Origin of the sequence: Kutzneria viridogrisea DSM 43870 (genome assembly GCF_000525635.1) — a bacterium.
GTDB lineage: Bacteria > Actinomycetota > Actinomycetes > Mycobacteriales > Pseudonocardiaceae > Kutzneria > Kutzneria viridogrisea.
The window spans coordinates 8,478,367-8,591,907 of the sequence record NZ_CP007155.1 but is presented as its reverse complement, the minus strand read 5'-3'; the positions used below and the strand labels follow the sequence as shown (position 1 = coordinate 8,591,907).

Below are 113,541 nucleotides of genomic sequence, written 5' to 3'. Positions count from 1 at the left end.
CAGAGCTTTCTCTACCCGGAGATCTTGCCCGGGGTGACGAAGCCGGTGCTGCAGATCGCCTTGGCGGTGATCCTGGTCGGCGCGTTCTACGTGATCGCCTCGGGGCGCCTGAAGCTGGTTCCCGGCAAGGGTCAGTTCATCTCCGAATACCTGTACGACTTCGTGCGCAACGGCATCGGCCGCGAGCAGATCGCGGCCAAGGACCTGCGCCCGTATTTGCCGCTTCTTCTCACGATGTTCACCTTCATCCTGGTGAACAACCTGTTCGGGTTCATCCCGTTCTTCCAGCTGCCGACGATGGCCCACATCGGGTTCCCGCTGGGCCTGGCGCTGCTGGCCTGGGTGCTGTTCATCTTCGTGGGCATCAAGCGGCACGGCTTCGGCCACTACTTCGGCAAGACGCTGTTCCCGCCGGATGTGCCCAAGGGCGTGCTGATCCTCTACACGCCGATCGAGTTCGTCTCGACCTTCATCTTCCGTCCGATCACGCTGACGGTCCGGCTCTTCGCGACCATGTTCGCGGGTCACATCATGCTGCTGGTCTTCATCGAGGGTGGCACGTTCTTCCTCGAACAGTCGGTCATCGGCATCAAGTTCATCTCGCCTGTCGCATACGTGATGGCGATCGGGCTCAGCTTCCTCGAGCTGCTGATCCAGTGCCTGCAGGCGTACGTCTTCACCATGCTGACCGCCAACTACATCGGCGGCGCGCTGGCCGACGGCCACTAAAGACCCCCGATCCGCATCGTCTGCGGACCGAGTGTGAAAGGGAACAACCCAGTGCAGATCGAACTCGCTTCCAAGGGCCTCGCCGCCATCGGTTACGGCCTCGCCGCCATCGGCCCCGGCGTCGGTGTTGGTCTGATCTTCGCCGCAGTCATCAACGGCACCGCCCGCCAGCCCGAGGCCCAGGGCAAGCTGATCGGTATCGCGTGGCAGACCTTCGTTCTGGTCGAGGCCCTGGCACTGCTCGGCTTCGTGCTCTTCTTCCTCGCTTCCTGACGGTCGACCTTCGAGTAGGGAGACGCCGTGACGAACTTCTTGGTTGCTGAGGGAGCGCCGAACCCGGTCATCCCCAGCATTCCCGAGCTCATCATCGGTCTGATCGCCTTCGCCATCCTGCTCTTCCTCATGAGCAAGCTGGTGGTCCCGCGCTTCGAGAAGCTCTACGCCGAGCGCGTGGACAAGATCGAAGGCGGCATCAAGAAGGCCGAGCAGGCGCAGGCCGAGGCCGAGCAGGCGCTGGCGCAGTACAAGGCGCAGCTGGCCGACGCACGTGCCGAGGCGGCCAAGATCCGCGACAACGCGCGGATCGAGGCCGAGCAGATCAAGGAGGAGCTCCGGGCCCAGGCCCAGGAGGAGTCCTCGCGGATCGTCGCCCAGGGGCAGGCCCAGCTACAGGCCCAGCGCGCGCAGATCGTCGCCGAGCTGCGCTCCGAGCTCGGCCGCCTCGCTGTCGACCTGGCAGGCAAGGTGGTCGGCGAGTCCCTTGAGGACGATGCGCGCAGGCGCGGCACCGTGGACCGCTTCCTCGACGAGCTGGACGCCACCGCGGCGCCCGCGAGCAAGTAGGCAGAGGACACGATGACGTTGCACGCACTGCACGCCGCGAGCCGGGACGCCCTGGCCGCAGCCGAGCTGCGGCTGCTCGACGTGGTCGACGGTGTCGACCCCGACGGGCTCACCGCCCTCGGTGACGAGCTGTTCTCGGTCGTCGGCCTGCTGGCCGGGGAGCACGGGCTGCGCAGGGTCGTCGCCGACGCCTCCTCCGACCCGGCGGGCCGTGAGGCCCTGGTCCGCGGTCTGCTGGCGGGCAAGGTCGGCGAGCCCACGCTGCAGGTGCTCGCCACCGCGGTCACGGCGCGGTGGTCCAGCGCCCGTGAGCTGCTGGACGGCCTGGAGTCGCTGGCCCGCACCGCACTGCTGGTGCGGGCGGAGCGGGAGAACAGGCTGGACGCGGTCGAGGACGAGCTGTTCCGGTTCGGCCGGATCCTCGCCGGTCAGCCCGAGCTGGAGCGCCTGCTCTCGGCTCGGGACGGTGCCAGCGAGGCCAAGCTCGGCCTGGTCGACACCCTGGTGTCGGGCAAGGTCGAGCCGGTCACCAAGCAGCTCGTGGAGCAGCTCGTCGTGCTGCCCCGGGGGCGTCGCCTGGTGGCCGGTCTCGAGGAGCTGGCCGCCGCGGCGGCCAAGCGCCGGGAGCGCTCGGTCGCCTACGTCCGCACGGCCAGCCCGCTGACCGAGCAGCAGTACGAGCGCCTGGCGGCGACCCTGACGCGGGTCTACTCGCGTCCGATCGTGCTCCACGTCGAGATCGACCCCGATCTCGGCGGTGGCCTGGTGATCCGGGTCGGAGACGAGGTCATCGACGGCAGCGCGGCAGGGCGCCTGGAAGCGCTTCGCCGCCAACTGGCCGCCTAAACGGCCCCCACGACTTGCAACACTGGCCAAGCAGAGAAGTGAGAGCAGGAACGACATGGCGGAGCTGACGATCTCGTCGGACGAGATCCGCAGTGCGATCGAGAACTACGTCACCAGCTACTCCCCGGAGGTCAACCGGGAAGAGGTCGGCGTCGTCACCTCCACCGGTGACGGCATCGCCAATGTCGAGGGCCTGCCCTCGGCGGTGACCAACGAGCTGCTGGAGTTCCCCGGCGGCATCCTGGGCGTCGCGCTGAACCTGGACGTGCGGGAGATCGGTGCGGTCATCCTCGGCGGCTACGAGTCGATCGAGGAGGGCCAGGAGGTCAAGCGGACCGGCAAGGTGCTCTCCGTGCCGGTCGGCGACGGCTTCCTCGGCCGCGTGGTCAACCCGCTGGGCCAGCCGATCGACGGTCTCGGCGACATCGTCGCCGACGACAACCGCGTGCTGGAACTGCAGGCCGCCACCGTGATGCAGCGGCAGCCGGTCAAGGAGCCGCTGCAGACCGGCATCAAGGCGATCGACTCGCAGACCCCGATCGGCCGCGGCCAGCGCCAGCTGATCATCGGTGACCGCAAGACCGGCAAGACCACGGTCTGCGTCGACACGATCATCAACCAGAAGAAGGCCTGGGAGACCGGCGACCCCAAGCAGCAGGTGCGCTGCGTGTACGTCGCGGTCGGCCAGAAGGGCTCCACCATCGCCTCGGTCAAGCGGGCGCTGGAGGACGCCGGTGCGCTGGAGTACACCACCATCGTCGCCGCCCCGGCCTCCGACCCCGCCGGCTTCAAGTGGCTGGCCCCCTACACCGGCTCGGCCATCGGCCAGCACTGGATGTACGAGGGCAAGCACGTCCTGATCGTGTTCGACGACCTCACCAAGCAGGCCGAGGCCTACCGCGCGATCTCGCTGCTGCTGCGCCGCCCGCCGGGCCGCGAGGCCTACCCCGGAGACGTCTTCTACTTGCACTCCCGTCTGCTGGAGCGCTGCGCGAAGCTGTCCGACGAGCTCGGTGCGGGTTCGATGACCGGTCTGCCGATCATCGAGACCAAGGCCAACGACATCTCGGCCTACATCCCCACCAACGTCATCTCGATCACCGACGGCCAGTGCTTCCTGGAGTCCGACCTGTTCAACCAGGGTGTCCGCCCCGCGGTGAACGTCGGTGTGTCGGTGTCCCGAGTCGGTGGCTCCGCGCAGATCAAGGCCATGCGCAAGGTCGCCGGTTCGCTGCGACTGGACCTGTCCCAGTACCGCGAGCTGGAGGCGTTCGCCGCCTTCGCCTCCGACCTGGACGCGACCTCCAAGTCGCAGCTGGACCGCGGCGCCCGGCTGGTCGAGCTGCTCAAGCAGCCCGCCTACAGCCCGTTCGCGGTCGAGGAGCAGGTCGTCTCGATCTTCGTGGGCACCCGTGGCCACCTGGACACCGTGCCGGTCGCCGACGTGCGCCGCTTCGAGTCCGAGTTCCTGGACCACGTGCGCCGCAACGAGGCGGGCATCCTCAGCGAGATCAGGGACACCAAGGACCTGAGCTCGGAGAACGAGGAGCGCCTCGTCAACGCCATCAACGCCTTCAAGCAGCAGTTCACCGCCTCCGACGGCAGCTCCGTGGTCAACGAGCCGGCCGCCGAGGCGATGGACGCCGACAAGGTCGGGCACGAGTCGGTGAAGGTCAACCGGCCCGCTCCCACCCAGAAGTGACGTGAGCAGCCATGGCTGAGCTTCGAGTCCTGCGTCAGAAGATCAGGACGGTCAAGTCGACGCAGAAGATCACCAGGGCGTACGAGCTGATCGCCACCTCGCGCATCCCCAAGGCGCAGGCACGGATGGCGGCGGCCAAGCCGTACGCCGACGAGATCACCAACGTGCTCTCTGCACTGGCGGGAGCGTCCACACTGGACCACCCGCTGGTGGTGCCGCGCGAGCAGCCCAAGCGGGCCGGTGTCCTGGTCGTCACCAGCGACAAGGGCATGTGCGGCGGCTACAACTCCAACGTCATCAAGGCGGCGGAGGAGCTGCAGTCGCTGCTGCGCGAGCAGGGCAAGACGCCGGTGTTGTACGTGATCGGGCGCAAGGGCCTGAACTACTACAACTTCCGCCGTCGTGAGGTCGCGGGCTCCTGGACCGGTTTCTCCGAGATCCCGCACTACACCGACGCGGCGAGCACCGGCGAGAGCCTGGTCGAGGCGTTCATGCGGGGCGCGGACGACGAGGGCACCGACCCGGGGGCCGACGGCATCCTCGGCGTGGACGAGCTGCACATCGTCTACACCGAGTACAAGTCGATGCTGACCCAGGCCCCGGTGGCCGTCCAGGTCGCGCCGATGCAGGTGGAGTACACGGAGGAGCCGGACAGGCTCACCCCGTCCTACTCCTTCGAGCCGGACGCGGAGACGCTGTTCCGCGAGCTGCTGCCGAAGTACGTCAACACCAGGCTGTTCTCGGCGCTGCTGCAGTCGGCGGCCTCGGAGCTGGCCTCCCGGCAGCGGGCCATGAAGGCGGCTACGGACAACGCGAACGACCTGATCCGCAGCTACAGCCTTCAGGCCAACCAGGCCCGCCAGGCCCAGATCACCCAGGAGATCAGCGAGATCGTCGGTGGCGCCAACGCGCTCGCTGCCGCAGGAAGTGATGAGTGACATGACTACCGCTACCGCTAGCGGCACCGGCCGCATCGCTCGCGTCCTCGGCGCCGTCGTCGACGTCGAGTTCCCCCGCGACGCCGTTCCCGAGCTGTTCAACGCGCTGACCGTCAAGGTCGACGCGGCGGGCATCGACCGGACGCTGACCCTGGAGGTCGCCCAGCACCTGGGTGACAACCTGGTCCGCACCATCTCCATGCAGCCCACCGACGGCCTGGTCCGCGGCCACGCCGTGGTCGACTCCGGCAAGCCGATCTCGGTGCCGGTCGGCGACATCGTCAAGGGCCACGTGTTCAACGCCCTCGGCGACTGCCTGGACGAGCCGGGTCACGCCGCCGACGCCGAGCACTGGGGCATCCACCGCAAGGCGCCCGCCTTCGACAAGCTCGAGGGCCGCACCGAGATGCTGGAGACCGGCCTCAAGGTGATCGACCTGCTCACCCCGTACGTGCAGGGTGGCAAGATCGGTCTGTTCGGTGGTGCCGGTGTGGGCAAGACGGTGCTCATCAAGGAGATGATCATCCGTGTCGCCCGGAACTTCGGTGGTACCTCCGTGTTCGCCGGTGTCGGTGAGCGCACCCGTGAGGGCAACGACCTGATCCTGGAGATGACCGAGGACGGGGTCATCAACGACACCGCCCTGGTCTTCGGTCAGATGGACGAGCCGCCGGGCACCCGTCTGCGGGTGGCCCTGTCGGCGCTGACCATGGCCGAGTACTTCCGCGACGTCCAGAACCAGGACGTGCTGCTGTTCATCGACAACATCTTCCGGTTCACCCAGGCCGGTTCCGAGGTGTCGACCCTGCTGGGTCGCATGCCCTCGGCCGTGGGTTACCAGCCGACGCTGGCCGACGAGATGGGTGAGCTCCAGGAGCGGATCACCTCGACCCGTGGTCGTTCGATCACCTCGATGCAGGCGATCTACGTGCCCGCCGACGACTACACCGACCCGGCGCCGGCCACGACCTTCGCCCACCTGGACGCCACCACGGAGCTCTCCCGCGGTGTGTTCGCCAAGGGCATCTTCCCGGCCGTGGACCCGCTGGTCTCCACCTCGACGATCCTCAACCCGGCGATCGTCGGCGACGAGCACTACCGCGTCGCCCGCGAGGTCGTGCGCATCCTGCAGAAGTACAAGGACCTGCAGGACATCATCGCCATCCTGGGTATCGACGAACTGTCCGAAGAGGACAAGGTCACGGTGCAGCGGGCGCGGCGCATCGAGCGCTTCCTGTCGCAGAACATGTACTCGGCCGAGCAGTTCACCGGCCAGCCGGGTTCCACGGTTCCGCTGAAGGAGACCGTCGAGGCCTTCGACCGCATCGCCAAGGGCGAGTTCGACCACATGCCCGAGCAGGCCTTCTTCATGTGCGGTGGCCTGGAGGACCTGGAGAAGAAGTACAAGGAACTCACCGGCAAGTGAGTCCCGAGCTGTGAGCAGAGGCCGGTGTCGCCCACACGGGCGCACCGGCCTCCGCTGTCAGTGGCGCCCGGGGTTGGCCCCCGAGGTCGCCAACTCACCCATTAGACTGTTCACGACGCCAGACGAAGGAGAAGCGCGTGGCTGAGATGTCCGTCCAGCTGGTCGCCGTGGAACGGCGCCTGTGGTCCGGCACCGCCTCGCTGGTGGTCGCCCAGACGACCGAGGGCGAGATCGGCATCATGGCCGGTCACGAGCCTGTGCTCGGTCAGCTCGTCGAAGGCGGCGTAGTAAAGATCGTTACCACCGACGGCGAGACGGTGATCGCCGCGGTGCACGGGGGCTTCCTCTCGGTCACCGGCGACGGGGTGAGCGTGCTCGCCGAGTCCGCCGAACTGGCCGACGAGATCGACGTGGCCGCGGCCCGTGCCGAACTCGACAAGGGCGACGAGGACGAGCGGGCAAGAGCAGCCGCCCGACTCCGCGCCGCAGGCCAGACGGTCTGATCTTCAGCTGAGGGGCAGCGCGGCCGTGGACGTGACTTGGATCGTGGGGGTGGTCCTGGTCGCCACGGCCGCCGTCGTAGCGATGCTGGCCTGGCGCAGGCTCAGGCTGCTGCGCGCCGGTGGCGTGCACGTGGCCCTGCGCGGGCGGCGCGACGACAGCGGCCGGGGCTGGCAGCTGGGCGTCGGCCGCTACCGGGGCGACGAGTTCGTCTGGTACCGGGTGCTGAGCCTGCGCTCCGGCCCCGACCAGGTCATCCGGCGCGAGGGCCTGGAGATCGACGAGCGCCGCGAGCCCACCGGCCCGGAGAGCTACTCCATGCCGCTGGGCTCGATGGTCATCAGCTGCCACGGCCCCGAGGGCATCGTGGAGATCGCCATGGGCGTGGACGCCATGACCGGCTTCCTGTCCTGGCTGGAGTCCTCCCCTCCGGGCAGTTCCATTCCCTGGGCTTCCTGAACCTTCTGCGGTTTGCTCATTTTCGGGACTGATCGTCCCGGATACGCAACGATGATCCCCAGTTGTGCGTCAGGTCTTCGGATGAGCGCACTTCGCCGAGACTGTGGGGGTTGTCGGTGCCCAATCGAGTCCTGCTCCGCTGTGCCGTGTTCGTGCTGGCGGGGGGTGTGCTCGTCGCGTGCAGTGAGGCCAAACCAGACCAGTCGGTTCCGGAACTGGCCCAGCGCGGCAAGGCCGTCACCACCGCCAAGCCCGTCCGCCAGGACCTGGCCAACAAGGTGAGCCTGACCGGCAAGGTCGCGCTCGACCCGGTCTTCGGGCTGGTCGCCCCGGTGGACGGGCAGATCCGCTACCTGGACGTGAAGCAGCCGGAGTCCACGCCGACCACGGCCACGCGGGTGGCCAACATCTGGGCCTCGGGCGTGCCGCACCCGGTGGAGGTGCCCGCGGGCGCCACGTTCGCGGGCAGGTTGGTCGAGGACAGGTCCACCGTCACCGCGGGCATGCCGATCGCCTCCGCCAAGCGGGCCGGCTACGGGGTCGTCGCCGAACTGGACGGGGCGCAGGCGTACCGGATCTCCAGCGCCACGGCCTCGGTGCAGGCCCAGATCAAGGACGGCCCCGGGCCGTTCCCGTGCGCGGCGCTGGGCACGATCGCCGCCCTGCCCGGCGGCACGATGCCCGAGCCGCCCGCCCCGCCGCAGGCCCCGGCCCCGCCGACCACCCCAGGCCGCGCGCCGATCACGCTGCCGCCGCCAGCCGGGTCCAAGGCGCCCACGGCCAAGCCGTCCGAGCCCACGGGCCTGCGCCTGGTGTGCACGGCCCCCGAGGACGTGAAGCTGATCAACGGGGCGGCCGTCTCCCTGGAGGTCGTCACCGAGAGGGCGCAGAACGCGCTGGTGGTGCCGGTGGAGGCCGTCGCGGGCACGCAGGGCAAGGGCAAGGTGGACGTGGTCGCCGCCGACGGCCACCGGGAGACCCGCGAGGTCGTGCTCGGGCTGACCGACGGCAAGGTGGTGGAGGTCAAGTCGGGGCTGACCGGGGAGGAGACCCTGGGCGTGCCAGGGCCGAACCTGCCCGCCGCCCCGCAGAACGGCCAGCCGGGCGGTCCCACCGCGGTGGGTGGCCGGTGACCGCGCTGCTCCAGCTCAGCGGCATCACCAAGACCCTGACCGGTCAGGACGAGCCGCGCACGATCCTCGCGGGCGTGGACCTGACCGTCCACAGCGGACAGAGTGTGGCGATACTCGGCCGGTCCGGCTCGGGCAAGTCCACCCTGCTCAGCCTGATCGGGCTGTTCGACCGCCCGGACGGGGGCACCTACCTGCTCGGCGACCGGGACATCACCCGGCTGCCCGAGCGCAAGGCCGCCGCCCTGCGCAGCGCCGAGTTCGGCTTCGTGTTCCAGCGGTTCTTCCTGCTCAAGCACCTGACCGCCATGCAGAACGTGGCCATGGCCCTGGTCAACGGGCAGGGCTGGGCCTCGCGCAGGCAGCGCAAGGCCCGCGTGCTCGCGGCCCTGGACCGGGTCGGCATCGCGCACCTGGCCAAGCACAAGCCCGCGCGGCTGTCCGGCGGTGAGCAGCAGCGGGTGGCCATCGCCCGCGCGCTGGTCCGCGAGCCGCGCATCCTGCTCGCCGACGAACCCACCGGCGCACTGGACGCGGAGACCGGCAACCTGGTCGTCGAGGTGCTGCGCTCGGCCACCGACCAGGGGTGCGGGCTGATCCTGGTCACCCACGACCAGGACCACGCCGCCAAGATGGGCCGCGTGCTGCGGCTGCGGGACGGGGTGCTCGCGTGATCGGCATGTCCGGGCAGCTGCGCTCCGCCCTGATCATCGGCGTGCAGGGCATCCGCGCCCGCAAGCTGCGCACCTTCCTGTCCATGGTGAGCCTGTTCCTTGGCGTGCTCGCGATCGTGGTCGTGCAGGCCGGGTCGCAGGTCGCCGAGCGGGCGATGCTCGCCGACGTGGAGCTGAACTCGGGCAAGGACGGCACAGCGCAGCTCTTCGTGCCCAGCAACCCGAAGGTTCCTCAGGTACTGGCCGAGACCCTGACCGGGCGGTCCGACGCGGTGGCCATGCGCAGCACCTCCGCGACCATCGGTGAACCGGGGGTGCGGGCGCTCAACCCCGGGGCCAGCCCGTTCGAGGGGCCGGGCGCCGGGGGCTACGGCTATCCGATGACCTGCGACTCCCAGGGCAACTGCACCAGCGGCGAGGACCAGTCCGTGCCCAAGGGCGTGGCGATCGAGGTGCGGCTGACCTCGTTGACCGGGGACGTGCGGCAGTTCCGGCCGTACCGGCAGGAGTCCGGCCGGTGGCTGGACTTCGACTCGGCGCCCTCGCTGGCGCCCCGCATCGTGCTGAACAAGCAGGCGGCGGTCGGTTTCCAGCGCTACCGGGTGCCCGCCCAGATGCGGATCGCCGGCGCGACCGCCGACCCGACCCCGCAGATCATCGGGGTGGTGGACGACGGGGGCTACGGGGCCGCCGCCTACGTGCGCCAGGACGAGCTGAGCAACTGGGTGCCCAGCACGACCGCCACGGCCGGCGCACCCGATCCGCGCTTCGGCGGCGGCACGAGCGTGTTGCTGTCGGGGGCCGGTACCGATGTGGAGCGAGTGCTCAAGTCCAGGCTGGCGGCCAACGGGGTCGACCCGAGCCAGTTGCGCACCGAGCTCGTGCAGTCCAGGGCGCGCGCGGCCAGCACCCTGAACCTGATGCGCTGGATCTTCCTGGGCATGGCCGCACTGGTGCTGCTCATCGGCGTGGCGGCCATCCTCAACGTCGGGCTGGCCACCGTTGGCGAGCGGGTCGAGGAGTTCGCGCTGCGCAGAGCCGTGGGCACCTCCCGGCTGCTGCTCGCGGGCATCGTGCTCGCCGAGACCCTGCTGACCGGCCTGTTCACCGCGGGCGCCGCCATCGGGGTCGGCGCGCTCGCGTTCAAGATCGCCGTGCCCCTGCTGGGCAGTGGGCGCATGGCCTTCCTGCGCGACCTGTCCTTCCCCTGGCAGGCAGCCGTCGCCGGGATCATCGCCGGCCTGGTCGCGGGTGTGCTCGGCGGCAGCATCCCCGCCCTGCGGGCCGCCCGCATCCCGATCGCCACGGTGATGCGGGCGTGACGGCGCGGGGAACCGCACCCGTGAGTGCGGTTCCCCTGGCCGTCAGCCGTTGGCGCCCGGGCGCCAGAGCACGTCGCCGTCCGGGTTGGCCACCCGCGCCAGGATGAACAGCAGGTCGGACAGCCGGTTGAGGTACTTCGCGGCCAGCAGGTTGGTCTGCTCGGCCTCCACCTCGATCAGCGCCCACGCGCTGCGCTCGGCGCGCCGGGACACGGTGCGGGCCTGGTGCAGCAGCGCGGCGCCGGGCGTGCCGCCGTTGAGGATGAACGAGCTGAGCTTGGCCAGCCGGCCGTTGAACTCGTCGCACCAGCCCTCGAGCCGGTCGATGTAGGGCTGGGTGATCCGCAGCGGCGGGTACTTCGGATCGGGCACGACCGGGGCGCACAGGTCCGCGCCCACGTCGAACAGGTCGTTCTGCACCTGCCGCAGCACCTCGGTCAGCTCCTCGGTGAGGCCGCCGAGTGCCAGTGCCACGCCGATGCTCGCGTTGGTCTCGTCCACGTCGGCGTAGGCGGCCAACCGGGGCGAGGTCTTGGGCACCCGGTTGCCGTCACCGAGCGCGGTGGTGCCGTCGTCGCCGACACGGGTGTAGATGCGGGTCAGATGCACGGACATGCTGCCGACCCTAGCCCGTACCGACTTTCGCGTGGTGATCGAACGCATGTTCACATTGGCGTTCCCATGCCGACGAGCACGCGGGGCCGCTCGGCCGGTAGGACCGTGGCCTCACTTCTTCACCGGGTTCGAGCCGGCCTGCTTGACGATCCCGTCCCCCTCGGCGACGGAGTCCCACAGGCCGCGGTCGACCCTGATCTTCTTTGTCTCGCTGGTGGACAACCGCACCGTGAGGTAGCGGTACATGTTTGAGCCGTCGGTCATACCGCGCGACTTGTCGAGGACTACGCCTTCCCACGCCTCGTCCGGGGCGGGCTGTCGTGATGTGAACATGTCGCCAGTCTGCGAGACCACCACGACCGCACAACTCGACCAGGCGGGTAGACCTCCATCCACCACCTGGTTGATGCCCGTGTCCAACGGCCGTGCCACCCCTTGTGGGGCCTGAGTCGGGCAGCGGTCAGCGGAAGTCGCGGAGCAGGGTCCGAGTCGGTGGCTGGCCGTAGGTGTGGCGGTAGTAGTGGGCGAAGCGGCCGGGGTGGAAGAAGCCCCAGCGGGCGGCGATCTCGGTGACCGTGGCCCCGGTGGTGGGGTCGGTGACCAGCAGTTCTTGGTGGGCGTGGTGCAGGCGGACCTGGCGGAGGTAGCCCATCGGGGTGGTGCCGCGGTGGCGGCGGAAGGCGTATTGCAGCGTGCGGATGGTGACGTGCACGGCGGCGGCGATGTCGGAGACGCTGATGTCGCGGTGGGCGTGGTTGTCGATGAACGCCATGGCGCGCCGCAGAGTGGCGGGGTGGGCGTCGTGGCGGTCCTCGATGGTGGGGTCAAGCAGCGCGGTGTTGGGGAAGGTGGCCAGCACCGTGGCCGCCAGCAGTTGGGGTGCGGTGGAGGTGATCAACGGCGCGTCCCGGAATGCCGGGGCGGGGATGACGTGGTCGCGCAGGAAGGTGATGGTGCGCAGCAGGTGCTGGCCGGCGCCCGGGGAGACCGGCCGGTAGCCGGTCAACCGCACCGGGGTGTCCGTGCGGCCGGGTGCGGTCGTGGCCACCTGGGACAGCAACGCGGGATCCAGCAGGGTGAGGCTGAACCGGGCACGGCGTTCGCAGCCGGAGTAGGGCCGGTCGGGCTGAGCGGCCAGGAACACCTCGCCCACGCCGTGGCTGTCCTGCACGCCCCCGGTCTCCACGTGCGGGAAGGAACCGGACTCCACCCCGAACAGGGCGATGCGGCCCAGCGGTTCGACGGCGTAGTCCGCCTCGAAACTGTAGTCGAGCCGATCCAGGCTGATCGGCCCCAACGGATTCCGCTTGGTCCGAAAGTAGTTCTGATCTTGGGAGCGGGTCGTGAACCGTATCGACGCGTAGGTCTCGGCGATGAATTCCTGGATCTCGTCCAGGTTGTGGCTTTCGAAGTCTGGTCCCATGGTGTCCCCGCCGCCAGTGTGGCTGTCAGCTTGCCCAGGTCAGCAGGGAGATCGTGGCTTCGGGGGCACACTACGCGGTTGGGGGCAGGTCCGGGACAGGTTGCTCCGCCCGGACGATGTGGGACCCCGGCGTGCGCAGCAGCCCGAGCTGGCGAGTGGGCCCCTCGTCGAGGTCCACGCGCGACCCCGCATCGACATGGGCGCGCGGTCCTCAGGTTCGTCGGCGCGCCCCTGGTGGCGAGGCCCCGCCGCGGCAGCGCAACCGAACTCCAGTGCGAGACGTCAACTCCTGCATCCGTACGATGCGAAGGGCCGCCGTCATCACAGCGTCACGAGGAGAAGAACTGTTGAGCGAGCACTTCCGGGTCGAGGGCGGTGCACGGCTCGCCGGTGAGGTAGAGGTCGCCGGGGCCAAGAACAGCGTGCTGAAGCTGATGGCCGCAGCCCTGCTCGCCGAGGGAACCACCACGCTCACGAACTGCCCGGAGATCCTCGACGTGCCGCTGATGGCCGAGGTGCTGCGGAGTCTGGGCTGCCAGGCACACGTCGACGGCACCACCGTGGTCATCACCACCCCCGCCGAGCTCAGCCACGAGGCCGTCTCGCCAGCGGTGGGCAAGCTGCGCGCCTCGGTGTGCGTGCTGGGGCCGCTGGTGGGCCGCTGCAAGCGGGCGGTCGTCGCGCTGCCCGGCGGTGACGCGATCGGCTCCCGGCCGCTGGACATGCACCAGAGCGGGCTGCGCCAGCTGGGCGCGACCAGTTCCATCGAGCACGGCTGCGTGGTCGCCGAGGCCGAGGACCTGCACGGGGCGCAGATCTGGCTGGACTTCCCGAGCATGGGCGCCACCGAGAACATCCTGATGGCCGCGGTGCTGGCCAACGGCACGACGGTGATCGACAACGCGGCACGCGAGCCGGAGATCGTGGACCTGTGCCGGATGCTGGCGCAGATGGGCGCCAAGATCGAGGGCGCGGGCACCTCCACGCTGACCGTGCACGGGGTGCCCAGCCTGCAACCCACCGAGCACCGGGTCATCGGTGACCGGATCGTGGGCGCGACCTGGGGCTTCGCCGCCGCCGTGACCGGGGGCGACATCACCGTGCGCGGGGTGGACCCGCACCACCTGGACCTGGTCCTGGAGAAGCTGCGCATGGCCGGTGCCGAGGTCACGGTGCTGGAGGACGGCTTCCGCGTGGCGATGGCGGGCCGTCCCGGCGCGGTGGACTTCGTGACCCTGCCCTACCCCGGCTTCGCCACCGACCTACAGCCCTTCGCCATCGCGATGGCCACCGTGGCCGAGGGCACCTCCATGATCACCGAGAACCTGTTCGAGTCCCGGTTCCGGTTCGTGGAGGAGATGGTCCGGCTCGGGGCCGACGCCCGCACCGACGGCCACCACGCCGTCATCCGGGGCGTGGCCAAGCTGTCCAGTGCCCCGGTGTGGGCCTCCGACATCCGCGCCGGGGTCGGCCTGGTGCTGGCCGGTCTGTGCGCCGAGGGCGTCACCGAGGTGTGGGACGTGTTCCACATCGACCGCGGCTACCCCCAGTTCGTGGAGAACATGCAGCGGCTGGGCGCCAACGTGCAGCGCGTGGCCGCACCACCTGAGCGCTGACCTGCACCGATTCATGTCGCGTGCCGCCCTGCGAGCGGCACGCGACATGAATCGGTCACGCACTGCGTGTGAGCAATTGCACGGCCTAGAATCAGGTTACTGCCCAGTACGCTGTCGGCACACGACGCAGTGACCGGAGGTGGGCCGTGCCTTACCCGAGCGACCGAGAACGGGATCGTCCCTGGGTGATGCGGACCTACGCGGGTCATTCCTCGGCCGCGGCGTCCAACGCGCTGTACCGCCGCAACCTCGCCAAGGGGCAGACCGGCCTGTCGGTGGCCTTCGACCTGCCGACGCAGACCGGCTACGACTCCGACCACGAGCTGGCCCGCGGTGAGGTCGGCAAGGTGGGCGTGCCGATCGCGCACATCGGGGACATGCGCCAGCTGTTCGACCAGATCCCGCTGGCCACGGCGAACACCTCGATGACCATCAACGCGACGGCCATGTGGCTGCTGTCGCTCTACGTGAGCGTGGCCCGTGAGCAGGGCGCCGACCCCGGCACGCTGGCGGGCACCACGCAGAACGACATCATCAAGGAGTACCTGTCGCGGGGCACCTACGTGTTCCCGCCGGGGCCGAGCCTGCGGCTGATCACCGACATGGTGGCCTGGACCGTGGCCAACGTGCCCAAGTGGAACCCGATCAACGTCTGCTCGTACCACCTCCAGGAGGCGGGCGCCTCACCGGTGCAGGAGATCGCCTACGCCATGTGCACGGCGATCGCGGTGCTGGACTCGGTGCGCGACTCCGGCCAGGTGCCGCAGGAGCGCATGGGCGAGGTCGTCGCGCGCATCTCGTTCTTCGTGAACGCGGGCGTGCGCTTCGTCGAGGAGATGTGCAAGATGCGGGCCTTCGCGCAGCTCTGGGACGAGGTCACCCGTGACCGCTACGGGGTCGCCGACCCCAAGCAGCGGCGTTTCCGCTACGGGGTGCAGGTCAACTCCCTGGGGCTGACCGAGGCGCAGCCGGAGAACAACGTGCAGCGCATCGTGCTGGAGATGCTCGCGGTGTCGCTGTCGCGCAACGCCCGTGCCCGCGCGATCCAGTTGCCCGCGTGGAACGAGGCGCTGGGCCTGCCACGCCCGTGGGACCAGCAGTGGGCGCTGCGCATGCAGCAGGTGCTCGCCTACGAGACGGACCTGCTGGAGTACGAGGACATCTTCGACGGCTCAACGGTGATCGAGGCCAAGGTCGAGGAGATCCTGGCCGGTGCGCGCGAGGAGATCGACCGCGTGCAGGGCATGGGCGGGGCGGTGGCCGCGGTCGAGAGCGGCTACATGAAGTCCGCGCTGGTCAGCTCGCTGGCCGAGCGCAGGCGTCGGCTGGAGGCCGGTGAGGACGTCATCGTGGGCGTCAACAAGTTCGACACCACCGAGCCATCCCCGTTGCAGGCCGAGGGTGCCTCCTCGATCGAGACGATCGACCCCGCGGTGGAGAAGCAGGCCGTGGACGCCGTGCAGAACTGGCGTGCCGGCAGGGATTCCGCCGCGGTGGACGCCGCGCTGATCAGGCTGCGCGACGACGCCAAGTCCGGCGAGAACCTGATGGAGGCCAGCATCGCCTGCGCCCAGGTGGGCGTCACCACCGGCGAGTGGTCGGCGGCCCTGCGCGAGGCGTTCGGCGAATACCGTGCTCCCACAGGGGTTTCCGCCGCGTCGGCCGCGGGCGAGGCCGGTGAGGCGATCGCCGCCGTGCGCGAACGCGTGCAGCAGACCGGCCGTGACCTCGGTGAGCGGCTGCGCATGCTGGTGGGCAAGCCCGGGCTGGACGGGCACTCCAACGGGGCCGAGCAGGTGGCCGTGCGGGCCCGCGACGTCGGCTTCGAGGTGATCTACCAGGGCATCCGGCTGACCCCCGCGCAGATCGTGGCCGCCGCCGTGCAGGAGGACGTGCACGTGGTGGGCCTGTCCATCCTGTCGGGCTCGCACCTGGAGGTCGTGCCCGCCGTGGTCGAGGGCCTGCGCGCGGCCGGTGCGGGGGACATCCCGGTGATCGTCGGCGGCATCATCCCGCCGGAGGACGCCGCGGTGCTGGTCGAGCGCGGCATCGCCAGGGTGTTCACGCCCAAGGACTACGAGCTGACCCAGATCATGGACGAGATCGTGAACGTCGTGCGCGAGGCCCACGAGCTGTAGCCGCCGGTGCCAGGAAAGTGCCGTTCGCGGCATCCAGTGCCGCGAACGGCACTTTCCTGGCACTCAGGTGGGCGGGTTCTCGGGGTAGTGGCAGGCGGTTTGGTGGCCGGGGGCCAGTTCGAGGAGTGGGGGCTCGACGGTCCGGCACTTGTCCTGGGCCTTCCAGCACCGGGTGTGGAACCGGCAGGCGGGCGGCGGGTTGAGCGGGCTGGGCACGTCCCCGGTGAGCCGGATGCGCTCGCGGCCCTCCCGGCGCCGCGGGTCGGGGATCGGCACGGCGGACAGCAGCGCCACCGTGTAGGGGTGCATGGGCCGCTCGTACAGGGCGGTGCGCTCGGCCAGTTCCACGATCTTGCCCAGGTACATCACGGCGACCCGGTCGGACATGTGCCGCACCACGGACAGGTCGTGCGCGATCATCACGTAGGTCAGGCCCAGCTCGTTCTGGAGGTCCTCCAACAGGTTGACGACCTGGGCCTGGATGGACACGTCCAGCGCGGACACCGGCTCGTCGGCCACGATCAGCTTCGGTTTGAGGGCCAGGGTGCGCGCGATGCCGATGCGCTGGCGCTGCCCGCCGGAGAACTCGTGCGGGTACCGGTTGTAGTGCTCGGGGTTGAGCCCGACCAGTTCCAGCAGGTCCTGCACGGCCCGCTTGGTGCCCTGCGGGGTCTGCACCTTCTGCAACCGGTACGGGGCGCCCACGATGGTGCCCACGGTGTGCCGGGGGTTCAGCGAGCTGTACGGGTCCTGGAAGATCATCTGGATGTCCCTGCGCAGCGGGCGCAGCGCGGCCGTGGACAGGTGCGTGATGTCGCGGCCCTCGAACTCGATGCGCCCCGCGCTGGGCGCCAGCAGCCGGGTCAGCAGCCGACCGGTGGTGGTCTTGCCGCAGCCGGATTCGCCGACCAGCGCGAGGGTTTCCCCGCTGTTGACCGTGAAGTCCAGGCCGTCCACCGCCTTGACCGCACCGGTCCTGCGCTGGAGCAGGCCGCGGCGGACGGGGAAGTGCTTCTCCAGCCCCGAAACCGTCAGTAGCTCGTCCACAGTGCTCACTCCAGCTCGTTCACAGGTTGGGCTCGATCTCGGTGTGCCACACCCGGTGGCGCTGCTCCTGGCTGAGGTGGCAGGCCACCTGGTGGCCGCCGCCCACCTCGCGCAGCTGCGGCACCTCGTAGCCGCACGCGCCACCGACCAGCTCGGCGTAGGCGCACCGGGGGTGGAACGCGCAGCCGCTGGGCACGTTGATCAGGCTCGGCGGGGTGCCCTTGATCGGCATCAGCCGGTCGGAGCGTTCCCGGTCCAGCCGGGGCATCGAGCCGAGCAGGCCCCAGGTGTAGGGGTGCTGCGGGTTGTCGAAGATCTCCGTGCTCGGCCCGTTCTCCACGCAGCGGCCCCCGTACATCACCAGGATGTCGTCGGCCAGCTCGGCGACCACGCCCAGGTCGTGGGTGATGATCACGACCGCCGAGCCGAACTCGCGTTGCAGGTCCCGGATCAGGTCCAGGATCTGCGCCTGCACCGTGACGTCCAGTGCGGTGGTCGGCTCGTCGGCGATGAGCAGCTCCGGGTCGCAGGACAGTGCCATGGCGATCATCGCGCGCTGCCGCATACCGCCGGAGAACTGGTGCGGGTAGTCGTCCACCCGCGAGTTGGGTTGCGGGATGCCGACCCGGTCGAGCATCTCGATGGCGTGCTTGCGGGCCACCGCCTTGGACACCCTGTGGTGGATCCGGTACGCCTCGACGATCTGCTGGCCCACGGTGTAGTACGGGTGCATGGCCGACAGCGGGTCCTGGAAGATCATCGCCATCTTCTTGCCGCGCAGCCCGCGCACGTGCTCCTCGTCGGCGCCGACCAGTTCCTCGCCGTCCAGCCAGATCTCCCCGCTGATCCGCGCCCGCTTGTGCAGTCCGAGCACGGCGAGGCTGGACACCGACTTGCCCGAGCCGGACTCGCCCACGATGCCGAGCGTCTTGCCGCGCTCCAGCCGGTAGGACAGGCCGTCCACGGACCTGACCAGCCCGTCGTCGGTGGGGAAGTGCACCCGCAGGTCACGGACGTCCAGGAAGGTCATGCCACACGCACCCTCGGGTCGATGACGGCGTAGAGCAGGTCCACAACCAGGTTGGCGAACACGATGAAGGCCGCGGCGACCAGCGTCACGCCGAGCACCTTGGGCAGGTCGTTGTTGACGATCGCGTCCACCGCGTACTTGCCCAGCCCCGGCAGCGAGAAGGTGCTCTCGGTGAGCACCGCCCCGCCGAGCAGCAGACCCAGGTCCAGGCCGAAGATCGTGACGATCGGGGTGAGCGCGGCGCGCAGCCCGTGCTTGACCACCACGGTCCGCTCCGGCAGGCCCTTGGCCCGCGCGGTGCGGATGTAGTCCTCGTTCATCGTCTCCAACATGCCCGCCCTGGTCAGCCGGGCGTAGCCCGCCGCGTACAGGAAGGCCAGCGTGATCCAGGGCAGGATCAGCGAGTACGCCCACTGCAACGGGTTCTCCGTGAACGGCACGTAGCTGCCGCCGGGCGGGGTGATGCCCAGCCCGTAGCTGAAGATCGACAGCGACAGCAGGCCGGTGAAGAAGATGGGCAGCGAGACCCCGGCCAGCGCCACGCTCATCGCGGCGCGGTCGAAAACGCTTCCCTTGCGCAGCGCGGAGAGCACGCCGGTGGCCACACCGAACAGCAGCCAGATCACGGCCCCACCCGCGGCCAGCGACAGGGTCACCGGCAGCCGGTCGAGCAGGTCGGGCAGCACCGGGTTCTGCGTGATGAAGGAGTAGCCGAAGCAGGGCGCCGGGCAGTGCACGGTGGTCGGGCCGGTGCTGTAGTCGGCACCGACGAACAGGCCCCCGACGAACCGCCCGTACTGCACCCACAGCGGGTCGGTGAAGCCCAGCTTCACCGCCATCTGGTGGATCTGCTCGGCCCCCGCGGTCTTGCCCACGTAGCGGGAGGCGAGGTCGTCCGCGGTCGCCCCACCCAGCCGGGGCACCAGGAAGAAGATCGTGAACGTGACGATGCTGACCACGAACAGCAGCAGCACCGCGCCGATCAGGCGTCGAACGATGTATGTGGCCACCGAGTTCGGCTGCGGTCACCGGCGGCGCGGGTCAGCGCGCCGCCGGTGACCAGTGCCTTCACCTACTTCCGAGTCGTCCCGAGCGCCAGGTAGTCGTACATCTGGAATCCGTCGGTGACGAACACGTTCGTCAGGTTCTTCGGCCGGTACAGCAGGCCCTTGGCCCAGACGCCGGGCAGCACGTAGGCGTCGTCCATGACCTTCTTGTCCACGTCCACCCAGGTCTTCTCCCGGGCAGCGGTGTCCGTTGTGGACAGTGCCTTGTCCACGAGCGCGTCGACCGCGGGGTCCTTCACGCTGAGGTTGGTGTTGCCGCCGGAGGCGCGGATGACCCGGCTGTCCACGATCTGGCTGAGGAAGCCGAAGCCGTCCGGCCAGTCCGCACCCCAGCCGTTGAGCATCAGGCCAAGGCCGTTGCTCTTGGCGTAGTCCGGCTTGCCCGCGTACAGCTTGAAGTAGTCACCGGTCGGGAAGGGCTTGATGTTCAGCGTGATGCCCGCCTTGGCCAGCGACTGCTGCAACGCCTCGGCGGAGGCCTTCTCCTTGGGCCGCTCGGAGCGGTAGGCGATGTTGGTGGTGAAGCCGTTGGGCTGCCCGCACTGCTGGAGTTCCTCCTTGGCCTTGGCCACGTCCCCCTTGTTGTCCGGGCCAGCCGGGTACTGGTTGAACTTCTCCGCGCCGGGGATCACCGGGGGCAGCAGGTTGGTCGCGATCTCGCCGCCGGTCGGCCCGCCGTAGGCGTTCTGGTAGCCCACCTTGTCGGTGGCGTACTCCACCGCGCGGCGGCAGTGCACGTTGTCCAGCGGGGCCACGTCACCGTTGATCGAGGTGTACCAGATGCGGGCCACCGTCGCGGAGTCCGCGTTGGCCTTGAGCGCCTGGTCGCCGAGCACGCGGCCCTGGGCGGCGGGCTGCACGCCGCTGCCCGCGATGTCCACGTCCAGGTCCCCGGAGATCAGCCGGTTGTCGATGTCGTCGGCGTTGACGTTGAGCGAGACCTCGTACTTGTCCGGCAGCGCCTTGCGGTTCGGGTCGGTCTTGGGGTCCCACTGGTCGTTGCGCACCAGGGTGAAGTTCTTGCCCAGGTTGTTGGACTCGAACTTGTACGGGCCCGTGGCGACCACGTGCTCCTTGTACTTGGTGCCGGTGTCCTTGGCCTGCGGCACCGGGATCGTCGCCGGGAGCTGGGCGAAGTAGTCGAAACCGCTGAAGGGCTTGAGCAGGTGGAACACGATGGTCTGGTCGTCAGGGGTGTCGATGGCCTTGAGACCGAGCTTGTTCGGATCGGAGTCCTTGTAGGGGCTGGTGTAGCCCTGGAGGTCCAGGAAGTCGTTGAAGTAGGTGGGGCCGTTGGGGTAGGTGTCCTTGTCCAGCGAGCGCTCCACCGCGTACTTGACGTCCTTGGCGGTCACGGCCGAGCCGTCCTCGTACTTGACGCCCTTGCGCAGCTTGTAGGTCCAGGTCTTGGCGTTGTCGCTGGGCACGCCGAGCGACTCGGCCAGGTCCGGCACCAGCTTGGCCCCGTCGGCCCCCGGCGCGGAGGCGAACATCACCAGCGAGCGCCCGTAGAGCCGCACGAAGTTCCAGGAGTAGGCGTAGTAGGTGTCCGCGGGGTCCAGGGAGTCCCAGTCACCGGAGTTGGCGATGCGGATGGTGCCGCCCTTGGCATCGGAGGGGTTGAACACCTTGCCGACACCGGCGTTGAACGCTGCTGCCGTCGTGCTGCTCGACCCGCCGGTGCCACCACCACAGGCGCTCAGGCCCATGGTGAGTGCGGCGGTGACGGCGACCGCCGCCACTAAGGGCTTTCTTCTCATGTGCGGGTTCACCCCTCGTAGTCGGGAAGGTGGGAACTTGCTTGCGCGTCAACGGGCGCGCGGATCCAGCGCGTCGCGCAGGCCGTCACCGAAGAGGTTGAACGCCAGCACGGTGACGAAGATGGCCAGACCGGGCACGAGCATGAACTCGGGGTCGATCTGGTAGTAGTGCGCCGCGTCGGACAACATGCCGCCCCAGGTGGGGGTCGGCGGTCGTACGCCGACACCGAGGAAGGACAGCGCCGCCTCGAACAGGATGTTGGTCGGGATCAGCAGGGTGGAGTAGACCAGGATCGGCGCGGCCAGGTTGGGCAGCAGCTCGCGGAACAGGATGTAGGGCTGGCGGGCGCCCAGGCTCTTGGCCGCGTCCACGAACTCGCGCTCCCGCAAGGAGAGCGTTTGCCCGCGGATGATCCGGCCGATGTAGGGCCAGTTGAAGAAGCCGATGATGAAGATCAGCAGGGCGATGCGCAGCACGTCCCCGGACAGGCCGAAGGCGTTGTCCGGCACCACCCCGGCCAGCGCCAGCGCGAACACCAGCAGCGGGAAGGCCAGGAACACGTCCATCAGCCTGCTGATCAGGGTGTCCACCCAGCCGCCGAAGTAGCCCGCGACCACGCCCATCAGCGTGCCGATGACCACCGAGAGCATGGTGGCCAGGAAGGCGATCAGCAGCGAGATCCAGGACCCGGCGAAGATGCGGGCCAGCAGGTCCCGGCCGCTGGTGGGTTCGATGCCCAGCGGGTGCGCCAGGCTGATGCCACCGAAGGCGCCCTTGGGGATCTGTAGGTCGGGGTCGATCAGGTCCTGGTTGAACGCGGTGGTCGGGATGAGCCCGAACAGCTTGTCCAGCACGCCCGCGGCCAGCGCGGCCAGCACCAGCACGGCCACCACGACCCCGCCTGCCATGGCCACCCGGTCCCGCTTGAGCCGCAGCCAGGCGATCTGCCGCAGGGACCTGCCCTGGATCGACCCGCCGGCACCGGTGAGCACGGCCCCTGGCTGTGCCTCGGGTGCCGAGCTCGGTACGTCCATGGGCGCCGTCATCGCCTCACCCCCGGTTGGGCAGCTGGTGTCTGAAGGTTGCTCGCAGGCGTGACGCACCTCACGAGGTGAGCAGACTCTGAGCCCTGTTCGCGAATGGCGCCAGATTCAGGACACGTCCGTGGCTTGATTGTGATTCACGTGCCGGGACGGTGGCCGCCTTCTTACGCTAGGTGCCCTAAGCGCGGTTACCTCGACCGGGTGCAAATCAACTGCTAGGCGGGCTCAAATCGGTGAAATCTGTGAACGACCTGCGCTCTGATCAGGCGTTTTGCCTGAGTTGTCGCTGGCGTGTCCCTGTTATTTGAATCCCGTCGCACGGCTTTGTCAACTGTGTGTCAATGCTCGGTTTCGCCCTGTCACGATTTCGGTTATTCGGTCAAGAAAACAATCTGCTGTCCGGTGGTCACGGTCCGTGTGTGGAGCCGGGCGCGCGGGGTTCCACACACTGTGATTGAGTGCTCACGTCAAGCCAGGTGAGCTCGGTGAGGCTGCGATGAAGCGTGGTGTGGCCGTACTCGGCGCCGCGGTGCTGGTGACCGCGCTGATCCCGGCGCTGCCTCCCGTGCTCGCCGCCGCCGACGAGGGCTGGCTGGTGCCCTCGGCGGAGCCCCCGCTGATCGGCAACGGCTACCTGACCGCGCGCGTGCCCGCCGCCGGCACCGGCCTGACCGCGCTGGCCCTGCCGAAGGTGGGCATCCCGCTCCCGGTGTCCACTGTGGAGCTCATCGACGGGCCGGGCGCCCCGCCGCGCACCGACTACCGCCAGTCCCTGGACCTGCGCACCGGCACCGTGCTCACCACCGGGCGCTGGACCTCGGCGGGCGGGCACAGCGCCGAGGTCCGCTACCGGGTCCTCGCCGACCGGGCGCGGCCGCACGTGGCCGTCACCCGGCTGGAGATCACCCCGAACTGGACCGGCACCCTTCAGGTGAGCGACCTGCTCGACGGCAGGACTCCCGGCGGGGACTCGGTTGTCGTGCGGTCCGGTGCGACCACCGTGGCGCTGGCGTCCAGTGTGGACTCACCGGGCCGGTTCCCCGTGCGGGCGGGCGAGCCGGTCGCGGTGACGAGGTACCTGGGCGTTGCCAGCTCAGTCGACTCCGTCGACCCGCTGGCCACCGCTCGCGCGCAGGTCGCGACCGCCGCGCAGTTCGGCTGGCAGTCGGTGGCCCGCGAGAACGAGTTGGCCTGGGGCCAACTGTGGCGCGCCGACATCGAGGTGCACGGGGACGATGCCGTGCAGCGCCAGGTCCGTGCCGCGGTTTTCGCCGTGCTGGCAGGGGTTCGCGCGGGATCCTCCTGGCCCGGTGATCCCGCGGCGCTGCCGTGGACCGAGGCCGCGGTGCTGCCGCTGCACCCCGACATCGCCACCTCGATGCTCCAGTACCCGGTGCCCGCGCCCGGACCCGAGGCCGCACTGTCCACCTGGCAGTACTGGCTGGCCAGCGGGGACCTGACCTGGTTGCGCGCCAAGGGTTTTCCCGTGCTGCGCGCGACGGCCGACGCCCTGCTCGCCCGCTCCGAGGCGCTCGACGTGCCCGCCCGCGACTCGCTGCGCTTCGCCGCCGCGGCGGCCACCCTGGTCGGCGCGCAGCCCGATCCGCGCTGGAAGGCCGCCGCGGACCGCTTGGCGGCTGCTCGGCAGTCGCCTTCGCTGCCGCGCGCGTTCCCGTGGCACAACGACCAGCCCGATTCGGTCACCCGCAACGACTTGCACCAGGACCAGTCCCGCGCGGAGTGGGCCGACGGCGTGCGCTCGATCGTGGCCGGTGAGCTCGGCGACCCGGGTTGTGCCGCCTTCACCTACACGCAGCGCAGCGCCCCGCGGCCGGGTGACGGCCTGGTGCGGTCGGCGGCGTTCGTGCAGGAGTTCGTCTACGGCTACCCGGGGCTGCGGCTGCGTTCGGACGCGGTCGTGCTCGACCCGTTGCTGCCGCCGCAGTTCACCGGCATCACCGTGAACCGGTTGGAGTGGCAGGGCAGGGCGTTCAGCGTGCGGATCGGCGCCGAGCAGACCACCGTCCGCCTGCTGTCCGGGCTGCCGCTGCCGATCGAAGTGGGCGGCACCAAGCAAACCCTTGCCCCGTACGGGGAACTCACCGTGCCGACCCGTCGGCCGGACCGCTCGCCGACCGGGGACCTCGCCCGCTGCGCCCCGGTCGTGGCCGATCTCGCCGACCCCGACGCGCCCGCCTCCTCCGCCGTCGACGGGGATCCGAGCACCGGCTGGCGGACGCCGCGCCCCCAGTCGGCGCTCACCGTGGACCTGCGCGGGGACCACGCGTTGCGCTTCCTGGCCGCCACCTGGGGCGCCCACCGCCCGAGCGCGTGGACCGTCTCGGTGTCCCAGGACGGCACCACCTGGCGCACCGTGGCGCGGCCCGCCCCCGGCTCCGGCACGGTCGACCTCGGCGGCCAGCGGGCCCACTTCCTGCGCGTGTCCGTCTCCGGGACCGGGACCGAGCTGGCCGACCTGCAAATGGGCTGAGATGTGGCAGCCTGCTGGTATGGCTGACTACGAGCACATCCTGGTCGACACCGACGGCGACACCGCGCGGATCACCATGAACCGGCCCGCCCGGCGCAACTCGCTGTCGGCCGAGCACCTCACCGAGCTGCTGCACGCCGTGCGCGCGGTCTCGGACACCCATGCCACCGGCATCGTGCTCGCGGGCAACGGGCCGGTGTTCTCCGCCGGGCACGACTTCGGCGACGTCTCCGCCCGCGACCTGCTGGGCGTGCGCGAGCTGCTGACCCTGTGCACCGAGCTGATGCACGCCATCCAGCTCGCGCCCCAGGTGGTGATCGCCCGCGTGCACGGCCTGGCCACCGCCGCCGGGTGCCAGCTCGTCGCCTCCTGCGACCTGGCCGTGGCCGCCGAGTCCGCCGGTTTCGCCCTGCCCGGTGGCAAGGGCGGCTGGTTCTGCCACACGCCCGCCGTGCCGGTGGCCCGCTCCGTGGGCCGCAAGCGGCTGATGGAGCTCGCGCTGACCGGTGACCCGATCGACGCCCGCACGGCCGAGCAGTGGGGCCTGGTCAACCAGGTCGTTCCCGATGAGGAGCTGGACAAGGCCGTCGACCACCTGCTGACCCGCGCCACCCGTGGCAGCCGGGCCAGCAAGGCCCTGGGCAAGCGCACCCTGTACGCCCAGCTGGACCGCCCCGAGGCCGACGCCTACGCCGTGGCCCTGGAGGTCATGGCCGCCGCCTCGCAGATCCCCGACGCCAAGGAGGGCATGGCCGCCTTCCTCGCCAAGCGCCCACCCCTCTGGACCGACTGACCCCCAACCCCGCGAGTCCCGCTCTGGGGCGCGCGAGTCCCGCTGAGCCGCGCTGGCGGGCGCTCGGACGGTACGTCATGAAGGTGCCGTTGGGGACGTTGCGTGTCGTGAGGGGCACCTTCGGGGCATGGCGTGGGTGAGCGGGTCTAGGCATGCCCCCGCGCCGTACTGCCCTGAAGGTGCCGTTGGGGACGTTCAATGCCGTGAAGGGCACCTTCATGACAGTGCCGAGGCGTGCTGTGAAGGTGCCGTTTGCTGCGTTGGGTGCAGTGAAAGCCACTTTCGCGGCGGTCGGGGTGGGCTCGCGACGTCGTGAGGGGTGCCTTGGGGGCGTGGCGTGGGTGGCCGGGTGTGGGCCTGTGCCCGTGCTGCGCTGTCGTGAAGGTGCCGTTGGGGACGTTGCGTGTCGTGAGGGGCACCTTCGGGGCATGGCGTGGGTGAGCGGGTCTAGGCATGCCCCCGCGCCGTACTGCCCTGAAGGTGCCGTTGGGGACGTTCAATGCCGTGAAGGGCACCTTCATGACAGTGCCGAGGCGTGCTGTGAAGGTGCCGTTTGCTGCGTTGGGTGCAGTGAAAGCCACTTTCGCGGCGGTCGGGGTGGGCTCACGACGTCACGAAGGGCACCTTCAGGGCACGGTTCGCTCGGCCGGTCGGGCATGCACGCCGCCGCCCCCAATAGAGTCGCCTCGCTCGGGTTGATCGGGAGGTGGCGGTGGACGAGGCACGGCGGGCACGGGCCGAGGCGTGGTTCCGGCAGCGGGGGCTGCCCAGCGTGGTGCGGGGCAGTTCGGGATTGGGTGACCTGACGGTCCGCGTGGCGCCCGCGGTGGCGTTCCTGACCGTGCTGGAGGTCCTGGTGACCGTGTTCGCGGCGATGACCCCCGACACGGAGGCGGCCATGGGTGCGAGGTTGGAGGACCCGAACTTCGCGCTGGCCTACGTCGTGGTCGCGGCCCTGACCGTGATCCTGCCGCTGCTGGCGGCCTGGTTGGTGCTGCGCTGGAACCGAGGGCGGCGCATGAGGCAGTTGACGATCACGGTGGTGCTGGTCGTTTCCCTCGTGGAGATCGTGCTGTTGCCGGTGATCGGCCACCTGGCGAAGGTCACCGACTCGGTCTCCGAGGGCGTGGTGGAGAACCTGTTGCTGGTCATCGCGCTGTACGTGCTGGTCAAGATCGGCGCGGGCTCGGTGTTGGGCTGGGCACTGCGGGCCGCGCTGAGCCAGGTCAAGGCGGTGGGCACGCTGACCAGCAAGGCGCTGCCCCTGTTGCTGCTGTTCGCCACCTTCCTGTTCCTGACCACCGAGCTGTGGCAGGTCACCGCCACCCTCACCCGCGCGAGGCTGTGGGGCGTGGTCGCCTTCTTCGCCGTGGTCGGCGTCGTGTTCCTGGTCTCGGTGCTGGTCGAGGAGCTGCGCAACCTGGTGCAGCGGGTCGACCGGAACGTGCCGCCGGAGCGGCTGCTGGCCACCCCGTTCCAGATGCAGGCCCGCCACCCCGACCACGATGAGGACCCGCCGCTGCGCAGGGGAGAGCAGCTGAACCTGGTGTTCGTGCTGGTGCTCGCGCAGCTGTTGCAGGTGGTCGTGTTCGGCGTCCTGGTGTTCCTGTTCTTCCTCGCCTTCGGCGTGCTGGCCATCGACGACGACGTGATCAAGTCCTGGACCACGCACGACCCGACCCCGGGCACCCTGTTCAAGCTGCACCTGCCGCTGTCCAACGAGCTCATCCAGGTGTCGGTCTTCCTCGCGGTGTTCTCCGGCCTGTACTTCGCGGCCTCGGCCGCCACCGACCCGCTGTACCGCCAGGCGTTCCTGCAACCGCTGCTGGACGACGTGTCGGTCAGCCTCACCGCCCGCCACCTGTACCTGAGGGACATCTCGTGAACGCCTTCTACGAGCAGTTGGACGACAACCGGTTCGCCGCGAGCGAGCACAGCCGTGGCCCCTGGGACGCCAACGCCCAGCACGGCGGACCGCCTTCGGCCCTGCTGGGCCGCGCCGTGGAATCCCGGCCCGGCGAGCGACCCGGGTTCCGCCTGGCCCGGATGACCTTCGAGATCAGCCGCCCGGTGCCGATCGCCGAGCTGGTGGTCAGCACCCGGGTGCTCAAGTCCGGGCGCAGCGCCGAACTCGTCGAGGCCGAGCTCGCCCAGCCCGGCGGCGACCCGCTGCTGAGGGCGCGCGCCCTGCTGGTCCGGGTCGCCGAACAGCCGCAGCCCGCGATCGCCGACCCCACCGTGCTGCCCGGCCCGGACCAGGCAGAACCCAAGCCGTTCTTCCCAGTCGCCTACGAGGTGGGCTACCACAACGCGATGGAGTGGCGGTTCGTCTCCGGCGCCTTCCAGGAGCCGGGCCCGGCGACCTGCTGGCTGCGCATGAGGATGCCGCTGGTCGCCGGGGAGCAGCCCAGCCCGCTGGTGCGCGTGCTGATCGCCGCGGACTCGGGCAACGGGGTGAGCACCGTGCTCGACTGGCGCACGCACACGTTCATCAACCCGGACCTGACCGTGCACCTGCACCGCTACCCGGTGGGGGAGTGGGTGTGCCTGGACGCGAGGACCACTGTGGACGCGGGCGGCATCGGGCTGGCCGACACCGCCCTGCACGACGAGAAGGGCGTCATCGGGCGCGGGGCGCAGAGCCTGCTGGTGACCGCTCGCTAGCGGAACCCGCCCGCGTGATCCTGCGCCCACTGCGCGAAGGTCCGCGCGGGCTTGCCGAGCACCTGCTCGACGGTCGGCAGCGGCGCCAGCTCCACCTCGACTGGCTCTGGCTCGCCGCCGGAGTAGGACTCGAAGCCCAGCATGAACCTCGCCATGGCCGCCGCCCAGCCGCCTTGCCGCTCGTAGTGGGCCAGTGCCTGCTCCCGCGTGACGTCCAGGAAGCGGACGTCCCGGCCACGAGCCCTCGCGATCTGTGCCGCCTGCTCGCGGGAGGTCAGCACCCGAGGGCCGGTCAACGTGTACGCGCGACCCACGTGTTCGTTGTCCAGCAACGCCTTGACGGCGACCTCGGCGATGTCGGCCTCGTGCATCGGGCAGCCCGGCGAGTCCGGGAACGGGTCCCAGATCGCATCGCTGTCGCGAATGGACGGTCCCCACATGAACAGCTTGTTCAGCGCGAACTCGCCCGCGCGCACGTGTGTCCACTCCAGACCCGAGTCCTCGACGGCCTGCTCCACCGGCAGGTGGAACCCGCTGTCCAAACCCGCCGTCACCGCGCCGGAGGACAGCGTGACGATGCGCCGGACACCTGCCTCCGCCGCCCGTGCGACAACCTCCCGTGCCGTCTCCGGTACCGGGAACAGGTAGATCCGATCGACCCCCCGCAGCGGAAGGCCCTCCGGATCGGTCAGGTCGCCGCGCACCAGGTCGACGCCCGCGGGCAGCGCTGCCGCCGACGGATCGCGGGTCAGCGCCCGCACCCGCGCGCCGGAGCGGACCAGCTCCCGCACCACGACCCTGCCCACGTTGCCGGTCGCGCCGGTCACCAGCACCGTCGTCACAGCCCCTCCTCGATGCCGTCCAGAAGCCGGTCAAGGCCGAACTCGAACACCGCGAGCCGGTGCTCGGTCGTGCTCGCCGCGAAGCCGCCGTCCAGCCACAGCTGGTTGATCGCGGGGTAGCGAGTCGGGTCGAAGTGGTTGTCCCAGAACGACTGTCGCCGCGCCCACCAGCTGTCCGCCGACTGGCCCGTGGTGCGCTCCAGCTCCTGCGCCTCGACCTCCGCGCGCACCGCGCCGTCCACGAAGATCGCGATCGAGCCCAGTGCGACGCCCACCTGGTGCGGCGCGAGGCCGATGCCCGCCAACACCGCGCACAGGAACTCCTGGCCCGCGAGGTGGCCGGGTCCCAGCGGCGGACGCGCCAACGACACCTCGCGCAGCCACGGGTGCTGCCGGTACACCTCCCGCGTGCGCTCGGCGTACCGGCGCACCTGTTCGCGCCAACCCGAGGAGTCCGCCTCCAGCCCGCGTTCGGCCAGGGCGGCGTCCACCATCAGGTCGATCAGCTCCGCCTTGGCCGGTACGTGCGTGTACAGCGACATCGTGCCGACCGCCAGCTCCTCGGCCACACGTGCCATCGACATCGCGGCAAGGCCCTCGCGGTCGGCCACTCCGATCGCCGCGCGCACTATGCGCTCCACGCTCAACTTCGGCGGACGCCCACGTCGTGCCGGGGACCTCGCCCGCCAGAGCAGCTCGATCGTGCGGTCAGGATCACCCGCGCCACTGCGCTCCACACGCCCCCCAATTTCCGTACCAGATACGGTAATTGCTGGCGGTGGGTCAGCGCAACAGGGCCGCCAGGGCGGCGGCGATCACCGGCTGCTCCTCGGTACCGGCTCGCACCACCAGTTCCACGGTGCGCTGCAAGCCCTCGGCGGGGACCAACGCCACCCCGGGCGGTACGGCGTGCGTGGCCAGCGCGGGCAGCATGGACACACCGAGTCCGGCGGCCACCACGTCGAGGGTGACCGAGATGCTGCTGGCGAGGTGGGCCAGCTCAGGGGTGAACCCGGCGGTGCGGCAGGCGTTGAGCACGGCGTCGTGGCAGGCGCCACGGGGGAAGGTGACCCAGGGGTGCTCGCGCAGACCGGACAGCCCCTCCTGCTCGACCAACCCGCGCAGCCGCTCCGGCACGACGATCAGGAACGGGTCCTCGCGCAGCCGCCTGCTGACCAGGCCGGTGGGCAGGGTGGTGCCCAGGTGCCCGTACCGGTAGGCGATCACCAGGTCCAGCCTGCGCTGCTTGAGCATGGGCAGGGTCTGCTCCGGCTCGCCTTCGGTGAACCGCACGCGCAGCTGCGGGTGCGCGCCGGTGAGCGAGGAGGCCATGGGCAGCGCCAGCTCGGCGAACGCGCTGGTGAAGCAGCCCACGGCGAGCTCACCGGCCAGCCGGTCGTCCAGCTCGCGCACCTCGGCGGCGGCCCGCTCCAGCGTGGCGAGCACCTCCTCGCAGCGCCGGGCCAGCGTCTGCCCGGCCGAGGTCAGCCGCACCGTGCGGCCCTCCCGCAACAGCAGCGGACGCCCGACCTCGGCCTCCAGCGCACGCAGCTGCTGGGACACCGCCGAGGCCGTGACCTGGTGCACCTCGGCCACGGCCGTCACCGTCTGGTACTCGGCGAGGTCGCGCAGCAGCACCAGTCTGCGCACGTCGATCACGGCGCCAGCCTAGTTACGGCTGCCGCAGTTCGTGCAGCAGCAACAGCGTGTACGCGGCGATGCTCTGCGCGTCGGTGATCTCCCCGCGCGAGATCATCGCCTCGAACTCGGCCCGGTGGAACCAGGCCGTGCGCATGTCCTGCTCCTCAAGCTCGCGCTCGGGCGTGCCCTCGGTCAGGCCGGTCGCCAGGAAGACCGAGCCGCGCTGGCTGGACATGCCGGGCGCCACGTCCAGCTCGCCCAGCGACACCATGCGCTCCGCGCGCAGCCCGGTCTCCTCGCGCAGTTCGCGCGCGGCCAGTTCGGCGGCCTCGGTCTCGGCCCGCTCCGGCGCGGTGCCCTGCGGGAACTCCCAGCGCCGCCGCCCCAGCGGGTAGCGGAACTGCTCCACCAGGTGCAGCCGCTCCCCGTCCAGCGGGATGACCAGCGCGTAGTGCGGCTTGTCCACCACCCCGTAGATGCCGGTCGAGCCGTCGTTGCGGCGGATGTCGTCCTCCCGGACGGTCATCCACGAGTTGGCGTACACCTGACGCGAGTCGAGTGATTCCACGCTGCCGATCCTGTCACCCGTTGAGCCGGGACCGCCGCATGCCGTATCCGAAGTAGACGATCAGGCCCACCAGGGTCCAAGCGCCGAAGGCGAGCCAGGTCTGCGGGGCGAGCCCGAACACCAGCAGCACGCACAGCGCGAGCCCGATCAGCGGGGTCACCGGCATCAGCGGGGTGCGGAACCCGCGCGGCAGCTCGGGCTGGGTGCGGCGCAGCACCAGCACGCCCACGTTGACCAGTCCGAACGCCACGAGCGTGCCGATGCTGGTGGCCTCCGCGAGCTGGCCCAGCGGCACCAGCGCCGCCAGCACCGCGACCACGCAGCCGATGATGATCGTGTTTGCCGCGGGCACCCTGCGCCGTGCGGTCACCCGCGAGAACACGCCGGGCACCAGGCCGTCCCGGGACATCGACACCAGGATCCGGGTCTGCCCGTACAGCACGGTCAGCACCACCGAGGCGATCGCGACCACGGCGCCGACCGCCAGCACCGTCGAGGGCCAGCCCGCGCCGGTGACCAGCTTGAGCACCGTGGCCAGGGAGGCCTCCGAGCCGCTGAGCGTGTCCACCCCGGCCGCGCCGATCGCCGTCAGCGCCACCAGCACGTAGGCCAGGGTCACCACGCCGAGCGAGATCATGATCGCCCTGGGCAGGTCGCGCTGTGGGTTGCGCGCCTCCTCGCCCGCCGTGGAGGCCGCGTCGAAGCCCACGAAGGAGAAGAACACCGAGGAGGCCCCGGTGGCGATGCCCGCCACCCCCATCGGCGCGAACGGGGTCAGGTTCTTCGAGTTGAACGCGAACACCGCGACCACCACGAAGAACACCAGCACCGCGATCTTGAACAGCGTGGTGATCACGGTGATCGCCGCGCTCTCCCGGATGCCACCGAGCAGCACCACCATCGCCAGCAGCACCACCACGGCCGCGGGCAGGTTCACCACCCCGCCGTCACCGGGCGGTGCGGACAGCGCCTCCGGGATGCGCACGCCGATCGCCGTCTCCAGGAACGAGTTCAGGTAGCCGCCCCAGCCGACCGCCACCGCCGCGATCGACACCCCGTACTCCAGCAGCAGGCACCAGCCGCACACCCAGCCGACCAGTTCGCCCAGCGTGGCGTAAGTGTAGGAGTAGGCCGAACCCGACACCGGCACGGCCCCGGCCAGCTCCGCGTAGGACAGGGCGGAGAACAGGGCTGCCAGCGCCGCCAGCACGAAGGACACGATCACGGCCGGTCCCGCCTTGGGGGCCGCCTCGCCGAGCACCACGAAGATCCCGGTGCCCAGCGTCGCGCCGACCGACAAGGTGATCAGGGGCAACAGGCCCATGCTGCGTCTGAGCGAGCTGTGTTCGACCTCTGCGGCCATGGTGGACACGGGCTTGCGGCGCAGCAGGGCCGAGGACCTGCTCGCAGGGTCGAACTTCGGTCCAGACGTCACTGACATGACGGGCGACGGTACCGTGACGCGGTGCGTCTTGTGATCGCTCGGTGCCAGGTCGACTATGTGGGCCGCCTCACCGCCCACCTGCCGATGGCCCAGAGGCTGTTGATGGTGAAGGCCGACGGCTCGGTCCTCGTGCACTCCGACGGAGGCTCGTACAAGCCGCTGAACTGGATGTCCCCGCCGTGCTGGCTCATCGAGGAGCCGGGCATGTGGGTGGTGCAGAACAAGGCCGGGGAGAAGCTGATCATCACCCTGGACGAGGTGCTGCACGAGTTCAAGCACGAGCTCGGCGTGGACCCCGGGCTGGTCAAGGACGGGGTCGAGGCGCACCTGCAGGAGCTGCTCGCCGAGCACGTCACCACGCTCGGCGAGGGCTGGAAGCTGGTGCGCCGCGAGTTCCCCACCGCCATTGGGCCGGTCGACCTCATGTGCCGTGACTCCGAGGGCGTCTCGGTGGCCGTGGAGATCAAGCGCCGCGGCGAGATCGACGGGGTCGAGCAGCTCACCCGGTACCTGGAACTGCTCAACCGCGATCCGCTGCTGGCCCCGGTCAAGGGCGTGTTCGCCGCCCAGCAGATCAAGCCGCAGGCCAAGGTGCTCGCCGAGGACCGGGGCATCCGCTGCGTCACCCTGGACTACGACGCCCTACGCGGCACCGAGTCCGACGAGTTCCGGTTGTTCTGAGGTGCCATGAAAGTGGCTTTCACTGCGTTCAACGCAGTGAAAGCCACTTTCATGGCGGGTGGCAGCGGGCTCACCCCCGGCCGCACAGCCCCAGCAGGTACGCCCGGAACGCGGTGTGGATCACCGCCTGGCCGCGGTCGCTCTGGTGCAGCCGGTCGGCGGCGTAGAGGCCGAGCGGGTCCGCCTTGTCGAAGTACGGGTCCAGCCCGAGGTACAGGGTGTTGTTGTCACGGGCAAGTGAGCGGATTGCTTGCTGGTGGGGGACTTGGTCCCCGTGGTCGGCGATGAAGGTCTCGTTGGCGACCCATGGGGCGTGCACCAGGAGCACTGAGGCACCGGGTGCGACGGCGCGGATGCGATCCAGCACTTTCTGGTACTGGGCCGAGAAAGTCGCGGGCGGCACGCCCTTGACCCAGTCGTTGATGCCCCAGTCCATGATGACCAGGTCCGGGTGGTTGCCCACCGCCTCGACGCGGTCGGCGTACCAGCCGCCGGGGCCGAAGTCGGCGGCGGTGGTGCCGCCGATGGCGCCGGTGGTCCAGATGCGGTCGAGCACCCCGTCGGCGCGCAGCGACCGTTCGAGCAGCGCGTGCCAGCGCCGCTCTGGCGGTTGCACGTCCTTGGCCTCCATGATGGAGTCGCCGAGCACGTCGATCACGACTCCGCCGCGGGCGAGGGCGGCACACCACGCGGCGGCGGGATTGCCGGTGGGCGCGGGGCTCCCGGTGGGCGCGGACAGCACGCCGACCACGAGGATCACCGCGAGCCGGATCGCGAAGTAGATCACGGGCAACCGCCTCCCACTGCTAGCTGGTACACCAGTTTAGGTTGCCTGCTTTGGGTTTTCTGTCCGGATGGGGACAGGTTCCCCCGAGGTGGTGGCGGGACGCTGTCCACTCGCGGATTCATGGAGGCGTGCTGATGCCTCGAATGATCGCAGTCTCGGCGGCCACCGTGCTGGCCGGAGTTGTGCCGGGCACCGTGCTGCCCAACCCGGTTCCCGCCGCTGTGGAGCGCAAGTGCACCTCGTACAACAAGTACGAGGGCGAGCACTACCAGCCCAAGCAGTTGGCGCAACTGGCCAAGCAGGCCGGATTCACCGAGGAGGACCTGGTGATCGCGGTGGCCGTGGCGCTGGCGGAGAGCAGCGGCTGGACCAAGGCCGTGCTGGTCAACGAGAACTGCACCACCGACCGGGGGCTGTGGCAGATCAACGACTACTGGCACCCCGAGGTCACCGAGAAGCAGGCGTTCGACCCGCCGACCAATGTGCGGGTCGCGTACCAGATCTTCATGGAATCGCAGAACTGGAAGCCTTGGTCCACCTTCGAGAGCGGGGCCTACAAGGAGAACATGGACACCGCGCGCGAGGCGGTCAAGGAGCTCAACGCCTCCTGAACCGCTCGGACAGCACCGGGTCGTCCTCCCACCATGGCCGGTCCGAGGACTGCTCGGCTTCCCGCTCGTCCAGTTCCCGGTCGATGCGCACGGCCTGCTCGGCGTCCTGGCGGCTCATCCGGTTGAGCAGGGCGCCGAGGAAGGGCAGCCCGGCCAGGTCGCCGACGATCCACAGCACCCCGGCGCCGATGGTCTGGTCCAGGCGCAGGTCCGGACCCCAGGCCCGGCCCAGGGACTGGTAGTAGTCCGCGGCGACGAGGTGCCCGGAGAACCACAGGGTCAGCCCGAGCGCGGCGTCGAAGACCACCTCGGCGAAGGTGATCCACACCGACACCAGGTGCGGGTAGCCGCGCGGCACCGGGTCCAGTTGCAGCCTGCTCCAGAAGTAGGCGAAGCCGATGAGTAGCAGGGCCAGCCTGGTGAGCTCGTCGAGCACGGGAGAGCGCAGCACCGCCGGGTACCAGTCGGTGAAGTACAGGGCCCAGGGCGTGGCGATCAGCAGGGCCGAGGCGGTGGCGGGGAAGGCCAGCACCCGGCAGAACCGGCTGTGCAGGGCCGAGCGCAGCCGGGCGACCAGGCCGGGCGGTGCGGTCTCGCGCAGCAGGGTCAGCGGCGCACCGAGCGCCAGCCCCAGCGGGGCCACCATCAGCAGCAGGATCACCTGCGCGGCACGCATCGAGAACAGCACGTCGGAGTAGGCGCCGATGCTGGACAGCGTGGCCAGGGCGTAGGCGCCCAGCCCGCCGCCGAACCAGGTCACCGACCGGGCCCGGGGCCAGTGCCCGCCACCGCGCCGCACTCGGCGCACCGCCGTGGCGTACCAGCCGCCGAGCAGGGCGATCAGCACCAGTGACACGGGGTCCGGCGTCCACACCGCCAGGGCGGTGATCACCGTGAGAGGCTCGGGCACGCCTCCAGTCTGCACCCGGCCGAACCAGGAGTTCAGCGTGGTCGAAAACGTTTGCGTGTTCTGTGCCATCGTGTCCGGAAACGCCCCCGCGAGCGTGGTCCACAGCGAGGAGGACCTGATCGTGTTCTGCGACCTGAACCCGATCACCCGGGGTCACCTGCTCGTCGTGCCGAAGGCGCACTCGGTGGGCCTCGCGGACCTGCCCGAGGCCACCGGCCAGCGGTTGTTCGGCACCGGCCAGCGCATGGCGGCGGCGCTGCGCCGCAGCGGGCTGCCGTGCGACGGGGTGAACCTGCTGCTGGCCGACGGGGAGGCGGCAGGGCAAACAGTGTTTCACGTTCACCTGCACGTGATCCCTCGACATGCGGGAGATCCGCTTCGCTTCCACACTGGCCAGCGCGGCGCGTCCCGGTCCGACCTGGACGCCGTCGCCGGGCTGGTCAGCGCCGTGCTGTGACCGGTCTGTGCTTGACCCGGCCGGGTGAATTAGTGTGCGTGCCCAACAAATGCAACAGCTCGGTTTCAAGCAGTTCACGGCCGGGGTCCTGTGCGGTACCGTTCGCGCGCCCCTCGGATCGTGATGGGTGCTGTTTGGTTATGTTGGATGTGGAGGTGGGCTGGTGACCGTCATCGCGGACGGGAGCCTCCGGCTAGACGCCGGACCTGTGGACTACGCCCTGCTCGGGTTCTATTTCCTGCTGGTACTGGGCATCGGCGCGCTGGCACGGCGCTCGGTGTCCTCCAGCCTCGACTTCTTCCTGTCCGGCCGATCGCTGCCCGCCTGGGTGACCGGCCTGGCCTTCATCTCCGCCAACCTCGGCGCGGTCGAGATCTTCGGCATGACCGCCAACGGGGCCCAGTACGGCATCCCGACGGTGCACTACTACTGGATCGGCGCGATCCCGGCCATGGTGTTCCTCGGCCTGGTGATGATGCCGTTCTACTACGGCTCCAAGGTGCGCAGCGTGCCTGAGTTCCTGTTGCGCCGGTTCGGGCCCTTCGCCCACCTGGTCAACAGCCTCAGCTTCGCGCTGGCCCAGGTGTTGATCGCGGGCGTGAACCTGTTCGCGCTGGCCACCGTGATCAACCTGCTGCTGGGCTGGCCGCTGTGGGTGTCGATCGTCATCTCGGCGGCGATCGTGCTGGCCTACACCACCCTGGGCGGCCTGTCGGCGGCCATCTACAACGAGGTCATGCAGTTCTTCGTGATCGTGGCGATGCTGCTGCCGCTGACCATCGTCGGCCTGTACAAGGTCGGCGGCTGGAACGGCCTGGTCGAGAAGATCACCGCCGCGAACGCCGACGCCTCCGCGCAGCTGAGCTCCTGGCCGGGCAGCAACCTGACCGGCATCGCCAACCCGGTGCTCTCGGTCATCGGCCTGGTGTTCGGCCTTGGCTTCGTGCTGTCCTTCGGCTACTGGACGACCAACTTCGCCGAGGTGCAGCGTGCGCTGTCGGCCAAGAGCATGTCGGCCGCCCGGCGCACCCCGCTGATCGGCGCGTACCCGAAGACCCTGATCGTGCTGATCATCGTCATCCCGGGCATGCTCGCCGCGGTGCTGTCCCCGGACCTGGCCGCGTACAAGGCGGCCGGGGCACCCAAGGGCGCCGAGATCACCTACAACAACACGATCGAGGTGCTGATCCGCGACCTGCTGCCCAACGGCATGCTGGGCATCGCGATCACCGGTCTGGTGGCGGCGTTCATGGCGGGCATGGCGGCCAGCGTCAGCTCGTTCAACACGGTGTTCACCTACGACCTCTGGCAGACCTACGTGGTCAAGAACAAGCCGGACGAGTACTACCTGCGCACCGGTCGCTGGATCACCGTGATCGGCTGCCTGATCGCCATCGGCACGGCGTTCATCGCGGGCACCTTCAACAACATCATGGACTACCTCCAGACGTTGTTCGGCTTCTTCAACGCCCCGCTGTTCGCCACGTTCATCCTGGGCATGTTCTGGAAGCGGATGTCCCCGCTGGCCGGTGGCATCGGCCTGATCGTGGGCACCGGCTCCGCGGTCACCGTGGACATCCTCAGCCGCAACGGGGTGCTGGACCTGTCCGGCCAGGGCGCCAGCTTCGTGGCCGCCAGCGTCGCGTTCCTGATGGACATCGTGGTCAGCGTGCTGGTCACGCTGGTGACCAAGCCCAAGCCCGACTCCGAACTGGTCGGCCTGGTCTGGTCGCTGACCCCGCGCGACACGCTCAAGCACTCCGAGACCGGTGAGAACGCGGGCTGGTACCGCAAGCCGGTCGTGCTGGGTGTCGGCGTGCTCGTGCTGGCCGCCGTGCTCAACGTCATCTTCTGGTGAGGGAGGAAACCGTGTCCGAGCAAGGAAACAAGAGTGCGGGTCTGTTCGACCTGCGCTACATCCTGGCGTTGCTGTTCGGGGTGTACGGCCTGGTCCTCACCGTGATGGGCCTGTGGTTCACCAAGCCGGAGGGCCTGGAGAAGGCCGGTGGCGTCAACATCAACCTGTGGGGCGGGATCGTGATGCTCCTCGCGGGCATCGCCTTCACCGCCTGGGCGAGGCTGCGCCCGATCGTGCTGCCGGATGCCGGCGACGCCACTGGCGCCGGCGAGGGCTGACAGCACCAGCTCATCGCTACCGCGACGGCCGGTTGCCGGGGCACTGCGCCTCAGCGCCGGCCGTTGCGGTGCGGGTACACCGGGTTGAAGGCCTCCACGGTCCACGCGTCGATCCAGCGGACCGCGCGGCCGAGTCCGGCCCGTCCGCGCCGAGCCTGCGCACGCAGAGCAGAGGTGCGGGTCTTCGTCACTGGGTGTCCTCCTGACAGTCGTTCGAACCCTTGCACCCAGTACATCGTTCCGATCTTCTGTATCGTTCCCGAAGCTGTCCGTGAGCCCTGTCACCCTCCGTGTTATCACGGTGTGAGCCCGGGTTTCGGGTTCGGCGCACGCGGATCGGCGCTGGTCGCTACCGTGCACCCGTGCTCCGTCTCGTCAGCTGCGCGGTCCTGGCCGCCGTGGCGCTCACCGCCTGCACCCCCGGTGCCGACCAGGCCAGATCGGTCTCGCCGAGGACCGCCGTCCAGGCGACCGCCACCGGCGTGGCGATCAACAAGGGGCCGACCGACCCGGCCTTCGCCGCGGACAGGCTGCGCGCGGTGGACCCGTGCGGGCTGCTGGACAAGAAGACCCAGGCCCTGGTGGGCACCCCGGGTGAGGCGGCGGGCAACCCGTTCACCGGCTGCCAGGTCTCGATGAAGGACGGCTCCGGTCAGGTCATGCAGCTCAGCCTGGACCTGGGCAGCCCGATCAGCGAGGTCAAGAAGGACGCCACGACCGAGCTGGCTGGCACACGCGTGCTGGAGACCAGGCAGGGTTCCGGCTGCATGGACAAGGCGATCACCCAGGACACGCCCGGCCTCGGGCTGGTGCTGCGGGTGGACGCCAAGGGCGGCACCGACCCGTGCGAGGTGGCCCGCAAGCTGGTCACCGCCGTGCTCGGCAGGCTGCGCACCGCCCCGCCCGCGATGAACAACCCCAAGGGCACGCTCGCGGTGGTCGACCCGTGTGCACTTGTCGACAAAGCCACGGTCGACAGCCTGGTCGGCACCTCGGCCACCGCCCAGCCGCAGCAGCTGCACGAGTGCCTGTGGCGGCAGCCCGGCGTGCTGCTGTACGTGACCTTCCGGATGTCGGGTGACCCGTCGATGCCGGTGCTGGAACACAAGACCACCCCGGTGGACCTCGGCGGGCTGACCGCCTACCAGCTGCCCAACATCTCCACCCTGGCCGGTTGCTCGGTGTCCTGGTGGCCGCGCGCCACCGCCGCCGCCAGCGAGACGGTGGTGATCCGCTACGACGCCGAGGGCGACAGCTGCGCGAAGGCCGTCGCGGCGGCGAAAGTTGTCGCGGGCAAACTTCCCAGGTCCTGAGCGGTCGGCTCAGATCACCTCGTCACACGACGGAATTCTGTCGTACTCTTCAGTAACAACGAGGTGAGCGGTACCAGCTGGGAGGGTCGATGACTCAGACAGCCCCGGAGAGCAGCGCGGTGGGCGCGGCCGGATCGGACGAGCATCCCAAGCGGTTCGCCTCGTTGGATCCCCGCACCGGCGAGGTGGTCGCCCACCACCCGGTGCACAGCGCCCAGGAGGTCACCGAGGCGGTGGCCACCGCGCGCCGGGCCGCGACCTGGTGGGCCGAACTGGGCTTCGACGGCCGCAAGCAGCGGCTGGACGCCTGGCGCAGGCTGATCGTGAAACGCCTGGACGAGATCGCGAACCTGGTCAGCGCGGAGACCGGCAAGCCCAACGCCGACGCCAAGCTGGAACTGGCCCTGGTCATCGACCACCTGCACTGGGCGGCGCGCAACGCCGAGCGGGTGCTGCGCAGGCGCCGGGTGGCCTCCGGGCTGCTCATGCTCAACCAGGCCGCGACCGTGGAGTACCGCCCGCTGGGCGTGGTCGGCGTGATCGGCCCGTGGAACTACCCGATCTTCACCCCGATGGGCTCCATCGCCTACGCGCTGGCCGCGGGCAACACCGTGGTCTTCAAGCCCTCCGAGCTGACCCCCGGCGTCGGCGTGTGGCTGGCCGACACCCTGGCCGAGGTCGTACCCGAGCACCCGGTGCTCAGCGTGGTCACCGGCTTCGGCGAGACCGGTGCCGCGCTGTGCCGCTCGGGGGTGGACAAGCTCGCGTTCACCGGCTCCACCGCCACCGGCAAGCGCGTGATGGCCTCCTGCGCCGAGTCGCTGACCCCGGTGCTGCTGGAGTGCGGCGGCAAGGACGTGCTGATCGTGGACTACGACGCCGACGTGGCCGCCGCGGCCGACGCCGCGCTGTGGGGCGCCATGTCCAACGCGGGCCAGACCTGCATCGGCGTGGAGCGGGTCTACGTGGTCGAGGACGTGGCCGAGGAGTTCGTGGAGCAGATCACCAAGCGGGCGGCCAAGTTGCGGCCCGGCGGCCAGCCGTCCGCGGACTTCGGGCCGATCACCATGCCCTCCCAGGTTGAGGTGATCCGCTCGCACGTGCAGGACGCGCTGGACAAGGGCGGGCGCGCGGTGGTCGGCGGCACAGAGTCGGTGCGGCCGCCCTTCGTGGAGCCGGTCGTGCTGGTCGACGTGCCCGAGGACTCGCTGGCGATCACCGAGGAGACCTTCGGGCCGACCGTCACCGTGAACCGGGTGCGCGACGTGGACGAGGCCGTGCGGCTGGCCAACGCGGGCAAGTACGGGCTGGGCGGCACCGTGTTCTCCAAGTCGCGCGGGGAGCAGGTGGCCCGCAGGCTGCGCACCGGCATGGTGGCGGTCAACTCCGTGATCGCGTTCGCGGCCGTGCCCGCGCTGCCCTTCGGCGGGGTCGGCGACTCCGGGTTCGGGCGCATCCACGGTGAGGACGGGCTGCGCGAGTTCACCCGCGTGCAGTCGGTCACCCGCAAGCGCTTCAAGCCGGTGCTCAACCCGATGTCGTTCTCGCGGGGCGGCGGGGTCGTCGGCAGGCTCATGGCCATCGTCAAGGCCCGCTACGGCCGCTGACCCACCGCGAGTCCCGCTCTGGGGCGCGTGAGTCACGGCCTGGTGGGCGGGACTCGCGTGCGGGAGAGCGGGACTCGCCGGTTCAGGAGGTGAGCTGGGCGCGGAGCTCGGTCAGCACCTGGTTGGCGGCCAGCACACCCAGGCCCAGGTACCAGGTCTCGTCGGCCACGGTCTTGGCGTGACCGGCCTTGACCGCGCCCAGGGTCTGCCACAACGGGTTGGTCTGGAACGAGTTCTGCTGGGTCTTGCTCGGGTCCCCGTAGCTGCCGACGAAGATCCAGTCGGCGTCGGCCCGGTCGATCTGCTCCGCGCCCACCTGCACGGCCAGGTCGTCCACCTGGCCCGAGGCGTTGGTGGGCAGCCCGGTGTCGGCCAGGATCGTGCCGATGAACGACTTGCGCGCGTAGACCCGGGTCATGTTCGGCATGAACCGCAGCGGGGAGATCGTCGGCTTGCGGCCCAGCTTGGCCTGCACCGCCTCGCCCACCGCCTTGGCCTCCGACTGGTAGTCGGCCAGCAGCTTGTCGGCCTGGTCGGTGCGGTCCAGCGCGGCGGAGTTGAGCAGGAAGTTGGCCTTCCAGGTGTAGCCGGGTCGCTCCGAGAACACCGTCGGCGCGATCTTGGACAGCTTCTCGTAGGACTTCTCCGCGCGCAGCTTGGAGCCCAGGATCAGGTCGGGCTTCAGCTTGGCGATCGTCTCCAGGTTCAGGCTGTTGATCGTGCCGACGCTGGCCGGGGTGCCGCCCTTGGCGCCGATGTAGCCGGGCATGGTCGGCGAGCCCTCGGTGTAGGCCACGCCCACCGGCTGCACGCCCAGCGCCACCACGTTGTCCAGTTCGCCCACGTCCAGCACGACCACCCGCTCCGGCTTGGCCTTGAGCGTGGTCTCGCCCATCGCGTGCTTGATCGTGCGCGGGAACTGGCCGGGCAGCGCGTCGGTGCCGTACTTCGCGGTGCGCTCGCCGGCGGACTGGAACGCGGAGCCGCCCTGGGCCACCTCGGACTTGGCATCGGTCGCCGCCTGGCCGCACGCGGTCGCACCGACCAGCAACGCGGCCGCGGTCATGGCGAGGATGATCCTCTTCACTCGGCACCCCTTCACTCTTTTAGGTGAGCCTACCTTTACTTATTGATCACTGGCGTCGGGCCGGGCACCGGGGTAGGAAGGGGCCGTGAGCGGAGGTCTCCAGTGAAGAAGATCATCAACGATCCGTCCGCAGTGGTCGCCGAGGCGTTGCGCGGCATGGCGCTGGCCCACCCGGAGCTGATCAGGGTGCGGCCCGACCCGGCCGTCGTGGTCCGCGCCGACGCCCCGGTCGCGGGCAAGGTGGCGCTGGTCTCCGGCGGCGGTTCCGGCCACGAGCCGCTGCACGGCGGCTTCGTCGGCAGGGGCATGCTCGACGCGGCCTGCCCCGGCGCGGTGTTCACCTCGCCCACCCCCGACCAGATCAGCGCCGCCGTCGAGCAGGTGCACGGTGGCGCCGGGGTGCTGCTGATCGTCAAGAACTACACCGGCGACGTGCTGAACTTCGAGACCGGCGCGGAACTGGCCGCCGCCGAGGGCGTGGACGTGCGCACCGTGGTCATCGACGACGACGTGGCCGTCAAGGACTCGCTCTACACGGCGGGCCGGCGCGGGGTCGCGGGCACGATGCTGCTGGAGAAGATCGTCGGCGCGGCGGCTGAGCGCGGCACGGACCTGGACGGCTGCGAGGAGTTGGCCCGCCGGGTCGTGGCCAACCTCCGTTCGCTCGGACTGGCGCTGACCGCCTGCACCGTGCCGCACGCCGGTGAACCGAGCTTCACCCTTGCCGAGGACGAGTTCGAACTGGGCGTTGGCATCCACGGCGAGCCGGGCCGCCAGCGACTGCCCATGGAGCCCGCGGACCAACTCGTCGCGCGGCTGCTCGGCCCCGTGCTGGAGGACCTGCCCTTCGCCGAGGGCGACCGGGTGTTGCTGCTCACCAACGGTATGGGCGGCACCCCGTTGGTGGAGCTCTACCTCGCGCACGGCATCGCCGAGAAGTTGTTGGCGGACAAGGGGATCGTCGTGGAGCGCCGACTCGTCGGCTCGTACGTGACAAGCCTGGAGATGCAGGGTATGAGCCTGACCCTGCTCAAACTGGACGAGGAACTGACCGAGCTGTGGGACGAGCCGGTCAACACCGCGGCACTGCGTTGGGGGATCTGAGCATGACCTGCACCACCGAGACCCTCGTGGCCGCCGTGCGCGGACTGGCCGGGGTCGTCGCCGAGCACCGCACCGAGTTGATCGACCTCGACCGCGCCATCGGCGACGCCGACCACGGCGAGAACCTCAACCGGGGCTTCACCGCTGTGCTGTCCGCTTTGGACAGCTCCACTCCGGACAGTCCCAGCGCGATGCTCAAACTCGTTGCCACCACGCTGATCTCCAAGGTCGGCGGCGCGTCCGGACCGCTGCTCGGCACGGCATTCCTGCGCGCCGCGACGGCCACCGCAGGTCAGTCCGAACTGGACGGTGCCGCCGTGGCCGCGGCGCTCAAGGCGGCGCTGGACGGGGTCGTGGCCAGGGGCAAGGCCGAGGTCGGCGACAAGACGATGGTCGACGCGCTGGCGCCGGCCGTGCAGGCCGCCACCGAGGCCGCGGGCGAGTCGGTGGCCGACGTGCTGGCCGCCGCCGCGAGCGCCGCCGAGCAGGGCGCCGAGTCCACGATCCCGTTGGTGGCGCGCAAGGGGCGGGCCTCCTACCTCGGCGAGCGCAGCGCGGGCCACCTGGACCCCGGCGCGCGGTCCACCGCCCTGCTGCTGCGGTCGCTGGCGAACTCGGCAGGTGCGCGGTGACCGTCGGACTGGTGATCGTCTCGCACAGCGCGAAGCTGGCCGAGGGCGTGGCCGAACTGGCCCAGCAGATGGCGCCGGAGGTGCTGATCGCACCCGCGGGCGGCACGGCGGACGGCGAACTGGGCACCGACTACGACCGGGTCTGCGCCGCGCTGGACCGGGTGGACCGGGGCGGCGGGGTGGTGCTGCTCTACGACCTGGGCAGTGCCCAGATGATCGCGGAACTGGCCGTGGAGGGGCACTCCGGGGCGGGCGAGGCGTTCGTGGTGGAGGCCCCGCTGGTGGAGGGCGCCGTGGCCGCCGCGGTGGCGGCCCAGTCCGGGGCGGACATCGACGGGGTGAGCCGGGCCGCGAGTTCGGCGGCCGAGGCGCCGGTGGACTTCGTCGTGGACGACAAGCCCACCGCGTACCGGGCGGAGATGGTGCTGCACAACGAGGTTGGCCTGCACGCGCGGCCCGCGGCGCTGCTGGCCAGGGCCATGGGCGGACTGCGGGCCGAGGTCGCTGTGCGGCACGGCGAGCAGCAGGCCGACGCGCGCAGCGTGCTGGCGCTGATGGGGCTGGCCGCGCGCGACGGGGACACCATCGAGGTCGTGGCGAGCGGTCCCGACGCGCGTGAGGCGATCGCACGCGTGCAGGCACTGGTGGAGCGCGGCTTCGAGGAGTGAGCCGGTCGGGGTGAACCGGTCCCACCGGGCACGCGTAGAGCGTGTCGGAGGGACCGGCCCCTGACCTGGAAGGGCTTGCTCATGATGGTCACCCGCATACTCCTGGCCGGAGTGGTGCTCGCTGCCTTCGTGCTGATCGCCGCGGCCCCCTACGCCCGCTCGGACGACCTGGGCCGTCGCGGGGACCAGAACGCGCTGCGGATCGACCCCGCCTCGGTGCGTGGCGGTCAGACCGTGCGCATCGAGGCCCGCTGCGGCTCCGACCAGGTCGACCTCGTTGCCTCCGGCGCGCTGACCGAGGTGCGCCAGTTCGTGCGCACCAACCGGCGTGAGGGGCTGCTGGAGAGCGCCGCGACGGTCCGCACCGACGTGCGCTCGGGCGTGTTCGACGCGGCGTTCCACTGCGGCAGGCAACTGGTCAGCACCCAGATCGCCGTGACCAACCAGGCGCAGCCACCCGCGAGCGGGGCACCGACCAGCACGATGATCATCCCCGTCGGCGCGCCGGAGACCGGGGGCGCGCCACCGCCGCTGGACAGCGGTCCCGACCTGCTCGGGCTGGCCGAGTTGAGCGGGGTGGTGATGATCGCGGGCGCGGGCGCCGCCGTGACGGTGGCCTCCCGGCGACGGATCGCCGCGCGATGATGCACCCCGTGGCGCACCTGCGCCGACCTCGGCGGCCGGTGAACCCTGGCGAGAGCAAGCGGGGCAACGCCCTGGGCATCGCCGCACTGATCACCGCCTTCGCACTGGCCGGTGTGGTGATCGGCATCCTGCGCAGCGGCGGGGTGGGCATGACCAGTGCGCTGGGCCTGAGCGACAACGGCATCGCCTTCCAGTTGCCGCCGCCCGCGCCCGGCACGACCACGCCCACCGCGCCCGCCGACCCGACTGTGCCGGTGCGCGTGGACATCGACGGGGTCGACGCGCACTCCTCACTGATCCCGTTGGGGCTCAACGGTGATCGCACGGTCCAGGTGCCGCCGATCGAGCAGCCGTTGCAGGCGGGCTGGTACCGCTTCGGTGTGCGGCCAGGGGATCTGGGCCGGGCCGTGGTGCTCGGGCACGTGGACGGCAACGGGCAGCCCGGGATCTTCGCCCGGCTCGCCGCGCTGCGGCCTGGGGACACCGCGCGCATCACCCGGCAGGACGGCAGCGTGCTCCGCTTCACGGTGCAGCAGGTCCAGCAGATCCCCAAGACCAGCTTCCCCACCCAGCAGGTCTACGGGCCCTCCGCCCAGCGCGAGCTCAAGCTGATCACCTGTGGCGGCCGGTTCGACCCGGCGACCCGCAGGTTCGCCGACAACGTGATCGTCTCCGCCGTGCTGACCTCCTGATCGCGCCGTCCAACTTGCACGATTCGGTGGCGAAGCTCACCCAGCGCATTCGTGCCCACGTGGCAGTATCTGCGCCAAGCTCGATGTTACCGACGCGTAGCGTGGTGGTGTCGGAGCCCGTGAGCCCTTGTCGACGAGCGCCGGAGGTTTCCCGTGACGCGCGAGTTCCACACCATCGGAGTTGTCGGACTGGGCACCATGGGTGCGGGCATCGCGGAGGTGTGCGCCCGCACCGGGCTCCGCGTGGTGGCCGTGGAGGTCGACCAGGACGGCGTCGCCCGGGGCCGTGGGCACATCGAGCACTCCACGGAACGCGCGCTGCGCGGCGGAAAGATCGACGACGCCGCCCGCGCCGAGCTGCTCGGCAGGATCAGCTACGGCACCAGCCTGTCCGACCTGGCCGACTGCGACCTGGTCGTCGAGGCGGTGCCGGAGCAGCTCGAACTCAAGGCGGAGATCTTCGCCGAACTGGACAAGGTGTGCCGTCCCGAGGTGGTGCTCGCCTCCAACACCTCGTCACTGTCGGTGACTGAGATCGGGGTGCACACCGGGCGTCCCGGCAAGGTCGTCGGACTGCACTTCTTCAACCCCGCGCCGGTGCAGAAGCTGGTCGAGGTGGTCCGCACGGTGGTCACCGAGCCGCCGGTGGTCGAGGACGTCGTCGGCTTCATCTCCCGGCTGGGCAAGACCCCGGTGGTGATCGGCGACCGGGCCGGTTTCATCGCCAACGCCCTGCTGTTCGGCTACCTCAACCACGCGGCCCGCATGTACGAGAGCCGCTACGCCAGCCGCGAGGACCTCGACGCCGCCATGCGCTACGGCTGCGGCTACCCGATGGGACCGCTGCAACTGCTCGACCTGATCGGGCTGGACACGGCCTACGAGATCCTCGACACGATGTACCACCAGTCCCGCAACCGGTTGCACGCCCCGGCGCCGATCCTCAAGCAGATGATCACCGCGGGGCTGTTGGGCCGCAAGAGCGGTCGCGGCTTCTACACCTACGACGGCCCAGACTCCCCGGTCGTGGTGGACGACCTGCACACGCCCGCCGCGGGAGGTGCCGCCGGGGTGGCCCCGCGCGAGGTGCACCGGGTCGGCGTGATCGGCACCGGCACCATGGCCACCGGGATCGTGGAGGTGTTCGCCAAGGCGGGCAACGACGTGGTGCTGCGCGCCCGGTCGCTGGACAAGGCCGAGGCCGCGCTGGGCAAGGTGCGCCGCTCGCTGGACAAGGCCGTGGCCAAGGGCAGGCTCGCCGAGGCCGACCGGGACGCCGCGCTGGCCAGGATCCAGCCCGCCGTCGAGTTCGAGGCGCTGGCCGACTGCGACCTGGTGGTCGAGGCCGTCGCCGAGGAGTTGTCGATCAAGCGCGAGGTGTTCGCCGCGCTGGACGAGGTGTGCAAGCCCGGCGCCGTGCTGGCCACCACCACCTCCTCGCTGCCGGTGATCGAGTGCGCCGCCGCCACCTCCCGTCCCGGTGACGTGCTCGGCCTGCACTTCTTCAACCCGGCCCAGGTCATGAAGCTGGTCGAGATCGTCGACACCATCGCCACCTCGCCCGAGGTCGTGGCGACCGCCCACGCGGTGTGCAAGCGATTGCGCAAGCAGCCCGTGCACTGCGGGGACCGCGCCGGGTTCATCGTCAACGCGCTGCTGTTCCCGTACCTCAACGACGCGGTCAAGATGCTCGAGGCCCACTACGCCGAGGCCGAGGACATCGACACCGCGATGAAGGTCGGCTGCGGGCTGCCGATGGGGCCGTTCGAGCTGCTCGACGTGGTCGGGCTCGACGTGTCCCTGGCCATCCAGCGCACCCTGTACCTGGAGTTCCGCGAGGCCGGGTTCGCGCCCGCGCCCCTGCTGGAGCACCTGGTCACCGCCGGTCGACTCGGCCGCAAGACCGGCAAGGGCTTCCGTGACTACACGGGTTGATCCGCGCTGAAGTGGCGCCACAGCGCTAGTGCGCTAAACTAGCGCTGTGGCGACCATCCAGGTTCGGGACATCCCGGAAGACGCGTACGAGACGCTCCGCAAGCGCGCCCGCGCCGCCGGGCAGTCCATCCAGGCGTACATGCGCGACCAGATCATCGCGCTGGCCTCGCAGCGCACCAAGGAGGAGGTGGTGGCGGCGATCGACATGACCCTGCTGAACGAGGGCACGGCGATCACCATGGACAGCATCGTCACCGACCTGGCGGCTGACCGCAGGTGAACGACCTGGTCGTCGACGCGTCCGTGTACATCTACGCCTCGACCTCGACCGAGCCGCGTGCTCGGCAGTTGCTCGACCGGATCCGGACCGCCACCTGTCACGCCCCGCACCTGTTCGACGCCGAGGTGGGCAACGTACTCAGGCGCAAGGAACTGGCCGGGCAGATCACCGCGAACGTGGCCCTGGTCTCGCTGCGCGCGGTCAAGCACCTGATCTCCGAGCGGTACCCGGCGGTGGGTCCGCTGGCGGAGGCGGCCTGGCGACTGCGCGGGGCGGTCACGTTCTACGACGCGCTCTACGTGGTACTCGCGGCCTCACTCGGCTCCCCGCTGGTCACCGGCGACGCCCGGTTGAGCCGGGCACCCGGACTGCCCTGCCAGGTCGAACTGGTCTAGCCGCAGCAGCCGCCACCGCAGCAACCGCCGCCACCACCACCGGCCGGTGCCGCGGCGCCGGTGCTCACGCCGACCGTGGTCAGCAGCTTCACGGTGTCCTGGTGGCCCTCCGGGCAGTGCGCGGGGTCACCGGCACCGCTCATCGGGCGGTTCACCTCGAAGGTGTCCCCGCACTCGCGGCAGCGGAACTCGTAGATCGGCATGGCCCCATTGTCCGCCATGCACGACCCCCTTGGCGACGCCCCGGGTAGGGTCCGCCATTACCGTGGTCGCCTGTGCCACGCCGCAACAAACCCCGACGTCACGGTCTGCCCTCAGGCAGTGAGGAGCCGCGCTCCCTCGGCCGCGGTCTGGGCTGGGCCCGCGTCGAGTCGGGGCCGGACGGGGACTGGAACGTCCGGGCCGTGCCGGGGGCACAGGACGCCAAGACCTACCGCTGCCCCGGCTGCGACCACGAGATCCGCCCCGGCACGGCACACGTGGTGGCCTGGCCCGCCGACGACCTCGGCGGGATCGAGGACCGCAGGCACTGGCACAACCACTGCTGGTCCAGTCGCGGCCGTCGCGGACCCACCTCGCGCCGCTGGTGACTCGGCTCGCCCTCGATCAGCCCGATCAGGTTGTCGTTGAACACCTCCATCCTTTACCGCGCGGACAAGCGGATTTCCCTTGCCAGGTGGCAGGATCGCCAGCGATGAGCACCGAGATCCGAGCCAAGACCGTGCTGCCCGCCGACCGGCAGCCGATCAGCATGACCACCGCCGACGGCCTGCGGCTGGTCGGGGAGCTGGCGCTGCCCGAGTCGGGTCGGCCACCCAGGGCCACCCTCATCTGCCTGCACCCGCTGCCCACGCACGGCGGCTCCATGGAGTCGCACCTGTACCGCAAGGCCGCGTGGCGTCTACCGGCGTTGGCCGACATCGCCGTGTTGCGCTTCAACACGCGTGGCACCGCGAGTGAGGCCGGGCAGAGCGAGGGCACCTTCGACCAGTGCCGGGGCGAGCGCTTCGACCTGGCCGCCGCCCTGGAGTACGCCGAGTTCCACGACCTGCCCGAGGTGTGGCTGCTCGGCTGGTCCTTCGGCACCGACGTGGCCCTGGTGCACGGCTGCGACCCGCTGGTGCGCGGTGCCGTGCTGATCTCACCTCCCCTCCGCTGGAGCACCGAGCGGCACCTGGCCGCCTGGGCCGAGTCCGGCAAGCCGGTGGTGTGCCTGGTGCCCGAACTGGACGACTACCTGCGTCCCGAGCAGGCGCGCGAGCGGTTCGCCCCGGTGCCGCAGGCGCGCGTGCTGGACTTCCCCGGGGCCAAGCACCTGTTCGTCGGTTACACCGAGCAGGTGCTGGACGCGATCGTGGCCGCGGTCGCACCTGAGGTGGCAACCCCGCTGCCGGACCGCTATGAGGGGACCGTGGTGCTCGCGGCCCGGTAGACCAGGGACTCGCCGCCGTAGGCGCGCGTGGTGCCGGACAGCACGAAGCCGATCTTCTCGGCTACCCGTACCGACTGGTGGTTGTCCTGCCTGGTCACGATGACCACGGGTAACTCGGGCCGCACCCGGCGGGCCCAGGCCGCGCTGGCCCTGGCCAGCTCGGTGGCGTAACCCCGGCCCCACACGGCGGGCCGGAACCGGTAGTAGAGGTTCAGCGCCAGCGCGCCGTCCAGCTCGTGCGGGCGCAGGCCGCCGAAGCCGACCACCTCGCCGCTGACCAGCTCGCGGGCGGTCCAGTAGCCGATGCCGTGCGTTGCCCAGTCGTCCAGCCAGGAATCCAGCAGCTGGGCGGACTCCTCCGGGGTCCTGGCGCCCGAGGGGTTGTGCAGGTTGGTCTCCGGATCGCCGTGCAGCTCGGCGACCGCGGCCAGGTCCTCGGGCACCGGTCGGCTCAACCGGAGCCGTTCGGTGCGTGTCTCGGTCATGCCCCCAAGCTAGGACCTACCCCTGACAAGTGGCTCTGACCTGCGCAGAACCGGCTCCGGGCCGTAGCCGATGTCCTGGGTGGTGTACTCGCGGAAGCCGAGCTTCTCGGCCAGCCGACGCGAGGGCGTGTTGATCGGCGACATGGACACGACCACCGGATACTGCGGCAGCTCGCGCTCGGCCCAGTCCACCACGGCGGAGGCCATCTCGCTGGCGTAGCCCTTGCCCCAGTGGCGCTCGAGGAACCGGTAGGCGAGGTTGAGCACGGCCTCGCCGTCCACCTCGAACAGCCGGACCCCGCCGAGCCCGATCGCCGCACCGGTCTCGGCGAGCTCGACCACGCAGTAGCCGAAGCCGTGCTCCGCCCAGTGCACGACCATGCGGTCCAGCAGCGACCGCACGTGCTCGTGGCCGGGCGGGCCGGTCAGCTCGTAGCGGTAGCCCGCGGGCTCGCACTCGATCTCCAGCAGGGTGGGCAGGTCCTCGGCCACCATCCGGCGCAGCTGGAGCCGTTCGGTGCGCAGTTCGGTCATGCCCGCACGCTAGGAGCCGGTTTCGCCCGCTCGCAACAGACTTTGCGGCAGGGTCGACAGCACCTCGTCCACGGTCTGCTCCGCGGTCAGGCCGCTGGAGTCCAGCCACAGGCCCAGCCTCGGCGTCTCCCTGTGCACCACCGCGTTGAGCGCCGCGATGCTCCACACCTCGTCGTAGGCGCACTTGTCCCGCGCCGACTCACGGCTGGCCATCGACTCCTCGTCGGGCACCAGCACCACCAGGTGCAGCGGGCTGGCCCGCAGCGAGCGCACGAACTCGGTGAGGTGCCTGCCGACGATCACGTCCTCCACGACGGTGGCGAAGCCCGCCTCATGGAAGGAGTCGGCCAGCGCCGCGAGCTGCCGGTACCGCAGTTGCAGCTGGAGGACCGCTTCCGGGGTCGTGTCCCGCGGGGTCATGTCGACCCGTCCGGTGCGGACCATCGTGCGCACCGCGTCGCCCTCGACGAACGCGCCCCGGGGGAACCTGTCGGCCAGCAGCCGACCGACCGTCGTCTTGCCCGCGGCCGAGGCCCCGGTGAGCACGATGAGTGGCGTGCCGCCCTCGCTGGGATGGATCACGGATGACAGTCTCGTGCAATTGCGCCGCCGGTCAAGGCGGTGACTTGTCGGGGTGAGGGGGCAGGATGGGGGACGTGCACCTCACTGAACAAGGTTCGGGAACCCCGCTCGTGCTGCTGCACGCGTACCCGGTGGACTCGCGCATGTGGGACGGCGTGCGCGGGCCGCTGGCGGAACGGGTCAGGCTGATCACCCCGGACCAGCGCGGGCTGGGCCGCAGCCCGCTCGGCCAGGCCCCGCCGGACCTGGACGTGGTGGCCGAGGACCTGCTGCGCGACCTGGATCGCCTTGGTGTGCAACGGTTCGTCCTGGGCGGCTGTTCGATGGGCGGCTACGTGGCGATGGCCGTGCTGCGCCGTGCGGCGGAGAGGGTGACAGGTCTGGTGCTGGCTGACACCAAGGCGGTGGCGGACACCGAGCAGGCGCGTGCCGGGCGGCTCGCCGTCGCGGAGCGGGCCGAGTCGGAGGGCACGGCGGGCTGGCTGGCGGACTCGTTCCTGCCCAACGGGGTCGGTACCACCACGGCCGAGCAGCGCCCGGAGGTGGTGTCGGCGCTGCGCGAGTTGATCGAGTCGCAACCGCCGAGCGGAGTGGCCTGGGCGCAGCGCGCGATGGCCGCCCGGCCCGACTCCACGGAACTGCTCGCCGCCGTGGACGTGCCGGTGCTGGCCGTGGTCGGCGCCGAGGACGCGCTGATGAGCCCCGAGGTTGTGGGCGGGTTGGTGCCCGGAGCCACGTTCGCGGTGCTGCCCGGCTGCGGGCACCTGCCGCCGCTGGAGGACCCGGCGGCGTTCGCCCGGACCGTGCTGGACTGGCTGCCCGGCTAGCGCTGCGCCCGGACGGGACTCGCCGGTGAGTCCCTGACCGGCGTGCGAGGGGCGCGCAGGCAGGCGTGAGGCCTGACCGGTGCGCGGGTAGCTCACAGGTGGGCGTGTGTCGCGCGTCGGCGGGCGGGACGCAGTTGCCGGTGAGCGGGGTTCGCCGACCGGTGCACGGGACTCGTGTCCCGGTGGGCGGGACTCGTGCGTCGGCGGCCGGGACTCGCGTGCTTGCGGTCGGGGTTCGCCGACTGGTGGGCGGGACTCGCCGACCGGTGACCGGGACTCGCGGGTGGGGTCAGCGCTTGGTGGGCCTGCTCGGTGCGGAGGCCAGCGGGTGCTTGCTCTCGGGCGGGGTGGGCCGCTGGATCTTCTTGGTGGCCTCGGGGTCCTTGGCGGCGGCCTGCTCGGGCTTCTTGCCGGGGGTCGCGGGTTGGCGCACCGGCTGCTTGGGCGCGGGCTTGGCCTGCGGCTGGCCCTGGCCCTGAGCTGCTGCCCGCGCCTGGTCCTGCGGCTGTGCGGGGGCCGCCGCCTGGCCTTGGGCCGGAGCTTGAGCCTGCGCCTGGGCCGCCGCCTGGCCCTGGGCCTGCGCCGGAGCCTGGGCCGCCGCCTGGCCCTGGGCCTGCGCTTGCGGCTGGGCCGGGGCCTGGGGCGCGGCGGCCTGCGGGACCTTGACCTCCAGGGTCGGCGCGTCGATGTCGGCGGGCCGCTCCTCGGGCAGCTGGTTGAGCAGCGGCGCGGCCTCGACGATCGCGCTGCGGGCGTTGCGCAGCTGCTCGGCGATCTGGTTGCGCAGCAGCCGCAGCTGCTCGACCCGGGCCGTGGCCTCACCCACCCGGCGGGCCGACTCGGTGGTGGCCTCGGTGACGCGGCGATGCGCCTCGTCGGTGGCCTCCTGCAGGCGGGCAGTGGCTTCCGCGATCGAGTCGTGCCTGCGCCGGTTGGCCTCCTCGGTGGCCTCCCGCACGCGTCGTTCGGCCTCGGCCTTGCTGCTGGCCTCCTGCTCGGCGAGGTTGCGCATGGACTCCGAGCGCCGCGAGGCCATGGCGATCTCGAAGTCCTCCTCCACCTGGGTGCGGCGGGCCAGCGAGTCCGCGTCGGCGGTGGTGCGCGCCTGCTCGGCCTCGCTGTCCAGCTGCTGACGGCGCTGGTCGGCCTCGGTGGTGATGCGCGTGGCCTCGCCCCGCGCCGTGTCGAGCACGCCGCGGTGCTCGGCCTCCATCTCGGCACGGCGCTGGTCGAGTTCGCGCAGCATCTTCTCGTAGCGCTGGCGCAGCGCGGCGCCCTCCTCCTCGGCCTTGGCCCGGATGTGCCCGGCCTCGGCCTCGGCGCGCGCCTTCGTCTCGTTGGCCTCCTCCTGGGCGAGCCGCAGCATGCGCTGCAGCCGCTCGCTCAGGCCCTCCAGCGTGGTCGGCGGCAGCGAGAGCCGGTCGACCTGCCCGCGCAGGTCGTCGATCTCGGTGCGCGCCTTCTCCAGCTGCCTGGCCAGGTCGTTGGCCTGGGACACCGCCGCGTCCCGGTCAGCGGCCAGCAGCTTCAGGTCGGAGTCCAGCCGTTCCAGGTGGTCTTCGACCTGAGCCCGGTCGTAGCCGCGCTTGACGACGTCGAAGCCGGTTCCCAACGGGACGAGGTCGCGGTCACTGCCAAGGGCCATGTCACCACGCTACCGGTACGGGTGACACCCGTCTGCTCATGCCCGCGCTCACACGCCCCGGAAGTGGTTGATCGCGGTGAGGTGCGCGGCGCGCAGTTCCGGGTCGGTGACGCCGAGACCGGGCTCGGGCGCCAGGCACAGCACGCCGACCTTTCCCTGGTGCGCGTTGCGGTGCACGTCGTGCGCGGCCTGCCCGGTCTCCTCCAGGGAGTACACCTTGGACAGTGTGGGGTGGATCTTGCCCTTGGCGATCAGGCGGTTGGCCTCCCACGCCTCGCGGTAGTTCGCGAAGTGCGAGCCGATGATGCGCTTGAGGTTCATCCACAGGTAGCGGTTGTCGTAGCTGTGCATGTAGCCGCTGGTAGAGGCGCAGGTCACGATGGTGCCGCCCTTGCGGGCCACGTAGACGCTGGCGCCGAAGGTCTCCCGGCCGGGGTGCTCGAACACGATGTCCGGGTCCTCGCCGCCGGTCAGCTCGCGGATGCGCGCGCCGAACCGCTTCCATTCGCGCGGGTCCTGCTCGTTGTCGTCCTTCCAGAACTTGTAGCCCTCGGAGGACCGGTTGATGATCAGCTCGGCGCCCATCTTGCGGCAGATGTCCGCCTTCTCGTCGCTGGACACGACGCACACCGGGATCGCCCCGCCGTTGAGCGCGAACTGCGTGGCGTAGGAGCCAAGGCCGCCGGAGGCGCCCCAGATCAGCACCACGTCGCCCTGCTTCATGTTGGCGCCGTTGGTGGACACCAGCTGCCGGTACGCGGTGGAGTTGACCAGGCCGGGGGAGGCGGCCTCCTCCCAGCTCAGGTGCTTGGGCTTGGGCATCAGCTGGTTGGACTTGACCAGCGCGACCTCCGCGAGGCCGCCGAAGTTCGTCTCGAAGCCCCAGATGCGCTGCTCGGGGTCGAGCATCGTGTCGTTGTGCCCGTCGGAGCTCTCCAGCTCCACGCTCAGGCAGTGCGCGACGACCTCGTCGCCGGGCTTCCACGCCTGCACGCCGGGACCGGTGCGCAGCACGACGCCCGCGAGGTCGGAGCCGACCACGTGGTAGGGCAGGTCGTGCCGGGAGGCCAGCGGGGAGGTGCGCCCGTAGCGCTTGAGGAAGCCGAAGGTGGACATCGGCTCGAAGATCGAGGTCCAGACGGTGTTGTAGTTGATGGCGCTGGCCATCACGGCGACCAGGGCCTCACCGGGGCCCAGCTCGGGGGTGGGCACCTCGTCCAGGTGCAGCGACTTGCGGGGATCCTTGTCCCTGGTCGCCACGCCCTCGAAGAGGCCGGCCTCGTCCTCGTGCACCGTGACGCCTCGGTAGGACTCCGGGACGGGCAGTGAGCCGACTGCTTCTCGCTCGCCGGCCAGGATCGCGTCGAGGATCTTCTGCACGGTGTGTCCTCCTATGCCCCTGTGGTCAATGCGCAGGTGGGGGCAGGTTACCGACGAGTAACGATACAGGTCCAGCGATGTGAGCCAGGGCACCCGAGTTTATCGGTGCGGGGGAGCTGCGGCCCGATGTCTAGTGGTTTCCGCTGTTTGACCGGGCGGCCAACCAAGGCGCACCATGGAGGTGTCCCACAAGGGTGTGGTTCGGGAGGTGGTCAGGATGGCCAAGGCTTGGACGCGGTGGCAGGACTGGGCTGAAGTGGTGCTGGGTGTGGTCATCGCGCTGTCGACGCTGGTGGTGTCGACATCTACGGCGGCGGCGTGGACGATGGCTGTGCTGGGCGTGCTGGTCGCCCTGGACGGGTTGTGGTCGCTGGCGGCTCCGGGCATGGTGGCCGGTGAGTGGATCCAGCTGGTGCTCGGTGTGCTGCTGTTCATCGCCCCGTGGGTGATGGGCTACACCGCCATGAACGGCGCCGCGTGGACGTCCTGGGTAGGTGGCGTGCTGACCGTCGTGCTCGGCGCGATCGCCCTGCCCGTGGCGAACCTGGCGCACAAGGGCATGGCCGGATCCCACTGACGAAGTCCTCTGGCCCACGGCCGCGGCCGTGGGCCATCGACCACGCAGCTGGAGGGATCACGGGTGGAAGACGCCTCGGCACGCGAGCGCATTCTCACGGCGGCCGAGGAGCTGTTCGCCGAACACGGGTTCGACGCCACGCCCACTTCGAAGATCGCGGAGAGAGCCCGCGTGCCGAAGGGGCTGGTGCACTACTACTTCCGCCGCAAGCCGGACCTGCTGGTGGCCCTGGTTGACCGGCTGCCCGACGAGCACATCGACCCGAACGAGGTCGTCGTGGCCGGGGACGTGGCCAAGAGCCTGCGGCAGCTGCTCACCGAGCTGGACCGGCGGCAGGACTCCTCACTGCTGCTGAGCAGCCTGCTCTACCGCGAGGCCGACACGCACAACGCCGTGCGCGACGCGCTGCAGGCGCGGTTCCGCCAGCTCGTCGACCTGATCCGGGCGGTGATCGTGGCGGCTCGCGCCCAGGTGTCGCGCCGTGCCGACGTGGACAGCGCGGCCGAGCTGCTCGCGCTCGCCGTCAGCTACCAGCACTCGATGGCGCGGCACACCACCGAGTCGGAGCAGTCCGGTGCCGCCATGGAACGTGAGCTGGCCTTCATCGCGGACGCCCTGGCGCTGGGTGCCGGGGCCGACTGAGCGGGACTCGGCCGCACCTGAGCGGGACTCGCGTGCTGGTGGGCGGGACTCGCGGGCTATTTGACGGCGCCGCTGGTCAGGCCCTGGACGAGGTAGCGCTGCAACAGCAGGAAGCCCGCGACCACGGGCACGCTCACGACGAGCCCGGCCGCCATGACCTGGTTCCAGTAGACCCCGGACTGGGTGGAGTAGGCGGGCAGCCCGATCGCGAGGGTACGGGTCGAGTCGCTGGTCAGCACGGAGGCGAACAGCACCTCGCCCCAGGCCGTCATGAACGCGTAGACGGCGACGGCGACGATGCCGGGCAGCGCGGCGGGCACGACCACGCGGAGCAGGGCGCCGAGCGGGCCGGTGCCGTCGACCAGCGCGGCCTCGTCCAGTTCGCGGGGGATCGACTCGAAGTAGCCGACGAGCATCCACACCGAGAACGGCAGCGAGAACGTCAGGTAGGTGATGACCAACCCGGGCAGGGTGCCGACCAGCACGATGCCGGTGGTCTGCGCGATGTTCACGTAGATCAGGAACAGCGGCAGCAGGAACAGGATGCCGGGGAACATCTGCGTGGACAGGATCGCCAGCGAGAACAGCCGCCTGCCCCGGAACCGGTACCGGCTGATGGCGTAGGCGGCGGACACGGCCACGAGCAGGGACAGCAGGGTGGCGCCCAGCGCCACGACGAGGCTGTTCACGAAGTACCGGCCGAGCGGGATCGTGCTCCAGATGTCCACGAACGGGCTCAGCGTCCACTCGGTGGGCAGCCAGCGGAACTGCGCCTGTACGTCCCGCAGCGGCTTGAGGGCCGAGGTGATCATGACCCACAGGGGCACCAGCACGATCAGCGCGAACACCGCCAGTCCGGCCCGGCGGACCCAGCGGAACCAGTGCGGTTCACCGAACACGGCGGCTCCTCAGGTACAGACCGGTGGCCAGGGACAGGAAGACCAGCAGCAGCACCGACATCGCCGAGCCCAGTCCGAAGTTCCAGGTGAGGAACGAGTTCTGGTAGATGTGCACGGACAGCAGGTCCGCCTCGGCGGGCGCCCCCGCGCCGAACAGCACGTACGGGGTGTTGAAGTCGTTGAAGGTCCACAGGAACAGCACGACGAGCAGCACCTGGTTGACCGGGCGCAGCAGTGGCAGCATCACGCGGCGCACCTGCTGGCGCATCGTGGCGCCGTCCAGGGCCGCGGCCTCGTACAGGTCGTGCGGGATTGCCTGCATGCCAGAGGTCAGCACCAGGAAGGCGAACGGCCAGGTGCGCCACAGCGCGACGACCAGCACCGCGAGGAAGCTGTTGCCGCCCAGCAACCAGAACGGCTTGTCCCCGGCGCCCACCAGGTGCAGGTCGGCGAGCACCCCGTTGACCAGGCCGGTGTCCCGCTGGAACAGGAAGCTCCAGGTGATCACGGCGGCGTACGCGGGCAGGGCGTAGGGCACGAGGAACAGGGTGCGCAGCAGGCCGCGGCCACGGCGCTGGCCCTGGACCAGGAAGGCGGCGGTGAACCCGAGCAGCCAGGACCCGGCGACCACCAGCACCGTGAACGCCAGGGTGATGGCGAAGGAGTGCAGCAGCGCGCCGCCGACCGCGCCGTTGAAGTCCAGCGCCACGGTGTAGTTCGACAGCCCGGCGAAGGGCGCCGCCGACCAGTTGCGCAGGAAGAACTGGGTCAGCTTGAGCAGGCTCATGCCCACGCCGACCAGCATCGGCAGCACGTGCACGAGCAGTTCCAGCAGCAGCGCGGGCAGCAGGAACAGGTAGGGCAGCGCCTTGCCGCTGACCCTGCCGCGTTCAGCCACCGGTTGCCATCTTCTGCTGCGCTGCCGACAGTGCGGCCTTGATCTCCGCGTCGCCCACCGGCTTGCCCCCGGCGATCTGCGCGAACAGGTCCTTGATCGCCCCGCCCACGGTGGTCTCGAACTGGCTCTCCTGCGCGATCTGCGGCAGCGGGGCCGCGCTGCCGGCCAGCACCTGCTGGAAGCTCTTGATCGCCGGGGTCTGGAAGACCGGGTCCTGGTAGGCGTCCTGCACCACGGGCAGCGTGCCGAAGGACTTGTTCAGCTTGCGCTGCTCCTCGGCGGAGGTGAGGAACTTGACGAACCTCATCGCCCCGTCCTTGTTGCCGCTGTTGGCGAACACGGCCAGGTTGATGCCCGCGACCAGGCTGTTGATGTGCTTGCCGCCCGCCGGGGTCGGCTGGGGGAACGGCATCGGCGCGATCCCGTAGTCCTCGGGGCGCATGCCGTTGGCCTTGAGCACGGTCTCGGCATTGCCCTGCCACAGCACCATGCCCGCCTTGCCCGTGGCCAGGTCGTGCAGGGCCTGCGTGCCGTTGCCGTACTCGGCGTTGCTGGGGTTGACCACCTTGTCGGTGCCCATGAACTCCAGGTACTGGCGGACCGCCGCCACCTGCTGCGGGGTGTCGAACTGCGGCTTGCCCGAGGCGTCGAACAGGTCCGAGCCGTACTGCTGGCCGAGGATGAACGCGTGGTGGGCGTTCTCGGTGATGCTCGAGCCCTCCACCGCCAGGCCCCACTGGTCCCCGTGGGTCAGGCGTTTGGCGTCGGCGGTGAACTCCTCCCAGGTGGTCGGTGGCTGTCCGATTCCGGCTTCCCGGAACAGTTTCTTGTTGTAGAACAGCCCGTACGCCAGGCCGTACAGCGGTACCGAGGTGCGGGTCTGCCCGGCCGCCCCGGTGGCCGCGAGACTGCCCGCCAGGAATCGCTGTGCCCCGCCGAGCCCGTTCAGCGCGGAGTCGTCGAACGGGGCGAACGCGCCGGTGGCCTGCAACGAGGCCGCCCAGGTGTTGCCGATGTTGATCACATCGGGACCCTGGCCCGAGGTGGCCGCGGCCAGGATCCGGTTCAGCAGGTCGGGCCAGGGCACGACCTCCAGCTTCACGGTGATCCCGGTCTGCTTGGCGAACTCGTCCAGTTCGGGTTGCAGCACCTGCCTGTCGTTGTCCAGGCTGGAACCCTGATTGCTGGCCCAGTAGGTCAGCGTGGTCGGTGAGCTGCCGTTGCCCGACTGCCCCGTGCATCCCGCGCTCAGCAGCAACGCGGCGGCCAGGGCCACTCCCAATTTGTTCATCAGCGCGTACCAATCCGTTCCGGGATCTGGTGCCCGCGCAAGATATAGGCAGCTCGGTGCGGTTGCCTAGAGGCATACCCTGATTCGAGCAAAACCGGTTTTGTTCGTTGCCCGCGAATTGGGGGACCGTGGTGAGGCGGCCGACGATCCACGACATCGCGCGCCGCGCCGGGGTGGCCAAGAGCACCGTCTCGTTCGCGCTCAACGGCCAGCCGGGCGTGTCCGAGTCGACCAGGCGGCGCATCCTCGGCGTGGCCGACGAGCTGGGCTGGCGGCCCAGTAGCGTGGCCCGCTCGCTGTCCTCGGCGCAGGCGGGCGCGGTCGGGCTGGTGCTGGCCTGCGAGACCGCCGACCCCGCGCTGATGCGGCTGGTCGCGGGCTTCGAGTCGGTGTTCGGGCCGCGCGAGGTCGGGCTGCTGCTGCAGTTCGCGCCCCGCACCGAACTGGCCGTCTACCACAGCTGGTGGCACCAGCGGCGGGTGGACGGGGTGCTCGTGGTCGATGTGCGGGTGAGTGACCCACGAATCGCGCTGCTGGGGGAACTCGGGCTGCCCGCGGTGACCCTGGGCCGCTCGGCGCTGCCCTCGGTCAGCCTGGACGCCGAGACGGCCATGCGCACGGCGGTGGGACACCTCGCCAGGTTGGGGCACCGCAGGATCGCTCGCATCGGGAGATCACCCGAACTGGTGCACACCGCAGAGCACACCGCGGCCTTCCTGGACGCCGCGCGCGCCATGGCCATGGAGTCGGCGGTGTGCGTCACCGCCGAGCCCGACGCCGCCGAGGCGGTCCGCCGGCTGCTGGCCGCCCGCCCGCGGCCCACCGCCCTGGTGTGCGACACCGACGTGATGGCGCTGGGCGCGCTCGGTGTGGCGGCACAGCTGGGCATCCGCGTGCCCGGCGAGCTGTCCGTGCTCGCCGGTGAGGACTCCCCGCTGTGCCTGCTGCCGCACCCCGCGCTGACCGCCGTACGGGTCGACCTGCACAGCTACGGGGCGGCCGCCGCCGAGACCCTGCGCTGCCTGCTGGCCGGTGACCGGCCGCAGGACCGCACCTTCGGCCCGCCCTGCCTGGTGGAACGCGGCAGCACTGGCCCCCCGGTGTCATGAAAGTGCCGTATGCGACATCAGATGTCGCATACGGCACTTTCATGACGTGCTGAAGGAGAGTGCCAGCTCGGTGGGGTGCACGGTCCAGGTCTGGCTGGCGTACATCGCCAGCAGACCACTCGCCCGGATGATCTCCTCGGTGGCCTCCCCGTCCAGCCACAGCTCCTCCGGCTCGGGCCCGGGCGGGATCTGCTCGCTCCAGATCGGGGCGCCGACCGGGACCGGCGCGGCGCAGACCAGCGACTTGCCCGCCGCGACCTTGATCACCACCGAGGGGCGGCCCCACATCTGCACCCCGCCGGGCACCAGCGCGACCGACTCGCCGCGACGGGTGGCCGCCAGCGCCACGCCGCCCAGCCAGCGGAACGCCGCCAGCACCGCCTCGGGCGTCGCCGCCTGTTTGGCCTCCTCCGGCTTGGCCGGTGCGACTTCGAGCATCTTCGCCTCGATGCCGCCGCTCTCGCCGCGGAACCGGCCGGGCAGGAAGACCGTGTTGCTGCCCCACTCGTACATGACCGTCTCGCGCACCCAGCCGCCGTTCAGGTCGGCGCGGCCCACCTCGCCCGCGCCGAACAGGGCCAGTGCCGCCTCGGGATCGACCAGACGCAGGTAGCCCACGTCCTGGTTGCTCAGCCAGATCGGCAGGTAGCCGCCGATCGGCAGGCCGGTCACCAGCGAGTGCATGCGTGAGCCCTCGCCGGGCAGCTGCGGCACACCTGGTTGCGGCGCAACGGGTTGCTGCGGCACGGGCGGTGCCGCGTCGGGTTGCGGAACCGGGTCGGGCTGCGGGACCGCTTGTGCCGCAGCGGGTTGCGTGCCGAGTGGCGCGGGAGCGGGCGAACCGGGCAGCGGTCCGGCGGCGGGCGGCTGGGCGGTGGGCGCGCCGGGTTGTGCGGCAGCGGGATGCGTACCGAACGGCGGTGCACCGAGCGGCGGCCCAGGCGGCACGCCGGGGGCTGCCGCAGCGGTGGGTGCACCGGGTTGCGGAACCGGCGTGGCAGCATGTGCTCCACCAGCGGGCGGCACAACAGCTTGCGGCCCAGCAGTGGGCGGCTGGGCAGCGGGCGAACCGGGTTGCGGAACCGGCACAGCAGCTTGCGCCCCACCAGCGGGCGCGTGTGGCGGCGCCGAACCCGGTACCGAACCCGGCGCCGGGCCGACGGGGCCCGGTCCGGGGAATGGCGGCAGGGCGGCGAAGCGCGGGTCCACCTGGGCGGTGCGCACCACGTGGTGTACCCAGGCGCGCGCCCGGCTCAGCGGGTGCTGTGGGAAGCGCGGGTCCCAGTGCATGTCGTCGCCCGAGTGGTACGGCAGCTTGCTGATCACGTTCGGGGCGTACGGGTGGGCGCGGAACCAGTTCTGCGGACCGAGTTCGGCCATCAGCACGGCCTCGCGCACCCCGGTGGTGCCGGTCTCCTCGCACTGGATGCGCAACACGGCGCTGCACGTCGCCTTCGGCACGGTGAACGCGGCGATGAACACCTGGCCGTGCTGCTGCCCGGGGCGCGGGATCTTGACGATTTGCAGCAGCGCGGGAACGCCCTGCAACTGCACCACGTGCGCCTCGATCAGGCAGCCGGACTCGGCGGTGAAGCCGGTCAGGTCCTGGCGCAGCCCCGGCAGGTCCGACAGCGATCTGGGCAGGTCCGGCACGAGGTCGAAGTAGTTCAGGCTGACCTGGTCGCCGGTGCCCGGGTGCAGCCAGTGCGTCTGGTCGTGCTGGCGGAATCCGGTGGTGTCGAAGGACAGTGGCACCGGGCCGAGGCTACCGGCGCGGCTCAGTGAGCGGGTGCCGGTTGCACCAGTTCGATCAGCACGCCACCGGCGTCCTTGGGGTGCACGAAGTTGACCAGGCTGCCCGCGGTGCCCCGGCGCGGCTGCTCGTAGAGCACGCGCAGGCCGAGGGCCCTGAGTGCCTCGCCCGCCGCCGTCACGTCGGTCACCCGGAAGGCGAGCTGCTGCATGCCGGGACCGTTGCGGTCCAGGAACTTGGCCACCGTGGAGTCCGGTCGCGAGGGCGCCAGCAGCTGGATCTGCGCCCCGCCGATGTCCCCGGGCGCGCGCATCATCGCCTCCCGGACGCCCTGCTCGTCGTTGACCTCCTCGTGGGTCAACTCCAGGCCGAACGCCTCGCGGTGGAACTCGATGGCCGCGTCCATGTCGGGCACCGCGAGGCCCACGTGGTCGATTGCCGTGACGAAGCCCCTGAGCTGCTCACGCACGTTCATGAACGCCGAGGGTAAGGGGCTGGAGGTAGCCTTGGCCTAGCAGACCAGCCTGTGAGTAGGGGCACACCGTACGCAACCCCTACTGGCCGGTATGGTCCGAAAGGCCACCTGCCCGCACCGTCGCTGGAGGATGTCGTGTCCGGTTCCGTGATCGTCGCTGGGGCTCGCACCCCGATGGGACGACTGCTCGGCTCGCTCAAGGACTTCTCCGGGGCCCAGCTCGGCGGGGTAGCCATCAAGGGCGCCCTGGAGCGCGCTGGGGTGAGCCCGGAGCAGGTCCAGTACGTGATCATGGGTCAGGTGCTCACCGCGGGCGCCGGCCAGATCCCCGCCCGCCAGGCCGCCGCGGCCGCGGGCATCCCGATGGACGTGCCCGCGCTGACCATCAACAAGGTCTGCCTCTCCGGTGTCGACGCGATCGCACTGGCCGACCAGCTGATCCGCGCCGGTGAGTTCGACATCGTGGTCGCGGGCGGCCAGGAGTCCATGACCCAGGCCCCGCACCTGCTGCCCAAGTCCCGTTCCGGCTTCAAGTACGGCGACGTGCAGTTGCAGGACCACATGGCCTACGACGGCCTGTTCTGCGCCTTCGACCAGGTCGCGATGGGCGTGTCCACGGAGAAGTACAACTCCCGCTACGGCCTGACCCGCGAGGAGCAGGACGCCTTCTCCGCGCGCTCGCACCAGCGCGCCGCCGCGGCCATCGAGTCCGGGCTGTTCGCGGACGAGATCGTTCCGGTGGCCATCCCGCAGCGCAAGGGCGACCCGGTGCTGTTCAGCACCGACGAGGGCGTGCGCGGGGACACCACCGCGGAGAGCCTGGCCAAGCTGCGCCCGGCCTTCTCCGCCGACGGCACCATCACCGCGGGCTCGGCCTCGCAGATCTCCGACGGCGCCGCCGCGGTGGTCGTGATGAGCAAGGCCAAGGCCGAGGAGCTGGGCCTGAGCTGGCTGGCCGAGATCGGCGCGCACGGCGTGGTGGCCGGTCCGGACGCCAGCCTGCACGAGCAGCCCTCCAACGCGATCATCAAGGCCTGCGCCAAGGAGGGCATCGAGCCCGCCGAGCTCGACCTGGTCGAGATCAACGAGGCGTTCGCCGCGGTGGGCGTGGTGTCCGCGCGCAAGCTGGGCATCAGCGAGGACAAGGTCAACGTCAACGGCGGGGCCATCGCGCTGGGGCACCCGATCGGCATGTCCGGCGCGCGCATCGCGCTGCACCTGGCGCTGGAGCTCAAGCGCCGCGGCGGTGGCGTCGGTGCCGCCGCGCTGTGCGGTGGCGGCGGCCAGGGTGACGCCCTGATCGTGCGGGTCCCCAAGAGCTAGTGCCCGCCCGCTCCGCCGACGTCGCCGACCTGGTCGCCCGTGCGCGTGCGGGGCAACCCAGGGCGGTCGCCCGACTGATCTCACTGGTGGAGGACGCCAGCCCGCAGCTGCGTGAAGTCGCTGCGGCGCTGGCGCCCTTCACCGGCAACGCCCAGGTGATCGGCCTCACTGGCTCGCCGGGGGTGGGCAAGTCGACCACCACCTCCGCGCTCATCTCGGCCCTGCGCGGGCAGGGCAGGCGGGTCGGGGTGCTGGCCGTGGACCCGACCTCGCCGTTCTCCGGCGGCGCGCTGCTCGGTGACCGGGTGCGCATGCAGGAGCACGCCACCGACCCCGGGGTGTTCATCCGCTCCATGGCCACCCGCGGGCACCTCGGCGGCCTGTCCTGGTCCACCCCGCAGGCCCTGCGGGTGCTGGACGCCGCGGGCTGCGAGGTCGTGCTCATCGAGACCGTCGGGGTTGGACAGTCCGAAGTGGAGGTCGTGTCCCTGGCCGACACCACCGTGGTGCTGCTCGCCCCCGGCATGGGGGACGGCATCCAGGCGGCCAAGGCGGGCATCCTGGAGATCGCCGACGCCTTCGTGGTGAACAAGGCCGACCGGGACGGGGCCGAGCAGACCATTCGCGACCTCAAGCACATGATCTCGCTGGGTCGCCGGGAGATCCGCGGTGCGCGCTGGCGCCCGCCGATCGTGCGCGCCGTGGCCGCCCGAGGTGAGGGCATCGAGGAGATCGTCACCGCCGTGGACGAGCACCGGCAGTGGATGCTCGCGCACGGCGAGCTGGAGCGGCGCCGCGCCCGGCGGGCCGCCGCCGAGATCGAGGCGATCGCGCTGCAACAGGTCCGTGCCCGCATCGGCGACCTGCGCGGCGGCACCGCGCTGGACACGCTCGCCAAGCGGGTGCTCGTCGGTGAGTTGGATCCCTACCAAGCAGCCGACCAGCTCGTTGCGGGTTTGCACGAAAGCCCCTGAACGATTAGTGGAATTGCGCGGAAACTCGTGCACACCACCTGGAACTGCCTTGACACCCCCAATCGGTCCATGCGGTCATCTTGGTAGTACCGGACTTTGGGGGTCCACGATGAGCGACGGCGGGGAACTGAATCGGCGAGAACTGGCACTGCTGCGCGCGGTGGCCGACGGACGGGCCGAGCTGCTGTGCGGCTGCGAGCCCGACCTGGCCGTGGACGGCGCGTGGTGCGGCCACGGCGCCGCCCGAACACTCGTGGTCGGCGGCCTGATCCGCCCGGTGTTCGCCGGGGCGGTCGGGCAGCTGGTCGCCGCCGAGCTGACCGACCTGGGCCACGCCGTGCTCGCCGCCACCGCGACCGGGGTAGCGGCCTGACCGTCGCGTGAAGGATGCTCCTATAGAAGTCAAGTGGTGGTTGCGAGGTGGCTTTCACTGCGCTCAACGCAGTGAAAGCCACCTTCACGCCACCGTCGTCACCGGCGCAGCACGAGCCCGCGCAGGTAGGCGGCCTGGCCGGCGTGTTGCAGGTCGTCGGAGAGCACGCTCACCAGCCGCACCGCCAGGGTCACCGGCGGGTCCCAGTTCTCGTCCACCACGCGGTCCAGGTCCGCATCGCGCAGCCCGGACACGTACTGCCTGCTGCGCTCGTGCACGGCGTCGTGGTAGTCGGTCAGCAGTTGGACCTCGCCGACCCGGACCTGCGCCACCTCCGCGCTGGACTGGCCGTAGCCGATCTCCCCGTCCGCGAAGGGCAGGTCGAAGCGCTTGTGCCAGCCCTGCTCGGTCCACACCTGCTCGGTGCCCGCCACGCCCGCGACGTGGTCGTCCTGCACGCGGGTCAGGTGCCACACCAGCCAGGCGATGGAGTTCGCCTCCGCGTCGGCCCGCCAGTGCAGCTGCTCGGTCGTGAGGCCGTCCACCGCCTCGTGCACCACCTCGCGGATCCGGTCGAAGCCATCGGCCAGCACCTCACCGACACCCATGCGCATCTCCTCCTGATTCGTGGATACCCCAGGTCTACACCCCGAACCCTGGGTAGCGTGGCCCCGTGCACGCTCACACGACTGGCTTTGTCACCGCGCGTTCCGGGTACCGGTTGCACTTCGACAGCTTCGGCTCGCCGGAGGACCCCGCACTGCTGATGATCATGGGTGGCAACGCCCCGTGCTTCGCCTACTCCGAGCAGCTGTGCACGGCCCTGGCCCAGCGCGGCAACCACGTGGTGCGCTACGACCACCGGGGCGCGGGCCACTCCTCGCCGGTGGACTGGCCGGCGCAGGCGTACGGCCTGGACGAGCTCGCCGAGGACGCCGCCGACGTGCTCACCGAGCTGGGGCTGGGCCCGGCCCGGGTCCTCGGCGTGTCCACCGGTGGCGCGGTGGCCCAGCTGCTGGCCCTGGACCACGCCGAGCTGGTCAGCGGCCTGGTGCTGATCGCCACCTCACCGGACTACAACGTCGACCCCAGCAAGCCGCCGGTGACCGGCCTGCCGCTGCCGGGCCGCGAGTGGGTCGAGCTGGTGCCGAACCTGCCCGCCGACCCGGTGGCCGCCTACCTGCACGCCTGGCGGGTCACCGTGGGGCCCGCCGTGCCGTTCGACCTGGACTACTGGACCGGGCTGGTCCAGCGCACCCTCGCCCTGCCGGAGAACCCGGCGCCCGGGGTGCATCAGGGCCCGGCCGTCGACGCCGCCCCGCCGCGCACCGAGCGACTCGCCAGCCTCACCGTGCCCACGCTGGTCGTCCACGGCGGGCACGACGTCGTGCTGCCCCCGGAGCACGGCCGCGCGCTGGCGGCGGCCATCCCCGGCGCGAAGCTCGTCGAGGTGCCCGAGCTGGGCCACATGTTCGCGCCGTCCTTCCACGACCAGCTGGTGGCCCTGGTGTCATGAAAGTGCCGTTGCTTGCGTTCAACGCAAGCAACGGCACTTTCATGACACGCCTTAGCCCAGGTCGGGGTGGTCGCGCAGTTCGAGGTGGTCGCCGGGGCGGTGCAGTTCGAGCACGAGGACCTCGTTGGTTCCCTTGCGCCACAACGGTGCTGGCGCGTACAGGGTGCGCTGCGGCCCGACCTCCCAGTACCGGCCGAGCAGGAACCCGTTGAGCCACACCAGGCCCTTCTGCCAACCGGGCAGCGCGAGGAAGCCGTCGGCGGGGGAGTCGACGCGGACCGAGGCGCGGTGGAAGGCGGGGCCGGTGGGTGCGGCGCCGGTCGAGAAGCGCAGGTGGTCCAGGTCGTCCAGGGGCAGCGGGCGGATCTCCCAGCCGTACAGGGCCTGCCCGCCGAGCATGACCGGGCCGCTGATGCCCTTGCGGTCGGCGAGCTGCTGGCCGAAGTTGACCCGCCCGCCGGTGTCCACGAGCAGGTCCAGCACGGCGGAGCTGCCCCCGATCGTGACGGCCACGCCCTGCTTGGGCGTGTTGCGGTCCAGCACGCCCACCGGCTTGCCGTCCAGGAAGACCAGCGCGCGGTCGGCGAGCCCGGTGACGCGCAGGGTGGCGGTGGAGCGCGGGCCCTGCACCCGCGCGCGGTAGTGGACCAGGCCGAAGGACTGGCCGAGGTCCTCCATGGGCACGGGCGCGGCACGGCGCGCGGGCCTGCTGAGACGGTCGAGCGAGTCGAGCAGGCCAGCGGATCCGTTGGTGTGGAAGGACTGTGGCGAAAGTCGTTGCGGGGCAACGGGAAGCGGGCCGGTAGGCAGGGGAGCGTACTTGCCGATGACCGAGCGCAGTGCGGTGAACTTGGCGGTGAGCTCGCCGGACTCGCTGACCGGGGAGTCGTAGTCGTAGCTGGTGACCGTGGGTTGGTAGCTGGCGTGCCCCTCGTCGTAGTTGGCCCCGGCGTACCACTCGAAGTTCGTGCCGCCCGCGGCCATGTAGAGGTTCACCGAGGCGCCCGCGGCCAGCATCTTGTCCACCATGGCCGTGGTGTTCGCCGGGTCGGTGGTGTGGTGGTGCTCGCCCCAGTGGTCGAACCAGCCGTCCCAGTACTCGGTGCACCACAACGGTCCCTGCGGCTGGAACCGGCGCAGGTCGGCCAGCGGGCCGGTCGGGTCCCCGTCGAAGTTCGCCGTGGACAGCACACCGGGCAGCGTGCCGCCGCGCAGCATGTAGTCGGCGGTTCCGTTGGAGCAGAACAACAAGCTGTCGATGCCGTGCCCGCGCAGCAGGTCGGCGAGGTGGCGCAGGTGGTCCTGGTCGTTGCCGAAGCTGCCGTACTCGTTCTCCACCTGCACGGCGATCACCGGCCCGCCCCTGGTGGCCTGTAGCGGCACCAGTTGCGGCAGCAGGCGGCCGAACCAGGCGTCGACCTCCTTGGTGTAGGCCGGGTCCGAGCAGCGCAGGTGCAGGTCGCGGTCGGCGAGCAGGCGGGCCGGGAAGCCGCCGAAGTCCCACTCCGCGCAGATGTAGGGACCGGGCCGCACGACCACCTTCAGGCCCAGCTCGCCCGCGGTGGTGATGAACCGGCGCAGGTCGCGCCAACCGGTGAACTCGTGGCCCTCGTGGAAGTTCCACGCCACGTAGGTCTCGACGGTGTTCAGGCCGAGCGCGCGCAGCCGGGACAGCCGGTCACGCCACTGGTCGGGGTGGATCCGGAAGTAGTGGATCGCGCCGGAGATGATCTGGAACGGCTTGCCGTCCAGCAGGAACTGGTCCCCGTGCACGGTGAGCCCACGGGTGCTCCCGGCCTGGGCGAGCACGGTCCTGGGCAGCATCGCGGCGGCTCCGCCCGCGGCGATGCTGCCCAGGAACCCTCGTCGGCTGATGGCGTTCACCCACGACCTCCTTGGCGAATCTGCTCGGTAAGCCCTTCCTTCGAGCAGTTTTGCGCAAGAAGCGTGACCGCGCCAGGGGTCGATCGTCGGGTCGGGGCCTTCTCCCGACTCAGCCCGAGCAGCTGCTCTTGTAGAAGTACTGCGAGTTCTTGTCCATGTCGGCCTTGGTGATCGCGACCAGGTTGGTCGGGATCTCCCTGGTCGGGGTCTTGCCGTTGAGCGCGTCGTCGGCCTGGTCCACGCCCAGCTTGCCGATCGTGGCCGGGTCCTGGACGATCAGCGCCTGGAAGCTGCCGTCCTTGAGGCCGTCGACCTCCTTGGGGCTGGCGTCGAAGCCCACCAGGTTGACCTGCCCGGTCTTGCCCGCGGTGCGCAGACCGGTCGCGGCGCCCTCACCGGTGTTGAGGTTGGTGGCGAACACCCCGATCAGGTCCGGGTTGCTGGACAGGGTGGCGGTCACCTTGGACGCGGCCTGGGCGGCGTCGTCCTCGGTGTACTGCTGCCCGATGTACTTGATGTTCGGGTACTTCTTGATCTGCTCGGCGAAGCCCTTCTCCCGGGCGTCGGTGGTGGAGGTGCCCGCCTTGGTGTTGAGCACCAGCACCGAACCGGACTTGGCACCGACCAGCTTCGCGAGCGTGTCGGCGGCCAGCTGCCCGCCCTGTTCGTTGTTGGAGGAGATCGAGGACAGGGCCACCGAGGTGTCCTGGAGCTTGGTGTCCACCTCGACCACCTTGATGCCCGCGTCCTTGAGCTGCTTCATCGGGCCGGCCATGGCCTTGTCGTCGGTGGGCGCGATCAGCACCGCACCCGGCTTGTTCGCCAGCACACCGGTGACGATCGGGGTCTGCTGGCTGGCGTCGAACTTGGCCGGGGCCTGGGTCTTGAGCTCGTAGCCCTTGGCCTTCGCCTCGGCCTCGGCCCCGCACTGCATGGAGATGTAGAACGGCTCGGCCGCGACGCCGGGGATGAGCACCATGCTCTTCTTGTTGACATCCCCGCCGCCGGACTGCCCGATCTGCCCGCCGCCGCAGGCGGTGACGAGCAGGGACGCGGCGGCCAGCACGCCCCCGACCACGATTCTCCTGGTGACTGCCATGGTGTTGACCTTTCGCACAGCGTTGTGTCGACGTCTAACGGGAGTTGCGCGCTCTGCGCCGGGCCTGGTCGAACCAGACGGCGGCGACGAGCACGATGGCCACCGCGATGGGCTGCCAGTACACGTTCACCCCGATGATCACGAAGCCCTTCTGCAGGACCGCGGGGATGAACACGCCGACCACCGTGCCGATGATCGACCCGACGCCGCCGAACAGGCTGGTGCCGCCCAGCACCACACCGGCGATCGCGTTGAGGTTGTCCGTGCTGTGGCTGGTCAGAGTGGTGGTGCGGAAGTAGGCCAGTGACATGAACCCGGCCAGCCCCGCGAGCACCCCGGTCAGCAGGTACACCAGCACCAGGTGCCGGGTCACCGCGATGCCGGTGCGCCGAGCGGCCACCTCGTTGGAGCCCACTGCGTAGGTGTAGCGGCCGAACCTGGTCGTGCCCAGCAGCCACGCACCGACCGCGGTCACGACCGCCGCCAGGATCACCAGGTTGGGCACCACGCCGAAGGAGGTGCCCGAGCCCAGGGTGGTGGCCAGCGCGTCGGGCACGGTGCGCACGTCCGAGCCGCCGGTGAGCAGTTCACCCGCGCCCAGGGCCGCCCCGAAGGACCCCAGCGTGACGATCAGCGGCGGGATCTTCGCCTTGGCCACGAGGATCCCGTTGAGCAGGCCCCACGCGGCGCCGCTGACCAGAGCCACCAGCAGGCCGACGGTGATCACGCCCCAGCCCGCCCCGGTGGAGTCCCCGCCCGGGCTCATGGCGTTCATGACCAGTGCCGAGGTGATGCCCGAGAACACCAGTACCGAGCCCACCGACAGGTCGATGCCGGAGGTGATGATCACGAACGTCATGCCGACCGCGAGCACCAGCAGCACCGAGGTCTCGATCAGCGTGGTCTGCAGGTTGAACAGGGTCAGCACCGCGCCGGGGTTGATCGCGGCGAACACGGCGATCAGCGCCAGCAGCACCAGCGAGATCCACAGCGTGTTGGCGCTGGCCAGCCGCAGCCGCAACGGCCTGCGCCGCGGGGTGTCGTCCTCAGTGGGCTTCTCGGCCACCGTCGAGGTCATGCCGCGTCCTCCTGCACCAGCGCACCGGTCATCGCGCCGACCAGTTCCTCCAACGAGGTCTCCGCGGCCTTGAAGCGCGCCACCCGCTTGCCCAGCCGCAGCACCTCCACCCGGTCGGAGACCGACAGCACCTCGGGCATGTTGTGGCTGATCAGCACCACCGCGATGCCCTGGTCGCGCACCTTGCGGATCACGTCGAGCACCCGCTCGCGCTGCACCACGCCCAGCGCCGCGGTCGGCTCGTCCATGAACACGACCTTGCTGGCCCACACCACCGACCTGGCCACCGCCACGCTCTGCCGCTGGCCGCCGGACAGCGCGCCGATCGGCACGTCCAGGCTCTGCAGGTTCACCCCGAGGCGGCTGAACTCCGCGCGCGCCCTGCGCCGCATCTCCGCCTTGTCCAGCATGCCCAGCGCGCCGAGCAGGCCCTTGCGCTTGAGCTCCCGCCCCAGGAACAGGTTCGCCGCGGGGTCCAGGTCCGGCGCCACGGCCAGGTCCTGGTAGACGGTCTCGATGCCCAGTGCCCTGGCGGTGGTCGGCGAGTCCAGCCGCACCTGTTCGCCGCCGAGCAGGATCTCGCCGCTGTCGGGCTGCTCGGCCCCCGACAGGCACTTGATGAACGTGGACTTGCCCGCGCCGTTGTCCCCGATCAGCGAGACGACCTCGCCCGCGCTGACCTCGAACGACGCTCCGCGCAGCGCCTCCACGCTGCCGTAGTGCTTGACCAGTGACCGTGCTTGCAGCAGTGGGCTGCTCATCCGTTTCCTCCCGGGGCCGGCGGGCGGCACCTGACCGCCACGGCTCCTCCGTCCACTGTGGCCGCTCCGGCGCTGTGGGGCAGCACGAAGGTGTCTCCCCTGCGCAGCGGCGCGTCGCCGCCGTGCTCGGTGCGCAACCGCCCGGTGCCCTCCAGCACCACGAGCACCGAGAACGACGGGTCCAACTCCACCGGCGAGTCGGCGTGCAGCCGATCCGCGCGGAAGAACTCGTTGTCGCCCAGCAGTTGCACCACCGGGTCGTGCCGGTCGGCGGTGTGCCGCACCAGCGAGGTCAGCCGCTGCGCCGACCAGCCCGAGCGGTCCACGCAACCCAGGGCGGTGGCCTGGCCCATGCCGAGATGCCAGGCCTGCGGGTCGTCCAGGAAGCCCTGCCACTCCAGGGTCACCGAGAAGTCGGTGGGCTGCTGCAACTCCACGATGAACACGCCCGCGCCGATCGCGTGCGGCAGCCCGGCGGGGATGAACACCGTGTCGCCCGCGCGTACCGGGATGGCGTTGAGCGAGTCCAGCATCGCGGCCCGGTCCTGGCCGGTGACCCAGGCGTCGAGCACCGAGGGGTCCACGTCCTCGCGGAATCCGATGTGGACGGTCGGGTTCGGACCCGAGGTGCCCACCACGATCCACGCCTCGGTCTTGCCATGGCGGCAGTCCAGGTGGTCCCTGGCGAAGGCGTCGGAGGGGTGGCAGTGCACCGGCAGCCGCTGGCCCGCGTCGAGCAGCTTGACCAGCAGCGCGGTGTCGGAACCGAACTCCGCCACGTGCTCGGCGCCCAGCCAGGCGGCCGGGTCGGCGGCCACGGCGTCGCGTAGCAGCCCGCCGTCGGGCAGCGGGGACAGGCCCGCCGCCTGCTGGCCGAACCGGGTCGTGGTCGAACCGACCCAGTCCTCCGGCCCGAACTCGGCGGTGGCGGGCAGCCCGCGCAGCTCCGCGATGGCCGCGCCACCACGGTAGAACTGCCTCGGCTGGTTTGCGGGCAGCCGGACGGGCGTCAACTGTTGGCTCAAGGTCGCACTTCTCCTGATCCACGAGGTACCAAACGCACCGGGAGCACCACCCGGCGAGGCGGCGAGCCGTCCCCGTCCAGGCGGGAGAACAGCAGCTCGGCGGCGGCCTTGCCGATGGCACTGGCGTCGTGCGCGATGACGGTGATCGGTGGGTTGAGCAGGTCGGCCAGCTCGAAGTCGTCGAAGCCGACCAGCGCGGGCCGGTCGGTCCTGCCCGCGAGCACCCGCAGCAGGTGCACGGTGATCCGGTTGTTGCCGCTGACCACGGCGGTGGCCGGTTGGCGGTTGCCCAGCACCCGGCGCAGGGCGTCGGCCACGCTGCGCTCGTCGTGCGGGCCCATGGAGACCAGTTCCTCGTCGTAGCGGATGCCCGCGCGCACGCAGCCCTCGCGGAACCCGCGCAACCGCTCGGTGGCGGTGAAGATGTCCGGGGCGTCACCGAGGAAGGCGATCCGGCTGTGCCCGTGCGAGGCCAGGTGGCGCACCGCGAGCACGGTGCCGCCGATGTTGTCCACCAGCACGGTGTCGGCCACGACGTCGCCCGCGGGCCGGTCCAGGAAGACCACCGGCATGCCCGCGCGCATCTCCGGCACCAGGTAGCCGTGCTGCATGCCGGCGGGCACCACCAGCATGCCGTCCACCCGGCGGGCGCAGAACTCCAGCGCCAGCTCGCGTTCCCGGTTCGGGTCCTCGTCGGAGGAACCGGTCAGCACCTGTCTGCCGTGCTGACGTGAGACTTCCTCGACTGCGCGGGTGATGCCCGAGTAGAACGGGTTGCCCACGTCCTCCAGCACCATGCCGATCGTGCCGGTGGACGAGCCGCGGCGCAGGTTGCGCGCGCCCAGGTTGCGGCGGAACCCGAGCTGGTCGATCGCGGCCAGCACGCGCTCGGCGGTGGCCGGGTGCACCCCGGGCTCGTCGTTGACCACGCGGGACACCGTCTTGATGCTCACCCCGGCCAGGCGCGCGACGTCGCTCATCGTGGCGCGGCGAACCCTTCGCGGTCCGAGCGGCTGTGGCCCGGCAGTGGACAACGTTGTCATGACTGCCAGATTCCACCCCCGGTCCCCGCGCTTGTCAACGGTTCAGAACCGGTCAAGGACAGAATTGCGACAGATGGCGCCCGTCACACGGTCAGGTGGCGCAGAAGCACCCCCCGTGCCCGATCTCGCTGGGGATAGGCCGCTTTTGGTGCGGATGGGCGATGATCGTTGTCTGGAACCGGACAGGGTCGGCGGTCAGCACTTGACGCGTACCTCACGCGCACCGCAGCGTGGCGGGGCAAGTCGGGCAGTGCCGCCCGGGCGGTGGACAAGGTTGTCACGCCCGCTGTCCGACGCGAACCAGCCTGGGGAGGCGACCGGACGATGAAGAACCCACCCAGACGGCGCTGGCGCGCTGTAGCGGTGATGGGCACTGCCGTGGCACTGGTGGTCTCGCCCCTGGTGGTGAGCACGGCGACCGCGGCACCAGCCGCACCCAAGGCGCAGGACCTGGCGCAGTGGGTGGACCCCTACATCGGCACCCAGCCCGGCGACGCCGACATGGGCACCGGCGGTGGTGCGGCCAACACCTTCCCCGGCGCCGACGTGCCCTTCGGCATGGTGCAGTGGAGCCCGGACACGGTGACCCTGCAACACGGCGGGTACTACTACCAGGACAACCGGATCAAGGGCTTCAGCCTGACCCACCTGTCCGGCGCGGGCTGCGACACCTACCAGGACGTCCCGTTCATGCCCGTGGTCGGGGAGATCACCGACTCACCGGCCACCAACCCCAAGAAGTACGTCTCCACCTTCTCGCACAGCAACGAGAAGGTCACCGCGGGCGCGTACAGCGTGAACCTGGACAACGGGGCCAAGGTGGAGCTGTCCACCACGCAGCGCACCGGGTCCGGCCGGTTCACCTACCCGGCCGGTGACCCGGCGACCCTGCTGGTGAACACCTCCGGCTCCATCTCCGGCACCGACGACGCCCAGGTGTCCATCGGCAAGAACACGATCTACGGCTACGCCGCCAGCGGCCACTTCTGCGGGGCCGACGACCACTACCGGGTCTACTTCTACGCGCAGTTCGACCAGGACTTCGCCAGCACCGGCACCTGGAAGAACGGGGCGGTGACCCCGGGCAAGAACAGCGAGCGCGGCGGTGCCCCCGCGAAGACCCCCAGTGCCGCCAAGCAGGCCAAGTCGGCCTCCGCCTCGCGTTCGGTCGCCCCGCAGGACACCACGGTGTCCGGTCCCGGCAGCGGCGCCTACGTCACCTTCGACACGCTCAAGTCGGCCACGGTCAACGTGAAGGTCGGCGTGTCCTTCGTGTCGGTGGACGGTGCGAAGGCCAACCTGAAGTCGGAGAACAGCACCAAGAGCTTCGACCAGGTGGCCACCGCAGCGCGCAAGGCGTGGAACGACCGGCTGAACCAGATCCAGGTCACCGGCGGCACGGACGCCCAGAAGAAGATCTTCTACACCGCGCTGTACCACTCCCTGTTACAGCCCAACGTCTACTCCGATGTGGACGGTCGCTACACCGGGTTCGACGGCCAGGTGCACACCGCCGCCAAGGGCCACGCGATCTACACCAACTTCTCCGGCTGGGACATCTACCGCTCGGAGGCCCAGCTGCTGGCCCTGCTGGCGCCCAAGGAGACCTCGGACATCGCCACCTCGATGGTGGAGTTCGCCGCGCAGGGCGGGTCCTGGGACCGCTGGACGGTGGCCGGCGACTACACCGGGGTCATGAACGGGGACCCGTACCACATCATCGTGTCCACCGCGTATGCCTTCGGTGCCAAGGACTTCGACGCGAACAAGGCCCTGCTGCTGATGGAGCGCGGGGCGACGCAGCCCACCAAGGGCTACGAGGAGCGGCCCGGTCTGGACAGCTACCTGAAGCTGGGCTACGTGCCCGGCATCGCCTCGGACACGCTGGAGTACACCAGCGCCGACTTCGCCGTGGCGCAGCTGGCCAGGCGGCTGGGGGACTCGGCCACCCACGACGCGTTCATCAAGCGCGCGCAGAACTGGCAGAACCTGTTCAACCCGGCCTCGGGCTACCTCCAGCCGCGCAACGCAGACGGCTCGTTCAACAGCCCGTTCAACCCGTCCTCCTCGGAGGGCTACACCGAGGGCAACGGTGCGCAGTACGTGTGGATGGTGCCGTACAACTTCAGCGGGCTGATCACGGCTCTGGGCGGCAACGAGGCGACCAACAAGCGCCTGGACACGTTCTTCACCAAGCTCAACGCGGGCACCAAGGAGCCCTACGCCTTCCTGGGCAACGAGCCGAACCTGCAGACCCCGTGGATCTACGACTACACCGGCGCCCCGTACAAGACACAGTCCATCGTCAACCGGGTGCTGCGCGAGATCTGGAAGCCCGGCCCCGACGGGCTGGTCGGTAACGACGACCTCGGTGAGATGTCCTCCTGGTACGTGTGGGCCTCGCTGGGCATGTACCCGGAGATCCCCGGCCGCGCCGAGATGACCCTGAACACCCCGCAGTTCACCAGCGCCGTGGTGACCCGCCCGGGCGGTCAGAAGATCACCATCAACGCGCCCGGCGTGTCCACCAAGGGCAGCTACATCGGCTCGCTGAAGGTCAACGGCCAGAACTGGACCAAGCCCTGGCTGCCGGAGAGCTTCGTCAACACCGGCGGCACCCTGGACTTCTCCGTGCAGGACACGCCGAACACCAGCTGGGGCGCCGCCCCGGCCGACGCGCCACCCTCGTTCACCGAGGGCGCGGTCAACCAGCGCAGCTTCGTGGACCCGAACCGGCTCGTGGTCGGCGCGGGCGGTTCCACCACGGCCACCTTCGGCGTGCAGGACCTGTCCGGCAAGGGCACCAAGGTGCACTGGACCGCCACCCCGCCCAGCGGCATCACGGTCAGCCCCGCCTCCGGTGACGTCACGGCGGCGCCCGCGGGCAAGGCGGGCACCCAGGTGACGGTGTCGATCGCGGCCGGTACCCCGGAGGGCACGTACAAGGTGCCGGTCAACTACACGGCCGCCGACGGCACCGCCGTGCAGGGCGCCACGCTGTCCATCCTGGTCGCCGCGCCGGGCAGCCTGCGCGCCGCGCTGAACAACGTGGGCACCTCGCCGGACGGCAACCAGCAGGTCGGCAACTTCGACGGGGGCGGCTGGAGCTACTCGGCCACCGCGCTCGCCGCGGCCGGGATCACCCCCGGTGGCACCGTGACGAGCTCGGACGGGCTGAAGTTCACCTGGCCCAGCGTGCCCGTTGGCGAGTTCGACAACGTCAACTCCGCCGGGCAGACCATCAACGTGGACGCCCCGGCCGGTGCGACCAAGCTGTCCCTGCTGGGCAGCGCGGGCAACGGCAACACCACCGGCACGCTGACGGTCACCTACACCGACGGCAGCACGGCCACCGCCTCGGTGGGCTTCTCCGACTGGGCGCTGGGCGGCAACGGCAACACGCAGCCCTTGTACGGCAACCGGGTCGTGGCCTCGACCCCGTACCGCAACACCAGCGGCGGCACCTCGCAGCAGCTCACGGTGTACCTGTTCGCCACGGCGCCCGTCGCGCTGGACCCGAACAAGAAGATCAAGTCCATTACGGTGCCCAGCGAGGTCAAGGGCGGCACGTTCCACGTGTTCGCCATCGCTGCGGCCTGACAGACCGCTCACCGGACACCGTGGCGGCGGCCCGGTGAGCCAGCAGCGGGCGGCGAGGGACCCCTTCCCCCTCGTCGCCCGTTGTGCTGTTCCCGCGCGTGTCGGCGCTTCCGGTACCGCGTGTCGGACGTCCCCGTGCGGTGTGTTGGACGGACACGACGCACCGGAAGCGCCGACACGCGGTGCGTGAAGCGCCGACACGCGGGGTGGGCCGAACGGGCTAGTGGTCGGCCTGACTTCTCTCCTGGTTTGCGCGTGGTCGCGGGATTTCCGTGGGCGACTGGCCTAGCGTTCCCGGCCATGAGCGGGAGCACGATCGTCGCCGACGGACTGCGCAAGCGGTACGGCGACCTGTGGGCGGTCGACGGGGTGTCCTTCACCGTCGGCGAGGGCGAGTTCTTCGGCATACTCGGGCCCAACGGCGCGGGCAAGACCACCACGCTGGAGATCGTCGAGGGCCTGCGCAGGCCGGACGAGGGAACCGTGCTGCTGCTGGGCGAGAGCCCGTGGCCGCGCAACCCGAAGCTGCTGCCCCGCATCGGCGTGCAGTTGCAGGCGTCCTCCTTCTTCGAGCGGCTCACCGCGCGCGAACAGCTGGAGACCTTCGCCTCCCTGTACGGGGTGAGCCGGGGCACCGCGGCCGACATGCTGGAGCTGGTCGGGCTCGCGGACAAGGCGAACACCCGCGAGAACAAGCTCTCCGGCGGCCAGCGGCAGCGGCTGTCCATCGCGTGCGCGCTGATCCACGACCCGGACATCGTGTTCCTGGACGAGCCGACCGCGGCGCTGGACCCGCAGGCCCGCCGCAACCTGTGGGACGTGCTGCGCGCGATCCGCGAGCGCGGCAAGACGATCGTCTACACGACACACCACCTGGACGAGGCGGAGGTCCTCTGCGACCGGGTGGCGATCATGGACCGGGGCAGGATCCTCGCGATGGACCCGCCCGCGACCCTGGTGCGCGGGCTGGACGCGCCGACGCACGTCATGGTGGAGCGGGGCCTGCTCACGGTCGCGCAGGCCACCGAGCTGCCCGGGGTGGACGAGGCCCGGGACGACGGGGTCTCGCTGACCCTGTCCACGCGCAGGCCCGCGGTCGTACTGTCCACTTTGGCCGAACGGGGCGCGTTGGACGGCTTGCAGGTGCGCGGGGCGACCCTGGAGGACGTCTTCCTGGAGCTGACCGGAAGGGAGTACCGGGCATGACCGCGTTCCGCAGCCTGTCCACGGCCATGTTCAAGGGCTTCTTCCGGGAGCGCACGGCCCTGTTCTTCGCCTTCCTGATGCCGCTGATGTTCCTGGTCATCTTCGGGCTGATCTTCGGCAACAGCTCCGGCAACAAGACCAAGATCGGCGTGGTCGGGGACGGCCCGGTCGTGACCGCGCTCAGCCAGTCCGGCGCGCTCGACGTGCAGCGCTACGACTCCTTCGACGCCGCGTTGCAGAAGGTCCGGGGCGGGGACCTGCCCGCCGCGCTCGCCGTGCGGGGCAACGAGATCGAGCTGCGCTACGCGGCCAGCGACACGGTCGCGGCGGGCACCGTGCAGGGCGTGGTCGGCGCCGTGGTGGACAAGGCCAACCTGGCCGCGACCGGCCGCCCGCCGCTGATCAGGCTGGACAGCGGGCAGGTCGAGGACTCCTCGCTGTCGGCGATCCAGTACCTCACGCCCGGCATCCTGTCCTGGGGCCTGGCCACCTCGGCGATCTTCGGTGCTGCGCTGACCCTGGTGAACTGGCGCAAGAAGCAGGTGCTGCGCCGGATCCGGCTGGCCCCGGTGGGGACCGGCACGGTGATCAGTTCGCGGTTGCTGGTCACGGTCGGGGTGTCGGTGTTGCAGGCGGTGCTGTTCGTGGCGGTGGCGATGACCCCGGTGTTCGGGCTGAAGCTGGCCGGGCAGTGGTGGCTCGCCCTGCCGCTGCTGGTCCTCGGCTCGCTGTCCTTCTTCTCCATCGGCGTGCTGGTCGGCTCCTTCGCCAAGACCGAGGAGGCGGCCACCGGCATCACCAACGTGATCGTGCTGCCGATGGCCTTCCTGTCCGGCACCTTCTTCCCGCTGCAGAACGCGCCGGGCTGGTTGCAGGCGGTCTCCCAGGCGCTGCCGCTGCGGCACCTCAACGACGGCATGGTGGACGTCCTGGTGCGCGGCAAGGGAATCGAGGCGCTCGCGCTGCCCTCGGCGGTGCTGATCGGCTTCACGCTCGTGGTCGGCTTCGCCGCCTCGCGGGTGTTCAGCTGGGAGGACAGCTGATGGCGGTGACCACCCGCGCGGCGGGCAGCGCCGACATCGGGCAGGTGGCCGCCGTGCTCGGGGCCGCCTTCCAGGAGGACCCGGTGCACCGCTGGCTGCTGCCCGAGCCCGAGCGGCGGCGCAGGGGCCTCACCCCGATGTTCGCGACCATGCTGCGGAACCTGCACCCCGTGCCGGGCGGCACCGACCTGGCGCACCTGGACGGGCGGCCGTCCGCCGCGGCGGTGTGGGACCCGCCCGGCTGGTCCGGCAAGGGCCAGTTCGCCACGTTGCGCCTGGTGCCCGGCCTCCTGCTGGCGATCGGCACGAGGTTCAAGCGGGTCGCCGACCTCGGTGAGCTGCTCGGCGCCGAGCACCCGAGCGAGCCGCACTGGTACCTGACCTACCTGGGCACGGTGCCCGGTGCGCAGGGCAGGGGAGCGGGCAGCGCCTTGCTGCGCAAGGGGCTGGCGCGCTGCGACGCCACCGGCACCCCGGCCTACCTGGAGAGCAGCGACCCGGCCAACACCGGCTACTACGAGCGGTTCGGCTTCGTGACGATCGGGCACGTGCGGCTCGGCGAGGACCTGGCCGTGCCGAGGATGTGGCGCGAGCCGCGCTGAGCGCCCACCAGGGCGGTACCGTTGCCGGTCATGAGCCGGACTCCCAGCGGTGCCGCGGTGCTGCGGCCCGAGGTCACCGAGGCGATCGCCGAGGCGGTGCTGGACGAGCTGTGCGAGCAGGGCTTCGGGCGGTTGTCCATGGAGCGGGTGGCCCGCCGCGCCGGGGTCGGCAAGAGCGCGCTCTACCGGCGCTGGCCCGCCAAGTCGGCGATGGTCGTGGACGTGCTGTCCCGGCTGAGCGTGCCGGTGGGCGTGCCGCCGGACACCGGCTCGCTGCGCGGGGACCTGCGGGCGATGCTCGACGCCGTGGTGGAGTGGATGACCGAGCCCAGGCTCCGGCGCATCCTGCCCGACCTGGTGGCCGAGTCCGCGCGCAACCCGGAGCTGGCCGCCGCCTCGGACGAGCACATCGGCAAGCCCCGGCGGCAGTGGGCGGTGCCCGCGCTGGAGCGGGCCGTGCTGCGCGGGGAACTGCCCGCGCGGGCCGATCGCGAGGTGCTGCTCGACCTGCTCGCCGCACCGGTCTTCTGGCGGCTGACCACGCAGGGTGGCCTCGTCACCCCGGACTACCTGGATCAGCTCGCGGACCTGCTCGTGCGCGGGGTGGCTGCGGGGTGACTGGGCTCACGGCCCACACTGGTGCCATGTTCGAGACACCAGCAGGCCGGTTCCGCGCCATCGCGATCGTCGAGGCGATCTCCTGGGCTGGACTGCTCATCGGCATGTTCTTCAAGTACGTCGTGGTGGGCAGCGAGGCGGGGGTGCACCTGTTCGGCCCGATCCACGGCGTGGTGTTCGTCGCCTACGTGGTGCTCGCCCTGCTGGCGCGCAAGCCGCTGGGCTGGAGCGGGGCCACCACCACCTGGGCGCTGGTGGCCAGCATCCCGCCGTTCGGCTCCGTCGTGTTCGAGCGCTGGGCCACCCGCACGGGCCGCCTGGAGCAGCGCGCCGTCGCGATCACCTGAGCACGGTCGCCATGAAAGTGCCGTTCCTGGCGTTCAACGCCAGGAACGGCACTTTCATGGCACTCATGCCGGGTAGGCCAGCAGGGTCGAGTTGATCCGCTCCCACCGGGCGCGCAGGTCGGTCAGCACCTCGGGCCGCCTGCTCGCCAGGTTGGCCTGCTCGTGCGGGTCCGCGGTGAGGTCGAACAGGGCGTCCACCGGACCGGGCTTGCGCAGGTACTTCCACGTGCCGCGGCGCAGCGCCCGGTACTGCCTGGTGCGCCAGAACAGGTCCGCCTCGCCGAGGCGCTCGCCGCGCAGCAGGTAGCCCGCGAGGCTGCGCCCGTCCAGCGGGTGAGCCGGATCCGGTTGCGCCCCAGCCAGTTCCAGCAGGGTGGCCGTCCAGTCCTGGGTCACCACCGGCACCGAGCTGACCTGGCCGCCGCCGATCCGCGCGGGCCAGCGCAGCACCGTGGGCACGCGGATGCCGCCCTCGTACAGGTCGCCCTTGCCCCCGCTGAACGGCCAGGTGTAGGAGAACCGCTCCCCGCCGTTGTCGCTGGCGAACAGCACCAGCGTGTCGCGCTCCTGCCCGGTCTCGCGCAGGGCCCGCAGCACGCTGCCGATCGCCCCGTCCAGGCTCTCCACCATCTTCCGGTACGTCGCGAGCGAACCGCCGTCGTGGTGTTGCAGCACCTGCTTCTCGCCCGCGCGCAGCCGCGCGGTCAGCTCGCGGCTGGTCGCGGTGTCGCCCGGTGCCTCCCAGGGCCAGTGCGGGGTGGTGAAGTTCAGGTTGAGCAGCCAGGGCTGGGTGTGCGGCCGCCGCAGGAAGTGCCGGGCCCGGTCGGCCAGCGTGTCGGTGTAGTACTCCAGCGACTCCACGGGGACCTCGTCCTCGTACAGGTCGTGCACGCCGAAGTAGCTCAGCTTGGAGTAGTAGTCCATGCCGCCGGAGAAGTTGCCGAAGAACTCCTGCCAGCCGGACTTGATCGGGCTGAACCAGGGCAGGTAGCCGCAGTGCCACTTGCCGTACAGGGCCGTGGTGTAGCCCGAGGCGCCCAGCAGCGAGGCCAGGGTCGGGTGCCCCGGCGGGATGCCGTACTGCTCGTCGGGCAGGTCGATGGGTTCCTCGAGCCCACCTCGCAACCGACCCGGGTAGCGCCCGGTGTAGAGCCCGAACCGGGTCGGTGAACAGACCGAGGCGGCCGAGTAGCCGTCGGTGAAACGAACTCCCTGTCGTGCCAGGGCATCCAGGTTGGGCGTGCGGATCTCCGGTGCGCCGTAGCAGCCGAGGTCGCCCCAGCCCAGGTCGTCGCCGAGGATCACCAGCAGGTTCGGGCGCCGGACCCGGCCCGCCTCCGGTTGGGCGGCGAATTCCCTTTCACCGGAAGGGGAAGCCTCGGTTCGTCCGGCGAGTGCGGTACCGGCCACGGCGGCGCCCAGCAGTGCGCCCGCGCCACGCCGGGTCAGCTTCGGGGAGGACATGGCTGCAACCTGCCAGCCGACCGAACCGTCCCACCAGGGTCGTCCGACTGGTGGGACCGTGATCTGCGTCCCGTTGCGCGCTCAGCCCGCCAGCACCGCGAGCCGCAGGCCGTCCAGCCGTTCCCGGTCGGAGATCACCTCGACCTCGGCGATCCGGTTCCCGGTGATGCTGAACACCAGCGCGAGCGCGAGCCGTCCCCGGGGCGCCACGACCAGGCCAACGGAACCGTTCACCAGCGCGAGCCGGGAGTTGCGCGCCCGCTCCGCGAAGGCGCTCGCGCCGCGGGCCACGGCCTCGGCACCGCGCGTCTGGCCACCGGCGCCACCGCGGACCACCACATCCGGGTCCAGCACCACGAGCAGCGCTTCCAGGTCCCCACCCCGGGCCGCCGCCAGGAACGCCTCCACCACCTCGCGCTGCCGGGACAGGTCGGCCTCGGGCACCGTGTCGGTGCCCCGCACCCGGCGTCGCGCGCGGCTGGCCAACTGCCGGGTCGCCGCGGGGGAGCGGCCCACCACCTCCGCGATCTCCGTGAAGGGCATGGCGAACAGGTCGTGCAGCACGAAGGCGAGCCGTTCCGCCGGGTCCAGCGTGTCCAGCACCACCAGCAGGGCGAGCCCGACCGAGTCGGCCAGCACAGCCTCCTGCTCGGGGTCGACCGGGTCCGCCGCGCCCGGGGCGTGCTCGATCGGCTCCTCGCGCCGGGACCTGCGCGTGCGCAGCATGTCCAGGCAGACCCGCCCCACCACCGTGGTCAGCCACCCGGCCAGGTTGGCCACCTCGCTGGTGTCCGAGCGGTTCAGCCGCAGCCACGCCTCCTGCACCGCGTCCTCGGCCTCGCTCAGCGAGCCGAGCATCCGGTACGCCACCGCCCGCAGGTGCGCGCCGTGCTCCTGGAACTGCCGGGCCAGAACCTCGTTCTGCTCCACCGTCACATCCTCACTGACGGATCGCGGCCCGCGGATGTGACGGCTACACCAGTTCGGCCACCGCGCGGGTGAGCTCGTCCACCGGGTCGTTCTCGTGGTACACCCGCTCGGAGGGTTCGATGTTGTCCAGGAACCGCTGGTAGGTGATGGCGTCCAGGACCGGCCCCAGCACGCGCATCGGCGCCAGCGCCCGCTCCGGCCTGCTGCCCGGCCAGCGCTCGCGCCAGGCCCGCACCCAGGTGTCGGCGACCTCCTCCACCTGGTCCTCCGGCAGCCAGCCGGTCAGCCGGGTGATGTCGGCGGCCGGGTTGCCCTGGTAGTGGTCCGACCAGTCGATCACCGTGTGCCGGGTGCCGTCGGAGACCCAGTTGCCCGGGTGCAGGTCCCCGTGCACCAGCGTGTCCGGCAGGCCCGCCCCGGCCAGTTCCGCCAGCAGCTCCGGCAGCCGGGCCGCCAGCTCCGGCAGGCCCTCCACCGCGAACCCGTCGAACCGGCGGAACTCCCGGCGCACGTCCAGCGGCGCACCGGGCACCGATCCCGCCAGCGCCGCCTGCACGGCCACCCAGTCCCGCACGACCGCGCTGGCGCCCCGTGCGCCGAGTTCCCGCCACGACACGCCGTTCGCACCCAGCGTCACCGTGCGGTACGGGGCCGTCGCCAGCGGCTCGGGCACCAGTTCCGGCGCGTGCCGCCGCACCAGGCAGATCGCCGCGGCCTCGTCGGCGGCCCAGGCCGGGCTCGCCTTCAGCCAGGCCGTGCCCCGAACCGTGTCCAGCCGGTACACGCAGGACAGGTTCCAGGTCTTCACCTGCACCGGGTCACCGCGCAGCAGGCCGTCCAGCTCGCGGCCCGCCCAGGCCAGCAGGGCCCCCGGCCCGCCCGGCCGCGCCCACGGCGCCCGCAGCGGGTGGTCGGCGACCGGCTCGCCCGGCTCCACCTGGTAGCGCACCAGCCCGTCCCGGCCGCCCTCCCCGCCGCTGACCGAGACCAGTCGCAGCACGGGCCGGTCCGGGCCCAGCCGCTGGGCCACCGGCTCCACGTGCGCCCACCACGGGCTGTCCACGGCGAACGGTTCGTGCCCCGGCACGCTGACGGTTCTGCTCACCCCGCCAGCGTGTCAGTGCGGGCCAAGCGAATTAGTCGCCGAAGTCGCCCGCTGCCTTGCGCACCTTGGACAACAGGTCGGTCAGCTGCTCGGTCTGCCGCTCGGTGAGCCCGCGCAGGCCCAGGTTCACCGCGGTGATCGAGGCGGTCGCCTCCTCGCGGCGCTGCCTGCCCGCCTCGGTGATCTCCACCAGCGTGGTGCGCCGGTCCGAGGGGTGCGGGACGCGCTTGACCAGACCGTCGGCCTCCAGTCGGTCCACGATGTTGGTGACGCTGGTGGGGTGCAGTTGCAGCCGTTCGCCCATGACGCGCATCGGCAGGCTGCCCCGCCGGGAGAAGGTCAGCAGCACCAGCGCCTCGTAGCGGGCGAAGGTCAACCCGTGCGGGCGCAGTGCACCGTCCACGGTGGACTGCAGGATCTGCTGCACCCGCATCACGCTGGTCACCGCGGCCATCGCCCCGGAAGGGCCGACGCGTTCCTCCCACAGCGCCGCCGCGCGGGCAATGGGGTCGAACGGCAGCGGTTGGGTGCCCATGACCGGCGACGCTAGCAGTTCCACCACCTAGGCTGGTCGAACGAGGCCGGAAACCATCGGGAGGCGTGGTGCTCGTCGCATTCAGCGTGTCCCCGCTCGGCGGGGAGTCCGACAGTGTGGCCGAGGCGGTGGCCGACGCGGTGCGCGTGGTCCGCGAATCGGGGCTGCCCAACGAGACCACGAGCATGTTCACCACCGTCGAGGGCGAGGACTGGGACGAGGTGATGGACGTGGTCAAGCGCGCGGTGCAGGCCGTGCAGGCACACGCGCCGAGGGTGTCACTGGTGCTGAAGGCCGACATCCGTCCGGGGCACACCGATCAGCTGCACGCCAAGGTGGAGCGGGTGGAGCGCTACCTGGACTGACCCCGCGCACCGCTCGATCGCGACGAACGAGGAACTGGTGGCGCCCGCCACCAGCCGGTGCACAACCGGCCCGTGGATCGCTGCGGGCCGCACCGTCGGCGGCCTGCTCGCCGAGCGGCCATGAGCCCCGCTGACCCACCTGGTGGACTCCCCGGCCGCGCCTTCGAGCGGCGTGTCAGGATGGAGGCGTGACAAGGCCCAACCCCCGCCAGAGCGCAGCACTGTCCGCGGCGCTGGCCGGTGCCGTCGACCTGTCGGCCCTCAAGGCCAAGGCCGACGCGGCGGCCCGCCAACCAGCAGCCCGTCCCGCAGCAGGTCAGCAGGGGCAGCCCGCCGAGCAGCAGGCCGCGGGCGGCCCGTGGATCATCGAGGTCACCGAGGCCACCTTCCAGACCGAGGTCGTCGAGCGGTCCCTACAGGTGCCGGTGATCGTCGACCTGTGGGCCACCTGGTGCGGCCCGTGCAAGCAGCTGTCCCCGGTGCTGGAGCGGCTGGCCGAGGCCGGTGGCGGCACCTGGATCCTGGCCAAGGTGGACGTGGACGCCAACCCGCGCATCGCGCAGGTGTTCGGCGTGCAGTCGGTGCCCACGGTCGTGGCCATCGCGGGCGGTCAGCCGGTGGACGCCTTCGCCGGTGCGCTGCCCGAGCCGGAGATCCGCAAGTGGATCGACTCGCTCATCGACGCCCTGCGCGACAAGCTGCCCGGCATCGCCGCCGCCGAGCGCGCCGCCGTGGACAGCGGTGAGCTGCCCGCCGAGGAGCCCGAGGACCCGCGCTTCGTCGCCGCCGAGGAGGCGTTCGAGCGCGGGGACTTCCCCGCCGCCGAGGCCGCCTACCAGCAGATCCTCGACGCCGAGCCGGGCAACGAGGAGGCCAAGGCCGCGCTGGCCCAGGTCCGCTTCACCGCCCGCGCCGAGGCCGCCGACCCCTCCGCCATCGCCGCGGCCGACGCCAACCCGGACGACGTCGCCGCCCAGCTGACCGCCGCGGACGCCGAGATCGCCCAGCAGTTGGTGACCGAGGCGTTCCACCGGCTGGTCGAGACCGTGCGCCGCAGCGCCGGCGAGGACCGCAACAAGGCCCGCGAGCACCTGGTGGGCCTGTTCGAGCTGTTCCCCGTGGACGACCAGCGCGTGGCCGCCGCCCGCCGCAACCTGGCCAGCGCCCTGTTCTGACCCACGCGGTTTGGTGTCGTTGGCGAGGTTGTGCGCCCGCCCCGGCCGCCGTGAAGGTGGCTTTCGCTGCGCTGGACGCAGCGAATGGTCCTTTCGTAGCGTGTCTTGGCCGTGCCATGAAGGTGCCGTTTGGGACGTTCAGCGTCTTGAACGGCACCTTCATGGCGTGTTGGGGTGGGGTGGCGGCTCGGTACCAGGTGTCGTGAAGGTGCCGTTTGGGACGTTCAGCGTCTTGAACGGCACCTTCATGGCGTGTTGGGGTGGGGTGGCGGCTCGGCCGTGTCGTGAAGGTGCCGTTTGGGACGTTCAGTGTCTTGAACGGCACCTTTGTGGCGTTGTGGGGCCGTTCGTGGGGCTGCGCCGCCGTGCCATGAAGGTGCCGTTTGGGACATTCAGCGTCTCAAAGGGCACCTTCATGGCGTTTGTTGGTCGGCGGCGGGCCCGCGCCAGCGGTCAGGAGAACTGCTGGGTGCAGGTGTTGGCGCCCTGGAGGAAGCCGATGCGGAAGGCCTCGACGCGGGTGAAGCCGGCGGCGGCGGGGGTGCCGTTGACGTCGGCGGCGATGAGGCTGGTGGCGGTGAGCAGCTCGGCGATGGCCTTGTCCAGGTCACCGGCGGTGAGCCGGACCCCGGCGGTCGGGGTCTTCATCGCGGCGCCCCAGTAGCCGACCAGGCAGGAGGTGCGCAGCGCGGCCTCGGTGCCCTCCAGCGGCAGGTTGTTGGCCTTCTGCACGGCCAGGGCGTAGCGGGAGGCGACCTCGCCGAAGGCGGCGAAGTCCCCGATGCCCTTGCCCTGCCCCTTCTTGGCGGGGGTGCCGATCTCCTTGAGCTTGGCCAGGTCCAGTGAGATCACGTTGCTGGACGGGCAGTAGGCCACCGGCGAGGTGGGCTTGGCGTCCGAGCAGGTGGCCCCGCTGGAGCTGAAGCTCGGCGCGTTCGGCGCCTGCTTGCTGAACACCTGCTTGAGCGCGTCCTGTACGTGTCCGAGGCTCTTGTCGTCGATGGTGGCGTTGCCGCCCTTGGCGGAGTCCTTGGCGTCGACGAACCCGGTCTCGGTGACCCGGCTCTTGATCTCGCTGGGGCTGATCTGCGAGCAGCGCTTGGGGCCGTCGGCGAAACCGGCCTGGAAGGCGAAGACCCGGTCGAAGGCGCTGCCGTGCGCGGACTCGTCGGTGAACGAGCCGCCCGGGGTGTCGCGCACGAAGAAGGTCGTGGCCAGCACCTTGTTCAGCCCGTCCCCGGTGGACATCTCGAAGTGCTTGGCCTTGCCCTCGGCCACGAACCGCATGAAACCGCCCGCGTAGCAGTCGGCCTGCTGCTCCAGCACGATGCTGGGCGTGCCCTGGTTGACCCCGCTGAGCGGCCCCAGCTGGTACTGGATGGCGTGGCCCATCTCGTGTGCCAGCACCATGGTCACGGCCAGCGGCCCGAACTTCTGGGTGAGCAGGGGCAGCAGCTGGCCGCGGTCCCAGGACACGCTGTTGTCCAGGTTGCAGTAGAAGGCGTTGGCCACGCCCTTGGTGTCGACCTTGCCCGCGCAGACCCTCTGGTTGGGGCCGTCGGAGTCGTAGGAGGTCAGCTTGCTCACCGGGCGGAACTGCTTGTTGAAGACCGCGGGCAGCTGCTGGGTCCAGTAGTCGTTGACGTCGGCGAGGGTGTTCAGCGCGAGCTTGTCCATCTCCCCGCCGTCCGAGCCGGTGACCGGCAGGGTCGCGTCGGCGATGCCCGAGCGCGGTCCGCTGGCCCCGTTGGTGACCGGCAGCCCGGCCACCGAGCCCGCGTCGAGCTGGCCGAGCGGGGAGGCCGCCCCGGCCACCTTGGTGGAACAGCCCGTGACCAGTCCGACCGACGCCGCCATGGCAACCAGCATCGCCACCCGGCGACGACTTCCCGTGTTCATCCGCTCCCGCCCCATCAGACCAGGCCGCCGTCTGCGACGCCGGGTGCACCCTACTGGCCCAGTACGGCCGCTGTGGTGGGAACGCGCTGACGGGGCACGCCGTGATCGGAACGTGAAAATATTTCACTCTCGGGAGTGATTTCCGGTCCTGGTCGGTGCCGTTTCTTGTGCTCGCGGTGCCAAGCGGGTGAGTCTCGCCGTGAAGTTACCGGTGGGTTACTTAGCGGGAAGGGAGTCGCGCATGACCGAAGGCGAGGAGCCCGAGCAGGAGCGTGGCAGGACCAGGTGGACGCGGTTCGCGGCCACGCTCGCCGTGGGCGGGGTGGGCGCGGGCGTGCTGCTGGTCGGCCTGTCCCAGGGCGCGCTGGCCGCCTCGTTCACGGTGTCGGGCAGCAGCTTCAAGGTCTCCGCCGATCACCTCCAGGGCGACGGCTTCGTGCAGTTCGGCTCGCTGGCGGCGAGCACGGACGCGCCACACCCGGTGGCGCGCAACGGTTTCCGCAGGGCCACCCTGGACAACTTCTGCCAGTCGGTGTTCCTGCCCAAGCTGCCCATCGTCGGTGACCTCACGATGCGCATCACCGCCGCCGGACCGGGCGGCATGCAGGCCAGCGACCTGGTCGTGGACGTGGCCCAGGTGGACGGCGACTTCACGCTGACCAACCCGCAGATCGGCGTGGACGCCAGCCAGGTCAGCGGCGGCCCGGCCGGGGTGGTCGGCAGGCCGGGTGACTTCGGCATGCAGGCCGACAAGGTCAGCATCGACAAGGTGCGCCAGACCGCCTGGGGCACCAGCGCGCAGACCATCGCCTTCAAGGGCATGAGCCTGCGCATCGTGTCCGGCCAGCAGGAGTGCGGCGGCTGAGGTGAGAGCTCGCGGGCCCCGCCGACCCCGTGGCGGCGGTGGCGGGGCCCGCGTCCTGTTCGGGGCGAGAAGGAGGCGGTGCTCGTGGCGGGTGTGTGGCAGCGGTTCGGCGGCTGGCGGCGCGGTCGCCCGTTCTGGGCGGGGATCTTCCTGGCCCTGGGCGGGTTGGTGATCGTCTTCCCGCCGTTCGCCTCGCTGAAGCTGGGCGACCTGGCCATCTCGATCAGCACCCTGGGCGGGGTGTCCGGGCTGCTGATCGGGGTGCTGCTGGAGGTGTGCGCGCTCAGTCTGCTGCTGCGGCCCCAGTTCCGCGCCGCGGCGGCGATCACCGCGATGATCCTGTCGCTGATCGCGCTGGTGACCTCGAACCTGGGCGGCTTCCTGCTGGGCACCCTGCTCGGTGTGGTCGGCTCCGCGCTGGCCATGTCCTGGACCACCAGGCCCCGCAGGCGCCCTCGCACCGCGCAGGCGCTGCCCCCGGCCGCCGTGGTGCTCGCGGGCGCGCTGCTCGCCGGGCTGTTGCTGGGCAACGGCGGCCCCTCGCCGGTGACCGCCAGCGCGGCGGCACCGGTCAGTTCGACCACGACCAGCACGACAGCCGTCAGTACAACCCCTTCCAGCACAACTCCCGCCAGCACAACGACTTCCGCGAAGCCGACGACCACGACCACGGTTGCGCCGCCGCCCGCACCGCCCGCGGGCAGCAGGGCGTGGACGCTGAACGCGAGCCGGTTGAGGATGAGCGGGCTGAACTTCGGGGGAGTGGTGGACGCGGTGCTCAGCGGCCAGGTGGTCAAGGTGCTCCAGTTCACCGCCAGCGACCTGGAGATCACCAACCTGGTGCAGACCGCGGATTTCGGCAACGGGCACAAGATCGTCACCTCGGCGGCCCCGGGCAGCACCTCCACGGTCAGTCCCGGCAGCCGAGTCACCCTGCTCACCCAGCGGCTCAAGGGAAACCTGAACCTGCTGGGCATCAAGATCCCGGTGGACTACTCGGCGGCCAGCCCGCCCCCGTTGACCATCCCGCTGGTGACCTTCACCGAGGTCACGGTGACCAACACCGACCTGCGCGGCGGCGTGCTGCGCATCCCCGGGGCCAGGATCGTCGCCAGCTGACCGGGCCCGGAAGCGCCATGAAAGTGCCGTTCACTGCGCTCAACGCAGTGAACGGCACTTTCATGGCGTCATTCCACGCGGGTCAGGGCGGCGCCCACCCGCACCGCGAGCGCACCGGCCAGCGCGCAGCCCGCGGCCAGCAGCACGGCGGTCGAGGTGCCGACCGAGCTGGACAGGGCGCCGAACGCGAACGGGGCCAGGGCGGCGCCGCCGAACAGTCCGATCTGCACGGTGGCGCCCGCGCGGGCGGCCTGGCCAGGCAGCAGCCGCAGCACCGCGGACAGCAGCAGACCGGTCCAGCCCCAGCCGCCCGCCACGACGAGCACCGCGCCCAGCACGAACGTCACCGGCGTACCGAGCGCGATCAGCACCAGGCCGAGGGCCCCGCTGAGCATCATCGCGGCCACGACGAGCGGATTGTGTTGCGGCGCACGGTCCGCGCGCACCCCGGCGACCAGGCGCACCGCCACGGCGAGCAGGCTGGCCAGGGACAACATCGTGCCCGCGACCGTCGTGGACAAGCCGGAACCGGTGCCCAGCTGCACGAAGAACGAGGCCGTGGCGTTGGAACCGATCGTGGCCAGTGCGGCGCCGACCGTCCACAGGACCAGCGTGCGGCTCAGGGGTGCGGCTTCGCCGCTGGCGGCCACCGGGTGCCCCTGTGTGCGGGCCAGCGGTGTGAAAGCCAGTGCCAGCAAGGGGAATCCGGCGGCGAGCAGCAGGGTGAGGCGCCAGCCCAACGGCTCGGCCACCTGCCCGGCGAGCAGTCCCGGCAGCATCGGGGCCGCGCCCAGCGCCGCGCCGGTGAGCCCGGTGGCCAGCGAGAGCCGTTGTGCGGGAACACGTCCCGCGATGTAGCGGGCGGCGGCGGGCTGGGTGAGCGCGTTGCCCGCACCGGCCAGCAGCAGCGCGAGGGCCAGTCCCGCGGTGCCGGTCGTGGCCAGTGGCAGGCAGAGCGCGGCGGTGCCGCACACCAGGGCGAGCAGCACCGGCACGGGCAGGCGGACGGCCACCCTGCGGGCCACCGGCGAGCCGAGCGCGGTCATGGCGAAGAACCCGCTCAGTGCGAGGCCGAACCCGGTTCCGCTCAGGTGTAGGGCCCGCTCGATCGGCGTGGCCAGCGCGGAGATCGCGAACGCGGGGGTCATCGCGGCGATGAACGTGGCCACCACGGCGCCCATGCCGGGCCACGGGCTGGTGGTCGGGGTGCGGGCGGTGGTCATCGCGGGAGTCATGCCCCGAGCATGATCGCGTCACGGGCCCGGCCACCAAGACCAAAGTCCATGCCTGACAGGCATGACAGGGCTACCGTGGTCGGCGTGCTGGACATCTCCTCGCGATTGCTGCGCTACTTCCTCGCGGTGGCCGAGGAACTGCACTTCACGCACGCGGCCGAACGGCTGTTCATCGCGCAGCCCGCGCTGTCCAAGGCGATCCGCAGACTGGAGCGGGAACTGGGCTTCCCGCTGTTCATCCGCAACCGGCAGGGCGTGGCGCTGACCGTGGCGGGCCAGGCCATGGTGCCCGCGGCCCGCGCCGCGCTGGCCGAACTCGCCGAGGGGGTGCGTGCGGCGCGGGCCGCGCAGCGCGCCGGTTCCCGGGGGCTGCGGGTGGGCTACCACTCCAGCATCGGGTCCCCGCTGCTCAAACCGATCATCGACGGGTTCACCCGGCGCTGCCCCGGCTGGCGGGTGGAACTGCGGCTGTGCGACTGGACGGATCCGGCGGGCGCGGTGCTCGACGCCCGCTGCGACATCGCACTGCTGCGACTTCCTTTGCCCGGACAGGACGAGCTGGAGACCCGGACCCTGCGCTGGGACCCGCGCTGGGTCGCGCTGGCCGCCGACCACCGGCTGGTCGCGCGCGAGTCGGTGCGGCTCAGTGATCTCGCCGGGGAGACCTTCGTGGCGCTGCCCGCGTCCTCCGGGCCGTTCCGCGACTTCTGGCTGGCGCTGGACCAGGTGCCGCGCGCCCCGCGCATCGGCATCGAGGTGGCCAACGCCGAGGACTACTTCGAGGCCATCGCCGCAGGTCACGGCATAGCCATGCTCGCCGAGACGACCACGCGCGTGCACCGGCGGCCCGGGATCGCCTACCGGTTGGTCACCGACGCCAGCCCGAGCGAGCTCGTCGTGGCCTGGCGGCGGGGCAGCACCGACCGGGCGCTGACCGAGTTCGCCTCCGCTTGCCTGGAGGTGGTCGACGCGTAGCGTGACCGGCATGTACCGGGAGCGAGCCGGGCGGGCCGGGTCCGTGCTGTGGACCCGCGAGGTGCGTGCGGGCGAGGCCCTGCGGCACCGGATCCTGCCCGACGGCTGCCTGGACCTGATCTGGGTCGACGGCCGGGTCCTCGTCGCCGGGCCGGACACCGCGGCGCACGAGGTGAGCAGCGCGCCGGGCACGAGCTACGTCGGCATCCGGTTCGCCCCCGGCACCGGCCCGGGGGTGCTCGGCGTACCCGCCAACGAGCTGACCGACCAGCGGCTGGACCTGTCCGAGCTGTGGCCGGACCGGGCCGCACGGCGCCTCGCGGAGCGGGTCGGCGACTCGGCCGATCGCGGGGCGGCGCTCGAACAGGCCGTGGCCGACCGGCTCGCGCCGCCGGACCGCGTGCTGGCCGGGGTGGTCGCCGGGCTGCGCGCGGGACGGCCGGTGGCCGAGGTCGCCGGGGCCGTGGGCCTGAGCGAGCGGCAGCTGCACCGGCGCAGCCTGGCCGGGTTCGGTTACGGCCCGAAGACCCTGGCCAGGGTGCTGCGCCTGGAGCGGGCGCTGGCGCTGGCCACGGCGGGCCTGCCGTACGCGGAGGTCGCGGCCAGCACCGGCTACGCGGATCAGGCGCACCTGGCCCGGGACGTGAAGGCGCTGGCGGGCGTGCCGCTGACCATCCTGCTGGGGTAGCACCCGTTGTGTGCACACCGGCCAGGTGTGCACCACGCGGGCATGACGCCCTGGATCCCGGACGCGTCGCCACCTTTCCTGTTCCAGCTCGGCAATCTGGACCACATCGTCCCGTTTGGACAGAGTGCCGAGCTGCGTGCCGCCCTGGGCGCGGGCGAACCGCACGGCTACCCGTTGGCAGACCACGAGTTCCTGGCCCGCGGCCGGTGACCGTCAGTCGAGCACGGCGAGGTCGAGCTGCCGCAGGCGTGCCGGGTCGGCGATCACCTCGTAGGCGGCGATCCTGTCCCGCTCGACGGTGAAGGTGAGCGCGAACACCAACCGGCCACGCGGGGCCACGACCACTCCCACCGCGCCGTTGATCAGCGCCACCTCGGCGAACCGGGACCGGCGCGCCAGCAACACCGTGCCCTCCGCCACGGCCCGTGCCCCGCGGACCTCGGCCACGCCACCGGGCGGCACCGCGGCGAGATCGGCGCGGCGCACCACGTCGGGGGCCAGCACCGCCAACACCGCGTCGAGGTCACCGGACCGGGCCGCGGCCAGGAACGCCGTGACGACCCGCCGGTTGCGAGCGAGCTCGGCAGCCGGGACCGCAGGTGTGCCCCGGACCTTCTGCCGCGCGCGGCTCGCCAGCTTCTTCGTGGTGACGGGCGTGCGCTCCACGATGGGCGCGATCTGGTCGAACGGCACCGCGAACACGTCGTGCAGCACGAAGGCGACCCGTTCGGCCGGGGTCAGCGTGTCCAGCACCACCAGCAGCGCGCGGCTCACCGAGTCGGCCAGCACCGCCTCGTCCTCGGGGGCGCTCCACCGAGCCGGGTCCGAGACCTGCGCGAACACCTCCTGCTCGGTCAGGTCCTCCCGCCGCGCCCGGCGAGCCCGCAGCACGTCCAGGCAGATCCGGGTCACCACCGTGCGCAGCCAGCCCGCCAGGTTGTCCACCTCGGTGGCGTCGACCCGGCTCAGGCGCAGCCACGCCTCCTGCACGGCGTCCTCGGCCTCACTCGGCGAGCCGAGTATCCGGTGCGCGACCGCCCGCAGGTGATCGCGCTGCGCCTCGAAACCCTCCGCCAGGCCGTCCACCGGTCACCTCTCCACGCCGCGGTCCGTCACCTCCCATGACGAACGCAACCTAGCCGAAGTGACAGGAGCACCCGTGCCCTCCTTGCTGCACCTCGATTCCAGCGCCAACCGTTCCGGCGAGTCGGTCAGCAGGCAGCTGACCGCGCTGTTCGCCGACACCTGGCGCGCCCGGCACGGCTCGGCCGGGTACCGCTACCGGGACCTGGCCGCCGACCCGGTGCCGCCGCTGGGCACCGCCTACTGCGTGCTCGGCCGCCGGCTGGAGCGGCACGGCCTCGTGCCCGCGGACCAGGTGGCCACGCTGGTCGAAACCCCTGAGGAGGACCGGGAGTGGGCGCTGACCCGTCCGCTCGTCGCGGAACTGCTGGCCGCCGACACCCTGCTGATCGGCGCCCCGATGTACAACCTCTCGGTGCCCGCCACGCTGAAGGCCTGGCTCGACCGCGTGACCTTTCCCTTGGCGGACAGCCTGTTCCGCGGCACGCGGGTGGTGGTGGTCACCGCACGCGGCGGCACGGGCAGCCCCGACTTCCACACGCCCTACCTGCGGGCCTACTTCGGCAAACAGGGCGTGGCCGAGCAGGACCTGTTCCTGCTCGGCGCCGAACTCACCATTGCCGAACTGCTCCCGCACCTGGCCGACCTCCGCCCGCGGGCGGCGAACTCACTGGCCGCCGCACGAGCCGAGGTCGCCGCGCTGCTGCCCTAGGCGGCCGCGAACAGGTCGACCTCGTTACCGTCCGGGTCGTGCAGGGTCGCGTAGCGCTGACCCCAGAACGCGTCCCACGGCTGCTTGCCGCCCTCGTACCCCGCGCCGACCAGGTTGGCGAAGGCCTCGTCCACGCCCTGCGGGCTGCCGCAGTCGAAGGCCAGCGCCGCACGTGAGGAGCCCACCGGCGCCTGCCAGGACGGGTTGAAGCTGTGCACCGTCTGCACGGAGTCCCACATCAGCCGCAGGCCGCCGGGCAGCGTCACCTCCACGTGCGGTTCGCTGTCCGCCCCGGCCGGGATGTCCAGGCCGAGCGCGCGGTAGAAGGCCAGGGACTTGGCCATGTCGGCGACGACCAGTCCGATCGCCGAGAAACGCGGTGCTGTCATGGCCACCACCGTAGGCAGTGCCTGGCGTGGGGTCTTGGAGGAATCAGACGTGGCTCAGCGCTGCCCGGCCTGCTCGTAGAGGGAGCGGGCCACCCCGTCCAGCTTGGGGCCGACCAGTTCGGTGGTCACCACCTCGTTGGTGGTGGGGTCCAAGTCCAGGGCACCCTTGCTGGTGACCGAGTAGATCGTGCCGTGGCCGGTGGCCTGGTCGAAGTCGGCGAGCCAGGGGCCGCCGCTGGAGCCGCCCGCCATGTCGCAGGGGGTGTGCCAGCGGTCCGGGATGCTGTCCTGGGTGACCTCGATGTCGCACCAGCGCAGGGACTCCCCGTGCGCCCCCTTGGAGCCGGGGTAGCCGAACAGGGCGCTGCGGCCCGCGGTGGTCCGGTCGAAGGCGATGTCCTGGGCCCCGGCCGCGTCGGCGAGGTGCTTGCCCCCCGACTGGTCGAACACCACCATCGCCACATCCGGCGAGCTCTTCTCGGTGTAGGACTTGGCGACCAGGGTGGCCCTGGCGGCGAACACACCCTCGGGCCGCGCGCCGTTGTCGTAGCCGGGGACGAAGACCATTTTCTCCGACTTGATCTGCACGCCCTCGCGGGTGAACCCCGGCCACACGCAGTGCCCGGCGGTGACGACCACGTCCTTGTTGCCGCTGTGCACGGCCGTTGCGGTGCACCAGGCGTCCTGGCCCGGGTTCTCCACGAAGAACAACCGGCCCGTGCCCTGTGGGGGCGTGCCGCGCCACGGCTGGGCGATCACCTCCGCCCGCTCCGAGGACTCCACCCCGACCTGGCGCATCCGCTCTGGGGTCCAGTACTCCAGTGCCGCCGCACGCTCGGCCGTGGAGTAGTCGGTGACCACGGTGTCCACGGCGGGGGTGCCTGCCTGGGCGGCCGGTGCCAGTACCAGTGCCGTCGCGGCGGCGAGCGCCACCACGGCGAGCGAACGGATTCCGCCCCGACGCGAACTTCCGAGAACCTGTCGCATACCAGGGAGACGTTCCGGCAGCTCCGAGGTTGTGCCGGCCACTCAGACGCAGACCTTGGCCCCGCGGGAGAAGCCGTCCCGGAACGCGGCGACCCGCTCGAACCCGGTCGGCACGGCCCTGCCCGCGCTGTTGCGCGCCGCGTAGTCGTAACCGAGCAGCACCTGCACCGACTTGTCCAGGTCGCCGGGGGACAGCGCCACGTCGGCCGTGCCCTGCCTGGCCAGCACCGAGCCGGTGTACGCCCCGGCCAGGCACACCGCCTGCTTGCCCGCGTCCGGCCCGTCCACCGGCTTGCCCAGCGCCGCCACCGCCGCCAGCCCGTACCTGCTGGCGATCAGCGTGCCCGCGGCGAAGTCGCCGATGTCGGCCACCAGCTTGGGGATCGTGCCGTTCGCGTTGAGCGCCACGGCCTTCTGGTCCACGCAGTAGGCCACCGGCCCCTGCGTCCCGCCGGAACAGCTCGGGTCCACGTCGGTCGACTTGAGCGCGGGCGCCTGCCAGGCCGTGCCCACCAGTTGGCCGAAGAAGTTGTTCAGGTCCGGGGTGAGCAGGCTGACCAGTTGCACCAGCTTGAGGTTGCCGCCGGTGGCCAGGTCCTGCTGGCTGGTGAACCCGCGCTGGGTGAAGGTCCGGTTCTGCACGGTCATGCCCGCGCACAGCTTCGCGCCCTGCCCGTAGCCGTCCTGGAAGGCCGACACCCGGTCGAACGCGTCCCCGTGCGCGCCCGCCGCCGACTGGGTCGTGCCCACCGGGTCGCGGAAACTCACCAGCGCGCCCAGCGCCAGGTCCAGTTGTCTCGGGTTGATCCTCAGGTGCTGGGCCTTGCCCTCGGCCACCGAGCGCACGAACGCCCCCGCGTAGCAGTCGGCCATCGTCTCGATCAGGATCGTCGGGTACCGCTCCGGATCGGCCCGCTCCGCCTGCGGGGTCAGCCCCGAGCGGCTCTGCACCGCGTGGCCCAGCTCGTGCGCCAGCACCAGCACCACCGAGGCGTCCCCGAACCGGTCCCTCAGCACCGGCAGCAGCGCCGCCCTGTCCCAGGCCACCGAGTCGCTCTGCGGGCAGTAGAACGCGTTGCCCTCCACGTCCGCCGCCTGCTGGGTGCAGGGCGGGGCCTTGGCCTTCTGGTCGCTGGTGTCCACCGAGAACACGCCGCCCGACAGGTCCTTCCAGGGCTTGCCGAACACCGCGGGGAAGGTCTGCCGCCAGAACTCCTGCACGTCGGTCACTGCCGTGGCCGCCAACTGGTCGGTGTCCTTGCCGTCCGTGCCCTGCACGAAGATCGGGTCCACCGAGCCCACCAGCGCTCCCGAGGCGCTCATCGGCTCACCCGGGATCGCCGTGGCGCAGGCCGTCACCAGCAGCAGCCCGGCCAGCACCGCGCTGAGACGGCCCCACGATCGCATGCCCCACAGTGTGCCTGATCCGCCGGCGGTGAGGCCCGGGCTGAACGGCGCTGTCACGATCGGCGCAACGGGCTCAGCCGCCGATCGGCGCGGTGGTGGGCGGTGGTGTGGTGCCGGTTCGTGGTCCGGCTCCCGCCCCGATCAGCGCACCGCCAGGCCCAGCTCCGCCGCCAGCTCCGCCGCGATCGACACCGCCTGCTCCAGCGAGATCACCGCGCCCCGCATCGCGCCCAGCCCCTGTGCCCCGGTCAGCGTGGACCCGCGCAGGTCACAGCCCTTCGCGCCGGTCGCCCGGAACTCCGCGCCGGTCAGGTCGCAGTCCTCGAACACCGCCTTGGCCAGGTCCCCGCTCAGCCTCGCCTCCCGCAGCGAGCAGCCCACGAAGGCCGCGCCGCCCCGTGACTGCTCCAGGTGGACCGAGGCGAAATCCAGCTGGCAGTCCCGCACCGACAGCGCCGAGCTGCGGTCCGCCGACAGGGTCAGGCCGATGGCCCGGCAGTTGCGCAGCTCCACCGTGCGCACCTGCACGCCCTGTAGCACCGCGTTCGACAGGTCCACGTCCTCCAGCACCGAGTCGACCAGCTCCAGCGGGCCGAACCGCGCCCCGCTCAGATCCGTGCGCGCCACCAGCGAGGACACGATCCTGCCCCGCCCGTGCCCACCCCGCTGGCCGCCGCCGACCACCCGCTGCTCGTCCAGGTCCAGCTCGCCGCTCAGCTCGCCGCCCGCCTCGGTCAGCAGCTCCAGGTCCAGGTCCGGCCGTTGCACGCTCGCCACCCCGCAAGCCTCGCACAGCCACCTTCACGCGAATCTCGTCAGCTCTCCAGGTAGCGCAGCACGGCGAGCACCCGGCGGTGTTCGGTGCCCGCCTTGGGCAGTCCGAGCTTGGTGAAGATGTTGGCCACGTACTTCTCCACGGCGCCCTCGGTGATGACCAGGCCCTCGGCGATACCGGCGTTGGACCTGCCCTGCGCCATCAGCTCCAGGGCCTGGCGCTCGCGCGGGGTGAGCGAGCTGAGCGGGTCCTGTTTGCGGCTGCGGGCGAGGATCTGGGCGACGACCTCGGGGTCGAACACGGTGCCGCCCGTGCCGACCCGCTCCAGGGCGGACAGGAACTCGTCGATGTCGGCGACCCGGTCCTTGAGCAGGTAGCCGATCCCGTTCAGCTCGCCGGTGATCAGGTCGGAGGCGTAGCGCTCCTCCACGTACTGGGACAGCACGAGCACGGCGGTCCTCGGCCACCGCTGGCGGATCACCAGCGCGGCGCGCAGGCCCTCGTCACTGTGCGTGGGCGGCATGCGCACGTCGACCACGGCCACGTCGGGCGCGTGCTCGCCGACCGCGCGCAGCAGCTTCTCGGCGTCGTCCACGGCCTCGACCACCTCGTGGTCGTTCTCGGTCAGCAGCAGGCTCAGCCCGTGCCGCAGCAGCACGGCGTCCTCGGCGATCACGATTCGCACGGCAGCTCCATGATGATGGTGGTCGGCCCGCCCTCGGGGCTGTAGACGGCCAGCGTGCCGTCCACCCCGGCGGCCCGGTCGGCCAGCCCGGCCAACCCGGACCCCGGGGTGGCGGTGGCGCCGCCGACCCCGTCGTCGCGGACCTCCACGCGCAGCACCCCGCCGGTGCGCCGGACCAGTACGCAGGCCCGGCTGGCGTGCGCGTGCTTGGCGGTGTTGGCCAGCGACTCGGAGATCATGAAGTAGGCGATGGACTCCACGGTGCGGCCCGCCCGCGCGGGCACGTCGTACTCCACGGCGACCGGGATCTGCGAGCGGGCGGCCAGCGCGGACAGCGCGGCGTCCAGCCCGCGGTCGGTCAGCACCGGGGGCACCAGGCCACGGGTCAGTTCGCGCAGTTCGACGATGGCCTCCTTGGCGTTGCGGTGCGCCTCGTCCAGCAGCGCCCTGGTGCCCTCGGGGTCGGTGTCGAACTTGCGCCGCGCCCTGCCCAGCATCATCGCCAGCGCGACCAGCTGCTGCTGCGCCCCGTCGTGCAGGTTGCGCTCGATGCGGCGGCGCTCGGCCTCGGCCGCGTCCATGGCGTCCAGCCTGCGCTGCTCGACCTCACCGACCCGCGCCTCCAGCTGGCCCGCCGACATCCGGCTCACGAAGCGCCTGGCCAGCCAGACGTGCACCCGGGTCAGCAGGCGCGTGGCGTACGGGGCCAGCGGCACAACCACGATCATCAGCACCCAGGACAGCAGGCCTTCGGCAGGGGCGCGCTGGGTGTTCACCGAGTAGGCGATGAAGTAGCCGACCCCCGCGATCACCATGCTCAGCGGCACCACCCACGCGGCCAGCGCGGCGGTGGCGGTCAGCAGGGCCAGCGGCCAGCGGATGACCGTGTACAGCACGAGCCGCCACAGCAGGGCATCGGTGATCATCGTCCGGAACCGGCGCCACAGGCCCATGTCCTCGGTGGGCAGCCGCAGCGCCACCGGCAGGTCCACCCCCAGCACGTTGCGGTACCAGGTGGACTCCAACCGGGTGCAGCCGTCCACCACGTAGCCGGTGGCCACGAACGCGGGCACGATCAGCAGCACCAACGCCGCGAGCAGCGCCGTGGCGATACCGCTGTACACGGTGGACACCGAGAAGATCGCGTAGATGAAGTAGAACAGCAGCGGCACGGAGGCGACTGAGAGCAGCAGGCCGGTCAGCAGGACCGCGACTGTCGCGGTGGACCACAGCGAGGCACCCAGCAGGTGCAGCATCGCTCGCCAGGTGCTCGCCGCGACCAACGGGCGGAGCACCACTCGGTTGAACCACCCGTCGCCCACGTTTTCGCACCTTACGGAGGTGCCGGGCGGCCCGCCCACCCGGTTAACCCCCGAACCGGTCCAACTTTGGTTGAACCAATCCAGCTCGGCAGCGGTAGGTAGCGGACGAACACGACCCTTCAGTGCTGAGGAGCGGTGCATGTCCTTGTTGACCAGAGTGAGCGCCAGCCGCAAGCGCGCCGCGGTGCTCGGCAGCGCCGCCGTGCTCGGGGTGGCCGCGGTGGTCGGCGGCGGGTTCGCCGTGGTGTCCGGCACCAGCCAGGCCGCGACCGAGAACTGCCAGGGCCTGGACACGGCCCTGCAGAACAACCTCAACTTCATCGCCGACCAGCAGGCGCACCCCGACGCCCAGTCCAAGGCCCGCATCGCCAACCGGCAGGCCGTGATCGACCAGATCGACCAGCGGCGCAAGGCCGCGGGCTGTACCAGGGACGTGACGGCGGGGCCGAACTCGGAGACCGGTCAGGCGACCGAGAACTGCCAGGGCCTGCGGACCGCGCTGGACAACAACGAGAAGTTCATCGCCGACCAACTGGCCCACCCCGATTCGCAGTCGGCGGCCCGTATCGCCAACCGGCGTCAGGTGGTGTCGCTGATCCAGCAGCGGCTGGACGCGGCGGGCTGCGGGTTGAGCGAGGACCCGGCGGGTGACGGCGGTGGCGCACCGGCTCCGGCCGACCCGCCCGCGAAGCCCACCGCCGCGCCGCCCGCGACGAACGCGCCCGCGGGCAACGGCGTGGTGTGCAAGGGATCCACGGTGACCCTGTCCGGTGAGGGCGGCGCACCGGCCGCCGCCAGCAACCAGTTCCCGCAGGGCACCAAGCTGAAGGTCACCAACCTGGACAACAACAAGTCCACGACCGTCACCGTCACCTCGGTGTCCGGCAGTTGCGTGCTGTTGAACACCGCGGCCTTCGAACAGGTCCGCGAGCAGGGCAAGTTCCTGATCCGCCGCGCCGTGATCGAAAAGGTCGGCTGACCCGGCCCCATGTCATGAAAGTGCCGTATGAGACATCAGATGTCTCATACGGCACTTTCATGACGTGCGCGGGATCAACCGTGCAGGGCGCTGCCGGACTGCCAGGTGGCCCAGTCGATGGCCCAGTCCCCGTGGCCGTTGTTGATGGCCAGCTGCGGGCCGCCGGAGTTGGTGACCTCGATCGGGTCGCCGATGTTGAAGTTGTCGAAGAACCACTTGGCGTTGTCCGTGTTGAGGTTCAGGCAGCCGTTGGACACGTTCTGGCTGCCCTGCACGCTCACGGTGGCCAGGTTCTCGTGCAGGAACTCGCCGTCACCGGAGATCTGCACGTCCCAGTTCTCCGGGGCCTTGTAGTAGCCCGGCTGGCCCTCGCAGATGCCGTAGGTGCAGGAGTCCATGATGATGTGCGCGGTCTTGCCCAGCACCACGTGCGTGCCGTTGAAGGTGGGGGTCGGGCCGCGCGGCGGGGTGTTCGCCGTCTTGCCCATGCTGGTCGGCGCGGTGCGCACCAGCTCGCCGTTGTGGAAGGCCTGCAACTGGTGGGTGTTGCCGTCGGCCTTGCCCACCCAGGCGTCGTGGATCTTGTAGGTGGCCGAGACGTCCGGGCCGCCGTACGTGCCGTCACCGAGGGCCTGCCCGTAGACCCCGGTCTCCAGCTTCACGGTGCTGCCCGCCTGCCAGTACTGCTTGGGCCGGAAGTGCGCCTCGCGCTTGCTCACCCAGTACCAGCTGCCGCCCTGCGCCGGGGTGGAGGTCACCTTGAGCGCCTTCTCGGCGGCGGCCTTGTCGTTCACGTCGTGGTCGAACTTCACGCCGATGATCAGCCCGACCCCGAAGTCGTTGGCCACGTCCGGGGCCTGAAACAGGCTGGGGGCGGCCACGGCGGTCGCGGTGAGGGTGTGCACCTCACCCTTCTGCTCGACCGACTTGCCCTCCTTGTTCACCGCGGTGGCCACGACCTGGTAGACAGCGCTGAAGCGCAGCGTGTCGTTGCTGGTCCAGGTGGTCTTGTCGGCGGAGAAGTCGCCGACCACCTTGTTGCCCGACTGCGGGTTGGTCACCGTGACCGCGCTGAGCGTGCCGTCGGTGGCCTTGATGACGATCGGGGTCTTCGGGTTGACCTGGTCCCCGCCCGCGGCGGTGATGCTGACCTTGGCGGCAGGCACCGTTGTCGGGCTGGCACTGCCGACACCGGCAACCGTGTTGCCACCCCCGCTGCACGCCACCAGGCACAGGGCCATGGCAGCCAGACCGACGATTCGCACCCTCCGCATGACTGTTCAGACGTCCTTCCCACGCACGTCGTTGCGTCACACTTCGGCAACGAGGCGAATTTCCCCGGCAGACTGGTCGAGCGACCGCTGCCATTCTCCCACGGCGCGCCCGCTCGACCTAGCCGCTGGTCACCCCTCGGGCACCAGCCAGATCACGCCCGCCGGCGGCAGTTGCACCACCGCCGAGGCGGGGCGGCCGTGCCAGGGCTGCTCGATGGCCACGATCTCGCCGCGGTTGGCCCAGCCGGAGCCGCCGTAGCCCTCGGCGTCGGTGCTGAGGACCTCCCGCCAGCGGCCCGCGCTGGGCAGGCCGATCCGGTAGTCCTGGTGCGGCGTACCGGCGAAGTTGGCCACGCAGGCCAGCACGGAGCCGTCCTGGCCGTGCCGCAGGAAGGACAGCACGTTGCCCGCGGAGTCGTTGGCGTCGATCCAGGAGAAGCCGTCCGGGGAGGTGTCCTGGCTGAACAGGGCGGGGCAGTCCCGGTAGATCCGGTTGAGGTCGCCGACCAGTGTCTGCACCCCGGAGTGCAGGGGGTCGTCCAGCAGGTGCCAGTCCAGGGACCGGGCCTCGGACCACTCGGCGACCTGGCCGAACTCCCCGCCCATGAACAGCAGCTGCTTGCCGGGGTGGGCCCACATGAACGCCAGCAGGGAGCGCAGCCCGGCGGCCTTGTTCCAGTCGTCCCCGGGCATCCTGGTCCACAGCGAGCCCTTGCCGTGCACCACCTCGTCGTGCGACAGCGGCAGCACGAAGTTCTCGGTCCAGGCGTACATCAGCGAGAAGGTCATCTCGTTGTGGTGGTACGACCTGTGCACCGGGTCGTGCCCGAGGTAGCGCAGGGTGTCGTGCATCCAGCCCATGTTCCACTTGAAACCGAAGCCCAGCCCGCCCAGGTGGGTGGGCCGGGTCACACCGGGCCAGGCGGTGGACTCCTCGGCGATCATCATGATGCCGGGGTGCCGCCGGTACACGGTGGCGTTGAGCTCCTGGAGGAACTGCACCGCGTCCAGGTTCTCCCGGCCGCCGTGCACGTTGGGCAGCCACTCGCCGTCCTTGCGGGAGTAGTCCAGGTACAGCATCGAGGCCACCGCGTCCACGCGCAGGCCGTCGACATGGAACTCCTCGATCCAGTACAGGGCGTTGGCGACCAGGAAGTTGCGGACCTCGTTGCGGCCGAAGTCGAACACGTAGGTGCCCCAGTCGGGCTGTTCGCCGCGGCGCGGGTCGGCGTGCTCGTAGAGCGGGCTGCCGTCGAACCGGGCCAGCGCCCACTCGTCGCGCGGGAAGTGCGCGGGCACCCAGTCCACGATCACGCCGATACCGCGCTGGTGCAGGTGGTCGACGAAGTAGCGGAACTCGTCGGGGGAGCCGAAGCGCGGGGTCGGCGCGTAGTAGGAGGTGACCTGGTAGCCCCAGGAACCGGCGAACGGGTGCCCGGCAACCGGGAGCAGTTCCACGTGGGTGAACCCGGTCCGCTCCACGTAGTCGCCGAGCTGCTCGGCCAGTTCGCGGTAGCCAAGGCCCTGCCGCCAGGAACCGATGTGCACCTCGTAGGCACTGACCGGTCGCCGCGACCAGTCCACGGCGTCCCGAGTGGACATCCACTCCTCGTCCGACCAGGTGTAGTCGGGGGTGTGCACCACCGAGGCGGTGGCGGGCGGGACCTCCGCGGCGAAGGCCATCGGGTCGGCCTTCTCGTGCCACCGCCCGTCCTGGCCCAGCAGCCGGAACTTGTACTTGCTGCCCGCGGGCACCTGGGGCAGGAACAGCTCCCACACCCCCGAGGAACCCAGTGAGCGCATCGGGTTCGCGCGGCCGTCCCAGCCGTCGAAGTCACCGCAGACGCGTACCCCGCGCGCGGTCGGCGCCCACACCGCGAACGAGGTGCCCGCCACCGGCCCGCCGGGGGTGTCGTAGCTGCGAACGTGCGCGCCGAGTACCTCCCACAGCCGCTCGTGCCGCCCCTCGCCGATCAGGTGCAGGTCCAGTTCGCCGACCGTGGGCAACCAGCGGTACGGGTCGTCGGCGAGCACCACGTTGCCCTCGCCGTAGTCCACCTCGACCCGGTAGTCACCCGGCTGCTCGGGCACCAGCCCCGCGAACAGCCCGCCGATCACGGCCTTGAGCTCGTAGCGCTGGTCACCCATCAGCACCGACACGCCCTGCGCACCCGGCCGCAGCACGCGCACCACCGTGCCCTCCGGGTGCGGGTGCGCGCCCAGCACGGAGTGCGGGTCGTGGTGCGAGCCCGACAGCAGCCGCGCGACTTCGGCCTCCGCGGGTGCCCAGTTCGTCACGGCTGGTCCTCTCCTCCGGTCATCCTGGCGATGGACGCGAGCGGCACGGCCAGCCACTCGGGTCGGTTCCCGTGCTCGTACGCCACCTCGTACACGGCCTTGTCCAACTCCAGCGCCCGCAACAGGGGAGCCTGTTCGCGGGGATCGGGCGCCACGCCCGCGTACCCGTCGCAGAACGCCTCCCGGTTGCGGTCGCTCCACTCCAGCGCGCGCACCGTGAGCTGGTGGTCGTCCTCCTGACCGACCAGCATCTGGTGCGCAGCGTAGTCGAACGAGCGCAGCATGCCCGCCACGTCGCGCAGCGGCGAGCGCAGGGCGTTGCGCTCGGCCAGCGGGGCCGCGGGCTCGCCCTCGAAGTCGATCAGCACCCAGCCGGTTGGCGAGCGCAGCACCTGGCCCAGGTGCAGGTCCCCGTGGATGTACTGCACCTGCACGCGGGTGCCCTCGGCGCGGGCCTGCTCGAAGGCCGCGCGCAGGGCCTGCTCGTGCTTGTCCAGTTCGGGCACCTCGGCCAGCACCCCGTCCAGCCTGCGGTGCATGGCGTCCACCGCCTCGTGCAGCCGCCGCTCGTCCTCGCGGTCCTCGCCCAGTGCACGCCGCAGGTCCGCGTGCACCTCGCCGACCGCCTGCCCGAGCCGGTACGCCTCGCCGGCGAAGTCCCCGCCGACCTCCTCGGCGTGCAGGTCGCCCTCGGCCATCAGGTCCCGCACGCTCGCGGTGGCCATGGCCCAGCCCTCGGCCGCCGCGGGCAGGAACTCCTGCATGATGCCCAGCACCACGAAGCCGTCGGTGACCACGCCCAGCGGGCGCGCGATGTGCTTGGAGCCCACCGAGTACAGGGCCCGGTGCAGTTGCAGGTCGGGGTTGGGCCCGGCGACCACCCTGCGGAACAGCTTGAGGATGTACCGGTTGCCGAACACCAGCGAGGTGTTGGACTGCTCCACGCCCACCGGCCGCCCGCGCAGTTCGGGGTCGAGCCCCGCGTCGCCCTCCGGCGCGAAGTGGATGCCGCCCACCCAGCTGTCCTCGGCGATCAGCCCCAGCAGGTGGGAGGTCAGCTCGGAGTCGAAGGCCGCCTCGTAGCAGACCTGCCCGTTCAGCACGCCGATCCGTGCGTGCTCCAGGTGCTCGGGCAGTTCGGTGCGCAGGCCGATCAGCAGCTGGTAGTCCTCGCCGTCGGCCACGGACACCACGACGTGCACTAATCCAGGCTCGCCCTCGACCAGCGTCACCACCTGCTTGGTGGTGACCGCGCCGACGGCCCGGTTCTTGGCGCCGAACCAGCGCTGGCCGGGCAGCCACTCGCGCAGCCGCTCGTGCAACTGGCTCAGGTCGGTCACGGTGCCTCGCCGCCTTCCGTCGTCGCCAGCAACTGGAACCAGTAGAACCCGTGCCCCGGCAGGGTGAGCAGGTAGGACAGCTCACCGATGGGCGGGAAGTGCACCCCGCCGGTCAGCTCCACCGGGGTGTACCCGTGGAACTCCGACAGGTCCAGCTCCACCGGCTGCGGGAACCGGGACAGGTTGTTCACGCAGAGCAGCACGTCGTCCTGCCAGCGCCGCTGGAAGGCCAGCACGCTCGGGTTGGACGAGCCCAGTTCGGTGAAGTCGCCGAAGCCGAACGCCCTGTGCTCGGTGCGGACCTCCAGCATGCGGCGCGTCCAGTTCAGCAGCGAGGAGGAGTTGTTGATCTGCGCCTCCACGTTGACGCCCTGGTAGCCGTAGGTGGCGTCGGCGATCACCGGCAGGTAGATCCGGTTCGGGTCGCAGCGCGAGAAGCCCGCGTTGCGGTCGGGGGTCCACTGCATCGGGGTGCGGACCGCGTCCCGGTCACCGAGCCAGATGTTGTCGCCCATGCCGATCTCGTCGCCGTAGTACAGCACCGGCGAGCCCGGCAGGCTCAACAGCATGGCGGTGAACAGCTCCTGCTGGTTGCGGTCGTTGTCCAGCAGCGGGGCCAGTCGTCGCCTGATGCCGATGTTGGCCTTCATGCGCGGGTCCTTGGCGTACTCCGCGTACATGTAGTCCCGCTCCTCGTCGGTGACCATCTCCAACGTGAGCTCGTCGTGGTTGCGCAGGAAGATCCCCCACTGGCAGCCCTCGGGGATCTTCGGGGTCTGCGCCAGGATCTCCGAGATCGGGAACCGCGACTCCCGCCGCACCGCCATGAAGATGCGTGGCATCAACGGGAAGTGGAAGGCCATGTGGCACTCGTCCCCACCAACACCGGCGTCCCCGAAGTACTCCACCACGTCGGCGGGCCACTGGTTGGCCTCGGCCAGCAGCACCCGGCCCGGGTACTCCACGTCCACGACCTTGCGGCAGCGCTTGAGGAACTCGTGCGTGCGCGGCAGGTTCTCGCAGTTGGTGCCCTCCTCCTCGAACAGGTAGGGCACCGCGTCCAGCCGGAACCCGTCGATGCCCAGGTCCAGCCAGAACCGCAGCACGTCGACCATGGCTTCCTGGACTTCGGGGTTCTCGTAGTTCAGGTCGGGCTGGTGGGAGAAGAACCGGTGCCAGTAGAACTGCCCGCGCACCGGGTCGTAGGTCCAGTTCGAACTCTCGGTGTCCACGAAGATGATGCGCGCGTCCGGGTAGCCCGCGTCGCTGTCGCTCCACACGTAGTAGTCCCCGTAGGGGCCGGTGGGATCGCTGCGCGACTGCTGGAACCAGGAGTGCGCGTCCGAGGTGTGGTTGAGCACCAGGTCGGTGATCACCCGGATGCCCCTGCGGTGCGCCTGGTCGAGCAGGTACACGAAGTCGTCCACGGTGCCGAACTCGGGCAGCACGTTGCGGAAGTCGCTGATGTCGTAGCCGCCGTCGCGCAGCGGCGAGGCGTAGAACGGGGGCAGCCAGAGGCAGTCCACCCCGAGCCACTCCAGGTAGTCCAGTTTGGACGCCAGCCCGCGCAGATCACCGGTGCCGTCCCCGTTGGAGTCGGCGAAGGCCCGCACCAACACCTCGTAGAAGACGGCACTCTTGTACCACTCGGGCTCCCGCGGTGCCAGCACCGCGTGGGCGAACTCGTCGGCCTGGGGTTCGACGAGGTGGCCGTCCTCGGTGAAGCCTTCGCCGCCTTGCGGGTCGTCCGGCATCCACGCCACCACCCTTCGTGATCGGTCGGCAAGTAGGCCCTGGGTACCCAGGGCTGCCGTTGGTTATCCGGATTGCTGCTTACTTGCGAAGGATGCTGATGACGTGCGCGACGGCACGCCACGGTTCCAGGCGCACGAAGTTGGCCTGGCCCCAGTCCCAGGTGTCGCCGGTGACCTCGTCGTGCGCCACGCAGCGCTCGTGCCAGTCCATGCCCAACTCGGGCATCTTCAACCACAGCGTGCCCTGTTGGGCGTTGTGCGGATCGAGGTTGACCACGCATACCACGGTGTCGCCGGAGGCGGGGTCGGTCTTGGAGTACGCGATCAACGCGTCGTTGTCCACGTGGTGGAAGTACAGCGTCCGCAGCTGTTGCAGCGCAGGGTGCGCGCGACGCACGTGGTTCAGCTTGCGCAGCCACGGTTCCAGCGAACGGCCGTCCGCCATCGCGGTGGACCAGTCGCGGGGACGCAGCTGGTACTTCTCCGAGTCCAGGTACTCCTCGCTGCCCTCGCGCACGGCCTCGTGCTCGAACAGCTCGAAACCCGAGTACACGCCCCAGGTCGGCGCCAGGGTCGCGGCCAGGGCCGCGCGCACCGAGAACATCGCGGGCCCGCCGTGTTGCAGGGATTCGTGCAGGATGTCCGGGGTGTTCACGAACAGGTTCGGCCGCGCCTCGTCCACGTGCGCCAGGTGGTCGACCATGAAGTCGATCAGTTCCTGCTTGCCGGTGCGCCAGGTGAAGTAGGTGTAGGACTGGGTGAAGCCCAGCTTGGCCAGGCCGTACATGCGCGCGGGCCGGGTGAAGGCCTCGGCAAGGAACAGCACGTCCGGGTGGGTCCGCTTGACCTCCCAGATCAGCCAGTGCCAGAAGTCCGGCGGCTTGGTGTGCGGGTTGTCCACCCGGAAGATCCGCACCCCGCGCTCCACCCAGAACAGCACCACCCGCAGCACCTCCGCGTACAGCGACTGCGGGGCGTTGTCGAAGTTCAGCGGGTAGATGTCCTGGTACTTCTTGGGCGGGTTCTCCGCGTACGCGATCGTGCCGTCGGGCAGGGTGGTGAACCACTCCGGGTGCTCGGCCACCCACGGGTGGTCCGGCGCGCACTGCAGTGCCAGGTCCAACGCGATCTCGATGTTGAGCTGCTGCGCCCGGTCCACGAAGGCCTTGAAGTCCTCCATGGACCCCAGCTCCGGGGCGATCGCGTCGTGCCCGCCCTCGGCGGCGCCGATCGCCCACGGGGACCCGGTGTCCTCCGGCCCGGCGACCAGGGTGTTGTTGGGGCCCTTGCGGTTCACCCGCCCAATGGGGTGGATCGGCGGCAGGTAGGCCACGTCGAAGCCCATCGCCGCGACCCGGTCCAGCTCGCGCGCGGCCGTCACGAAGGTGCCGTGCACCGCCTTGCCCGACTCGTCCCAGCCACCGGTGGACCGCGGGAAGAACTCGTACCAGGAACCGTAGGCCGCGCGCGGGCGGTCCACCCACACCTTGTGCGCCTTGCCCTTGGTCACCAGCTCCCGCACCGGGAACTCGTGCATGATCCGCCGCACGTCCTCGCTCAGCGCGGCGGCCACCCGCTCCGGCAGGGGCCGCCCGGTGTCGCGCAGCGCCGCCGCGGCCTCCACCAGCTGCCCGCGCGCGGAGCGCCGGTCCGGCCGCTTGCCGACCCGCTCCACCAGGCGCGCGCCCAGCTCCAGGTCGTTGGCCAGCTCCGCGGCGCCCTGACCGGCGCCCAGCTTGGCCTCGACCGCGTGCAGCCAGGTGGCCCACGGGTCGCTCCAGGCGTCCACCCGGAAGGTCCACATGCCCTCGGCGTCGGGCACCAGGGTGGCCGCGAACCCGTCCAGGCCGCCGTCCTGCGGCACCATGCGGGTCTGCCGCGCGGTCCGGTCGTACGGGCCCTTCCAGGACACGGTCGCGGCGACGGCGTCGTGGCCCTCGCGCCACACGGTCGCGTGCACCGGGACGTGTTCACCGACGACTGCTTTGCTCGGGTAACGCCCGCAACTCACAGTAGGCGTTACATCGTCGATGCCCAACCGTCCACTCATGCCGCCCCACGCCCCTAGGTCGCCGCCACCCGCTCAATAGTGTGCCTTGCTCGATCCAGCTCTAAACCACCGGGTTGCGGTTGTTTCGTGACTCTCCGTTGACTACCGTGACCTTGCAAACTTTTGCGGAATTCCCTGACAACATTGCAGGGGGTGCGGGGGCGGCGGCTAGTGTCACCGGCCGTGAGAGCTCTACGCCGCTTCACCGTCCGAGCCAGCCTGCCCGAGCCGCTGTCCGCCCTCGGCCAGCTCGCCACGAACCTGCGTTGGACCTGGCACCCACCCACGCAGGAGCTGTTCGCGGCGGTCGACGCCCAGGCGTGGGAGCAGGCCGGCAACGACCCGCTGCGCCTGCTGCGCGACGTGCCCGCCGCCCACCTGGAGCGCCTCGCCGCCGACGAGTCCTTCCTCACCAGGACCAGAGCCGTCGCCGAGGACCTGAACCGCTACCTGACCGAGCCGCGCTGGTACCAGCGCCGCCAGCAGGACGCCGACCAGACCAGACTGCCCGCCTCCATCGGCTACTTCTCCATGGAGTTCGGCGTCACCGAGGCCCTGCCGAACTACTCCGGCGGCCTGGGCGTGCTGGCCGGTGACCACCTCAAGGCCGCCTCCGACCTGGGCGTGCCGCTGATCGGTGTCGGCCTGCTCTACCGCTCCGGCTACTTCCGCCAGTCGCTGTCCCTGGACGGCTGGCAGGTGGAGCACTACCCGGTGCTGGACCCGCGTGGGCTGCCGCTGGAGCTGCTGACCGAGCCCAGTGGTGCGCCGATCCTGGTGCACGTGGCGCTGCCCGGCGGGCGGGTGCTGCGCGCGCGGATCTGGAAGGCGCAGGTCGGCCGGGTGCCCCTGCTGCTGCTGGACTCCAACGTGGAGGACAACGACCCGGACCTGCGCGGGGTCACCGACCGGCTCTACGGCGGGGACCAGGACCACCGAATCCAGCAGGAGATCCTGGCCGGGATCGGCGGGGTGCGCGCGGTTCGGGTGTACTGCGAGCTGACCGGCACCGCCCAGCCCGGGGTGTTCCACACCAACGAGGGCCACGCGGGTTTCCTCGGCCTGGAGCGGATCCGCGAGCTGATCACCGGCGACGGCCTGGACTTCGACGAGGCGCTGGCGGCGGTCCGCGCGGGCACCGTGTTCACCACGCACACCCCCGTGCCCGCCGGTATCGACCGGTTCCCGGTGGACCTGGTGCAGCACTACTTCGGCGGGGAGCAGCTGCTGCCCGGCGTGCCGATCCAGCGCGTGCTGGCCCTGGGGGCCGAGGAGAACCCGGGCCTGTTCAACATGGCGCACATGGGATTGCGCCTCGCCCAGCGCGCCAACGGGGTGTCCCGGCTGCACGGCGAGGTCAGCCGCGGCATGTTCGGCGGGCTGTGGCAGGGCTTCGACGCACGCGAGGTGCCGATCGGCTCGGTCACCAACGGGGTGCACGGCCCGACCTGGGCCGCTGGCGAGATGAGCAAGCTGCTCGGCGGCAGCGAGGCCGACACGGGCACCGGGCCGCTGACCTTCGAGCCGGTGACCGACTCCCTGCTGTGGGAGCTGCGCTGCGGGCTGCGCGGCAAGCTGGTGGACGAGGTGCGCCGCCGCGTGCGGGTGGCCTGGTTGCAGCGCGGTGCCTCGGCGCTGGAGCTGGGCTGGACCGACTCGGTGTTCGACCCGGACGTGCTCACCGTGGGCTTCGCCCGCCGGGTGCCCACCTACAAGCGGCTCACGCTGATGCTGCGCGACCCGGAGCGGCTGCGCGCGCTGCTGCTGCACCCGGAGCGCCCGGTGCAGCTGGTGGTCGCGGGCAAGTCGCACCCGGCCGACGACGGCGGCAAGGCGCTGATCCAGCAGATCGTGCGCTTCGCCGACGACGCGGGCGTGCGCCACCGCATCGTGTTCCTGCCGGACTACGACATGTCCATGGCCCGGTACCTGTACTGGGGCTGCGACGTGTGGCTGAACAACCCGATGCGCCCGCTGGAGGCCTGCGGCACCTCGGGCATGAAGGCCGCGCTCAACGGCGGCCTGAACCTGTCCATCCGGGACGGTTGGTGGGACGAGTTCTACGACGGCAGCAACGGCTGGGCCATCCCGACCGCGGACGGGGTCGCCGACCCCAACCGCCGGGACGACCTGGAGGCCGCCGCCCTGTACGAGCTGCTCAACCAGCAGGTGGCCCCGCTGTTCTACGACCGGGGCGCGGACGGGGTGCCGACCCGCTGGATGGCCATGGTGCGGCACACCCTGGCCTCGATGGGCCCGAACCTCCAGGCATCCCGCATGGTCCGCGAGTACGTGGAGAACTACTACGCGCCCGCGGGCCGCTCGGCCGGTTCGGTGCGGGAGAACTCCTTCCAGGGCGCCAAGGAGCTGGCGGTGTACCGCGCGCGGATCCGCGCCGCCTGGAACCGGGTGCACGT

112 protein-coding genes (2 of these 112 cut by a window edge) are annotated in these 113,541 nt (G+C 70.8%); 59 read left to right on the top strand and 53 right to left on the bottom strand.

The window, feature by feature from the left end:
• The 12 genes from atpB to KALB_RS37355 form a co-directional block, all read left to right on the top strand.
• On the top strand, positions 1–729 hold the 3' portion of the coding sequence (atpB, locus tag KALB_RS37410) for a F0F1 ATP synthase subunit A (RefSeq protein ID WP_025360801.1). Its footprint begins 54 nt before the window's first position; only the last 729 of its 783 coding nucleotides appear in the window; its start codon lies beyond the left edge, outside the window; it ends in the stop codon at positions 727–729.
• 51 nt (positions 730–780) lie between these two features.
• A complete protein-coding gene (locus KALB_RS37405) occupies positions 781–1,002 on the top strand; it encodes an ATP synthase subunit c family protein (protein WP_025360800.1) in 222 nt (73 codons plus the stop codon).
• Between the two features lie 27 nt (positions 1,003–1,029).
• Entirely contained in the window at positions 1,030–1,572 is a 543-nt protein-coding gene (locus KALB_RS37400; protein ID WP_030107927.1) for a F0F1 ATP synthase subunit B, read from the top strand.
• 12 nt (positions 1,573–1,584) lie between these two features.
• Positions 1,585–2,418 carry a F0F1 ATP synthase subunit delta gene (locus tag KALB_RS37395; RefSeq protein ID WP_030107926.1) on the top strand — a complete coding sequence of 278 codons (834 nt, stop codon included), beginning with the start codon at positions 1,585–1,587 and terminating at the stop codon, positions 2,416–2,418.
• 55 nt (positions 2,419–2,473) lie between these two features.
• On the top strand, positions 2,474–4,120 hold the full coding sequence (atpA, locus tag KALB_RS37390) for a F0F1 ATP synthase subunit alpha (RefSeq protein ID WP_025360797.1): 1,647 nt from the start codon (positions 2,474–2,476) through the stop codon (positions 4,118–4,120).
• A gap of 11 nt (positions 4,121–4,131) precedes the next feature.
• Entirely contained in the window at positions 4,132–5,058 is a 927-nt protein-coding gene (locus KALB_RS37385; protein WP_025360796.1) for a F0F1 ATP synthase subunit gamma, read from the top strand.
• 1 nt (position 5,059) lies between these two features.
• The gene (atpD, locus tag KALB_RS37380; protein ID WP_025360795.1) at positions 5,060–6,484 is read left to right on the top strand and encodes a F0F1 ATP synthase subunit beta; all 1,425 of its coding nucleotides are present in this window, start codon (positions 5,060–5,062) and stop codon (positions 6,482–6,484) included.
• 137 nt (positions 6,485–6,621) lie between these two features.
• The gene (locus tag KALB_RS37375) at positions 6,622–6,987 is read left to right on the top strand and encodes a F0F1 ATP synthase subunit epsilon (RefSeq protein ID WP_025360794.1); all 366 of its coding nucleotides are present in this window, start codon (positions 6,622–6,624) and stop codon (positions 6,985–6,987) included.
• Between the two features lie 25 nt (positions 6,988–7,012).
• A complete protein-coding gene (locus KALB_RS37370) occupies positions 7,013–7,444 on the top strand; it encodes a DUF2550 domain-containing protein (protein ID WP_025360793.1) in 432 nt (143 codons plus the stop codon).
• A gap of 116 nt (positions 7,445–7,560) precedes the next feature.
• Positions 7,561–8,577, top strand: a complete 1,017-nt coding sequence (locus KALB_RS37365) for a permuted SH3 domain-containing protein (protein WP_052360514.1) — start codon at positions 7,561–7,563, stop codon at positions 8,575–8,577.
• Positions 8,574–9,248 (top strand): ABC transporter ATP-binding protein, encoded by a 675-nt coding sequence (locus KALB_RS37360; RefSeq protein WP_025360791.1) that lies wholly within the window; start codon positions 8,574–8,576, stop codon positions 9,246–9,248. The genes KALB_RS37365 and KALB_RS37360 overlap by 4 nt, the downstream gene beginning before the upstream one ends.
• A gap of 5 nt (positions 9,249–9,253) precedes the next feature.
• Positions 9,254–10,570: an ABC transporter permease gene (locus KALB_RS37355; protein WP_030111288.1), complete on the top strand. Its 1,317-nt coding sequence runs from the start codon at positions 9,254–9,256 to the stop codon at positions 10,568–10,570.
• Between the two features lie 42 nt (positions 10,571–10,612).
• Here the strand turns inward: KALB_RS37355 and KALB_RS37350 are convergent, their stop codons facing one another.
• The 3 genes from KALB_RS37350 to KALB_RS37340 form a co-directional block, all read right to left on the bottom strand.
• The gene (locus tag KALB_RS37350) at positions 10,613–11,185 is read right to left on the bottom strand and encodes a cob(I)yrinic acid a,c-diamide adenosyltransferase (protein WP_025360789.1); all 573 of its coding nucleotides are present in this window, start codon (positions 11,183–11,185) and stop codon (positions 10,613–10,615) included.
• Between the two features lie 111 nt (positions 11,186–11,296).
• On the bottom strand, positions 11,297–11,605 hold the full coding sequence (locus tag KALB_RS37345; RefSeq protein ID WP_201771862.1) for a DUF7489 domain-containing protein: 309 nt from the start codon (positions 11,603–11,605) through the stop codon (positions 11,297–11,299).
• A gap of 40 nt (positions 11,606–11,645) precedes the next feature.
• Entirely contained in the window at positions 11,646–12,608 is a 963-nt protein-coding gene (locus KALB_RS37340; RefSeq protein WP_025360787.1) for a helix-turn-helix transcriptional regulator, read from the bottom strand.
• 347 nt (positions 12,609–12,955) lie between these two features.
• Here KALB_RS37340 and murA point away from each other — a divergent pair, with 347 nt between their 5' ends.
• Positions 12,956–14,224: a UDP-N-acetylglucosamine 1-carboxyvinyltransferase gene (murA, locus tag KALB_RS37335; RefSeq protein ID WP_025360786.1), complete on the top strand. Its 1,269-nt coding sequence runs from the start codon at positions 12,956–12,958 to the stop codon at positions 14,222–14,224.
• A gap of 146 nt (positions 14,225–14,370) precedes the next feature.
• The gene (locus KALB_RS37330) at positions 14,371–16,362 is read left to right on the top strand and encodes a protein meaA (protein WP_025360785.1); all 1,992 of its coding nucleotides are present in this window, start codon (positions 14,371–14,373) and stop codon (positions 16,360–16,362) included.
• Between the two features lie 63 nt (positions 16,363–16,425).
• Here the strand turns inward: KALB_RS37330 and KALB_RS37325 are convergent, their stop codons facing one another.
• The 5 genes from KALB_RS37325 to KALB_RS37305 form a co-directional block, all read right to left on the bottom strand.
• On the bottom strand, positions 16,426–17,418 hold the full coding sequence (locus KALB_RS37325; RefSeq protein ID WP_025360784.1) for an ABC transporter ATP-binding protein: 993 nt from the start codon (positions 17,416–17,418) through the stop codon (positions 16,426–16,428).
• 10 nt (positions 17,419–17,428) lie between these two features.
• Entirely contained in the window at positions 17,429–18,439 is a 1,011-nt protein-coding gene (locus KALB_RS37320) for an ABC transporter ATP-binding protein (protein ID WP_025360783.1), read from the bottom strand.
• Positions 18,436–19,449: an ABC transporter permease gene (locus KALB_RS37315; RefSeq protein ID WP_025360782.1), complete on the bottom strand. Its 1,014-nt coding sequence runs from the start codon at positions 19,447–19,449 to the stop codon at positions 18,436–18,438. Before KALB_RS37315 ends, KALB_RS37320 begins: the two co-directional genes overlap by 4 nt.
• 62 nt (positions 19,450–19,511) lie before the next feature.
• Complete coding sequence (locus KALB_RS37310) at positions 19,512–21,266, bottom strand: ABC transporter substrate-binding protein (RefSeq protein WP_025360781.1); 1,755 nt, start codon at positions 21,264–21,266, stop codon at positions 19,512–19,514.
• A gap of 48 nt (positions 21,267–21,314) precedes the next feature.
• Entirely contained in the window at positions 21,315–22,313 is a 999-nt protein-coding gene (locus tag KALB_RS37305) for an ABC transporter permease (protein WP_025360780.1), read from the bottom strand.
• 493 nt (positions 22,314–22,806) lie between these two features.
• On the opposite strand from KALB_RS37305, the gene KALB_RS37300 reads away from it, so the two are divergent.
• From KALB_RS37300 to KALB_RS37285, 4 genes are all read left to right on the top strand, one after another.
• Positions 22,807–24,801 carry a glycosyl hydrolase family 65 domain-containing protein gene (locus KALB_RS37300; RefSeq protein WP_025360779.1) on the top strand — a complete coding sequence of 665 codons (1,995 nt, stop codon included), beginning with the start codon at positions 22,807–22,809 and terminating at the stop codon, positions 24,799–24,801.
• A gap of 19 nt (positions 24,802–24,820) precedes the next feature.
• Positions 24,821–25,594 carry an enoyl-CoA hydratase-related protein gene (locus tag KALB_RS37295; protein ID WP_025360778.1) on the top strand — a complete coding sequence of 258 codons (774 nt, stop codon included), beginning with the start codon at positions 24,821–24,823 and terminating at the stop codon, positions 25,592–25,594.
• A gap of 712 nt (positions 25,595–26,306) precedes the next feature.
• Entirely contained in the window at positions 26,307–27,479 is a 1,173-nt protein-coding gene (locus KALB_RS37290) for a hypothetical protein (protein WP_025360777.1), read from the top strand.
• The gene (locus tag KALB_RS37285; RefSeq protein ID WP_025360776.1) at positions 27,476–28,258 is read left to right on the top strand and encodes a thioesterase family protein; all 783 of its coding nucleotides are present in this window, start codon (positions 27,476–27,478) and stop codon (positions 28,256–28,258) included. Before KALB_RS37290 ends, KALB_RS37285 begins: the two co-directional genes overlap by 4 nt.
• Here KALB_RS37285 and KALB_RS37280 read toward each other — a convergent pair.
• From KALB_RS37280 to KALB_RS37260, 5 genes are all read right to left on the bottom strand, one after another.
• The gene (locus KALB_RS37280) at positions 28,255–29,100 is read right to left on the bottom strand and encodes an SDR family oxidoreductase (RefSeq protein WP_035967112.1); all 846 of its coding nucleotides are present in this window, start codon (positions 29,098–29,100) and stop codon (positions 28,255–28,257) included. The genes KALB_RS37285 and KALB_RS37280 overlap by 4 nt on opposite strands.
• Positions 29,097–29,729: a TetR/AcrR family transcriptional regulator gene (locus KALB_RS37275; protein WP_236650104.1), complete on the bottom strand. Its 633-nt coding sequence runs from the start codon at positions 29,727–29,729 to the stop codon at positions 29,097–29,099. The genes KALB_RS37280 and KALB_RS37275 overlap by 4 nt, the downstream gene beginning before the upstream one ends.
• A gap of 154 nt (positions 29,730–29,883) precedes the next feature.
• Positions 29,884–30,759 (bottom strand): LysR family transcriptional regulator, encoded by an 876-nt coding sequence (locus KALB_RS37270; RefSeq protein ID WP_025360773.1) that lies wholly within the window; start codon positions 30,757–30,759, stop codon positions 29,884–29,886.
• Between the two features lie 13 nt (positions 30,760–30,772).
• Positions 30,773–31,309, bottom strand: a complete 537-nt coding sequence (locus KALB_RS37265) for an NUDIX domain-containing protein (RefSeq protein ID WP_025360772.1) — start codon at positions 31,307–31,309, stop codon at positions 30,773–30,775.
• 13 nt (positions 31,310–31,322) lie between these two features.
• Positions 31,323–32,750: an amino acid permease gene (locus KALB_RS37260; RefSeq protein WP_042221205.1), complete on the bottom strand. Its 1,428-nt coding sequence runs from the start codon at positions 32,748–32,750 to the stop codon at positions 31,323–31,325.
• A gap of 24 nt (positions 32,751–32,774) precedes the next feature.
• On the opposite strand from KALB_RS37260, the gene nucS reads away from it, so the two are divergent.
• On the top strand, positions 32,775–33,434 hold the full coding sequence (nucS, locus tag KALB_RS37255) for an endonuclease NucS (RefSeq protein WP_025360770.1): 660 nt from the start codon (positions 32,775–32,777) through the stop codon (positions 33,432–33,434).
• A 70-nt stretch (positions 33,435–33,504) separates the two neighbouring features.
• Here the strand turns inward: nucS and KALB_RS37250 are convergent, their stop codons facing one another.
• Positions 33,505–34,221: an SGNH/GDSL hydrolase family protein gene (locus KALB_RS37250; RefSeq protein WP_025360769.1), complete on the bottom strand. Its 717-nt coding sequence runs from the start codon at positions 34,219–34,221 to the stop codon at positions 33,505–33,507.
• Between the two features lie 134 nt (positions 34,222–34,355).
• On the opposite strand from KALB_RS37250, the gene KALB_RS37245 reads away from it, so the two are divergent.
• Positions 34,356–34,832, top strand: coding sequence for a transglycosylase SLT domain-containing protein (locus tag KALB_RS37245; protein ID WP_148309803.1), 477 nt, complete (start codon positions 34,356–34,358; stop codon positions 34,830–34,832).
• Here the strand turns inward: KALB_RS37245 and KALB_RS37240 are convergent.
• On the bottom strand, positions 34,819–35,742 hold the full coding sequence (locus KALB_RS37240; RefSeq protein ID WP_025360767.1) for a cytochrome c oxidase assembly protein: 924 nt from the start codon (positions 35,740–35,742) through the stop codon (positions 34,819–34,821). The two genes, KALB_RS37245 and KALB_RS37240, sit on opposite strands and share 14 nt — an antisense overlap.
• Before the next feature lie 37 nt (positions 35,743–35,779).
• Between KALB_RS37240 and KALB_RS37235 the strand changes: the two genes are divergently transcribed.
• The 3 genes from KALB_RS37235 to KALB_RS37225 all read left to right on the top strand — a co-directional run bounded on the left by KALB_RS37235 (position 35,780) and on the right by KALB_RS37225 (position 38,335).
• Positions 35,780–36,199 carry an HIT family protein gene (locus KALB_RS37235; protein WP_025360766.1) on the top strand — a complete coding sequence of 140 codons (420 nt, stop codon included), beginning with the start codon at positions 35,780–35,782 and terminating at the stop codon, positions 36,197–36,199.
• A 163-nt stretch (positions 36,200–36,362) separates the two neighbouring features.
• Positions 36,363–38,057 (top strand): sodium:solute symporter family protein, encoded by a 1,695-nt coding sequence (locus tag KALB_RS37230; protein WP_025360765.1) that lies wholly within the window; start codon positions 36,363–36,365, stop codon positions 38,055–38,057.
• Between the two features lie 11 nt (positions 38,058–38,068).
• Positions 38,069–38,335: a hypothetical protein gene (locus KALB_RS37225; protein WP_025360764.1), complete on the top strand. Its 267-nt coding sequence runs from the start codon at positions 38,069–38,071 to the stop codon at positions 38,333–38,335.
• 50 nt (positions 38,336–38,385) lie between these two features.
• On the opposite strand, the gene KALB_RS47965 is transcribed toward KALB_RS37225, so the two are convergent.
• Positions 38,386–38,526: a hypothetical protein gene (locus KALB_RS47965; protein ID WP_158510880.1), complete on the bottom strand. Its 141-nt coding sequence runs from the start codon at positions 38,524–38,526 to the stop codon at positions 38,386–38,388.
• 171 nt (positions 38,527–38,697) lie between these two features.
• Between KALB_RS47965 and KALB_RS37220 the strand changes: the two genes are divergently transcribed.
• Both KALB_RS37220 and KALB_RS37215 read left to right on the top strand, forming a co-directional pair.
• Positions 38,698–39,648, top strand: a complete 951-nt coding sequence (locus KALB_RS37220) for a hypothetical protein (RefSeq protein ID WP_025360763.1) — start codon at positions 38,698–38,700, stop codon at positions 39,646–39,648.
• An 89-nt stretch (positions 39,649–39,737) separates the two neighbouring features.
• Positions 39,738–41,255 (top strand): aldehyde dehydrogenase family protein, encoded by a 1,518-nt coding sequence (locus tag KALB_RS37215; protein ID WP_025360762.1) that lies wholly within the window; start codon positions 39,738–39,740, stop codon positions 41,253–41,255.
• Positions 41,256–41,337: 82 nt separating this feature from the next.
• On the opposite strand, the gene KALB_RS37210 is transcribed toward KALB_RS37215, so the two are convergent.
• Positions 41,338–42,342 (bottom strand): ABC transporter substrate-binding protein, encoded by a 1,005-nt coding sequence (locus KALB_RS37210; RefSeq protein ID WP_025360761.1) that lies wholly within the window; start codon positions 42,340–42,342, stop codon positions 41,338–41,340.
• Positions 42,343–42,444: 102 nt separating this feature from the next.
• Between KALB_RS37210 and dhaK the strand changes: the two genes are divergently transcribed.
• From dhaK to KALB_RS37170, 8 genes are all read left to right on the top strand, one after another.
• Positions 42,445–43,446, top strand: a complete 1,002-nt coding sequence (gene dhaK, locus KALB_RS37205; RefSeq protein ID WP_025360760.1) for a dihydroxyacetone kinase subunit DhaK — start codon at positions 42,445–42,447, stop codon at positions 43,444–43,446.
• A gap of 2 nt (positions 43,447–43,448) precedes the next feature.
• Positions 43,449–44,078: a dihydroxyacetone kinase subunit DhaL gene (gene dhaL, locus KALB_RS37200; RefSeq protein ID WP_025360759.1), complete on the top strand. Its 630-nt coding sequence runs from the start codon at positions 43,449–43,451 to the stop codon at positions 44,076–44,078.
• Positions 44,075–44,746 (top strand): dihydroxyacetone kinase phosphoryl donor subunit DhaM, encoded by a 672-nt coding sequence (gene dhaM / locus KALB_RS37195; RefSeq protein WP_025360758.1) that lies wholly within the window; start codon positions 44,075–44,077, stop codon positions 44,744–44,746. Before dhaL ends, dhaM begins: the two co-directional genes overlap by 4 nt.
• Before the next feature lie 81 nt (positions 44,747–44,827).
• Positions 44,828–45,391, top strand: coding sequence for a hypothetical protein (locus KALB_RS37190; protein ID WP_025360757.1), 564 nt, complete (start codon positions 44,828–44,830; stop codon positions 45,389–45,391).
• Positions 45,388–46,083: a class F sortase gene (locus KALB_RS37185; protein WP_025360756.1), complete on the top strand. Its 696-nt coding sequence runs from the start codon at positions 45,388–45,390 to the stop codon at positions 46,081–46,083. The genes KALB_RS37190 and KALB_RS37185 overlap by 4 nt, the downstream gene beginning before the upstream one ends.
• Positions 46,084–46,236: 153 nt before the next feature.
• Positions 46,237–48,018 carry a 3-hydroxyacyl-CoA dehydrogenase family protein gene (locus tag KALB_RS37180; protein ID WP_025360755.1) on the top strand — a complete coding sequence of 594 codons (1,782 nt, stop codon included), beginning with the start codon at positions 46,237–46,239 and terminating at the stop codon, positions 48,016–48,018.
• A 46-nt stretch (positions 48,019–48,064) separates the two neighbouring features.
• Positions 48,065–48,298, top strand: coding sequence for a FitA-like ribbon-helix-helix domain-containing protein (locus KALB_RS37175; RefSeq protein ID WP_025360754.1), 234 nt, complete (start codon positions 48,065–48,067; stop codon positions 48,296–48,298).
• Complete coding sequence (locus tag KALB_RS37170) at positions 48,295–48,693, top strand: type II toxin-antitoxin system VapC family toxin (protein WP_025360753.1); 399 nt, start codon at positions 48,295–48,297, stop codon at positions 48,691–48,693. Before KALB_RS37175 ends, KALB_RS37170 begins: the two co-directional genes overlap by 4 nt.
• Here KALB_RS37170 and KALB_RS37165 read toward each other — a convergent pair.
• Entirely contained in the window at positions 48,690–48,896 is a 207-nt protein-coding gene (locus KALB_RS37165; protein ID WP_025360752.1) for an FmdB family zinc ribbon protein, read from the bottom strand. The genes KALB_RS37170 and KALB_RS37165 overlap by 4 nt on opposite strands.
• Positions 48,897–48,968: 72 nt before the next feature.
• Between KALB_RS37165 and KALB_RS46035 the strand changes: the two genes are divergently transcribed.
• Together KALB_RS46035 and KALB_RS37155 are read left to right on the top strand one after the other, a co-directional pair.
• Positions 48,969–49,283, top strand: coding sequence for an Rv1322 family protein (locus KALB_RS46035; RefSeq protein WP_081789705.1), 315 nt, complete (start codon positions 48,969–48,971; stop codon positions 49,281–49,283).
• Positions 49,284–49,387: 104 nt separating this feature from the next.
• The gene (locus tag KALB_RS37155) at positions 49,388–50,125 is read left to right on the top strand and encodes an alpha/beta hydrolase (RefSeq protein ID WP_025360750.1); all 738 of its coding nucleotides are present in this window, start codon (positions 49,388–49,390) and stop codon (positions 50,123–50,125) included.
• On the opposite strand, the gene KALB_RS37150 is transcribed toward KALB_RS37155, so the two are convergent.
• Genes KALB_RS37150 through KALB_RS37140 form a run of 3 tightly spaced genes read right to left on the bottom strand, consistent with a single transcriptional unit; the run spans position 50,092 to position 51,726 of the window.
• Entirely contained in the window at positions 50,092–50,610 is a 519-nt protein-coding gene (locus KALB_RS37150) for a GNAT family N-acetyltransferase (RefSeq protein ID WP_025360749.1), read from the bottom strand. The two genes, KALB_RS37155 and KALB_RS37150, sit on opposite strands and share 34 nt — an antisense overlap.
• Positions 50,611–50,619: 9 nt before the next feature.
• On the bottom strand, positions 50,620–51,144 hold the full coding sequence (locus KALB_RS37145; RefSeq protein WP_025360748.1) for a GNAT family N-acetyltransferase: 525 nt from the start codon (positions 51,142–51,144) through the stop codon (positions 50,620–50,622).
• Between the two features lie 9 nt (positions 51,145–51,153).
• A complete protein-coding gene (locus KALB_RS37140; protein WP_025360747.1) occupies positions 51,154–51,726 on the bottom strand; it encodes an AAA family ATPase in 573 nt (190 codons plus the stop codon).
• Positions 51,727–51,791: 65 nt separating this feature from the next.
• On the opposite strand from KALB_RS37140, the gene KALB_RS37135 reads away from it, so the two are divergent.
• Positions 51,792–52,553 (top strand): alpha/beta fold hydrolase, encoded by a 762-nt coding sequence (locus tag KALB_RS37135; protein WP_201771861.1) that lies wholly within the window; start codon positions 51,792–51,794, stop codon positions 52,551–52,553.
• A gap of 289 nt (positions 52,554–52,842) precedes the next feature.
• Here KALB_RS37135 and KALB_RS37130 read toward each other — a convergent pair whose 3' ends face one another.
• Positions 52,843–54,198: a coiled-coil domain-containing protein gene (locus KALB_RS37130; RefSeq protein ID WP_025360745.1), complete on the bottom strand. Its 1,356-nt coding sequence runs from the start codon at positions 54,196–54,198 to the stop codon at positions 52,843–52,845.
• 48 nt (positions 54,199–54,246) lie between these two features.
• A complete protein-coding gene (ccrA, locus tag KALB_RS37125) occupies positions 54,247–55,578 on the bottom strand; it encodes a crotonyl-CoA carboxylase/reductase (protein ID WP_025360744.1) in 1,332 nt (443 codons plus the stop codon).
• 217 nt (positions 55,579–55,795) lie between these two features.
• Here ccrA and KALB_RS37120 point away from each other — a divergent pair, with 217 nt between their 5' ends.
• Positions 55,796–56,155: an SPW repeat protein gene (locus KALB_RS37120; protein ID WP_025360743.1), complete on the top strand. Its 360-nt coding sequence runs from the start codon at positions 55,796–55,798 to the stop codon at positions 56,153–56,155.
• A 63-nt stretch (positions 56,156–56,218) separates the two neighbouring features.
• Positions 56,219–56,797: a TetR/AcrR family transcriptional regulator gene (locus tag KALB_RS37115; protein ID WP_025360742.1), complete on the top strand. Its 579-nt coding sequence runs from the start codon at positions 56,219–56,221 to the stop codon at positions 56,795–56,797.
• 56 nt (positions 56,798–56,853) lie between these two features.
• Here the strand turns inward: KALB_RS37115 and KALB_RS37110 are convergent, their stop codons facing one another.
• From KALB_RS37110 to KALB_RS37100, 3 genes are read right to left on the bottom strand one after another with little or no spacing between them, the layout of a single operon-like run.
• Positions 56,854–57,696, bottom strand: coding sequence for a carbohydrate ABC transporter permease (locus tag KALB_RS37110; protein WP_025360741.1), 843 nt, complete (start codon positions 57,694–57,696; stop codon positions 56,854–56,856).
• Positions 57,686–58,594, bottom strand: a complete 909-nt coding sequence (locus tag KALB_RS37105) for a carbohydrate ABC transporter permease (RefSeq protein ID WP_042221198.1) — start codon at positions 58,592–58,594, stop codon at positions 57,686–57,688. Before KALB_RS37105 ends, KALB_RS37110 begins: the two co-directional genes overlap by 11 nt.
• Positions 58,587–59,885, bottom strand: a complete 1,299-nt coding sequence (locus tag KALB_RS37100) for an extracellular solute-binding protein (protein ID WP_025360740.1) — start codon at positions 59,883–59,885, stop codon at positions 58,587–58,589. The genes KALB_RS37105 and KALB_RS37100 overlap by 8 nt, the downstream gene beginning before the upstream one ends.
• 131 nt (positions 59,886–60,016) lie before the next feature.
• On the opposite strand from KALB_RS37100, the gene KALB_RS37095 reads away from it, so the two are divergent.
• On the top strand, positions 60,017–60,994 hold the full coding sequence (locus tag KALB_RS37095; RefSeq protein WP_025360739.1) for a LacI family DNA-binding transcriptional regulator: 978 nt from the start codon (positions 60,017–60,019) through the stop codon (positions 60,992–60,994).
• A 39-nt stretch (positions 60,995–61,033) separates the two neighbouring features.
• Here the strand turns inward: KALB_RS37095 and KALB_RS48925 are convergent, their stop codons facing one another.
• Positions 61,034–62,749 carry a hypothetical protein gene (locus KALB_RS48925; protein WP_025360738.1) on the bottom strand — a complete coding sequence of 572 codons (1,716 nt, stop codon included), beginning with the start codon at positions 62,747–62,749 and terminating at the stop codon, positions 61,034–61,036.
• Positions 62,750–62,772: 23 nt separating this feature from the next.
• Positions 62,773–63,222, bottom strand: a complete 450-nt coding sequence (gene mce / locus KALB_RS37085; RefSeq protein ID WP_030109497.1) for a methylmalonyl-CoA epimerase — start codon at positions 63,220–63,222, stop codon at positions 62,773–62,775.
• A 135-nt stretch (positions 63,223–63,357) separates the two neighbouring features.
• On the opposite strand from mce, the gene KALB_RS37080 reads away from it, so the two are divergent.
• From KALB_RS37080 to KALB_RS37070, 3 genes are all read left to right on the top strand, one after another.
• Positions 63,358–64,545, top strand: coding sequence for an acetyl-CoA C-acetyltransferase (locus tag KALB_RS37080; RefSeq protein WP_025360736.1), 1,188 nt, complete (start codon positions 63,358–63,360; stop codon positions 64,543–64,545).
• Positions 64,545–65,519, top strand: coding sequence for a methylmalonyl Co-A mutase-associated GTPase MeaB (gene meaB / locus KALB_RS37075; RefSeq protein ID WP_025360735.1), 975 nt, complete (start codon positions 64,545–64,547; stop codon positions 65,517–65,519). The genes KALB_RS37080 and meaB overlap by 1 nt, the downstream gene beginning before the upstream one ends.
• Positions 65,520–65,628: 109 nt before the next feature.
• Positions 65,629–65,892: a hypothetical protein gene (locus tag KALB_RS37070; RefSeq protein WP_025360734.1), complete on the top strand. Its 264-nt coding sequence runs from the start codon at positions 65,629–65,631 to the stop codon at positions 65,890–65,892.
• 98 nt (positions 65,893–65,990) lie between these two features.
• Here KALB_RS37070 and KALB_RS37065 read toward each other — a convergent pair whose 3' ends face one another.
• Positions 65,991–66,500 carry a mycothiol transferase gene (locus KALB_RS37065; protein ID WP_025360733.1) on the bottom strand — a complete coding sequence of 170 codons (510 nt, stop codon included), beginning with the start codon at positions 66,498–66,500 and terminating at the stop codon, positions 65,991–65,993.
• Positions 66,501–66,565: 65 nt separating this feature from the next.
• Between KALB_RS37065 and KALB_RS37060 the strand changes: the two genes are divergently transcribed.
• Positions 66,566–67,408, top strand: coding sequence for an alpha/beta fold hydrolase (locus KALB_RS37060; RefSeq protein ID WP_025360732.1), 843 nt, complete (start codon positions 66,566–66,568; stop codon positions 67,406–67,408).
• Between the two features lie 51 nt (positions 67,409–67,459).
• Here KALB_RS37060 and KALB_RS37055 read toward each other — a convergent pair whose 3' ends face one another.
• From KALB_RS37055 to KALB_RS37030, 6 genes are all read right to left on the bottom strand, one after another.
• Complete coding sequence (locus tag KALB_RS37055; RefSeq protein WP_025360731.1) at positions 67,460–69,292, bottom strand: glycoside hydrolase family 35 protein; 1,833 nt, start codon at positions 69,290–69,292, stop codon at positions 67,460–67,462.
• A gap of 109 nt (positions 69,293–69,401) precedes the next feature.
• Positions 69,402–70,391, bottom strand: a complete 990-nt coding sequence (locus KALB_RS37050) for an ABC transporter substrate-binding protein (RefSeq protein WP_025360730.1) — start codon at positions 70,389–70,391, stop codon at positions 69,402–69,404.
• Positions 70,392–70,425: 34 nt separating this feature from the next.
• On the bottom strand, positions 70,426–71,469 hold the full coding sequence (locus KALB_RS37045) for an ABC transporter permease (RefSeq protein ID WP_025360729.1): 1,044 nt from the start codon (positions 71,467–71,469) through the stop codon (positions 70,426–70,428).
• Entirely contained in the window at positions 71,466–72,230 is a 765-nt protein-coding gene (locus KALB_RS37040) for an ATP-binding cassette domain-containing protein (protein ID WP_025360728.1), read from the bottom strand. The genes KALB_RS37045 and KALB_RS37040 overlap by 4 nt, the downstream gene beginning before the upstream one ends.
• A complete protein-coding gene (locus KALB_RS37035) occupies positions 72,227–73,255 on the bottom strand; it encodes a class I mannose-6-phosphate isomerase (protein ID WP_025360727.1) in 1,029 nt (342 codons plus the stop codon). Before KALB_RS37035 ends, KALB_RS37040 begins: the two co-directional genes overlap by 4 nt.
• Entirely contained in the window at positions 73,252–74,235 is a 984-nt protein-coding gene (locus KALB_RS37030) for a LacI family DNA-binding transcriptional regulator (RefSeq protein ID WP_025360726.1), read from the bottom strand. The genes KALB_RS37035 and KALB_RS37030 overlap by 4 nt, the downstream gene beginning before the upstream one ends.
• Positions 74,236–74,664: 429 nt before the next feature.
• Here KALB_RS37030 and KALB_RS37025 point away from each other — a divergent pair, with 429 nt between their 5' ends.
• From KALB_RS37025 to KALB_RS37000, 6 genes are all read left to right on the top strand, one after another.
• Entirely contained in the window at positions 74,665–77,898 is a 3,234-nt protein-coding gene (locus KALB_RS37025; protein ID WP_081790032.1) for a GH92 family glycosyl hydrolase, read from the top strand.
• 300 nt (positions 77,899–78,198) lie between these two features.
• Complete coding sequence (locus tag KALB_RS37020) at positions 78,199–79,104, top strand: ABC transporter ATP-binding protein (protein ID WP_025360724.1); 906 nt, start codon at positions 78,199–78,201, stop codon at positions 79,102–79,104.
• Positions 79,101–80,147 (top strand): ABC transporter permease, encoded by a 1,047-nt coding sequence (locus tag KALB_RS37015; protein WP_025360723.1) that lies wholly within the window; start codon positions 79,101–79,103, stop codon positions 80,145–80,147. Before KALB_RS37020 ends, KALB_RS37015 begins: the two co-directional genes overlap by 4 nt.
• A complete protein-coding gene (locus KALB_RS37010) occupies positions 80,147–80,749 on the top strand; it encodes a GNAT family N-acetyltransferase (protein WP_025360722.1) in 603 nt (200 codons plus the stop codon). The genes KALB_RS37015 and KALB_RS37010 overlap by 1 nt, the downstream gene beginning before the upstream one ends.
• A 30-nt stretch (positions 80,750–80,779) precedes the next feature.
• Positions 80,780–81,367 carry a TetR/AcrR family transcriptional regulator gene (locus tag KALB_RS37005; RefSeq protein WP_025360721.1) on the top strand — a complete coding sequence of 196 codons (588 nt, stop codon included), beginning with the start codon at positions 80,780–80,782 and terminating at the stop codon, positions 81,365–81,367.
• 26 nt (positions 81,368–81,393) lie between these two features.
• Positions 81,394–81,714 (top strand): DUF3817 domain-containing protein, encoded by a 321-nt coding sequence (locus tag KALB_RS37000; protein WP_025360720.1) that lies wholly within the window; start codon positions 81,394–81,396, stop codon positions 81,712–81,714.
• A 63-nt stretch (positions 81,715–81,777) separates the two neighbouring features.
• Here KALB_RS37000 and KALB_RS36995 read toward each other — a convergent pair whose 3' ends face one another.
• The 4 genes from KALB_RS36995 to KALB_RS36980 all read right to left on the bottom strand — a co-directional run bounded on the left by KALB_RS36995 (position 81,778) and on the right by KALB_RS36980 (position 85,748).
• The gene (locus tag KALB_RS36995) at positions 81,778–83,178 is read right to left on the bottom strand and encodes a sulfatase family protein (protein ID WP_025360719.1); all 1,401 of its coding nucleotides are present in this window, start codon (positions 83,176–83,178) and stop codon (positions 81,778–81,780) included.
• Positions 83,179–83,259: 81 nt separating this feature from the next.
• Entirely contained in the window at positions 83,260–84,108 is an 849-nt protein-coding gene (locus KALB_RS36990) for a sigma-70 family RNA polymerase sigma factor (RefSeq protein WP_025360718.1), read from the bottom strand.
• 43 nt (positions 84,109–84,151) lie between these two features.
• Positions 84,152–85,213, bottom strand: a complete 1,062-nt coding sequence (locus KALB_RS47960; RefSeq protein ID WP_025360717.1) for a phosphotransferase family protein — start codon at positions 85,211–85,213, stop codon at positions 84,152–84,154.
• Positions 85,214–85,244: 31 nt separating this feature from the next.
• Positions 85,245–85,748 carry a MarR family winged helix-turn-helix transcriptional regulator gene (locus KALB_RS36980; protein ID WP_025360716.1) on the bottom strand — a complete coding sequence of 168 codons (504 nt, stop codon included), beginning with the start codon at positions 85,746–85,748 and terminating at the stop codon, positions 85,245–85,247.
• Positions 85,749–85,816: 68 nt separating this feature from the next.
• On the opposite strand from KALB_RS36980, the gene KALB_RS36975 reads away from it, so the two are divergent.
• Complete coding sequence (locus tag KALB_RS36975; RefSeq protein WP_025360715.1) at positions 85,817–86,113, top strand: MTH1187 family thiamine-binding protein; 297 nt, start codon at positions 85,817–85,819, stop codon at positions 86,111–86,113.
• A 188-nt stretch (positions 86,114–86,301) separates the two neighbouring features.
• Positions 86,302–87,288: a tetratricopeptide repeat protein gene (locus tag KALB_RS36970; protein ID WP_025360714.1), complete on the top strand. Its 987-nt coding sequence runs from the start codon at positions 86,302–86,304 to the stop codon at positions 87,286–87,288.
• A gap of 453 nt (positions 87,289–87,741) precedes the next feature.
• On the opposite strand, the gene KALB_RS36965 is transcribed toward KALB_RS36970, so the two are convergent.
• Positions 87,742–89,145 (bottom strand): neutral zinc metallopeptidase, encoded by a 1,404-nt coding sequence (locus tag KALB_RS36965; RefSeq protein WP_236650103.1) that lies wholly within the window; start codon positions 89,143–89,145, stop codon positions 87,742–87,744.
• 283 nt (positions 89,146–89,428) lie between these two features.
• Here KALB_RS36965 and KALB_RS36960 point away from each other — a divergent pair, with 283 nt between their 5' ends.
• Both KALB_RS36960 and KALB_RS44600 read left to right on the top strand, forming a co-directional pair.
• A complete protein-coding gene (locus tag KALB_RS36960; RefSeq protein WP_025360712.1) occupies positions 89,429–90,052 on the top strand; it encodes a DUF6230 family protein in 624 nt (207 codons plus the stop codon).
• 78 nt (positions 90,053–90,130) lie between these two features.
• Positions 90,131–91,171 (top strand): DUF6114 domain-containing protein, encoded by a 1,041-nt coding sequence (locus KALB_RS44600; protein ID WP_025360711.1) that lies wholly within the window; start codon positions 90,131–90,133, stop codon positions 91,169–91,171.
• Positions 91,172–91,239: 68 nt separating this feature from the next.
• Here KALB_RS44600 and KALB_RS36950 read toward each other — a convergent pair whose 3' ends face one another.
• The gene (locus KALB_RS36950; protein WP_081789704.1) at positions 91,240–92,406 is read right to left on the bottom strand and encodes an MFS transporter; all 1,167 of its coding nucleotides are present in this window, start codon (positions 92,404–92,406) and stop codon (positions 91,240–91,242) included.
• Between the two features lie 48 nt (positions 92,407–92,454).
• On the opposite strand from KALB_RS36950, the gene KALB_RS36945 reads away from it, so the two are divergent.
• The 3 genes from KALB_RS36945 to KALB_RS47235 are packed head-to-tail and all read left to right on the top strand — an operon-like array spanning position 92,455 to position 94,279.
• The gene (locus KALB_RS36945) at positions 92,455–93,381 is read left to right on the top strand and encodes a LysR family transcriptional regulator (protein WP_158510879.1); all 927 of its coding nucleotides are present in this window, start codon (positions 92,455–92,457) and stop codon (positions 93,379–93,381) included.
• A gap of 10 nt (positions 93,382–93,391) precedes the next feature.
• Positions 93,392–94,069 (top strand): helix-turn-helix transcriptional regulator, encoded by a 678-nt coding sequence (locus KALB_RS36940; RefSeq protein ID WP_025360708.1) that lies wholly within the window; start codon positions 93,392–93,394, stop codon positions 94,067–94,069.
• Between the two features lie 42 nt (positions 94,070–94,111).
• Positions 94,112–94,279, top strand: a complete 168-nt coding sequence (locus tag KALB_RS47235; protein ID WP_148309801.1) for a dienelactone hydrolase family protein — start codon at positions 94,112–94,114, stop codon at positions 94,277–94,279.
• Between the two features lie 3 nt (positions 94,280–94,282).
• Here the strand turns inward: KALB_RS47235 and KALB_RS36935 are convergent, their stop codons facing one another.
• Complete coding sequence (locus KALB_RS36935) at positions 94,283–95,155, bottom strand: sigma-70 family RNA polymerase sigma factor (RefSeq protein ID WP_025360707.1); 873 nt, start codon at positions 95,153–95,155, stop codon at positions 94,283–94,285.
• 58 nt (positions 95,156–95,213) lie between these two features.
• Here KALB_RS36935 and KALB_RS36930 point away from each other — a divergent pair, with 58 nt between their 5' ends.
• Complete coding sequence (locus KALB_RS36930; protein ID WP_236650102.1) at positions 95,214–95,864, top strand: FMN-dependent NADH-azoreductase; 651 nt, start codon at positions 95,214–95,216, stop codon at positions 95,862–95,864.
• Here the strand turns inward: KALB_RS36930 and KALB_RS36925 are convergent.
• From KALB_RS36925 to KALB_RS49650, 6 genes are all read right to left on the bottom strand, one after another.
• Positions 95,861–96,253, bottom strand: a complete 393-nt coding sequence (locus KALB_RS36925) for a VOC family protein (protein ID WP_030111471.1) — start codon at positions 96,251–96,253, stop codon at positions 95,861–95,863. The genes KALB_RS36930 and KALB_RS36925 overlap by 4 nt on opposite strands.
• Positions 96,254–96,307: 54 nt before the next feature.
• Positions 96,308–97,186: a trypsin-like serine peptidase gene (locus tag KALB_RS36920; RefSeq protein WP_236650101.1), complete on the bottom strand. Its 879-nt coding sequence runs from the start codon at positions 97,184–97,186 to the stop codon at positions 96,308–96,310.
• Between the two features lie 96 nt (positions 97,187–97,282).
• The gene (locus KALB_RS36915; RefSeq protein ID WP_025360705.1) at positions 97,283–98,647 is read right to left on the bottom strand and encodes a neutral zinc metallopeptidase; all 1,365 of its coding nucleotides are present in this window, start codon (positions 98,645–98,647) and stop codon (positions 97,283–97,285) included.
• Positions 98,648–98,788: 141 nt separating this feature from the next.
• The gene (locus KALB_RS36910; RefSeq protein WP_148309800.1) at positions 98,789–99,415 is read right to left on the bottom strand and encodes a pentapeptide repeat-containing protein; all 627 of its coding nucleotides are present in this window, start codon (positions 99,413–99,415) and stop codon (positions 98,789–98,791) included.
• Between the two features lie 47 nt (positions 99,416–99,462).
• Positions 99,463–100,107 carry a response regulator gene (locus tag KALB_RS36905; RefSeq protein ID WP_025360703.1) on the bottom strand — a complete coding sequence of 215 codons (645 nt, stop codon included), beginning with the start codon at positions 100,105–100,107 and terminating at the stop codon, positions 99,463–99,465.
• Entirely contained in the window at positions 100,095–101,429 is a 1,335-nt protein-coding gene (locus KALB_RS49650; RefSeq protein ID WP_025360702.1) for a sensor histidine kinase, read from the bottom strand. Before KALB_RS49650 ends, KALB_RS36905 begins: the two co-directional genes overlap by 13 nt.
• A 148-nt stretch (positions 101,430–101,577) precedes the next feature.
• Between KALB_RS49650 and KALB_RS36895 the strand changes: the two genes are divergently transcribed.
• Positions 101,578–102,408, top strand: a complete 831-nt coding sequence (locus tag KALB_RS36895; protein ID WP_025360701.1) for a hypothetical protein — start codon at positions 101,578–101,580, stop codon at positions 102,406–102,408.
• A gap of 74 nt (positions 102,409–102,482) precedes the next feature.
• On the opposite strand, the gene KALB_RS36890 is transcribed toward KALB_RS36895, so the two are convergent.
• The 5 genes from KALB_RS36890 to KALB_RS36870 form a co-directional block, all read right to left on the bottom strand.
• Positions 102,483–103,682 carry a L,D-transpeptidase gene (locus KALB_RS36890; RefSeq protein WP_035976806.1) on the bottom strand — a complete coding sequence of 400 codons (1,200 nt, stop codon included), beginning with the start codon at positions 103,680–103,682 and terminating at the stop codon, positions 102,483–102,485.
• A gap of 129 nt (positions 103,683–103,811) precedes the next feature.
• Positions 103,812–105,980 carry a 1,4-alpha-glucan branching protein GlgB gene (gene glgB / locus KALB_RS36885; RefSeq protein WP_025360699.1) on the bottom strand — a complete coding sequence of 723 codons (2,169 nt, stop codon included), beginning with the start codon at positions 105,978–105,980 and terminating at the stop codon, positions 103,812–103,814.
• Complete coding sequence (locus tag KALB_RS48920; RefSeq protein WP_025360698.1) at positions 105,977–107,320, bottom strand: maltokinase N-terminal cap-like domain-containing protein; 1,344 nt, start codon at positions 107,318–107,320, stop codon at positions 105,977–105,979. Before KALB_RS48920 ends, glgB begins: the two co-directional genes overlap by 4 nt.
• A complete protein-coding gene (gene treS / locus KALB_RS36875; protein WP_025360697.1) occupies positions 107,317–109,074 on the bottom strand; it encodes a maltose alpha-D-glucosyltransferase in 1,758 nt (585 codons plus the stop codon). Before treS ends, KALB_RS48920 begins: the two co-directional genes overlap by 4 nt.
• A 79-nt stretch (positions 109,075–109,153) precedes the next feature.
• Positions 109,154–111,124 (bottom strand): maltotransferase domain-containing protein, encoded by a 1,971-nt coding sequence (locus tag KALB_RS36870; RefSeq protein ID WP_025360696.1) that lies wholly within the window; start codon positions 111,122–111,124, stop codon positions 109,154–109,156.
• A 183-nt stretch (positions 111,125–111,307) separates the two neighbouring features.
• Here KALB_RS36870 and glgP point away from each other — a divergent pair, with 183 nt between their 5' ends.
• Positions 111,308–113,541, top strand: partial view of an alpha-glucan family phosphorylase gene (glgP, locus tag KALB_RS36865; protein ID WP_025360695.1) — the 5' portion only. 316 nt of this gene lie beyond the right edge of the window; 2,234 of the gene's 2,550 nt are visible here — the first part of the coding sequence; the start codon lies at positions 111,308–111,310; the stop codon falls past the right edge of the window.

Excerpts from the sequence above, each read along its gene's own strand:
- KALB_RS37395 (WP_030107926.1), top strand. The coding sequence starts at position 1,585 with ATGACGTTGCACGCACTGCACGCCGCGAGCCGGGACGCCCTGGCCGCA.
- atpA (WP_025360797.1), top strand. The coding sequence starts at position 2,474 with ATGGCGGAGCTGACGATCTCGTCGGACGAGATCCGCAGTGCGATCGAG.
- KALB_RS37385 (WP_025360796.1), top strand. The coding sequence starts at position 4,132 with ATGGCTGAGCTTCGAGTCCTGCGTCAGAAGATCAGGACGGTCAAGTCG.
- atpD (WP_025360795.1), top strand. The coding sequence starts at position 5,060 with ATGACTACCGCTACCGCTAGCGGCACCGGCCGCATCGCTCGCGTCCTC.
- KALB_RS37355 (WP_030111288.1), top strand. The coding sequence starts at position 9,254 with ATGTCCGGGCAGCTGCGCTCCGCCCTGATCATCGGCGTGCAGGGCATC.
- KALB_RS37350 (WP_025360789.1), bottom strand. The coding sequence starts at position 11,185 with ATGTCCGTGCATCTGACCCGCATCTACACCCGTGTCGGCGACGACGGC.
- KALB_RS37340 (WP_025360787.1), bottom strand. The coding sequence starts at position 12,608 with ATGGGACCAGACTTCGAAAGCCACAACCTGGACGAGATCCAGGAATTC.
- KALB_RS37320 (WP_025360783.1), bottom strand. The coding sequence starts at position 18,439 with ATGACCTTCCTGGACGTCCGTGACCTGCGGGTGCACTTCCCCACCGAC.
- KALB_RS37310 (WP_025360781.1), bottom strand. The coding sequence starts at position 21,266 with ATGAGAAGAAAGCCCTTAGTGGCGGCGGTCGCCGTCACCGCCGCACTC.
- KALB_RS37305 (WP_025360780.1), bottom strand. The coding sequence starts at position 22,313 with ATGACGGCGCCCATGGACGTACCGAGCTCGGCACCCGAGGCACAGCCA.
- KALB_RS37300 (WP_025360779.1), top strand. The coding sequence starts at position 22,807 with ATGAAGCGTGGTGTGGCCGTACTCGGCGCCGCGGTGCTGGTGACCGCG.
- KALB_RS37295 (WP_025360778.1), top strand. The coding sequence starts at position 24,821 with ATGGCTGACTACGAGCACATCCTGGTCGACACCGACGGCGACACCGCG.
- KALB_RS37260 (WP_042221205.1), bottom strand. The coding sequence starts at position 32,750 with ATGTCAGTGACGTCTGGACCGAAGTTCGACCCTGCGAGCAGGTCCTCG.
- KALB_RS37245 (WP_148309803.1), top strand. The coding sequence starts at position 34,356 with ATGCCTCGAATGATCGCAGTCTCGGCGGCCACCGTGCTGGCCGGAGTT.
- KALB_RS37215 (WP_025360762.1), top strand. The coding sequence starts at position 39,738 with ATGACTCAGACAGCCCCGGAGAGCAGCGCGGTGGGCGCGGCCGGATCG.
- dhaL (WP_025360759.1), top strand. The coding sequence starts at position 43,449 with ATGACCTGCACCACCGAGACCCTCGTGGCCGCCGTGCGCGGACTGGCC.
- KALB_RS37190 (WP_025360757.1), top strand. The coding sequence starts at position 44,828 with ATGATGGTCACCCGCATACTCCTGGCCGGAGTGGTGCTCGCTGCCTTC.
- KALB_RS37185 (WP_025360756.1), top strand. The coding sequence starts at position 45,388 with ATGATGCACCCCGTGGCGCACCTGCGCCGACCTCGGCGGCCGGTGAAC.
- KALB_RS37165 (WP_025360752.1), bottom strand. The coding sequence starts at position 48,896 with ATGCCGATCTACGAGTTCCGCTGCCGCGAGTGCGGGGACACCTTCGAG.
- KALB_RS37155 (WP_025360750.1), top strand. The coding sequence starts at position 49,388 with ATGAGCACCGAGATCCGAGCCAAGACCGTGCTGCCCGCCGACCGGCAG.
- KALB_RS37150 (WP_025360749.1), bottom strand. The coding sequence starts at position 50,610 with ATGACCGAGACACGCACCGAACGGCTCCGGTTGAGCCGACCGGTGCCC.
- KALB_RS37145 (WP_025360748.1), bottom strand. The coding sequence starts at position 51,144 with ATGACCGAACTGCGCACCGAACGGCTCCAGCTGCGCCGGATGGTGGCC.
- KALB_RS37135 (WP_201771861.1), top strand. The coding sequence starts at position 51,792 with ATGGGGGACGTGCACCTCACTGAACAAGGTTCGGGAACCCCGCTCGTG.
- KALB_RS37130 (WP_025360745.1), bottom strand. The coding sequence starts at position 54,198 with ATGGCCCTTGGCAGTGACCGCGACCTCGTCCCGTTGGGAACCGGCTTC.
- KALB_RS37120 (WP_025360743.1), top strand. The coding sequence starts at position 55,796 with ATGGCCAAGGCTTGGACGCGGTGGCAGGACTGGGCTGAAGTGGTGCTG.
- KALB_RS37100 (WP_025360740.1), bottom strand. The coding sequence starts at position 59,885 with ATGAACAAATTGGGAGTGGCCCTGGCCGCCGCGTTGCTGCTGAGCGCG.
- mce (WP_030109497.1), bottom strand. The coding sequence starts at position 63,222 with ATGAACGTGCGTGAGCAGCTCAGGGGCTTCGTCACGGCAATCGACCAC.
- KALB_RS37070 (WP_025360734.1), top strand. The coding sequence starts at position 65,629 with ATGAGCGACGGCGGGGAACTGAATCGGCGAGAACTGGCACTGCTGCGC.
- KALB_RS37065 (WP_025360733.1), bottom strand. The coding sequence starts at position 66,500 with ATGGGTGTCGGTGAGGTGCTGGCCGATGGCTTCGACCGGATCCGCGAG.
- KALB_RS37050 (WP_025360730.1), bottom strand. The coding sequence starts at position 70,391 with ATGGCAGTCACCAGGAGAATCGTGGTCGGGGGCGTGCTGGCCGCCGCG.
- KALB_RS37045 (WP_025360729.1), bottom strand. The coding sequence starts at position 71,469 with ATGACCTCGACGGTGGCCGAGAAGCCCACTGAGGACGACACCCCGCGG.
- KALB_RS37040 (WP_025360728.1), bottom strand. The coding sequence starts at position 72,230 with ATGAGCAGCCCACTGCTGCAAGCACGGTCACTGGTCAAGCACTACGGC.
- KALB_RS37030 (WP_025360726.1), bottom strand. The coding sequence starts at position 74,235 with ATGAGCGACGTCGCGCGCCTGGCCGGGGTGAGCATCAAGACGGTGTCC.
- KALB_RS37025 (WP_081790032.1), top strand. The coding sequence starts at position 74,665 with ATGGGCACTGCCGTGGCACTGGTGGTCTCGCCCCTGGTGGTGAGCACG.
- KALB_RS37020 (WP_025360724.1), top strand. The coding sequence starts at position 78,199 with ATGAGCGGGAGCACGATCGTCGCCGACGGACTGCGCAAGCGGTACGGC.
- KALB_RS37015 (WP_025360723.1), top strand. The coding sequence starts at position 79,101 with ATGACCGCGTTCCGCAGCCTGTCCACGGCCATGTTCAAGGGCTTCTTC.
- KALB_RS37010 (WP_025360722.1), top strand. The coding sequence starts at position 80,147 with ATGGCGGTGACCACCCGCGCGGCGGGCAGCGCCGACATCGGGCAGGTG.
- KALB_RS37005 (WP_025360721.1), top strand. The coding sequence starts at position 80,780 with ATGAGCCGGACTCCCAGCGGTGCCGCGGTGCTGCGGCCCGAGGTCACC.
- KALB_RS37000 (WP_025360720.1), top strand. The coding sequence starts at position 81,394 with ATGTTCGAGACACCAGCAGGCCGGTTCCGCGCCATCGCGATCGTCGAG.
- KALB_RS36995 (WP_025360719.1), bottom strand. The coding sequence starts at position 83,178 with ATGTCCTCCCCGAAGCTGACCCGGCGTGGCGCGGGCGCACTGCTGGGC.
- KALB_RS36980 (WP_025360716.1), bottom strand. The coding sequence starts at position 85,748 with ATGGGCACCCAACCGCTGCCGTTCGACCCCATTGCCCGCGCGGCGGCG.
- KALB_RS36965 (WP_236650103.1), bottom strand. The coding sequence starts at position 89,145 with ATGGCGGCGTCGGTCGGACTGGTCACGGGCTGTTCCACCAAGGTGGCC.
- KALB_RS36960 (WP_025360712.1), top strand. The coding sequence starts at position 89,429 with ATGACCGAAGGCGAGGAGCCCGAGCAGGAGCGTGGCAGGACCAGGTGG.
- KALB_RS36950 (WP_081789704.1), bottom strand. The coding sequence starts at position 92,406 with ATGACTCCCGCGATGACCACCGCCCGCACCCCGACCACCAGCCCGTGG.
- KALB_RS36945 (WP_158510879.1), top strand. The coding sequence starts at position 92,455 with ATGCCTGACAGGCATGACAGGGCTACCGTGGTCGGCGTGCTGGACATC.
- KALB_RS36940 (WP_025360708.1), top strand. The coding sequence starts at position 93,392 with ATGTACCGGGAGCGAGCCGGGCGGGCCGGGTCCGTGCTGTGGACCCGC.
- KALB_RS47235 (WP_148309801.1), top strand. The coding sequence starts at position 94,112 with ATGACGCCCTGGATCCCGGACGCGTCGCCACCTTTCCTGTTCCAGCTC.
- KALB_RS36925 (WP_030111471.1), bottom strand. The coding sequence starts at position 96,253 with ATGACAGCACCGCGTTTCTCGGCGATCGGACTGGTCGTCGCCGACATG.
- KALB_RS36915 (WP_025360705.1), bottom strand. The coding sequence starts at position 98,647 with ATGCGATCGTGGGGCCGTCTCAGCGCGGTGCTGGCCGGGCTGCTGCTG.
- KALB_RS36890 (WP_035976806.1), bottom strand. The coding sequence starts at position 103,682 with ATGCGGAGGGTGCGAATCGTCGGTCTGGCTGCCATGGCCCTGTGCCTG.
- treS (WP_025360697.1), bottom strand. The coding sequence starts at position 109,074 with ATGCCGGACGACCCGCAAGGCGGCGAAGGCTTCACCGAGGACGGCCAC.
- KALB_RS36870 (WP_025360696.1), bottom strand. The coding sequence starts at position 111,124 with ATGAGTGGACGGTTGGGCATCGACGATGTAACGCCTACTGTGAGTTGC.